The organism is Streptomyces sp. NPDC047085 (genome assembly GCF_040643735.1).
GTDB lineage: Bacteria > Actinomycetota > Actinomycetes > Streptomycetales > Streptomycetaceae > Streptomyces.
The window spans coordinates 56,451-169,229 of the sequence record NZ_JBEYUW010000009.1 but is presented as its reverse complement, the minus strand read 5'-3'; the positions used below and the strand labels follow the sequence as shown (position 1 = coordinate 169,229).

The window sequence follows — 112,779 nt, the reverse complement described above, 5'->3', positions numbered from 1 at the left end:
CGCGGGTCGTCATGCCGCCATGCCATCTCCGGTCCGGCCCTCCCCGGTCCAGGCATCTCCTGGATCCGGCCATCCGGTCGCACCGGCACGCACGACGACACACCCCGTCACGGAGGGTCCACCCTTGTCCGTCTTCGCCCACCTGGTCGAGCAGCTCGCCGACCTGCTCACGCCGCTGTTCCACGCGTCCGCCGCGGCCGCCGCGATCGTCTTGTTCACCGCGCTCGTACGACTGCTCGTGCATCCCCTGTCCCGGGCCGCCGCCCGCGGTCAGCGGGCCCGGACCGCACTGCAGCCGAAGATCGCCGAGCTGCGCAAGAAGCACGCCAAGGATCCCGAGCGGCTGCAGAAGGCGGTGCTGGAGTTGCACACCGAGGAAAAGGTCTCGCCGCTCTCCGGCTGCCTGCCCAGCCTGCTCCAACTGCCCGCGTTCTTCCTCCTCTACCACCTCTTCTCCAACACCTCGATCGGCGGCGAGGCCAACGAGCTGCTCACGCACTCGCTGTTCGCCGCGCCGCTCGGCGGCCGCTGGACCGACGCCCTCGCCGGCGAGGGAATGTTCGGGGCCGCCGGGCTCGTCTACCTCGGCCTCTTCGTCCTTGTCGCGGCCGTCGCCACCTTCAACTTCCTGCGCACCAAGCGGATGATGGCCGCGAACCCGGTCACCCTCGGGGCCGGTGACGGGGAGGGGCAAGGGCAGGGGCAGGGGCAGCTGCCGGGGCTCGGCGCGGTCAACAAGGTCATGCCGTTCATGTCCTTCTTCACGCTCGTCACCGTCGCGGTGGTGCCGCTCGCGGCCGCCCTCTATGTCGTCACCAGCACGGCGTGGAGTGCGGTGGAGCGGGCCGTGCTGTACCGCTGAGCGGCTTCCCGGAGGCCCCGGGTGCCCGGATCGTCCAGGGGTGCCCGGGTTACGGTCCAGTACGTGAACATGGTCTTGCGGAGTGGACCGTGCCCTTGGAGGATCGGCCAAGTCCTCCGGTGGCCGCACCCATCGGCCGGGGCGCCCCCGCGATCGAGGGAGATTGTGACCATGAAGCTGCTGCGAGTCGGTACGGCCGGTGCGGAGCGCCCCGCGCTGCTCGACGCCGAGGGGACCCTGCGGGACCTGTCGGGCCTCGTGGACGACATCGACGGCGCGCTGCTCGCCGACGGCGCCGCGCTCGGCCGGGTACGGGCGGCGGCCGAGGCCGGCGAACTGCCCGCGCTGGACGCGGCGGGCCTCAGGATCGGGCCCCCGCTCGGCCGGATCGGCAAGATCGTGTGCATCGGGCTCAACTACCACGACCACGCCCGCGAGACCGGGGCCGAGCCGCCCGCCGAGCCGGTCGTCTTCTTCAAAGCGCCGGACACGGTCGTCGGGCCCCACGACACCGTGCTCGTGCCGCGCGGCTCGGTGAAGACCGACTGGGAGGTCGAGCTGGCCGTCGTCATCGGACGTACGGCCCGCTACCTGGAGTCGGCCGAGGAGGCGCTCGCGCATGTCGCCGGGTACACGGTGGCGCACGACGTGTCCGAGCGGGAGTTCCAGATCGAGCGGGGCGGGACCTGGGACAAGGGCAAGAACTGCGAGACGTTCAACCCGCTGGGACCCTGGCTGGTGACCGCCGACGAGATCGCCGACCCGCAGGCTCTGCCGCTCAGGCTGTGGGTCAACGGGGAGCTGAAGCAGGACGGGAGCACCGCCGACCAGATCTTCCCGGTGGCCGAAGTGGTCCGCTACGTCAGCCAGTTCATGACCCTGTACCCCGGTGACGTCATCAACACCGGTACGCCGGCCGGGGTCGCCATGGGACAGCCCGAGCCGAAGCCGTACCTGCGGGCCGGGGATGTGGTGGAGCTGGAGATCGAGGGGCTGGGGCGGCAGCGGCAGGAGCTGAAGTCTGCCTGAGCGGTGAAGAGCGCCTAAAGGGTGGGGAGCTGCCCCGCGCCCCGTGGGTGGGACCGCTTACCGCAGTACGGAAGCGAGCTTCCTCCAGGTTTCGCGGGGCAGGTCGTCGCGGGTGCCGCCGTCGACCACTTGGAGGGCCACGTGGTCCGCGCCCGCGTCGTGGAAGGCGTTGATGCGGTCCCGGATCCGGTCCTCGTCGCCCCAGGCGTACAGCGCGTCGACCAGGCGGTCGCTGCCGCCGGCGGCGAGGTCGTCCTCGGTGTAGCCGAGCCGCAGGAGGCTGTTGGTGTAGTTGGGGAGCGTGAGGTACATGGCGAAGTGGTCGCGGGCCAGGGAGCGGGCGCGGGCCGGGTCGCTCTCCCAGACGACCCCGAACTCCGGGGCCAGCAGCGGCTCTTCGCCCAGGATCTCGCGGGCCCGGGCGGTGTGCTCCGGTGTGACGAGGTAGGGGATCGCGCCGGCCGCCCGGTCCCGGGACAGTTCCAGGGTCTTCGGGCCGAGGGCCGCGAGCACCCGGCGCTCGGCCGGGACACCGGCCGCGTCCAGCGCGTCCAGGTAGGCGACCAGCGCCGAGTACGGGCGGCGGTACTGGTCCGCGAGCTTGGCGTGGCTCACGCCGAGGCCGAGCAGGAAGCGGCCGGGGTGGGCCGCGTCCACCTCGGCGAAGGCGGCGGCGCTCGTGTCGGCCTCGTACTGCCAGATGCTCTGGATGCTCGTGCCGACGGTCAGCCGGGACGTCGCTTCGAGGAGCGGGGCGGCGTGCCGGGCGGCGCTGCTGCCGCCCAGCCAGGCGGCTCCGAACCCGAGCTGTTCCAGTTCCGCGGCGGCCTCGGCGATGTCGCCGCGCCGAGCCGGGTCCTCCGAGCGGAGCCCCACGCTCCAGACGCCGTACCGGCCGATGCTCTCCTTGACGGAGCGGGCGTCCTTGACGGAGTGTGCGCTGGTCATCGCGTTCCTTCCCTCCGGTGGGTGTCGTGCCATGATCGTTCGGCACATCGGTCCCAACCGGAGGGAGCCGCGCGGTAATCCCGCGGACGGGCTACTCGCCCAGGAACTGCTCCAGCGCCTCCACCACGAACTTGTGGTCCTGCAGCTGGGGCAGGCCGGAGACGGTCACCGCGCCGATGACGCCCACGTTCTCGACGTTGATCGGGAACGAACCGCCGTGCGCCGCGTAGGTGTCCGGGTCGAGGCGGGAGGACTCCTCGAAGGTCGTGCCCTTGGCGCGGAAGCGGGCGCCGACCAGGTAGGAGGCGGCGCCGTACCGCTCCACCACGCGGCGCTTGCGGGCGATCCAGGCGTCGTTGTCCGGGGTGGAGCCGGGCAGGGCCGCGTGGAAGAGCTGCTGGCCGGCGCGGTGGATGTCGATGGCGACGGGGGCCTGGCGCTCCAGGGCCAGCTCGACCAGGAGGGAGCCGAGGGCCCAGGCGTCGTCGTACGTGAACTGCCGGAAGACCAGGCGGCGTTCCTGTGCCTCCAGCTCCTCCACACTCGGGGTGATCTCGGGGGCGAACTTCGGGGTGATCTGCGGGTGGTGCATCAGAGGGTCACCGTCACCTTGTCGTGGGCGGAGCGCCGGGCCGCTTCCAGTACGTCGAGTGCGGCGGCCGCCTCGTGGGCGGTCACCGGATTGGGGCCGGCGCCGGTCAGGGCCGCGGCCACGGCCGCGTAGTAGGCGGGGTAGTCGCCGGGGAGGGTCGGTACGGGGCGGCCGCCGCCCGTCAGCGGAGACTCGCCGGAGCCGATCCGGCCCCACAGGGACTCGGGCTCGACACCCCAGGCGGGGCCCGGTCGCAGGCCTTCCCTGAGGGCGGCCTCCTGCGGGTCGAGGCCGTACTTCACATAGCCCGCCTGCGAGCCGAGGACCCGGAAGCGCGGGCCGAGCTGGGCCGTGGTGGCGGAGACGTAGAGGTGGGAGCGGACGCCGTTCGCGTGGGTGAGGGCGATGAAGGTGTCGTCGTCCGTCTCGGCGCCGGGGCGGCGGATGTCCGTCTCGGCGTACACCTCGGTGACCGGGCCGAACAGGACCAGGGCCTGGTCGACGACATGGCTGCCGAGGTCGTAGAGCAGACCCCCGATCTCCGCCGGGTCGCCGGACTCGCGCCAGCCGCCCTTCGGCTGCGGGCGCCAGCGCTCGAAGCGGGACTCGAAGCGCCAGACGTCGCCCAGTTCGCCCTTGTCCTGCAGGGCGCGCAGGGTCAGGAAGTCGTTGTCCCAGCGGCGGTTCTGGAAGACCGACAGCAGCAGGCCCCGCTCCTCGGCGAGGGCGGCCAGCTCGCGTGCCTCGGCCGCGGTACCGGCGACCGGCTTGTCGACCACGACCGGCAGACCCGCCTTCAGCGCGGCGGTGGCGAGCGGGACGTGCGTCTTGTTCGGGGACGCGATGACGATCAGGTTCAGCTCGTCGGCGCGGCCGAACAGCTCCTCGGCGGTGCCGGCGACGCGGACGTCCGGGTGCTCGGCGCGGGCCTGCTCCTGCCGCTCGGGGCTCGAGGTGACCACCGTGTCCAGGGCCAGGCCCTCGGTCGCGGCGATCAGCGGGGCGTGGAAGACGGAGCCTGCGAGGCCGTAGCCGACCAGGCCGACGCGGAGGGGGGTACCAGTCATGCGTCCTACTTTCGCAACGCTGTTGCCAAAGTGCAAGCGGCGGGGAGAATGGGTGGCGTGAACAGGACGAAGAGCGGGAGCGGTCGGGCGGGCCAGGCGGGCCGGACGGCCCAAGCGGCCCAAGCGGGTCAGCCTGGCCAGGCCGGTCAGGTCGGCCAGCCTGACCAGGTGGGTCGGCAGGCCGGGAAGCATGCCGGGCGGCAGCCGGGGCGGCATGCGGGACGGCAGCCGGGGCAGAGCAGCGGCCCGGTGGGCGCGAATCTGCTCGCGGTGCGGTCGCACAACACCGCGCTCGTGCTCGATCTGCTGCGCGGCGCCGGGGCGGAGGGGATCAGCCGGCTGGAACTGGCCGAGCGGACCGGGCTGACCCCGCAGGCCGTCAGCAAGATCACCGCGCGGCTGCGGGAGGAGGGGTTCGCGGCGGAGGCCGGCCGCAGGGCGTCCACCGGCGGCAAGCCGCGCACCGTGCTGCGGCTGGTGCCGGAGGCCGGGCATGCGGTGGGGGTGCATCTGGACCGGGACGAGCTGCGGGTCGTGCTGGTCGACCTGGACGGCGCGGTCGTGGGGGAGCGGCGCGGTGTCGTCGACCTGGGCGGCGACGCCGAGACCGTACTGGGGCTGGTCGCCGGGGAGGTGACCGGGCTCGTGGAGGAGGTGCTCGGGAGCCGGGGCGGGGGTGAGGACCGCCGCGGGGACGAGGACGAGGGCGAGGACCGCCGCGAGGACGAGGGCGACGGCGGTCGGGAGCTTGGGGAGTTCGGATCGCTGCTCGGGGTCGGGGTCGCTCTGCCCGGTCCGCTCGACCATGCCCGGGGCGTGCTGCACCGGGTCACCGGGTTCCCGGAGTGGGAAGGGTTTCCGCTGCGGGACGCGCTCGCCGAGCGGCTCGGGGTGCCGGTCGTGGTGGACAAGGACACGAACGCGGCGGCGCTCGGGCTGTCGGTGCGTGGTGAGGGCGGGTCCTTCGCCTACCTCCACCTCGGTACGGGGCTGGGGGCGGGCCTGGTCATCGGCGGACGTGTGCATCGGGGGACGCGGACCGGGGCCGGGGAGTTCGGCCACCAGGTGATTCAGTTGGACGGGCCGCCGTGCGAGTGCGGTGACCGGGGCTGCATGGAGGCGCTGTGTCTGGCGGCGGTGGCCCGGGGCGAGGCCGAGGAGGCGGCGCGGGTGCTCGGGGTGGGCGCCGGGAATCTGGTCGGCCTGCTCGACATCGACCTCGTACTGCTCGGGGGCCGCACGATCGCCTCGGCGCCGGAGGCCTACGTCCATGGGGTCGCCGAGGTGCTCGCGGCCCGGGCGCGGCGGGAGGGACTGCCCGGGGAGACGGTGCCTGTGCGGGTGGCGCCGGGCGGAGAGCGGGGGGTGGCGGAGGGGGCCGCGCAGTTGCTGCTGGCGCCGGTGTTCGGGCGGGCGGGGAGCTGAGGGCGTCCGCCGGCGTGGGGACTGCGGGTGCACGGTTCGCGTGAGTGACTGTATGAGCGGATCCGCGGGACGAGCGACAGAACCCTGAGGTGCGGGGCGGGCACCGGCAGCGGCACGCCGTCGACCAGGTCCTGCAGCGGCCGGCGGGCTGGTCCGGCACGGCCGCGCCTCCGCCCGCGCGGGTTCCGCGCGGGCGGAGGGCTTGACCCGTCAGGCTCGCGCGGTCGGCGAGCTCTGGCGCCTTACTTGGTTTTCTTCTCGCAGACCACGTACGCCTGCAGTTCGCTCGAATCGACCACGTTTCCGTTGTTCGTGGCCCAGACGGTCCAGCCCGTCGGGGTGCTGCCGTTGGAGGAAGGGTCGCCCGTCGAGTCCGTGGGGTAGGAGCTCGTGAGGTAGGTCGCATGCGCGTCATCGCCCGAGGTGATGCCTCCGCCGCCGGTGGCAGCGGTTCCCGTCGGGCATTGGACCCACGCGGTCTCGTGCGCCCCCGGCGTCAGGTTGACCGGATCTCCGTAGTAGGTGGTCGTCGTGCCCTGCCCGGGCTTGTCCGGCCCGTCCTTCTTGTCGGCCGCAGATGCCGTGGCTGCCATGCCCATCGCCAGTGCGATCTGGATGCTTGCCACAGCGAGAACCATCGAGCGCTTCAACTGCCGTTCCTTCCGTTGAGGTTGACTTCCGGCTCTTTCACGTTACGTAGCGAGTCGGAAACCGGCAGTCACAGCTAGGCTGTGCGTGTCATGTCTGCGTGGCTCGAACGGATGAGCGGGCAGTGGTCATGCTTCCGTGCTGCGCTTCCGCATGACTCCCCGCGGCCGTGCAGCCGCCGATCGAGCGGACTTGGCGCCCGCCACGGAGTGGCACCTCCAACACCCCGCTCTACTTAGCAGGGTTATGTGTTTATGCGATTGCGCACGCCTCCGCTCTTGTCCCTGCCCCTCTGTCTCGCCGCAGCCACCACCTCAGCCACCGCCGCCGCCCTCGCCCCCCTCTCCCCGGCCCTCGCCCACGCGGCCCCCGCCTCCGCTTCCCCCTCCCCCTCCTCCCCCTCCTGCGCCGCACCCGGCGACCATGCCTTCCCCTTGACCACCCGCATCCACGACGGCCCCGCTTCCTACGAGGCCGGCGGAGACTACGGCACCTGGTACATCGACCTCACCAACACCACCCGCCAGACCTGCACCGATGTCCATCCGGTCGTCGTACTCGTCGACGACAAACGCGCCCTGAAACCGTCCCAGCCCAAACTGGACTTCTACGACGGCTCCCGCGCCCGACCCGTACGGTTCGAGAGCACCGACGAGCAGGAGCTGGTCGGCGTGCTCGATGCGGACGGGTTCGGCGGGTTCACCGTGGCGCCCGGCAAGACGGTCACCGTCAAGCTGAGACTCTCCCTCGCCTCCGACGTCGCCCCCGACCACATCACCGCCAACGCCGCCGTCGTCCAGCGCCGCGGCCAGGACGGCGACTGGATCGGCGAGTCCAACGACTACCGCTTCGGCGTCGGCGACGACCAGGACACAGACGCGCAGGAGACGGAGGACACGGAGGCCACGGGGGACACGGGGGGTACCGAGGAGCCGAACGCGTCGGAGGACGCGGACGGTACGGCGACCGGGTCGGCCGATACCTCCTCCACCCCCAACTCCACCGCCTCAGCCTCCACCCCCACACCCACCTCCAGCTCCGCCCCGGACTCCTCCCTCCCCCTCGCCCGTGACGCCCAGGAAGCCGGCGAACGGGCCCGGGAACTCGCCGGTACCGGCCCCGGTCTCTCGCGCGGGCTGCTCGCGGCCGCATCCGCGGTCCTCGCCGTCGGCGGTGGCGCGTTCCTCCTGGCCCGCAGACGCCGCTGAGCGAACTCATGCCGCACCCCTTCCGCCCGCCGCCCCCACCCCGTCTGCGACGATCCCCCCGTGGACTACCCGAACGACCAGGCCCCCGGCGCCCCCGTCCGCTCCGGCATCCCCGAGCACGGACGCATCCCCAAGTACTACGCGGTGAAGGCGCGCATCGCCGCGCTGCTGGAGGAGCTGGGGGAGGGCAGCCTCATCCCCACCGAACGGGACCTCGCCGAGCAGTACGACGTGGCCCGTGAGACCGTGCGGCAGGCGGTACGGGAGCTGGTGCTGGAGGGCCGCCTGCGGCGGCGGGGCCGGGGCACCGTCGTCGCCGGGCCCAAGCTGGCCCAGCCGTTGTCCCTCGCGAGCTACACCGAGGGCGTCCGCAGGCAGGGGCGTACCCCCGGCCGTACCCTCGTCACGCTCGACCGTTTCCCGTGCCCGGAGCCCCTCGCCGCCGAGACCGGCCTCACTCGGGGCGAACCCGTCTGGCACCTGGAGCGCGTGCTGCTCGCCGACGACGAGCGGGTCGGCCTGGAGAGCACGTACGTCGCCGTCGACCGCGTCCCCGGCCTCGACCGCGACTTCGACCCCGACTCCTCCTTCTACGCCTATCTGAACGCCCAGGGCATCGCCTTCGGAGACGCCGACGAGCGCATCGAGACCGTGCTGGCCACGCCCCGCGAGGCTCTGCTCATCGGCACCCCGCCCGCCCTGCCGATGCTGCTGATCCACCGCGTGTCCCGGGACACGGAGGGTCGTCCGCTGGAGCGTGTGCGCACCCTGTACCGCGGTGACCGGTTCTCGTTCACCACCCACCTCAAGGGCTGAAAGTCGACCCAAAGTCCGACAAAAGCCTCAACAAATCCCCTCAAAAGCCCTCCCAGACACCCGCCACCCCCCAACCCGCTCCACATCACGGAAAGATAACGGGTCTAGCCCAAACGTGATGGGTCGTTCACGCTCTCGTTGTCAGCCGGACCCTTCCGGTTACCCGACCCCGAGGAGCGTTTGAGCCGTGAGAGTGACAGTCGTCGGAGCAGGCGTGGTGGGCACCATGCACGCCTGGCAAGCAGTGGAACGCGGCCACCAGGTCGTCCAGATCGAGCGTGAGGCGGAGGCGCGCGGCGCCTCGCTGCGCAACTTCGGACAGATCTGGGTCAGTGGCCGCGCAGGTGGGGAAGAGCTGGAGACCGCGCTGCGGGCGCGGGAGCTGTGGGAGGGGATCGGCGCGCGGGTGCCCGCGCTCGGGTTCCGCGCCAACGGCTCCCTGACCCCCGTGCGCGGGGACCTCGAACTCGCCGTCGCCGAGGCCGCCGTGGCCCGGCCGGACGCCGCCGCCCGTGGCTACAAGCTGCTGACCCCCGGCGAGGCGCGCGCCCTCAACCCCGCCCTGCGCGGCGAGTTCACCGCCGCCCTGTACTGCGAGCGCGACGCCGCCGTCGAGCCGCGCACCGCCCAGCTCGCCCTGCGCGAAGAGCTGCTGAAGTCCCCGAACTACACCTTCCTGCCGGGGCGCGAGGTGCGCGAGGTGGTCGGTGCCGGGGCCGTCCGGGACGACCACGGCGACGTGCACCACGCGGACGCCGTCGTCCTGTGCACCGGCGCCTGGCTCGGCGGACTGGTGCGCGAACTCGCCGGGCCCGACCTGCCCGTGCGCCGCGTCCGGCTCCAGATGATGCAGACCGAACCGCTGGGCGAGCCGCTCACCACCTCGGTCGCGGACGCCGACAGCTTCCGGTACTACCCCGCCTACGCCTCCCCGGCGCTGGACGAGCTGAACACCCGCCAACCCCAGGCCGCGACCGCCGCCGAGCACAAGATGCAGCTGCTCATGGTGCAGCGCGCCGACGGCGGCCTGACCATCGGCGACACCCACGAGTACGAGCATCCCTTCGCCTTCGACACCGTCGAGGACCCCTACGACCACCTCACCGAGGTCGTCGAGTCCCTCCTCGGCCGCCCGCTGCCGAGGATCCGGCGCCGCTGGGCCGGCGTGTACGCGCAGTGCACCGACACCAGTCGGGTGGTGCACCGGCAGCAGGTGAGCGACGGGGTGTGGCTGGTCACCGGGCCCGGCGGGCGCGGCATGACCTGCTCGCCCGCGATCGCCGAGACCACCGCGAACGAACTGGGCTGGTGAGGGAGTTGACCACCGACATGACCACAGGCATGACCGCCGACACCCAAGACATCCACCTCGTCGTCCTCGACATGGCCGGCACCACCGTCGCCGACGGCGGCCTGGTCGAGCGCGCCTTCGAGGCGGCCGCCGCCGAACTCGGCGTCGAGCCCGGCTCGCCCCGGCACGCCGAACACCTCGCCTACGTCCGCGCCACGATGGGCGAGTCCAAGATCTCCGTCTTCCGGCACCTGTTCGGGGCCGAGGACCTCGCCCAGCGCGCCAACACCGCCTTCGAGAAGGCGTACGGCGACCTGGTCGACGCGGGACTGATCGCCCCGGTCCCCGGCGCCCGCGAGGCCATCGAGGAACTGGCCGGCAGCGGTCGTACCGTCGTCCTGACCACCGGTTTCGCCCGCGTCACCCAGGACGCCATCCTCGCCGCCCTCGGCTGGCGGGACCTCGTCCCGCTCACCCTGTGCCCGGCCGACGCGGGCGGGCGCGGGCGGCCGTACCCGGACATGGTGCTGGAGGCGTTCGTCCGGACGAAGGCGGCCGAGGACGTCCGGCAGGTCGCCGTCGTCGGGGACACCTCCTACGACGTGCTCAGCGGGGTACGGGCGGGGGCCGGCCTGGTCGCGGGCGTCCGCACCGGGGCCCACGGGGACGCCGAGTTCCGGGCCGCCGGTGCCACCCACGTCCTCGGCTCCGTCGCCGACCTGCCCGCGCTGCTCACCGGAGACCGGTGACATGGGCATCCGCTTCGACTCCGTCACCGTCGCCTACGACGGGAACGTCGTCCTCGACTCGCTCGACCTGACCGTCGAGTCCGGCGAGGTCATGGCGCTGCTCGGGCCGTCCGGCTCCGGCAAGACCACCGCACTGAGGGCGGTCGCCGGGTTCGTCCGGCCCGCGTCCGGGCGGGTGCTTCTCGGCGGCCGGGACGTGACGGACCTGCCGCCGTACCGCCGGGGCATCGGCATGGTCGTCCAGCAGTACGCCCTCTTCCCCCACATGCGGGTCGAGGACAACGTGGCCTTCGGACTCAAGGCCCAGAAAATGCCCCGGGGAGAGATCCGGGGGCGGGTCGCCGAGGCCCTGGAGATGACCGGCATGGCCGCCTACGCCCGCCGGCACCCGCGCGAGCTGTCCGGCGGCCAGCAGCAGCGCGTCGCCATCGCCCGCGCGCTCGCCATCCGGCCGGACGTGCTGCTCCTGGACGAACCGCTGTCCGCGCTGGACGCCCAGCTGCGGTCCGGGATGCTGGCCGAACTGGCCCGACTGCACCGGGAGTTGCCGGACGTGTCGATGCTGTACGTCACGCACGACCAGGTCGAGGCGCTGACGCTCGCCGACCGGATCGCGGTCATGGACAAGGCGAGGCTGCGCGCGTGCGGGACGCCGAGGGAGCTGTACCGGGCGCCCACCGACGCATTCGCGGCGTCCTTCGTGGGCGGCGCGAATCTGCTGCCGGTGACCGTGGGTTCGGGGTCCGTCTCCTTCGCGGGCACCGAGTTGAAGGTCGAGACGAACGCGGTGCTCGCCGGGGCGCGGGCCACCCTGTGCGTACGGCCGCATCTGGTCGGGCTCGGCGAAGGGCCCAACCGGGTCGCCGGTACCGTCACCGAGATCCAGTGGCGGGGCGCCACGCACCGGCTTTACGTCGAGGTCGACGGGCACAGCCTGATGGCCGACCTGCGGGAGCTGAAGAACCCGCCGTCGCTCGGGGATGTCGTGGCCCTGCACTTCGCCCCGGACGACGCGGTGCTGCTGCCCGCCGGAGTCACTCATGAGTAGACGCCTGTTCTGGGCCCTGCCCCCGGTGGCCCTCCTCGCCCTCTTCTTCCTCTGCCCCCTCGCCCTCGTCGTCCAGCAGTCCTGCCGGCCCGACAGCGGGGGCACCTCCCTCCAGCCGTACGCCGACGTCTTCGCCTCGGAGGCGTTCCGGCACGCCCTGTGGACCACCGTCTGGCTGGCGGCGGCCTCCACCGTGGGCTGTCTGGTCCTGGGCTTCCTGCTGGCGCTGGTCATCGCGTTCGTGCCCTTCCCCGGGGCGAAGGGGGTGGCGCGGTTCATCGATGTGTACCTGTCCTTCCCGTCCTTCCTGATCACGCTGGCGCTGCTGTTCATCTACGGCACCACGGGCATCGTCACCGGCGTCGTCGGTTCCCTCCAGTTCCTGACCACGCCGTGGGGGGTGCTGCTGGCGGAGGTCACGTACTTCACGCCGTTCGTGATGCGGCCGCTGCTCGCCGCCTTCTCGCAACTGGACACCGCGCAACTGGAGGCGGCCAGTTCGCTGGGGGCCCGGGCGCCCCGGATCGTGCGGACGGTGATCCTGCCGGAGGCGCTGCCCGCGCTCGCGGCCGGCGGGAGCCTCGTCCTCGTCCTCTGCCTCAACGAGTTCGGCATCGTGCTGTTCACCGGCGCGAAAGGGGTCACGACCCTGCCGATGCTCGTCTACAGCAAGGCGATCCTGGAGTCCGACTATCCGGGCGCGTGCGTGGTCGCCGTCGTCAACGTCCTGATCTCCGTGGGGCTGTACGGCCTGTACCGGGTGGTGAGCCGTCGTGCTGGTGCATAGCCGTAGGGCCAAGTGGGCCGTGTGGGCGGTGTTCCTGCTCCTCTTCCTGCCCCTGTTCGCCCTGCCGCTCCTCGTCGTCCTCGGCGCGTCCTTCGCCACCCACTGGGCCGGCGTCCTGCCCTCGGGCATGACCGCCGACCACTACCGCGCCGCCACCCGCGGCGAGGCTCTGCAGGCCCTGACCACCAGTCTCGTCACCGCCGTCACCGCCAGCCTGCTCGCGCTGGCCACCGGCACCTGGGCCGCGCTGGCCGGGGCGGCCCTGAAGAAGCGCCACCGCCGGGCCCTGGACGCGCTGTTCGTGCTGCCGGTCGCCGTGCCGTCGGTGGTGGTCGGACTGTCGGTCCTGGTGGCCTTCTCCGAGCCGCCGCTGCTGCTCAACGGCACCCGGTGGATCGTGATCGTCGCCCACACCGTGCTGGTGACCGCCTTCGCCCACCAGTCCGTGTCGGCGGCGATCACCCGCCTCGACCCGGCGTACGAGCAGGCCGCCGCCTCCCTCGGCGCCCGCCCGTCGTACGTCCTGTGGCGGGTGCGGCTGCCGCTGCTGCTGCCGTCGCTCACCGCCGCGGCCGGCCTCTGCTTCGCCCTGTCGATGGGCGAGCTGAGCGCCACGATGATGCTCTATCCGCCCGACTGGACCCCGCTTCCGGTCCTGATCTACGCGGCCACCGACCGAGGCGCCCTGTTCGTGGGCTCCGCCGTCGCGGTGGTGCTGATGGCCGCGACCCTGCTCGTCCTGTTCGCCGTCTCCCGGGTCCGCACCCGGGCGTCGTACCGCTGAGCCACCCCGGTCCAACCCCCCGCCCAACCCGCCCTCACCTGCAAGGAGTTCGCCTCGCCATGCCCAGAAACAGCGTCACGCTCACCATAGCCCTCGCCCTCATCGCCACCCCGCTGCTGTCCGCCTGCGGTGGCTCCTCCGCCGCCTCCGACGAGAAGGTCGTCACCGTCTACAGCGCCGACGGCCTCAAGGGCGAGAACGGCGACGGCTGGTACGACAAGGTCTTCGCGGACTTCCAGAAGCAGACCGGCATCAAGGTCAAGTACGTCGAGGGCGGCTCCGGCGAGATGGTGCAGCGCGCCGTCCGCGAGAAGAGCAACCCACAGGCCGACGTGCTGGTCACCCTGCCGCCGTTCATCCAGCAGGCCGACAGCAAGGGCCTGCTGCAGAAGTACGAGCCGAAGGACTCCGCGCAGGTCAACGGAGCCGACAAGGCCCCCGACGGCACCTGGATCTCCGTCGTCAACAACTACTTCGGCTTCGTCTACAACAAGAAGCAGCTGAAGCAGGCCCCCACCACCTGGGAACAGCTGCTCGACGCCACGTACAAGAACAAGCTCCAGTACTCCACCCCGGGTGTGGCCGGTGACGGCACCGCCGTCCTCATCAAGGCGATCCACGACTTCGGCGGCAAGGACGCGGCCCTCGCCTACCTGAAGAAGCTCCAGGCCAACAACGTCGGCCCGTCCGCCTCCACCGGCAAGCTCGCCCCCAAGGTGGACAAGGGCGAACTGCTCGTCGCCAACGGCGATGTGCAGATGAACTACGCCCAGTCCAAGGACATGCCCCATCTCGGCATCTGGTTCCCGGCGAAGCAGGGCGGCAAGCCCACCACGTTCGCCCTGCCCTACGCGGCCGGCCTGGTCACCAAGGCCCCGCACGGCGAGAACGGCAAGAAGCTGCTCGACTTCATGCTCGCGCAGAAGCAGCAGCAGGGGGTCAGCGAGATCGGCGGCGGCTTCAGCGCCCGCCAGGACGTCAAGGCCACCGACGCCAACGCCATCGCGCTCACCAAGCTGATGGACGGCGTGGACATCTTCACGCCGGACTGGAACGACATCGACAAGAACCTCGCCACGTACATCGAGGACTGGAAGTCCGCCACCGGCAGCTGACCCGCGGGTGGTCGACGGGTGGTCGACGGGTGATCGGCGGAGCGCGGATCAGCCCGTTCTGACCGGGGTCAAGATCAGGCCCCGCTGATTAGGCTTGGGGCGTCGGTACGCCGTGGTTCCGGCGCCCCAGCCTTTCTTGACCGTACGCACGCCAGGAGACGCACACATGGCAGACCGCAAGCCCATCGAGACGTGGCTCACCGACATGGACGGCGTCCTGATCCACGAGGGCGTGCCGATCCCCGGCGCCGACGCCTTCCTGAAGAAGCTGCGCGAGTCCGGCCGCCCCTTCCTGGTACTCACCAACAACTCCATCTACACCGCCCGCGACCTGCACGCCCGGCTGCAGCGGATGGGCCTGGACGTGCCGGTGGAGAACATCTGGACCTCGGCCCTGGCCACCGCCCAGTTCGTGGACGACCAGCGGCCCGGCGGCACCGCCTACGTCATCGGCGAGGCCGGCCTGACCACCGCGCTGCACGACGTCGGCTACATCCTCACCGACCACGAGCCCGACTTCGTCATCCTCGGCGAGACCCGCACCTACTCCTTCGAGGCCCTGACCAAGGCCGTACGGCTCATCAACAACGGCGCCCGGTTCATCGCCACCAACCCCGACAACGTCGGCCCCTCCACCGAGGGCGACCTGCCCGCCACCGGCTCGGTCGCCGCCCTGATCACCGCCGCGACCGGCAAGAAGCCGTACTTCGTCGGCAAGCCCAACCCGCTGATGATGCGGGCGGGCCTCAACGCGATCGGCGGCCACTCCGAGTCCGCCGCGATGATCGGCGACCGCATGGACACCGACGTCCTCGCGGGCCTGGAGGCCGGCATGCGCACCCTCCTGGTGCTGACCGGCGTCACCCAGCCCGGGGACATCGACCGCTACCCCTTCCGCCCGTCCCGGATCGTCGACTCCATCGCCGACATCGTCGACCTGGTCTGAGCAGGGACCGGCAAACTCCGAGCCACCCGTATGGAGCAATCGTGCGCCTCCCGAGGATGCGGAGGCGCACGGTACGGGGGAGCCTCCCAGTATCTGGAGGTTCACGATGGGCTCACTACGTCTCACTCTCTGTACTGGAATCCTCGCCGTCGCCGCGCTCACCCCGGCGGCCCACGCGGCCGACGGGGGCACGAACGACGGCGGAGTCACCGTGACCCCGGCCGCACCGGCCCCGGGCAACGACGTCTCCCTGCGGGTGCGCGGCTGCTCTGGGTCGCAGGGCACCGCCGTCTCCGACGCGTTCGTCTCCGACGCCCGCCTGACCGGCGCCCAGGGCGCGCTCGGCGGCGAGACCCGGGTGCGCTCTTCCCTGCAGCCCGGCGCGTACGACGTCAGGGTCAGTTGCGCCGGCCGGTCCTTCACCGAGCGGATCACGGTCGGTGACCCGTCCGGCGGGGGCCGCCAGTCCGGGCAGTCCTCGGACGCCAATGAGCCCGCCGCCCCCGCCTCGCCGTTCGCCCCCGTCCACGCGGGCGGCGGCGGCACCGCGCCCCACGGCCCCGCGACGGACGGCCTCGCGGCCGACGACGGAGCCGCCGAGCGCGGCGCCGCCCACTTCGCCACGGTGGCCACCACCGGATCCGGCCCCGACACCGCCCAGGCCGTGACCGGCCTGGCCCTCGCCGGATGCGCCGCGGCCGCCGTCGGGGTGCTCAGGGCCCGCCGGAGCCGCGGCACGGACTGAGGGCCCGCGCCGCCATGTCCGACGACGGGCACACCACCGGCACCGGACGCCTCATCACGGCCCTCGCCTGGGCCGTGCTGCTGCTCGGGCTGTGGCTGTGGGGCCGTGACCTGACCGGCCTGCCCACCGCCGGGTCCGCCGACGGTGACGTGGCCGGCCTCGGCACGGTCCAGCTGCCCGCCCCGGCCGAGCCGCTGGGCAGCGCGCTCCCGCAGCGGATCGACATCCCCGAACTGGGCGTCCAGGCCCCCGTGACGGCCCGCGGCCTGGACTCGCGGGGCGCCATCGACCCGCCGCCCTTCGACCAGCCGGGCGTGGTCGGCTGGTACCGCGCCGGAACCACACCCGGCGCGGCCGGCACCGCGCTCATGGTCGGACACGTCGACACCGAGACCCGGCGTGCCGTCTTCTACCAGCTCAGCACCCTCAAGCCCGGCGAGACCGTCCGCGTGGTGCGCTCCGACGACACGGTCGCGCAGTTCACCATCGACGACGTCCGGGTCCTGCCCGTCGACCACTTCGACGCCCAGCTCGCCTACGGCCCCCGCGTCCCCGGCCGCGCCGAACTCCGGCTGATCACCTGCGGCGGCACCTTCGACCGCGCCACCCACAGCTACACCGCCAACGTGGTCGTCTCCGCCTACCTCACCGGCACGACTCGCTGACCACCCCTGACCACCCGCCACGGCCGCGACCACCCGCGACCCCGCGCGCCCTCGTGTCCGGCACGGCCGGTATGTCACGATTGGCGCTCGGACCGATGCGCCCAGGGGGGACACGCATGGACGACATCAGGGGGGCGCGCCCGGTGCCACGGGCCCGGGCGTCGGCGCTGTTACTGGGAGCGGCACTGCTGCTGGCGGCCTGCTCATCAGGAGGGGGCGGGGGAGGAGGCGACGGCGACGGCGGGGGGAACCTGGGGGCCCGCATCACCCAACAGCCCAAGTCCGCCGACCCGTTCTGGGTCAACCCGGACGGCACCGCGGCCCGCCAGGTCGCCGCCTATGTGAAGGCCGGCAGGAAGACCGAGGCCCGGCAGATCCGCAAGATCGCCGAGCAGCCGACGGGGGAGTGGATCGGCCCCGAGAACCCCGAGCAGGAGGCCCGCGGCTTCACCGAGGCCGCCGAGCAGTCCGACCGCACGGCCCTGCTCGTCCTCTACAACATCCCGCAACGCGACTGCGGCCGGTACTCCCAGGGCGGCGCCGCCGACGGCAACGCCTACCGCGCCTGGATCGGCGCGGTCGCCCGGGGCATCGGCGACCGCGCCGCCACCGTCGTCCTCGAACCGGACGCCGTACTCCACCTCGTGGACGGCTGCACCCCGGCCCAGTTCCACGAGGAGCGCTACGACCTCCTCAAGGGCGCCGTCACCAAGCTCACGTCCCTCAAGAACACCAAGGTCTACCTGGACGCCGGCAACGCCGGCTGGGGCCGGCCCGACCAGATCTTCCAGCCCCTCCGACGGGCGGGCATCGACCAGGCCGACGGCTTCTCCGTCAACGTCGCCAACTTCTACTCCACCCAGGACTCCCTCGCCTACGGCAAGCAGCTCTCCGCCAAGGTGGACGGCAAACACTTCGTCATCGACACCAGCCGCAACGGCAACGGCCCCTACGCCCAGGGCGATCCGGCCGAACGCTGGTGCAACCCGCCCGGCCGGGCCCTGGGCGAACCCCCGACGACGAGGACGGCGGACCCGCTGGTGGACGCCTACCTGTGGGTGAAGCGCCCGGGCGAGTCGGACGGCACCTGCAAGGGAGGCCCGAAGGCGGGTGACTGGTGGGCGAGTTACGCACTCGCCCTGGCCAGGAACAGCGAGTAGCTACGGCACCTTGACCCACTGCGCCGTGGACGGCGTCCCCCGGGCGTCGTCCACGAACAGCATGTACCAGCCCGACTGCACGAGATTCCGGTTCTTCGGCATCGTGACCGTGATCCTGTCGCCGTCCGCCCTGAAGCCGAGAGCGATCGACCGCTGATCCACGTCCGTCACATGGGTCGAGGCGCTCGGCCGGATCAGCCGTACCTTCCTGATCCTCGACGCGTGCTTCGAGGTGAACGTCCCCGAAGCACCCCGGGCGATCGTCCGCGGCCCCCCGCTCAACGCCGGCCGGGACCCCCGGTACAGATACGGCGGGGTGTAGATCTCGATCCGCTGCTCGAACTTCCCCGGCTTGGTGTTCCCCTTGTCCCCGTACAACGAGTCGGACCCGAAGAACATCACCCGCCCGTCCGGCAACAGGATCGACCCGGAGTGGTAGTTCCGCCCCACCAGCGGATCGGCGACCCGGGTGAAGCTGTTGCTGCCGGGGTGGTACAGCCGGGCCTGGAGGATGTCGGAGGCACCCCGCCCCCGGTAGTCCTCGGAGCCGCCGGACACCAGCACGGTGTCGTCGGGCAGGATCGAGGACTGCGGATAGCGCGTGCCCTTCTCCAGCGACGGCCCGTCCACGAACTTCGGGTTCTTGTCCTTCAGGTCGATCAGCCGCGTCACCTTGCTCGACAGCTTGGATTCGCCGACCCCGCCGCCCCCGATCACCAGGTACTTCTCGTCCTGCGCGGGCGGTAGCAGCACCGTGCCGGACGTCTCCATCATGTTGGGGTCGCTCAGCCCGGGCAGCTTGGTGAACTTGTTGCTGTCCACGTCCCAGATCCCGGGATCGCGGCCCACGTCGTCCGGCCCGTACCCCGCGTTGGACCCCGAGTAGAAGATCTTCCCGTTCTGCATCAGGAACAGGGCCGGATACGTGGGGAACTGCCGGATCTTCCTCGTGTACGCCCACGTCTGGGTCCCGGGATCGTAGATCTCGTTCTTGCCCGGCACCAGCTGCCCGATGTCGTCGAGCCCGGAGACACTGAGGATCCTGCCGTCCGACAGTGTCGTGAGCGTCGGATACCAGCGGGCCTCGTGCATCGGGTCGACCCTGATGTACCGCTCGGCGACCGGATCGAACTCGTAGGCGTCCCTGATCCCCTGGAAGTCCTTCTTGTCGAGTGCCAGCTTCTGCGCGATGCCGTAGGTGTTGCGCGCGTCGGCGCCGGACAGCCCCTGGATGCGGTAGTTGTCCTGGGTGCCGGTCTCGTAGCGTGTGCCGCTGCGTTGCGCCTCGACGTAGATGCGGCCGAGACCGGGGTCGTTGCGCAGCCACGCCCCGGTCTTCGGGTCGAAGACCTTCTCCGCGCGGGGTACGAGCACCGGGTCCTTGGAGACGAACGTCCTGCCGTTGCTCCTCCCGGTGAACCTGGTGCCCGCGGGCAGGGTGATCGGCTTGTCCGGGTTCTCGTTGTGGACGATCATCAGGCCGCCGGCCTTGGTGACATCGCCCTTGAGCTTCTCGTACCGCTTGGTCCCGCCCGCGATCAGCAGGTTGCCGTCGGCGAGCTGGGTGTGGCCGGTGCAGAACAGGTCGTTGGGCGTGGGGATCTTCTTGATCGTGCCCTTGACCGGGTCCCAGAGCCGGGTGTCGAACTTCTTGGCGTCGAAGTTGGCCTGGTTGTTGCCCGAGCCCGCGACCAGCAGCACCTTGCCGGTGTGCAGGAGGGCCGCGTGGATGGTGTCCTGGCGGTACTTCTCGGGGAACTCGACGATCTCCCAGTGGCCGTTCGCGGCCTTGTACGCGGGTCTGTCGATCTTGTACTGGTGGTACCGCTCGGTTCCGAAGCGGTACAGCCAGGGCCCGTTCATCGCGGCCAGCACGAGGAAGACCCCCGTGCCTATCGCGAGTCGTCGGGCACGGCGGCGGCCGGCATGGTCGTTCATTCCTTACGTCCCCCGAGAGCGATCTGCATGGTCTGGTCGACGTGCCCCGCGCCCATGGTGGGCCGCTGCCGAGGAGCGTGCGAGGCCTGTGGCGCCTCGGCCTTCCGTTTCTCCATCCGCAGCGCGTACCGCCAGGCGAGGATCGGCGAGGCGGTGATCAGCAGGGCGAGGGACGCCCAGGTGATCATCGCCGGGTGCGCGTGCCCGAGGAGGAAGCCGGCGGCGAGGGAACCGGCGAAGACCAGGATGAAGAACCAGTGGATCCGGAAGGTCCCGAACAGCGTGTCGGGGCTGGCCGAATCGCCCTTCGGGGTCACCACGAACCTGCTCCTGCGGCGCAGGACCGCGTCCGTCAGCGAGCGGGCGTAGATCGGCGCGGACAGGGCCGACATCACCATGCCCGCGACGCCGCCCGATCCCTCCGGCTCGTGCGGGGAGACGTTGTGCCGCCGGTTCCAGATGTACAGGCCGATCTGGAGCGCGGAGGCGTTGCCGTACAGCATCAGCCACACGGTCGGGTCGATGTTCACACCGGATGCGCCCAGGCCCAGGAACAGCGCGCAACTCAGGGCCGCGAGGATCCAGTTGAGGGCGGACATCGGGTAGAAGATGATCATCATGGTGTAGTTGAAGAGCTTGCCGGGCGGCAGGGTGAACAGGCCCTTCCAGTACTGCTTGAGGATCGTCTCGTACGTGCCCCGGGACCAGCGCAGCTGCTGGGTGAAGAAGTCGGTCCAGGCGGCCGGCCCCTCGCCGACGGCGAGCACGTCCGGTGTGTAGACGGACTTCCACTTCCTGCCCGTCAGCGGGTTCCTGGCGCGGTGCATCTCGAACCCGGTGGCCATGTCCTCGGTGATCGAGTCGTACAGGCCGCCGATCTGCCGGATGGCGCTGATGCGTACGGCGTTGGAGGTGCCGACGAACATCGGGGCGCCGTAGCGGTTGCCGGCGCGCTGGATGAGCGCGTGGAAGAGGAACTGCTGCGACTCGGCGGCCTTGGTGACGAACGTGTCGTAGTTGCCGTAGACCTGCGGGCCGATGACGAAGCCGACGTCCGGGTCGCGGAACCAGCCGAGCATCCGCTCCAGGTAGTTGGGCAGCGGGACGTGGTCGGTGTCGACGGAGGCGAAGTAGTCGTAGGCGCCGCCGTGCGCCTCCAGCCAGGCGTTGTAGTTGCCGTGCTTGGTCTTCGCGCGGTGCGGACCCTTGGGCCGGTTCCACCGCTCGACGCCCTTGCGGGAGAAGTGGTGGACGCCGAGCCGGGCGCAGACCTCCTTGACGGCCGGGTCGTCGCCCTCGTCCAGCAGCCAGACGTGCAGCAGGCCCCGGTGGCGCAGCCGTACCGCCGCCTCCAGGGTCCTGGTGACCATCTCCAGCGGCTCCTTGCCGGGCACGAAGGAGGTCAGGAACGCGACCCGGGTGCCGGTCTCGGGCACCACCGGGACGGGGTCGCGGGCGACGAGGGTGGCGTGCGCGTTCGACAGCACGTTCATGCAGCGGAAGAACTCGATCAGTCCGATCGAGACGAGCATGACGGTGTCGAGCGCCGGCAGGAAGGCGTGGGCCGGGTGGTCGCGCGCGGTCCAGTGCTCCGGCTGGAGCAGCCAGGCCAGCAGGACCAGGGACAGCAGCGGGGCGGCGCCCAGCATCAGCGCGGCGCGTATCCGGTGCGGCTCCTGCGAGAGCAGCGAGCGGTACCGCACGGTGTACGGCACGCCCGGGGCTGGCTGGGTGAGAGGGCCCGCCAGTCGGCTGTAGTGCTCATAGTCGTATCTCGGCAGGCTCTTTCTGAGCCGGTGGAACGTCCCCGTGCCGCCGGCCCGGCCCGCGGGAACCCTGAGCTGGATGGTCTGTGATCGATCGTGTGCGGTCTGTGATGAACGATGGGTGTGTCCGGCGCCCGACGGCGTCGACGTCATGAGTCATCCCCCCACACGCTGGTCAGCGCGTGTCCGTGCGGTTCTGGTGGTCCACCGAAGCCATGTCTTCCACGCCCCGGCGCCATGGAACCGTGCTTTCCGGCTTATTTCCCCCCAACTGCCGCGAACCGGCGGCACGTTGAACATCCAGGGTTCTACGCCGTCCGCCATGATCGCAAGATGCGCATTCCGGTGTTCACCGATCACATGGGGCTGAGGGGAACAGCCGGGTACGGATGGTGCCGAAGTGGTCTCTTACGGCTCACCGAGTCGGCCAAAAGCGAAAGGGTCCCTCGTTTGCACGAGGGACCCTCTCCTGTCTGTGCGCCGCCAGGGACTCGAACCCCGGACCCGCTGATTAAGAGTCAGCTGCTCTAACCAACTGAGCTAGCGGCGCCTGCTGACACGGAAAACTCTACATGACCTGGAGGGGTGCTTCGGACCGCCGGACGGCCACCCTGCCGCATCCGGAGGGCGGGCCGTCGGGGGCTGTACATCATTCGGACCGTCAACATGCGCGTCCCGAAGACAGTTGTGAAACTGATCAACGTGCACACTCACGGACAAATCAACTCCGAATGTGAGGCAGATCGCATGGACGCTCCGGTGTTCGAAGAATTCGATCCCGTGAGCGACTGCGCCTGCCCCGGTTGCGTTCACGTGCGGCGGGCGACCCCCCGCCGGCTGTCCGGCCGCCGCGGCGGTCACCCGGCGATCCGGGGCGTCATGGTCGCGGCCGCCGCCGCGTCCGCCGCCCTCGGCGCGGTGGCCCCGGCCGCCGCACTCCCCGCCCTCCACTCCCCACCCCGCCCCGGCGCCGACACGGCGGACGATCAGCACGACACCCCGCAGGGCCCCAGGTCCCCGCTGCACGGCCCGGCGGGCAAGCCGATCAAGCCCTCGGCCAAGACCCCCACCACCACCCGCACCGCGATCATCAACCGGGCCAAGATCTGGATCGGCGCGAGGGTGCCGTACAGCATGTCCGACTACTGGACCGACGGGTACCGGCAGGACTGCTCAGGCTTTGTGTCCATGGCCTGGGGGCTGGGATCCAACGAGTGGACGGGCAGCCTCGACCAGTTCGGCGTGAAGATCACCAAGGACGAGCTGCAACCCGGCGACATCCTGCTCTTCCACAACCCGGACAACCCGGAGAAGGGATCCCATGTCGTGATCTTCGGCGGCTGGACGGACTATACGCACACCTACTACACGGTGTACGAGCAGACGCCGCCGCACGCTCGCACCCAGCCGACCCCCTACCAGTACTGGACCAACGCAAGTAAGTACATCCCCTACCGCTACAAGGAACTCACTGACGGCACGGCGGGCGCGGAGCAGGGCACGGAGCAGGGCACGGAGCAGGGCACGGAGCAGGCCCCGAAACCGGTCGCGGAACCGGCCACCGACGCCAAGGCGGTCCCCTTCCCGGGCGCCTCGTACTTCGGACCCGGCGCCAACAACAAGTACGTGACCATGCTCGGCGAGATGCTGGTGGCCCGGGGCGGCGGCTCCTACTACACCAAGGGACCCGGCCCGGTCTGGAGCGATGCCGACCGGCTGGCGACCCAGGCGTTCCAGAAGGCCCAGGGCTGGACGGGCGCGGACGCCGACGGGCTGCCGGGCCCCGCCACCTGGGACCTCCTCGTCACCGGGAAGGGCAAGGACATCGGGTCCCGCACGAAGAAGCCCGGGCAGCCCGCCTCGCACGGCGTGCCCGGCTACCCCGGCCGGAACTACTTCCGGCCGGGGATGGAGAACACCTACGTCACCCAGCTGGGGAAGCGGCTGGTGGAGAAAGGATTCGGCAGGTTCTACGACGACCGGCCCGGTCCGGCCTGGGGCGAGGACGACCGGCGGGCCGTGGAGGCCTTCCAGCGCAGCCAGGGCTGGCGCGGCGGCGCGGCGGACGGCTATCCGGGTCCGGAGACCTGGCGCCGGCTGTTCGCGTAGGCGCTCTCACGGCAGGCGGTCCCACGGGGGTGGCGCATCCCCGCCCCCGTTCTCATTTCCAAGTCATGACGCATCTGGCGCGGAGGCTGGAGGCACGCATGAGTACGAGCACGACCACGTCACACACGCCCGAGCCCGAGGAACTCCCCGAGGGCACGCCCCTCGCCACGGGCACCACCACCCGTCCGCCCCGGCTCATCCAGAACGAGGCCACCACCGAGATCCCCGTCCATCTGCTCTTCCGTGACGAACCCGCCCCCGTGTCCGTGCCGTTGAAGCCCGCCGTGGTGGGCCGGCGGCAGGGCACCGGCGAGCAGCCGCGCCTCGGGCGCCAGGCCCCCGTCCGCGGCCGGCCGGTGGCCCAGGTCGATCCGGAGCTGGTGGAGCGCCCGGCGCGGGTGCTGCCCGGCGCGGCCGGGGTGTTCGCCGGCGTGAGCGGCGTGGCGGGGTGCCTGGCCACCTCGTGGTGGGCGGGGGTGCTGCCGTCGCTCGCGGTGGAGGCGCTGCGCCTGCAGGTGTCCACGGGCGCGGGGCCGGGCCCGGCGCAGTGGGCGGCGTACGCCGGGGCCGGGGCGCTCGGGCTGGCCGGGTTCGGGGGGCTGGCCCGGGGGAAGACCGGGCGGGCCTGGGTGCTCGGTCTGTTCGGCCGCTACCAGGGCACGGTGCGCCGTACCGGCCTGTTCTGGGTGAACCCGCTGCTGCGGCGGCGCCGGGCGGACGTACGGCTGCGGCACTGGCGCAGCGAGGTGATGCCGGCGGCGGACGCGAACGGGGTCGCGGTGCGGGTGGTCGTCCTGGTGGTGTGGCGGGTGCGGGACACCGCGCGGGCGCTGCTCGGGGTCGAGGAGCACGAGTCGTATCTGCGCGGGTGCGTGGAGGCGGCCCTGGCCCGGGTGCCGGTGGAACCGCCGGGCGGCGCGCGGGGCGGGGTGGACGCGGCGGGGGAGGCGCTGACCCGGCTGGTGGCGGCGGACGCGGCGCCGGTCGGCCTGGAGGTGTTCTCGGTGCAGCCGGTGCGGGTGGAGTACGCCCCCGAGATCGCCGCCGCGATGCACCGGCGCCGGATCGCCGCGCTGGACGCGCAGCAGCGGTCCGACATGCTCGGCTCGGTCGTGGACTCGGTGGAGGACACGGTGACCCGGCTGACCACGCGCGGACTCGTCGAACTCGACGACTACGAACGCAAGGTCCTGGTCCGGGACCTGACGGTGGCGTTCTGCTCGGGACGCGGGGAACCGGCGTGACCGGACCGGCGGCCGTTCCCGCGATTGGTATGGACATGTTCAACTGTCGGCAATAATCTGGGACTTGGTCTAGACCTACGTACCGCACGCACAGCTCAGCTCAGTGAAACTCCCCACGTTCTCCAGGAGCGGCAGCATGCGCACGAAGACCAGATTGTCTGCGTTATCCGCATCCGTGCTGGGCGTGGTGACCGCCGGAGCCTTCGCGCTCTCCACCGGCGGCGCCAGCGGCCACGGCTACACCGACCTCCCCATCAGCAGGCAGAAGCTCTGCCAGAACGGCACCGTGACGAACTGCGGCGACATCCAGTGGGAGCCGCAGAGCGTCGAGGGCCCCAAGGGCTTCCCGGCCGCCGGACCCGCCGACGGCCAGATATGCAACGGCGGCCTGAGCCGCTTCGCCCAGCTCAGTTCGCCCAGGACCCCGTCCGGCGGAGCCTGGCCCACGACCAGGGTGACGGGAGGTCAGTCGTACACCTTCCGCTGGCAGTTCACCGCCATGCACGCCACGACCGACTTCAAGTACTACGTCACCAAGCCGGGCTGGAACCAGAACCACAACCTGTCCCGCTCGGACCTCAACCTCACCCCGTTCCTGACGGTGCCGTACAACGGCCAGCGCCCGCCGGCCACCCTCAGCCACAGCGGCACCCTGCCGTCCGGGCTGAGCGGTCACCACGTCATCCTCGCGGTGTGGACGATCGCCGACACGGGCAACGCGTTCTACGCCTGTTCCGACGTCACCTTCTGAGGCTCCGTTGAGCCAACGGCGCGGCCGGCGTGGGTAGGGTCCTCCCACGCCGGCCGATCCGGGCGGCGTACGGAGTTCCGGGGGGATCCATGGAAGCGCTGTTCTACGTCGTGCCCACGCTCATGATCGCGATGGCGGTCTTCGCGCTGGTCAGGATTCTCCGCCGCTCACGGGAGGTGCGCAGCGCCTGGAACGGCGGGCTGACGGCCGAGGCGCGGTGTCTGCGCTCGTACACCACGACCAGCGGCGGCGGCCAGACCTCCGTGAGCACGACGCTGCACCACGTGTACGAGTTCACCACCCGCGAGGGCCGTTCCGTCCGCTTCGAGGAGAGCAGCGGCCCCGCGACGATCGTCGAGGGTGACATCGTCACCGTGCACTACACGCCCGAGCATCCCGAGCGGGCGACGGCGCACGCCCCCGCGCGCGGGAAGCTCGCGGCCGAGGCTGGCTGCGTGGTGGCGTTCTTCGGTGTGTTCATCGCGGGCTGCGTCACCTTCATGGTCGTCGCCCATCTGATGTTCTCGGCGGCGGACGAGATCCTGCCCTAGCCTCCACATCTGACGTGACGTCAGCTACCGTGCGCCTCCATGGAGTCCAGGACGCGCACGGTCGCCGGGCTGGTCGCGGCGCGCTGGGGGGACCGGCGGCCGGGGATGTGGTGCGAGGAGCGCGTGCTCACGCACCACCAGGTGGCGGCGGGCGCGGCGGCCCGGGCGGCGCTGCTCGCCGACCTGCTGCCCGCGGGGGCCCTACCGCATGTCGGGGTGCTGCTCGACAACACCGAGGAGTTCCCGCTCTGGCTCGGCGCCGCCGCGCTCGCCGGAGCGGCCGTCGCCGGGATCAACCCCACGCGCCGGGGCGCCGAGCTGGCCCGGGACATCCGGCACACCGAGTGCCCGCTGCTGATCACCGAGCGGGCCCACCTCCCGCTGCTGGCCGGGCTGGAACTGCCCGGGGTGCGGATCCTCGTCACGGACACCCGGGAGTACGCCGCCCTCCTCGCCCCCTACGCCGGCGCCGTGCCCGACCCGTCCCGGGCCGCCCCGGCCGACCGGATGCTCCTGTACTTCACCTCCGGGTCCACCGGCGCGCCCAAGGCCGCGATCTGCTCGCAGGGCCGGCTGGCGGCGGCCGGAGAGGCCCTGGTCCGGCAGTTCCAGGTTCGCCCCGACGACGTGCACTACGTCTGCATGCCGATGTTCCACGGCAACGCGGTGATCGCGGACTGGGCGCCCGCGCTGGCCGCCGGGGCCGGGGTGGCGCTGCGCCGGCGGTTCTCGGCGTCCGGGTTCCTCACGGACGTGCGCCGCTTCCGGGCGACGTACTTCACCTACGTCGGGCGGGCGATCCAGTACGTCCTCGCCACCGAGGAACGGCCCGACGACCGGGACAACCCGCTGCGGCTCGGCTTCGGGACGGAGGCGGGAGCGGTGGACGCGGAGGCCTTCGCGCGGCGCTTCGGGGTGCGGCTGGTGGAGGGCTATGGGTCGTCGGAGGGCGGGGCGGCCGTCCAGTGGGCGCCGGGGACCCCGAAGGGAGCGGTGGGACCGGCGGGCCCGGGGCTCGTCGTCCTCGACCCCGCTTCCGGACGGGAGTGTCCGCCCGCCGCCTTCGACGCCTCCGGACGGCTGCTCAACGGCGACGAGGCCATAGGCGAGCTGGTGAACCGGGGCCCGAACCCCTTCGAGGGCTACTGGCGCAACCCGACCGCCGAGGCCGAGCGGCGCCGAGACGGGGCGTACTGGACCGGGGACCTCTTCTACCGGGACGCCGACGGCTACCTCTACTTCGCCGGCCGCACCGACGACCGCATCCGGGTCGACGGGGAGAACCTGGCCGCCGCAATGATCGAGAACATCCTCGCCCGGTACGAGGGTGCGCAGGCCGTGGCCGTGTACGGGGTGCCGGACCCGGTGACCGGGGACCAGGTGATGGCGACGGTCGCCGGGACCTTCGACCCGGAGGGGTTCGAGGCGTTCCTGCGGGCCCAGCCGGACCTCGGCACGAAGATGGCGCCCCGGTTCGTGCGGGTGGTGGAGCGGATGCCGGTGACGGCGACCAACAAGATCCACCGGGCACTGCTGCGGTGCGAGGGACTCCGGTGCGCCGACCCGGTGTGGTGGCGACCGCCGGGGGAGGCCGCCTACCGCAGGCTGACCTGCGAAGACGCCGAGGATGCGGCGGGCACCGAGCACGCCGAAGGGCCCCTCGCTTCCGCGAAGGGCCCTTCATCTGTGCGCCGCCAGGGACTCGAACCCCGGACCCGCTGATTAAGAGTCAGCTGCTCTAACCAACTGAGCTAGCGGCGCATGACTCCCGCCCTCCGTCGGTTTCCCACGGCTGGCGACGAAGAAAATACTACCTGGTCCCGAGGGGTGCTCGTGACCACCCTGAGTGGGCCTAGATCGTCAGGGACAGCAGCATCGGCGCCGCGCTGCGGTTGAGCGTGTCCGCGGCCTGCTTCAGCCGGTGCGCGTGCTCCACCGGGAGGGACAGCGCCAGACAGCCGACCGAGGCGCCCGCGGTGATCGGGACGGCCGCGCAGACCGTGCCGATCGCGTACTCCTGGAGGTCCAGGACGGGCACCGTGGGCGGCTGTGCCTCCAGGCGGGACAGCAGCAGCTTGTCGCTGGTGATGGTGCGCGAGGTGAGGCGGGGCATCTTGTGACGGGAGAGGTGGTCGCGGCGGCCGTTGTGGTCCAGCTGGGTCAGCAGGCTCTTGCCGACGGCCGTGGCGTGGGCGGAGTAGCGGAAGTCGACCCACTCGTTGACCGCCGGGGTGGCCGGTCCGGCGGCGTACTGGGTGACCCGGACCTCGCCGTCCACGTAGCGGCTCATGTAGACGGCCGCGCCGACGGAGTCCCGCAGCCGGTTCAGGGTGTGCTGGATCTTGTCGCGCAGGGCCCGCTCGCGGTCGTGCGCCGAGGTGAGCCGGCGCAGGGTGTCACCGGTGACGTACGCCCCGTCGGTGATCTGCTCGACGTAGCCCTCGCGGCGCAGCATGCGCAGCAGCGCGGTCAGCCGCTCGGCGCTCAGGCGGGTGCGGCGGGCCAGCTCCGTGTCGGTGATGCCGGCGGAGTGACGGGCCACGGTCTCCAGGACGCGCAGCGCGTCCTGGGCCGAGTGGTACGGGGCGGTCGGCTCGTGCATCAGCGCCACGGTTCCCCCTGCGCTCGCTCTCATGGCCGCTACATCCGGTCGGCGGATCGTTACCACGATAACGGGCAAAGGCCCTTGAGGAAGAGGGGGTTGGCGAGATTGCGTTGCCCGCCGCCCCCCTCCCAACTGCGGCGCAGACCCTCTGGCATATGCCAGGGTCATCACCCACCGCCTGGACCTCGGCTCTTCCCGTCTTCACACCTCGTGGTCACAGCACCGCGCTGAGGAATTCCCGGGTGCGTTCCTGTTCCGGTTCGTTGAAGATCCTCTCCGGAGGGCCCGCCTCGATGATCCGGCCAGAGTCGAACATCATCACCTGGTCGGAGACATCCCGGGCGAAACCCATCTCGTGGGTCACGCACAGCATCGTGATGTCGGTGGTGCGCGCGATGTCCCTGAGGAGGTCGAGCACGCCCGCGACCAGCTCCGGGTCGAGCGCGGAGGTCACCTCGTCCAGCAACAGGATCTCCGGTCGCATGGCGAGCGCCCGCGCGATCGCCACACGCTGCTGCTGGCCGCCGGAGAGCTGCGCGGGGTGCGCGTCGACCTTGTCGGAGAGCCCGACCAGGTCCAGCAGCTCGCGCGCCCGCGCCTCCGCCTCCTCGCGGCCGAGCCCGAGGACGTTGACCGGTGCCTCCGTGATGTTCTGCAGCACCTTCATGTTCGGGAACAGGTTGAACTGCTGGAAGACCATCCCGATCTTCCTGCGGGCCCCGCGCAGGTACTTCTCGTTGGCCGGCTTCAGCCCGCCGTCCGGGCCGCGCATGTGGGACAGCGGCTCGCCGTCCACCCAGATCACGCCGTCGCTGACCCGCTCCAGGGTCATCAGCAGCCGCAGGATGGTCGTCTTGCCGGAACCGCTCGGCCCGATCAGCGTCACGTGCTTGCCGCGCTGGACGCCGAAGTCCAGCCGGTCCAGCACGACATGGTCGCCGAAGCGCTTGACCACGTGGTCGAAGCGCACCAGGTCGGCGGGCGTGCCCGGGGTCCCGTCCTGGCTGGTCGGCTTCTGCAGAGGGTCAATGGCCAAGGCGTTGCTCCAGCTTTCTCATCAGAAGCGAGGTCGGATAACTTGCCGCCAGGAAGATCAGGCCCGCGAGCGTGAACGTCTCGGCGTACGTGAAGTGGTCCGCGCCGTATTCGCGGGCCTCGGCGACCATCTCCGTGACCGTGATGACGGCCAGGAACGGGGTCTCCTTGAACATGGAGATGGCGTAGTTGCCCAGCGCGGGCAGCACGCTGCGCACCGCCTGCGGCAGGATCACCGCCTGCCAGGTGCGGCGCGGTGGCAGCGAGAGCGCCCGGCAGGCCTCCCACTGGCCCTTCGGCACCCCGTCGATCCCCGCCCGGTACACCTCCGACAGATACGCGGCGTAGTGGATGCCGAGCACCGCGATGCCGATGGTCAGCGGTTCCACCGTGTTGAAGACGGCGTAGGCGCCGACCAGTTGCACCAGCAGCGGGGTCGACCGGACGAACTCGGTGACCACCCGGACCGGAACGGTCACCAGCCGGGTCGGCGCCCGGCCCGCCACGGCGACGACCAGCCCGAGCACGGCGGCCACCAGCGTGCCGAGGACGGTGGCCAGCAGGGTGGTGAGAAACCCGTGCCACAGCAGCGGCAGCGACTCGCGGACGGCACCCCAGTCCCAGCTGTAGTTCACAGGGCGCCTCCCGCCGTCACCTCGGGCCGCTCCGCCGACTGCGCGCTGCGGCTGCGCAGCAGGCTGCCGGCGCCGGTGTGCTGGCCGAGCTTCGTCTTGGCGTGCCGCTCCAGCGCGTTCATCAGCAGGGTCAGCGCGTAGGCGAGCACGAAGTACATCACCAGCAGGGTCAGATAGGCCCAGGTGGTCGAGCCCGTGCGGTCACGCATCTGCTGGACCACCGTCGTCAGGTCGGCGGCGGAGATCAGCCACAGCAGCGGGGTGCACTTCAGCAGCTGGATCAGCAGGTTGGTGAACGGCGGGATCATCTGCGCCCAGGCCTGGGGCAGGATCACCCGGCGCATGCGCTGCGCCGGCGTCAGGTTCAGCGCGACCGCCGCCTCCCACTGCGCCCGCGGTACGGCGTTCAGCGCGCCGCGCACCACTTCGGAGCCGTAGGCGCCGTAGTTCATGCCGAACGCCACCACGCCGCAGACGAGCGGGGTGAGTTCGTACCCGGTCAGCAGCGGGAACGCGTAGTACAGCCAGAACAGCTGGACGTAGAGCGAGGTGCCGCGGAAGAACTCCACGACGACCCGGGACAGCCCTCGCACGAGCACGGGCCTGCTGTTCGCCATGAAGCCGAACACGAAGGACAGGGTCAGGGCCACGGCCGAACCGAGGACGGTGGCCTCCAGTGTGACGGTCAGCCCGGACCACACCTGGGAGACATGGCCGAAGAAATAGGAGTAGAAGCCGTTCATGGAATCACTCACCGGCGAGGCCCGTCAGGCCTTGCACAGGTCGGCGGTCTTCAGGCTCGCCGGGGGGATGGTGTCCTTGCCGAAGCCGTACCGGCCGATGAGCCGCACGTACTGCGCCGGATCCGAAGTGATCTTCTTCAGCTGCGCGTTGAAGGCGTCCCGCAACTCCTCGCTGCCCTTGCGGAAGACGGCGCCGCCCGGGCTGTACTGCTTCTTGCCGTCCACCTCCGGCACGAACGAGTCGGTGACCTCCACCTGCGGGTTGGTCCGGGCGAGCCAGCGCAGCGATATCCCGGTCAGCACGAAGGCGTCGATGCGGCCGCCCTTGACCGCGTCCGCGCCGTCCTGCTGCTTCTGCAGCGTCTTGATGTCGCCCTCGGAGAACCCGGCGGCGGTGGCGTAGCTCTTCTCGACCGCGCCCGCCAGCACTCCGACGGTGGCTCCGGCCTTCTTCGCGGAGGCCAGATCGGTCAGGTTCTTGGGGTTGCCCTTCTTGACCATCATCGCGGTGGGCGAGATGAACTCCGGCTCCGAGAACAGTGCCTTCTCGCACCGGTCCGGGATGATGGCCATGCCGGCGCTGATCACGTCGTACTTGCCGGCCTGCAGACCGGGGATCAGGCCGTCGAACTCGGCGAAGGTCGGGCGCAGTTCGTCGACGCCCAAGGCCTTGAAGATCGTCTGGTGCAGGGTGGGCGCCTCGCCCTGGAGTTTTCCGTTCTCCTCGTAGCCGTAGGGGGCCTCGTTCGCGTACGCCACCCGCACATAGCCCTGCTTCTTGAGCTGCGCCAGCTTCGAGGCCCCGCTGTCGCCGGTGCTGGTCTTGCTGCAGGCGGTCAGGAGCCCGGGGACGGTCAGCAGACCACCGACGGCCGCGCTTCTGGTGAGGAAGCCGCGGCGGGACAGGTTCGGGAACTCGGACATGGGCGCGCAACCTCCAGAGAGAGCCTTGCCAGGTCTGGCCGTAAACCAGTGGTGGCGCCTGCCCGATCTCCGTGAACTATGCGGTGAGACTGGGGGGCGTAACCCAACCGTGATCTACGCGGCCCTGATCTGTGTCCAGTCGCCGGGTGCGCGAGGCGCTTGAGCCGCGGCGGGCCGGGCAGACGCACCCGCGGAGACGGCACATGGAGAAAGCACGTGGAGACGCACCCGCGCAGACGTGAGGAGAGGGAATGTCAGACCGCCATGTCGAAGTGGCGCTCGACCGCCGCGGAGTGCGCTGCACGGCGCGGCTGCTCGCCGACCGGGCACCGCTCACCTGCGCCGCGGTGTGGGACGCACTGCCCCTGAGCGGCGACGTCTATCACGCGAAGTACGCGCGCAACGAGATCTACGCCCTGTTCCCGCCGTTCGCCGCCACCGAGCCCCCGCTGGAGAACCCGACGGTCACCCCGATCCCGGGCGACCTCTGCTACTTCTCCTTCGCCGGCGCCGAACTGGGCACGCGGGCCTACGGTTACGACCGCGAGGTCCGCCCCGGCACCACCCTGGTCGACCTGGCCCTCTTCTACGAGCGCAACAACCTCCTCCTCAACGGCGACGTGGGCTGGGTGCCCGGCATCGTCTGGGGCGAGGTGGTCGACGGCCTCGACCGGATGGCCGAGGCCTGCAACGACCTGTGGCGCACGGGTGCCGCGGGGGAGACGCTCAGCTTCCGCCGGGCGTGATGCTTCCGGTGGGCGTGAGGCTGCGGGCGGCCCCCGCCTCGAACAACGCGTGCGCCGTCCGCAGCACCAGGTCGTCCCGGTGCCGGGCGGCGACGATCTGCAGCCCCACGGGCAGTCCGTACGCGTCGGTGCCAACGGGAACCGTGGCGGCGGGCTGCTGGGTGAGGTTGAAGGGGTACGTGAACGGCGTCCACCCCGTCCAGCGGTGGTGCGCGGAGCCCCCCGGCACCTCGGCACCCGCCTCGAACGCGGTGAGCGGCAGCGCCGGCGTGACCAGCACGTCGTACGACTCGTGGAAGCGGCCCATCCGCCGGCCGAGGTCCATGCGGACGTCCACCGCGGCCAGATAGTCCAGCGCGCTCATGCGGGCGCCCTGCGCGCGGATCTCCCGCAGGCCGGGATCGAGTAGCTTCCGCCGCTCCGGGGCGATCCCCTCCGTCAGCCGCGCCGCACCGCTGAACCACAGGGTGTGGAAGGCTTCCACCGGGTCGCTGAAGTCGGGGTCGGTCTCCTCGACGTACGCGCCGAGGTCGGCGAGGCCCGCCACCGCCCGCCGCACCGCCGCCGCGACCGCCGACTGGACCGCGACCTGCCCGCCCAGGCACGGCGAGTACGCCACCCGCAGCCCGTGCACCCCGCCCTCCAGCGCCGCCACGAACGAGCCCGGCGCGGGCGGCAGCGCCGACCAGTCACGGGAGTCGGGCACCCCGATGACGTCCAGCATCAGTGCGGCGTCCGCCGCGTCCCGGGTCATCGGCCCGACGTGCGACAGCGTGCCGAACGGGCTCGCCGGATACAGGGGCACCCTGCCGTACGTCGGCTTCAGCCCGAAGATCCCGCAGAACGCGGCCGGGATCCGTACGCTGCCCCCGCCGTCCGTGCCCAGCGACAGCGGACCCGCGCCGACGGCCACGGCCACCGCGCTGCCGCCGCTGGAGCCGCCCGCCGTGCGGGACGGGTCGTGCGGGTTGCGGGTCACGCCGCACAGCGGGGAGTCCGTGACCCCCTTCCAGCCGAACTCGGGTGTCGTGGTCTTGCCGACGAACACCGCGCCGTGCTCGCGCAGCCGGGCGACGGAGGGCGCGTCCTCGTCCCAACGTCCCTCTTCGGACAGGGTTTTGGAGCCGCGCAGGGTCGGGTGGCCGCGCAGCAGCAGGAGGTCCTTCACCGTCACCGGCACGCCGTCCAGCAGCCCGGCCGGCTCACCGCGCCGCCACCGCTCCTCCGACTCCCGCGCCCGCACCGCCGCCTCCTCGTCGAGGAGCCGCGTGAACGCGTTGAGCCCCGGCTGCACCCTGCGGGCCCGCTCCAGCGCCTGGGCGGTCGCCTCCACGGGACTGAACTCGCCCTTGCGGTAGCCGTCGAGGAGTTCTACGGCGGTCAGGTCGGTGAGCTGCATGCACCCTCCCGGTGGGTCAGTGGCCCGGTACGTAGCCACGCTTCTTGTCGACCACGTTCACCAGTGATCTGCCTGCCGCCCAGCGCTCGTACAACTCCACGAACTGCGTCCCCAGTTCGTCCCGCCAGCCGATCGTGTCGCCGCTCATGTGCGGCGAGACGATCAGCCCGGGCAGCCCCCACAGCGGGCTGTCCGCCGGCAGGGGCTCGGCGGTGAACACGTCCAGGGCCGCGGCCGCGATCCAGCGCCGCCGCAGCGCCTCCGCGAGGGCGTCCTCGTCGACCAACTGGCCCCGGCCGACGTTCACGAAGACCGCCGAGGGCTGCATCACGCCGAACCGGCGGGTGTCGAACATGCCGTACGTCTGCTCGGTCAGCGGCGCGGCGGCGATCACCCAGTCCGCGCGGGAGATCAGCCGGTCCAGGTCGGCCGGGCCGTGGATGCCGGTACGCGGCATCCGGCCCACCAGCGCGGTGGTGACGCCCAGGGCCTTCAGCGTGCGCGCGATCGCCCGGCCGATCGGCCCGGACCCGACCACGCACGCCCGGGTGCCCGCCACCCGCCGTGTCTCCCGGTGGCGCCAGGCGCGCTCCCGCTGGAGCTCCAGCGTGCGCGGCAGATCCTTGGCGACGGCCAGCACCAGCGCGGCCACGTACTCGGCGATCGGCTGGTCGAAGATCCCGCGCGCGTTGGTCACCACCGTGTCGGACGCGGCCAGCTCCGGGCACATCAGGTGATCCACTCCGGCGCTCGCGGTGTGCACCCAGCGCGGGCGGGGCCCGTCCCCGGGCCAGGCCTCGCGGGCGGCGGTCGAGGTGAAGTCCCACACCAGCAGCACGTCCGCCTCCGGCAGCAGCCCGGCCAGGCCGTCCGCGTCGGTATGCAGGATCCGGGCGCGGCCGGTGAGGCGGCCGAGCCGGGGCGGCGGGTCGGCGTCCAGCACGAGCAGGGTGGGGCGGGTCGGGATGGGCATCGAAGGGCCGTTCCTCCCGGAATCCGGGCGCGGACAGGGTGTCTGACATGCACGGATTGACCACGCTCGCACCCGAACCTACCTTCGTCAACACGGGCGTACTCACGATCCGTTCCCGGTTCGTTCTCAGTTCCTTTTCAGCGTGAGGCGGGAGCCCTGCCATGGACGTCTCCTTTCTCGGCGGCCCCCGCCCCCAGCGCGGAGTCGGTGTCGTCGCCCCTTTTGACTTCGCCCTCGACCGCGAGCTGTGGCGCTGGGTTCCCGACGACGTCTCGCTGCATCTGACCCGCACCCCGTTCGTGCCGGTCGAGGTGAGCCTGGGCCTGGCCCGGCTGGTCAGCGAGCACCAGACCCTCGGCGACGCCGTGCGCGCGCTGAGCGCCGTCGCCCCCGAGGTCCTCGCCTACGCCTGCACTTCCGGCAGCTTCGTCGGGGGGATCGCGGGCGAGCGGTCGATGTGCGCGGAGATGAGCAGGTCCGGCGGCGAGCTGCCCGCCGTCACCACCTCGGGAGCGCTGCTGGAGGCCCTGACGGAGCTGGGGTGCGAGCGGGTCGCGCTGGTCACCCCGTACACCGTCTCCGTGACCCGGGCACTGGAGACGTACATCGCCCAAGCCGGCATACGCGTGACCGGCCGCGCCTACATGGGGCTCACCCGGCACATCTGGAAGGTGCCGTACCGGGACGTGGTCGACATGGCCCGCCGCGCGGTGCGGCCCGGCAGCGCCGACGCGCTGTTCATCTCCTGCACCAACCTGCCCACGTACGACGTCATCCCGCAACTGGAGGCCGAGCTGCGCATCCCCGTCCTCTCGGCCAACCAGGTCACGATGTGGGGCGCCCTGCGCCGATTGGGTATCCGAGCGGTGGGGCCGTACCAGGCGCTGCTCGACGAGGCCGCGCGTGACTGGCCGGCCCTGCCGGCTCAGACGCAGGAGCCGGAAGAGACGCAGTGACGGACGGACACGACGCAGGACCACTGGGAAAGGCCGCCATGACAGCACTGGGATTCCTCTACCCCGGCCACTCCGGAGAGGACGACTACCCGCGCATCGAGCAGCTCCTGGGCAGCGACATCCGGGTGGACCTGATCCACACCGACATCGGCGAGGACGCGCACCGGGTGGACGCGCTGCGCGAGATGGGCTCCACCGACCGGCTCGCGGCGGGCATGGAGCAGCTGCGGCTGACCGGGGCCGAGACGGTGGTGTGGGCGTGCACCAGCGGCAGCTTCGTGTACGGCTGGGAGGGCGCCCAGGAGCAGGTGCGGACGCTGGCGCGGCTGGCCGGGATGCCGGCGTCCTCCACGTCCTTCGCCTTCGTGCACGCGGCCCGGGAGCTGGGGGTGCGGCGGGTGGCCGTGGGTGCGACCTACCCGGAGGACGTGGCCGCGCTGTTCTGCGACTTCCTGCGGGTCGCGGGCCTGGAGGTGGTCAAGGTGCAGTCGTCGGGGATCGTCACGGCGGCGGAGGTGGGGACGTGGGGGGAGGCGGAGGTGCTGGCGCTGGCGCGGGCGGCGGATGCCTCCGGCGCGCAGGCCGTGCTGCTGCCGGACACCGCGCTGCACACGGCGGCGCATCTGCCGGCACTGGAGAAGACGCTGGGCAAGCCGGTGCTCACGGCGAACCAGGTGTCGGTGTGGGAGGGGCTGAGGCTGGCCGACCGGCGGGTGAACGCGCCGACCCTGGGCGCGCTGTTCACCCGTGAGCCGATCGTCCAGGTCTGACCGGCCGGCCCCCGGCGCACCTCCCCGGGAATAACCGGGGACAGCCTCCTGTTAGTCGCCCGCAGGACACTCCATGCCGGAAACAGGAGGCACGCACGTGGCGGCAGACGAGATCCGGGGTGCGGCGCACGGCACCGCTCCCGCGCCCCTCTCCGTACTGGACCTGGTGACCGTGGGGGCGGGCAGTACCGCCACCGAGGCGCTGCGCACCAGCGTGCAGCTGTCCCGGTTCGCCGAGTCGCGCGGCTTCCACCGGTACTGGGTCGCCGAGCACCACTCCATGCCCGGCGTCGCCTCCTCCTCGCCCGCCGTGATCCTCGCCCACCTCGCCGCCCACACCGAGCGCATCCGGCTCGGCTCGGGCGGCGTCATGCTGCCCAACCACGCGCCGCTGGTGATCGCCGAGCAGTTCGGCACGCTGGAGGCGCTGGCGCCGGGCCGGATCGACCTGGGGCTCGGACGGGCGCCCGGTACGGACGGGGCCACCGCCGCCGCGCTGCGCCGCACCGACACCCTGAACGAGGGCGCCGACGACTTCCCGCAGCAGCTGGCGGAACTCACCCGCTTCCTGGACGACGACTTCCCCGACGGCCACCCGTACGGACGCATCCACGCGATCCCGGGCCCCGTGCAGGGCACCACCCCCGGCGGGGTCCAGTCCGCGCACCGGCCGCCCGTCTGGCTGCTCGGCTCCTCCGGCTTCAGCGCCCGCCTGGCCGGCCTGCTCGGACTGCCCTTCGCCTTCGCGCACCACTTCTCCGCGCAGAACACCATCCCGGCCCTCGACCTGTACCGGGCGACCTTCAAGCCCTCCGAGGTGCTGGCCGAGCCGTACGCCCTCATCGGCGTCTCCGCCCTCGCCACGGACGACGCGGCGGAGGCGCGCCGGCAGGTGCGGGCGGCCGCCCTCAACATGCTGCGCCTGCGCATGGGCCACCCCGGCCTCTTCCCCGACCCGGAGGACGCCGAGCGGCACCAGTTCAGCCCCATGGAGGAGGACTTCGTGGCCTCCTGGACCGGGAACGTCGTGCACGGCACCGCGGACGAGGTCCGCACCGGCCTGGACGAGCTGCACAAGCGCACCGGCGCGGACGAGCTGATGATCACCTCGCACGCCCACCGCGGAGAACTGCGGCTGCGCTCCTACGAACTGATCGCGGACGCCTACGGCTTGCCCACCGCGTAGGCCGCCTGGTCGCCCAGCAGCTCGGAGATACGATCCGGCGGCACCGGACGGGAGTACAGCCAGCCCTGCCCGGTGTCGCAGCCGATCCGGCGCAGCCGCGAGGCCTGCGCCGACGTCTCCACGCACTCCGCGGTGACGGTGAGGCCCAGGCGGTGGGCCAGCTGGATCATCGCCTCCACGATCACCTCGTCGGCCGGATTGGGCGGCACCCCTTTGGGCGCCTCCTCGTACTGGAAGCCGCGCACGAAGGAGCCGTCCAGCTTCAGGACCTTCACCGGCAGCCGGCTCAGGTACGCCAGGTTCGAGTAGCCGGTGCCGAAGTCGTCGATGGCGATCCGCACGCCCATGTCGCTGAGGGCCTGCAGGGCCTGGAGCGGGCGGCCCGCCGAGCCCATCACGGCCGACTCGGTCAGCTCCAGCTGGAGCAGGTGCGGGGCGAGCCCGGTCTCGGCGAGGGTCTCCGCCACGTCCGCGACCAGGTCGGAGTCCCACACCTGGCGCACGGCCACGTTGACGCTGACGAAGATGGGCGGTTCGCCGGGGTGGTCGAGCTGCCAGCGGCGGGCCTGCCGGCAGGCGGTGGCCAGCGCCCAGCGGCCGAGCTGGACGATCGAGCCGTCCTCCTCGGCCAGTCCGATGAACCGATTCGGCGTCAGTGTGCCGAACTGAGGATGATTCCAGCGGATCAACGCCTCGACCCCGCTCAGCCGGCCGTCCTCCATGCCCACCAGCGGCTGGTACTCCAGCGCGAACTCGCCCCGCTCGATGGCGGGGCGCAGGGTGGAGGCGAGGGCCTGGCGGGTCATCAGGTGCGCGTTGCGCTCCGGGTCGAACAGGGTCCAGCGGGCCTTGCCGTCGGCCTTCGCCCAGTACAGGGTCGTGTCGGCCGCCTGCATCAGACCGGTGGCGCTCGTCCCGGCCGCGTGCCGTTCCACCACCCCGATGGACGCGGTCAGCGACAGGCGCTGCCCGGCCAGGTCGAAGGGCTCCTCCAGAGCCCTCAGCGCGGACTCGGCGAGGTCGGCGAGCTGTTCGGTGCCGGTGGAGTCCTCCACGAGCAGGGCGAACTCGTCACCGCCGAGCCGGGCCACCAGAGGGGCGCCGGTGCGGGCGTACCCGACCTCGTCGGCCACCCGGGTGAGCCGCTGGGCGACGGACGCGAGCAGCCGGTCGCCGACGCGGTGGCCGAGGGTGTCGTTGACCGCCTTGAAGCCGTCGAGGTCCAGGTAGCACAGGCCGATCCGGCCCGTGCCGCTCTGCTCGTACGACTCCGCCTCCAGCGCGGCCGACAGGCGCTCGAAGAACAGGGTGCGGTTGGGCAGCCGGGTCACCGGGTCGTGCATCTGCAAGTGCCGCAGCCGCGCCTGGAGTTCACGGCGGGCGCCGATGTCGGCGACCGACAGCAGCACGCCCGGCTCGCCCTCGGCCAGCGGGGCGACGGTGACCTGCACCCACAGCGAATTGCCGTCGGGATGCTTGAGCCGCCGGGTGCAGCGCAGTCTCGCCTGCCGGCCGCGCAGCACCTCCCGGTAGGCGTGCCAGGTGCGGGCGTCGGAGGCCAGGTCGACCAGGTCGGCGGCGACCCGGCCGGCCAGCGGCTCCGAGCCGGTGCCGAGCAGCTCCTCGAAGGCGGGGTTGGCGCTGACGACGAGTCCCTCGCGGTCCACGACGGCCATGGAGAGCGGGGCGGCCGCGAAGACACGGTGATACGTCGATTGGTCACTGTCTGTGACGGCTGACCGGTCGAGGTCTGCCGCGGGCGTCGGCCCTTCGGACGTTCCGCTCACCGCTCGCTCCCGCAGTGCACTCGATCTCTGTCCGTGCCGGAAAGTGTGCCGATCATAGAGGCTGGCCCTGGGGGCTTCCAGCCGGTCTCCATTGTCCCCGACCGACCCGCGGTTCTGACAGATCGTTTCTGCCCGCAGGTGGGCGGCTTCTTCAGGCCCCCGACCAGTTGTGACGTTCCGTGAGTGTTTCGGGGTGTCGTTCGGGGGATGCGCGCCGGCGCGCAAACGGGCGTACTCACCCTTCCGGTTCAGGCAAACAGGGCAAAACTCATCAAACACCCACAGTCTGGATGCGGTGTCCCGTGAACCGCATCCGGAGGTCCTTTCGTGCCCAAGCTGCGCAGCACCGCCGCCGTGGCCACCACGATGTCGGCGCTCGCCGCGACCTCGATCCTCTCCGGCCCGTCGGTCGCCGAGCCCTTCTCGACGACCCCCTGCGCCCTGCACCGCACCGAGGCCCACCACTCGGAGGGCGTGGACACCTGGAACCCCGCCTACACCCGCCCGGTCGGGACGCTCGACGCCGTCCTGATCTTCCTCTCCTTCCCGGACGCCGCCCCGCGCACCACGCCCGCCGAACTGACCGCCGATCACTTCCCGGCCACCAGCCGCTTCTTCAGCCAGGCCTCCTACGGCCGGTTCACCCTGCGCCCGCACCCGCTCGGCCACTGGCTGCGCATGCCGCGCCCGTCGTCCTCGTACGCCATGAAGCGGGACTGGAGCGCCGCCGACCGTGCCGCCTACCTGAGCGACGCGTTCGCCGTGGCCGACAAGGAGGTCGACTTCTCCCGCTACCCCGTCGTCTACTTCGTCGCCGATCCGGACGCGCCCGGCGTGGACTCCGACGCGACGAAGGTCGTCAACCTCGACACCCCCGTGCACCTGGACGGCACGGACATCAGCCGGGTCGTCACCGTGTTCGAGCAGCACCCGCCCGACCGGCTGGTCCTCGCCCACGAGACCGGCCATGTCTTCGACCTCCCCGACCTCTACCACCGTCCGGTCGACGGCAAGGGCGACTGGGACACCTACGTCGGCGACTGGGACCTGATGGGCAGCCAGTTCGGACTGGCCCCGGACATGTTCGCCTGGCACAAGTGGAAACTGGGCTGGCTGGATCCGCGCCAGGTGGCGTGCGTACGGGGGACGGGGCCGACCCGGCTGACGCTGGAGCCACTGGCCGCCGGTCCGGGCGTCCCGGTGGCGGGCACCGCCGGCGCCCCCGCCTTCGGCCTCGGCCACGGCACGAAACTGGCGGTCGTGCGCACCGGCCCGGACAGCGCGCTGGCCTTCGAGGCGCGCGGCCCGGCCGGGAACGACCGGACCGCCTGCCGCCAGGGCATCCTCGTCTACCGGGTCCGCGGCGGCGCCGAGTCCGGCGGCGGCCCGGTCGAGGTGGTGGACGCCCACCCGCGCACCGAGGCCTGCTGGGAGAATTCCGTCTACCCACCCCTGGCCGACGCCCCGGTCGCCCTGGGGGAGAGCTTCACGGTCCCGGGCGAGGGCGTGAAGGTGGAGGCGGAGGGACGGACGGCGTCCGGGGCGTGGACGGTGAAGATCACGCCGGGGGAGCCGGGGGAGCGGGAAGGGTGACGGCCGGCGAGCCGGGGCGGTGAAGGGGCTGGAGAGTCGCAGCTTTGTATACGAAAACGGTGGGCCGGTTTCTTTCGAAACCGGCCCACCGCTTCATTCGCGTGCGCCGCCAGGGACTCGAACCCCGGACCCGCTGATTAAGAGTCAGCTGCTCTAACCAACTGAGCTAGCGGCGCCTGCTGACGTCGTAGACCTTAGCATCCTGATCGGCGGGAGGAAAAATCGATATCCGCACCGCCGCCCGGGCCGCCCGTACGGCCGCCCAGAGCAGCACCTCGGGGCCGGGCAGCCAGGGGCGCCGGGTGTCGGGGGCGACCAGCCAGCGGGAGTCGCCGAGGACGGGGGAGTCACCGCCGTGCGGGGCCGGGACGGTCACCGCGTCCCCGGTGCCGTGACACAGCAGGGGCGGTACGGCCTCGGTGCGGCTGCCGTGGGCGCCTCCCCACTCCTCCCAGGTCAGCAGCGAGGGCAGCCGCTGGGCCGTGCCAGGGGCGGCGAACAGCAGCATGCGGCCCCGGAACATCGCGACCGGCCCGGAACCCGGCCCCTCGTCCCATAACCGGTCCAGCATCCGGCGCCCGAAGATCGCCGGGGCGTTCACCACGTCGAACACGGTGCCGCAGGGCAGGACGACCGGGGTGTCGGGGTGCTCCTCCCAGAGGGCGAGCGTGTTGCGCGGATACGTTCCGGCGGAGGCGAGCCAGGCGGCTCCGTCGACGGTGGCGGAGGTGACGTTCGGTGCGCTGCTCATGCCGTCTACATCTACCGGCGGTGAGTGCGCGATTCTCCGGGGTTGCGGAAAACCGGGACAGGAGCGGGCGGGCAGGAGTATCTTGCCCGCCTGGCATATGCCGGGTGCGCGGGCCGTCGGCCCTTCGGCCTAGACGGGGTCGACGGGTGTCCGGCCCTCCGTGTCCGCCCCCCGCAACAGATCCCGCCCGAACTCGACCATCCGCTTCGCGTAGTCCTCGGTCCACTCCGCCCGCTCGGCGATGTCGACCGGGGTCAGCCGGTCGAACCGGCGCGGGTCGGCGAGCTGGGCCGCAGCGATGGCCTGGAACTCCATGGCGCGGTCCGCTGCCGCGGCGAACGCCTGGGCCAGCTCCGTGGCCCGCGACAGCAGCGCTCGCGGATCCTCGATCGATTCCAGGTCGAAGAAGTGCTCCGGATCGCCGGCCGCCTCAGCGGGCTCGAAGATCAGGGGCGCGGGGCGTCGCCGCGGTTCGTTCCGATGCGGCGTGGGCTCCGCCATGTCTGCATCTCCTCCTCGTACGGTCCGGTGGACGCCCCCCTCAGGTGGGCCACCGTCCATTGTCTCGCGCGGGCGCAAGGGGACCTCGAATCGCCGGGAACCACGTGACGACGATCACGGCCGCCAGGCCACTCGGTGTTCGGCCAGATGGGCGAGCACCGCGTGGTTGGCCTCCCAGCCGTCCGGGCTGTATTCATCGGCCGTCTCCGGCGGCGTGCCGGACTCCGTCCGGCGGATGGGGGCGTGGCGGCCGACGTCTGCTGGGCACGCACCGGGGCGTCGGTCATGGTCGCCAGGGCACCCGGTGTTCGGCCAGATGGGCGAGCACCGCGTGGTTGGCCTCCCAGCCGTCCGGGAACTTCACCAGGGTTCCCAGCTGGACCGGTTCCGTGGAGGGGTAGTCGTCCAGCAGGTCGCCGACGCCCGCGCGGCACACGACGATGCAGGCGTGGCGGTGGCGGGAGGCCAGGACGCACAGGCGGCCGGTCTCCAGGTGGAAGGCGGTGGCGTCGGGGCGCCCGGAGAGCGGGTGCAGGACGACCGTGACGTCGTACTCGCGGCCCTGGAGGCGGTTCGCGGTGTCGACCGTGACGTCCGCCACGCCCAGGTCCGCGAGCGCCGAGCGGACCGCGGCGGCCTGGTCGCGGTGGGCGGTGCCGACGGCGATCCGGTCGACGGTGAGCGGAGCCGGGTCCGGTGAGCGCTCCGAGGTCGCCGCGCCGCCGCGGTCCAGCAGGCGCCGTACGACCGTCGCCACCGCCCGCACCGCCTCCGGGTCCGTGCGCGGGGTGTGCCGGGCGGGCAGCTCCAGCAGGCCCCAGCCGGACTCGGCCGCCTCGTCGATCACCCGGTCCGGGCCCGTACCGTCCGACGGGACGGCGAAGGCCAGCCGGCGGTCGCCGTGGCCGGTGCCGCTGCGGAACGGGGTGTACGGGTAGAAGGCGTCCGAGACCAGCGGCGCCGCCGAGGCCGGCAGGCGCCAGGAGACCGGGAGACGGTGCTGGGGCAGGTCCGGGTTGTGCGCCAGCAGCGTCGTCACGGCGGAGGCCGAGGGGTCGTACGACAGACCCGCCCACTGCTCGCTGCCCACGATCGCGAACGGGTCCAGCTGCCCCGGGTCACCCACGAACAGCGCCCGCTCGAACAGGCCCGCCACGGCCAGCAGGGAGTCCGAGCGCATCTGGTACGCCTCGTCCACGATCGCGTGCCGCCACGGCTCGTCCACCTTGACGTGCGCCCACTTGGCGGCCGTGGAGAGCACGACGGGCAGGCCCTGCAGATCGGCCGCCTTCGCGGAGGTCCGGACCTGCGGCAGGTCGTCCAGCGCCTTGTCGTAGGGGTCCGTGTCGCTGCTGTGCAGGCGGCCCACCGGCAGCTCGGGGTTCTTCTCGGCGAGCCGCAGCACCAGGTCGTCCACCTGGGCGTTGGTCTGCGCCACCACCATCAACGGGCGCCCGGCGTCGGCGAGTTCGAGGGCCGCGCGGACCACCAGGGTGGACTTGCCGGCACCGGGCGGGGAGTCGACGACCACACCGCGCTCGCCGCCGTGCAGGGTGTCGCGGAGGATCGCGTCGGTGGCGCGGGCGGCAGCGGCTCCGGGGTCGAAGTCGACCGTCGTCACAGCACGTCCTCCTCGGTCACGGTGTCGGGGACTTCGGACACGGCCTCGCCCGGCGGGCCGCCGTGCGTCCACGGGGTGTCCTCCGGGTCGGGGAGCTTCGCCCCGCCGCGCTGCTCGTGCTCGAAGAGGCTGAAGCAGACCGCGTCGCCCTTCTCCGGCACCGAACCGGGCTCGGGCTCCTTGCCCCGGCCCATCTTGTCCACGATGCGGAGTACGACGAGGAGGCCCTCGCCCTCGTCCGGGGAGCCCTCGTAGCCGACGAACTCCGCCGCCTGCGGCTTGCCGCCCAGCGAGCGGTACACCTTCGCCCGCTCCGCCAGATGCGGCCGGTCCTGCGTGCGGACCGTCACCAGCGGACGGGGGCTCGGCCGCTTGCCCTCGCTGTACGCCATGGCGACCTCGGTCACCTCGCCCGCGAACGCCTCACCGGACAGCCGCCGCCCCGCCATCACCAGCGGGTCGTCCAGCGCCTCCTGCGCCTCCAGCCGGGCCTGCTCACGCTCGCGCGTGGCCAGCTTGTTCGCCGCCGTCACCGCGTCGTCGCGGCGCGGCTGCGGCGGCTCGCCCGCCACGACCCGGTCCCGGTGGCCGGTGAACGACCAGCGGTCCCGGGTCCACCGCTCCTCGACGTGCGCGCCCTCGGGCAGCGCCCGCAGCAGGTCCAGACCCCGCCACACCGCGTCCCAGGTGGGCCGGGTGCGGCTGTCGACCAGGTCGCGGATCCGCTGCTCGGCCTCGGTGAGCGCGGCCAGCCGGTCGTCCGCCTCCAGGGCGTCCTCGGCGGCGGCCAGCGCACCGCGCGCGCGGTCGTAGCGCTCGATGGCCGGGGCCAGCAGCTTGTTGTCGAACGCCGGGTCGGTGGCCGGGCCGGCCGGCGGGCACAGCAGCTGCCCGTCGGCGTCGCGCGCGAGTTCGGCCCGCTGGGCGGCCTCGGCGCCCGTGCTGTCCCCGGGAGGGTCGATCCAGGCGATCAGCGCGCCCAGATGCTGGTCCTCCAGGCTGGACTGGCCGGTCGCCCAGTGCCGGGACAGCACGTCGGTCAGGGCCAGCAGGAGCGAGGAGCCGGGTACGCGGGCGCGCTCGCCGTAGTGGGTCAGCCAGCGCCCGAGCAGGGGGATGTGGGGCGGCGCGGGGTAGGGCGTCTCCGGGTCCTGCTCGGCGGTGCGCCGGAACCGCATCGAGCGGCCGAGCAGCCGTACGTAGTCCAGGCCCGCCCGGCTCGGCACGATCAGCTGGGGCGCGTCCGCGCACAGCTCGACCTCGACCTTGATCCGCTTGCCGGTCTCCGGGTCGGTCTCGGTGCGCTCGGCCGCCTCGACGTCCTGCGCGTACGAGTCGATGTACGGCAGGACGACGTCGGCCAGGTCGGCGAGGAACGCGAAGCGCAGATCGCGGTCCCGGGGCTGCGGCACGACCAGCAGACGCGGGGCGTCCCGGTCGGTGCCCACCAGCGCGCCGAGCGGGGCGCCCGCCTCACCCGCCGTGGTGAGCGGCACGAACACGAGCGGCCGGTCGGACAGCCGACGATGCCGCACGGTCGCGGCGAGCTGCGCCCGGCCCGTGCTCACGGCCTCCAGCCGGGCAAGCGTGGCGATCAGCGACACGGGGCCACCTCCGCGGGGGCTTCGGCACGGAGGGTGGCCGGCTCGGGGGTGCTGAGTGGGGCGCGCGCGGTGGTCGGCGGCCGGGTGGCCGGGTGGGTGCCGGTGACGGCGCTGGTGCCGGTGGCCTCGTGGCGGCCGAGGGGGGCGATCAGCGACACGGGGTCACCTCCGCCGTGTGGGGGGTGGCCGGCGGGTGGGCCTGGGTGGGCAGGGTGATGGCGGTCAGGGCCTCGGTGCGCAGGGTGGCCGCGCGGCGCAGGGCCGCGACCGTCGGGTCGTCCGGGTCGCCGCTCTCGCCCCGGGCGGCCGCCAGGACGTCCTCGACCGTGGTCAGGCCGCCCAGCTCGGCCCGGAGCGGGCGGCCGAGCCGGGTCACCGCGCCGGCCGCGCGGGAGCGTTCCCGGCAGTGGAAGGCCAGTTCACAGGCGGACAGGCACTCCGGCGCGTACGTCGCCGGAACCGCCTCGACGGCCGCCGTCAGCTCCTCGGCCGGCCGGTCGGGCGCGAAGCACGTGCCCTCGGGCAGGGTGTCGGCGATCTCCTCGACCCGGGTGAGCCTGGCCAGCTGCCGGGCGGTGACCGCGCGCTGCTTGCGCACATCGACGGCGGAGGCCGTGGGCAGGTTGGAGAAGTCCTTCGGGCACACCAGCAGCACCCGGTGCCGTACCGGGGGAGCGGGATCGAGGCGCGCGGCCACGTCCTCCAGAGCCAGCACGTACACCGCCGCCTGCCGGGCGGCCGCGCCCACCTTCGCGGGGTCCGCCGAGCCGTCCAGCATCGGGAACGACTTGATCTCCACGACCGTCCAGCTGCCGTCCGGGTGCACCACCACCGCGTCCGGCTCGAGGAACGCGAGCGAGCCCGCCACGTCCAGTGCCAGCATCGGGTGGTCCAGCAGCGTCCAGCCGCCCGCCGCCACGGCCTCGCGCAGCGCCAGCGCCGTACGGGCCGTACGCCCCTCGGGGCCCGGCGAGCTCAGGTCGGGCACGGCGGCCCCGGCGGGCGGCTCGGCGCCCGGGTCCAGCCGGGAGTGCACCAGCCGCAGCAGCTCGGCGCCGCCGTCAGCCTTCACCTTCGCCTCGAACGCGTTGCCCCGGGTCAGCGCGAACTGGGACTGGCCGAAGCCGGACGGCGTGCCCAGCGCGCTCGCCAGCGCCGCCTTGTCCACCCCGGCGCCGTCCAGGATCGCGCGCCTGCGGCACCCCGGGTTCGCGGCGAGCGCCGCGAGGGCGCGCGCGTCCAGGGCCTTGGCCGGTACCTCGGGACCGCGCAGCTCAGCGAGCCGGTGCCGGAGCGTCCTCGCCCGCGTCGCTGGGGGAGGCGTCCGGCTCGGCTGCGGCGTCGAGCCGCGGCTCGCGCTGCCTGGGAATGTGCTCACCCGCGGAAGTCTGGCATTCGCCACTGACAATCGGGGAAACCGCACCGTCCAAGGCCTGTGGGACCGGGGTGGCGCGGGTGGTGAGCCGCGCCCGCAGCAGGTCCACGGCGCGCATCACGCGCGGCGCGAGCAGCAGGCCCACGCCCATCACGGCGACGCCCGCGACCGCGTCCAGGAAGTAGTGGTTGGCGGTGCCCATGACGACGACCGCGGTCAGCACGGCGTAGGCGACGCCGACGACCTTCGCGAGCCGGGTACGGCCGTGGCGCCACAGCATCACCCCGCACCACAGGGCCCAGCCGACGTGCAGACTCGGCATCGCCGCGTACTGGTTGGTCATGCCGCCCATGCCGCGCGGGGCGCTTGCCTCGCCGCCCCACCAGCCGTACGAGCTGTACTGGGCCATCGTGTCCACGAAGCCGTGGCCCTCGGAGAGCAGGCGGGGCGGGCAGGTGGGCAGCAGGGTGAAGCCGATCAGACCGATGAACGTGGACGCCATCAGCCAGGTGCGGGCCGCCCGGTAGTGCTCGGTGCGGGCCCGGAACAGCCAGACGAGGATGACGGGCGTGACCAGGTAGTGCAGCGAGGCGTACCAGAAGTCGGCCGGTACGCCGAGCCAGGGCTCGCGGGTGAACAGGCGGTTGAGGGGGTGCTCGGCGTTGAGGTGGAAGGCCTTCTCGATGCGGAGGATCGCCAGGCCGTGGTCGACGGCGGAGGAGACGTCACCCCGGGCGAGGAGGCGGCCGGCCGAGTAGCAGCCGTAGACCAGCAGGATCAGCGGCAGCTCGGTCCACCAGCGCAGCCGGGTTCGCGGGGTCACCTCGGTGCCCGGTGTCTCGGTCTGCGCCATCCGATCGCCCTCCCCCTTCTGCTGTGCGGTGCGCCCCGGCGGGCGACCGTGACACTTTACGGTGTCCGTGATCCGCCCGTGCGGGCACTCCAGCCCTCAAAGACGCCGAGATCGCCCGGCGGGTTGCCCCTGCCCAGGGTGAGCGATGATGGACGGACGGCGCCTCCCGATTTCGCGGGCGCTCCTCAGGCACCGCTCTCCCGGAAAGGTCCCCCATGGCACCGCGCATCCTGCTGGCCCGGCACGGACAGACGGCGTGGTCGCTGTCCGGCAAGCACACCGGCAGGACCGACGTACCGCTCCTGGAGGAGGGCCGGCGCGGGGCCAAGCTGCTCGGCGAGCGCCTGCAGCGCGCTCCGCTGGACGGGCTGCCGGGAGTGGAGGTGCGGACCAGCCCGCTGGCACGCGCGCGTGAGACGTGCGAACTGGCCGGGTTCGGTGAGCGTGCGGAGTCCTGGGACACGCTGATGGAGTGGGACTACGGCGCCTACGAAGGCATGACGCCGGCCGAGATACAGGCTGTCCGGCCCGGTTGGCTGATCTGGCGCGACGGTGTCCCGGAGGGCGAGACCCTCGCCGAGGTCACCGCGCGCGCGGACGAGGTCGTCGCCTGGGCCCGCTCCGCCGACCGCGACGTCCTCGTCTTCGCCCACGGCCACATCCTCCGCTCCATCGGCGCGCGATGGCTGGGCCTCCCCCTCGACTTCGCCGCCCGCATCCGCCTCAACCCCACCTCCCTCTCCATCCTGGGCTGGGCATACGGCGACCCGGCACTCGAAACCTGGAACGACGTGGGCCACCTGTCGGGCTGACGGGGGCTCGCCTCTGCAGCGGGCGGGGCTGCGGTTCCCCAGGGGCGCGGGGCTGTGTCGATTTGCGGCTCCGCCGCGTGGGCGCGACGAGCCCCCACGCACCCGCAGCCGAAGAACCGCCCGCAGCCCCCTCGTTACGCCCGCGCAGCCCTCGGCAGGGATGCATGGCGGTCGAGGAACTCGGAGACTCCCGAGGCCCGTCGGTGCGGGAGAAGGACGCGCGCTGTTCCGGAGAGCATCGTCTGGATGCGGGAGGACTGGACCTGGGTGAGGAGGTCGAGGACGCGCAGGCCGGCGGCGGCCGCTTCGTCGGGGCGGCCGTCACGCGCGAGGTCGTCGGCGAGTTCGGCCGTGTACAGCGCGATGTTCCGGGAGAAGTGCGGGTCCTGGAGATGCGCGGCGCGCCCCGCGTGCCGGGACGCGCGCCGCCAGTCGCCCAGCATGGACCAGCACTGCGCCTCCAGCCCCTCCAGCTCGGCCTCTCCGTAGAAGCTCATCCACTCGGGGTCGGCGTCCGACCGCCCCCGCTCGAAGAAGGCCTGCGCCCGCGCCAGCGCCTGCTCGCACCCGGTACGGTCGGCGAGCCCCGCCCAGCCCCCCGCCTCCCGCAGCGCCAGCAGCGACATCAGACGGGGCGAGCCCAGCGAACGCCCGACTCGCTGCGCGGCCTGCGCCGCCCGTACCGCCTCCCGGGGCCGGCCCGCGTCGCGCGCGAGGAACGCCGTGTTGCAGAAGGCATGCGCCTCGAGGGCGCCGTCGCCGGTCATGCGCGCGGTGGCCAGTGCCTCCGCGTAGTGCGAGCGGGCGTCGTCGAAACGCCCGGAGTCATGGGCCAGCCAGCCCACGGAGATGGCCAGTTCACCGGCGCCCGAGTGCAATCGCTCCGCGGTTGTCTGCCGCGTCGCGCCCGCGTCCAGAAGCGCGTAGGCGGCGCGCAGTGGCGCCGCCGCGCGCTGGTACAGGCCGTCCGCGCCGTGCCGGTCGTCCAGCAGCCGAATACGGCGGACCGCCTCCTCCAGCGCGGCGGCCTCGGGTGTCCCGGCGCGCCGCACCGGGCGGGCCGCTGTCGCGGCGTCCGTGGTGAGCCTCAGCGGGCCCAGCGTGGCGGCGGCCATCGTGGCCCCGCCGCCGGTCATGAATGCGCGACGCAGCACGTCGCTCTCCTCGTGGTTCAGGTGGTCGTTCGCGTACGGCTCGTCCGAGTCGTACGGGTCCGGCGGATCGTCGGGATGGTCCTGCGTGTCATACGACTCGTACGCACCCCGTGTCTCACCGGTGGTGAGCGCCAGGGGCGCGTCCGCGGCCGTACGCGCCGCGCGTCCGCGTACGGACGAGCGCGGCGCGAAGCCGAGGTCGGTGAGCGTGCGACCGGGGAACATGTGCAGGAACACCCGTTCGTACGCGTAGTTCGGGCAGCGGATCTCACCCGCCTCGACCCTTCCGACGTAACGCGCGTCACAGCTCACCCGCTCGCCGATCTCGCGTGCGGCACGCCGTACCAGCGCCGCGAACTCGGCCGGTGAGCGCCGGCCGCGCAGCTGCCGGAAGGCGAGGTTGGGCCTCGGGGGCCGTTCGGGCTGTGACGAGGCCTCGGTTGACGACGCCATGGCCGGTCCTCTCGTGCGAACCGTCGAACCATTCCGGAACCGGGGTGGATTCGGGCTGAGTTGTCCGTGTGACACCCCGGGTCCGGCGAGCAAGAACGTACCTGCTGTGTCGGACCCGCCACGCTGTGTTTGGCTACAAAACGGATATCTCATGCACGATCTGCCATGAACTGCCATCCTTTGTGGCGCACTTGTGCCGTAGCCGTTGACGCGGTCGTGCGTTGTACGTCATGGACTGCAACAGGGCACCGTGGTGGAGGCCGGCATGGAGACCAGCCAGAGCAACGATCCTTGTGCCGCGCCGTCGTCGCCGCCGACGGCGGGAGACGCGGCATGCGAACTGGTGACGGTTCCGGCCCGGCAGGGCCTGGAGGCGGTCGACATCCTGCGCCGCGGCGCCTGCGAGGCCGTCGGACCCGTGCTGCACGACGACGGCGGCGACACCCTCGGCTTCCTCGTCCCGGCCGGCACGGCCGCCGGCTGGGACGTGCCGGGCAGCACCTGCACGGAGACCGACGGGCGGGGACTGCGGCTGAACCCGCAGCCGCCGGTGGAGGGCTCGGACTGGCTGCTGCCGCCCGGCGAGGCCGACCTCGCCACCGACCCGGTGGTGCTGCGCCGGGCCCTCGGGGAGGCGGCCCGGCTGATCGAGGCGGCCGACAGCTGCCGCTGAGCCACCGAGGGCCCGCCGCAGGTCCGTCCCGGTGCCGTCGAGTGGCCGAGGGCCCGGCTCCGGGCCGCCGTCCGGCGGGTGCCCGTGCCACCTGCGAGAATGGACCGATGGGCAGGTCCAGGAACAACCGGCGCAGGTCGGCCGCCGTCGAAGCCGTGGTGGAAGCGGTCGACGGCGGGCTCGCGCAGCTCATACCCGACCCGGACCGCTTCCGCGCCTGGACGCTGCTGATCGACGGCGCGCCCCAGTCGCACGTCGACCTGGACGACCCGGCGTACCTCTCCTTCGAGTACCAGCGCCGCATCGGCCATGTCATCGACCTCGCCGCCCCGCCCGGGAAGCCGGTGCAGGCCGTGCACCTCGGCGGCGGCGCGCTCACCCTGGCCCGGTACGTCGCCGCCACCCGGCCCCGCTCCACCCAGCAGGTCGTCGAGCGGGACGCGACCCTCGTCCAACTCGTGCGCCGCGAGCTTCCGTTGGACCCGAACGCCCGGATACGGGTGCGCTCGGCCGACGCCCGCGAAGGGCTGGCCAAGGTGCCGGACGGCTGGGCCGACCTGGTCGTCGCCGATGTCTTCAGCGGCGCCCGGACCCCCGCCCACCTCACCTCCACCGAGTTCCTCGACGAGGTCCGCCGGGCCCTGAAGCCCACCGGTGCCTACGTCGCCAACCTCGCCGACGGCCCGCCGCTCGCCCACCTGCGCGGCCAGATCGCCACCGCCGCCACCCGTTTCGCCGAACTCGCCCTGATCGCCGACGCGGCGGTCCTGCGCGGCAAGCGCTTCGGCAACGCCATCCTGGTCGCCTCCGACGGACCGCTGCCGCTGGCCGACCTCACCCGCCGCGCCGCCTCCGACGCGCACCCCGGCCGGGTCGAACACGGCCGACCGCTCACGGATTTCACAGGCGGCGCGCTCCCCGTGACGGACGAGACGGCGGCGGCCTCACCGGCCCCACCGCCCTCGGTGTTCCGCTGAGCCGTCGGTCCCCCGTCGGCTCCTTCCGGACGCTCAGAAGTCCAGCCCCCGCGCCAGCATCGGGAGATGGCGTTCGTACAGGCCCGCCAGGTCCTCCTTCCCGTCGCCCTCCACCCAGTGCCGTACCAGCGTGGTGAAGACCGCGATGATCGCCGCCGCCGCGCACCTGATCTCCAGGTCCGCCGGGTCCCGGCCGGTGCGCTCGGCGATGATCTCGGCAATGACCCGCTCGCTGCGCTCCTGCTCGGCGATGCCGCGGGCGCGCAGGGCCGGGTCGGTGAAGGTGATCCGGCTGCGCAGCAACAGGTCGTCGCGGTCCGCGCGGACCATCTCGCCGACCGGGCCCTTCAGGGAGTTGAGGACCGCTTCCACGATGGGCTCGTCGGCCGGGCGGGACTTCAGGGCCTCGGCGAGGGCGGGGTCGTACTCGTCCTGGAGGACCACGTCCTCCTTGGTCGGGAAGTACCGGAAGAAGGTGCTGGGTGAGACCTCCGCCGCCTCCGCGATCTGGTCGACCGTGGTGTTCTCGTATCCGTGCTCGGCGAAGAGGCGGTAGGCCTCGCGGCGGATGCGCTCGCGGGTCTGCCGCTTCTTGCGTTCGCGCAGGCCGAGGGGGGCGGCGGAGGTCTCGTGCGTCGTCATGAGACCGATTCTGCGTGTTGGGCGACGGACCGGGCCACCGTTCGGGAGCACGTACGGGAGCAGGGGGCCCGCTCGGGCAGGAAGGCCGCCGCCAGGACCGCGCCGAGCACGGCGATCGCCCCGCAGGCCACCAGGACGAGGTGCATGCCGTGCAGGAAGGAGGCGTGCGCGGCCGTGGCGAGGCCGCTGTCGTGCAGCCGGGCCGCCACCGCGTCGGCGCCGGAGACCGAGTCGCGGGCCGCGCGCGCCGCCGGACCGGGCAGCCCGCCGGTGTGCAGGTGGGAGAGGTAGCCGTAGCTGAGCAGGCTGCCGAGGCCGGCGACGCCGAGGACCGAGCCGAGCTGCTGGACGGTCTCCAGCAGGCTGGTGCCCGAGCCGGTGTTGTCCTCGGGCAGCGCGCCCATGACCAGGCTGGTGGCGGGCACGACGGCCAGTCCGAAGCCGAGTCCGGTCAGGCCGAGCCACAGCGCGGTGAAGCCGTAGCCGTCGCCCGGGCCGGTCGTGGCGCCGAGGAACACACCGGCGGCGAGCACCAGCAGGCCGACGGCGACGACCGTACGGGCGCCGAGCCGCGGGACCAGCGGTTCGCTCGCGGCGGCCGCCGCCATCAGGCCGCCGATCAGGGGCAGTACGCGCAGCCCGGTGCCGAAGGCGTCGTTGCCGAGGACGGACTGCAGGTACTGCGGGACGACGAACAGGATGCCCATCACCGCGAAGTTGACGAAGACGGCGATCAGCGTGCCCCACAGGAAGCGACGGTCGGCGAACAGTCCCAGGTCGACCAGGGGGTGCGGGTGGCGGCGCTCGCGGACCACGAAACCGGTGAGCAGGACGGCGGCGGCGCCCAGGGAGGTGAGCACGGACGGGCCGGTCCAGCCGTCCTCGGGGATCAGGATGGTGCCGTAGACCAGCGCGGTGATGCCGAACCCGCCGAGGACCGTGCCGAGGATGTCGAACGGGGCCTTGCGCTCCGGCTCGGTGTCACGCGGCAGCAGCCAGACGCCGGCCGCGACGGCGAGCGCGGCGACGGGCACGTTGAACAGGAACACCGAGCCCCACCAGAAGTGGTCCAGCAGCCAGCCGCCGACCACCGGTCCGACGGGCATACCGAGCGCGGTGGCCGCCGTCCACACGGCGATCGCCTTGGGCAGCTCCTCCTTGGCGAAGACGCGGGGCAGGATCGCCATCGACAGCGGCATGATCGCGGCGGCGCCGAGGCCGAGGACCGCGCGGGCCGCGACGACCGCCGACGGCGTGCCGGCCAGCGTGCCCGCCAGCGAGGCGAGCCCGAAGAGCGTGATGCCGGACAGCAGCAGCCGCTTGTGGCCGAACCGGTCGCCGAGCAGTCCGACCGGGAGCATCGCCACCGACAGGGTGAGCAGGTAGCCGCCGCCGATCCACTGCAACTGCGCGCTGTCGGCGTGCAGTTCGCTCGCGATGGTCGGCAGGGCGACGTTGATGACGGTGCCGTCGAGCCCGACGATCAGCACGCTCAGCGTGAGGGCGGCGAGGGCCAGCCAACGGCGGGGGGACGCGGAGAGGCGGGGCGTGAGGTGGTGTGCGGGGTGGTGCGTGGACATGGGGACCTCCCATTCGGAGCAACCTGATGAGAGGTTACTGCCAAATGAGAGTCGACTGTCAATATCTAGTTGTCTTTCACTTCGATGGGCTCAGTACGTGCCCACCTCCACCCGCGGCGGTCCGTCGTGCCAGGTGCAGAAGACCGAGACACGGTCCGCGCTCCTGCTGAACTCCACCCGGATCCATGTCTCCGTCTTCCACACCTGCATCGACCAGCCGGTGCCCGGAGTCGCCGAGACGAGGGTCGCGCTCGCCGGTCCCAGGTCGAAGACCGCACGGCCGCCCGCGGTGTCGTAGGCCTTGACCCGGCCGGAGGCGGTGGCGGAGGCGGAGGGGGTGGGGGACGGGCCGGTGCTGCCGGCCGGTGTCCGTGTGGGTGCGGGCGTCGAGGGTTCGGGTGAGTTGCTCTTCGACGGGGACGGGTGGGTGCTCGGCGGAGCCGGCGGCTTCGAGCGCTGCGCGGTCGTGTCGGCCGCCGTGATCGGCAGCGCGCGCGGCGGGTCGTACGCCGTCCCCGCCATCACCGTGTGCACGCCCCACCACGACAGCGTGACCGCCGCTCCCGTCGCGAGCAGCCACGCCAGTACGTGTACGAGTCCTCTGCGCATCGCGGGCCATACTGCCTCAGGGGCACCGCCGTTCGCACGTGCCCCAGGGATCCCCGAGTTGTCCACAGGCAGTTGTCCACAGGCCCGGACCGGGCTCGCCCGCATGGCGTACGGTGCGGCGCATGGCAAGTGTGCTCGTGGTCGAGGACGACCAGTTCGTACGCTCGGCGCTCATCCGGCATCTGACCGACGCCTCGCACACCGTGCGCAGCGTCGGTACGGCGCTGGAGGCGCTGCGCGAGGTCGCCCATATCCGCTTCGACGTGGTCATCCTGGACCTCGGACTGCCGGACCTGGACGGCTCCGAGGCCCTGAAGATGCTGCGCGGCATCACCGACGTGCCCGTCATCATCGCCACCGCCCGGGACGACGAGACGGAGATCGTCCGGCTGCTCAACGCCGGGGCGGACGACTACCTGACCAAGCCGTTCTCGGTCGAGCACCTGTCGGCGCGGATCGCGGCCGTGCTGCGCCGGGCCCGCTCCGGCGGCGCGGAGCCCGCGCCCTCCTCCGTGCTCCGCGTCGGCGGCCTGACCGTCGACCCGCTGCGCCGCCAGGCCGAGCTGGACGGGGCCCGACTGGACCTGACCCGCCGCGAGTTCGACCTGCTCGCCTTCCTGGCCGGCCGCCCCGGTGTCGTCGTGCCGCGCAAGGAACTGCTCGCCGAGGTCTGGCAGCAGTCCTACGGCGACGACCAGACCATCGACGTCCACCTGTCCTGGCTGCGCCGGAAGCTGGGGGAGACGGCGGCCCGGCCGCGCTATCTGCACACCCTCAGGGGCGTCGGCGTGAAGCTGGAGCCGCCCGTGCTCGACGGGGAAGGGGAGCCGCCGCGATGAGATGGGCCCTGGTCAAGGTGTGCCTGGCGGTCACCACGATGGTCGTGGTCGCCTTCGCCGTCCCGCTCGGCCTGGTCGTCAAGGAGATGGCCCGCGACCGCGCCTTCTCCAACGCCGAGCGGGAGGCCGCCGCCGTCGCCCCCGCGCTGTCCATCACCACCGACCGGGACGAGCTGGAGCGGGTGGTGGCCTCCGCCGGGGCCGACTCCGGGATGGCCGTGCACCTGCCCGCCGACGGCGGGCGGGCCGCGCTCGACCTCGGCCGGTCGCGCGCCGCCCACCGCGACATCGAGGCCGTACGCAGGATGGGCCGTGCCTCCACCACCTCGGTCGCCGGCGGCTTCACGCTGCTCCAGCCGGTCGCGCTCGGCTCCACCGCCATCGCGGTGGTCGAGGTGTACGTCCCCGAGTCCGAGGTGAGCAACGGCGTCGGCACGGCCTGGGCGGTGCTCGCCGCCGTCGGTCTCGCGCTGATCGTCGGCTCGGTGGCCGTCGCCGACCGGCTCGGGGTGCGCATGGTGCGGCCCGCGCAGCGGCTGGTGGAGGGGGCGCACGAGCTGGGCGAGGGCAAGCTGGGCGCCCGGGTCCCCGAGGACGGGCCGACCGAACTCAGGCTCGCCGCCGTCGCCTTCAACTCCATGGCCGACCAGGTCGTCCAACTCCTCGCCAACGAGCGGGAGCTGGCGGCCGACCTCTCGCACCGGCTGCGCACCCCGCTCACCGTGCTCCGGCTCAACGCGGCCTCGCTCGGCGGCGGTCCGGCCGCCGACCAGACCCGGGCCGCCGTCGCCCAGCTGGAGGGGGAGGTCGACACCATCATCCGTACGGCCCGGGAGGCCAAGCCGCAGACCGCCGCGGCCTCACCCGGCGCCGGGTGCGACGCGGCCGAAGTGGTCCGCGAGCGCATGGAGTTCTGGTCCGCGCTCGCCGAGGACGAGGGCCGCAAGTGGCGGGTGGCCGGGGTGGAGCGTCCGGTGCGCATACCCGTGGCCCGCGCCGACCTGGCCGCCGCCCTCGACGCGCTGCTCGGCAACGTCTTCCGGCACACCGCCGAGGGCACCGCCTTCGCGGTCGACGTGCACAACGGCGAGGACGCGGTGATCGTGCTGGTCTCCGACGCGGGCCCCGGCATACCCGACCCCGAGGCGGCGATGGCCCGCGGCCGCGGCTCCGGCAGCGCGGGCTCGACCGGCCTCGGCCTGGACATCGTGCGCCGCCTCGCCGAGTCCACCGGCGGAGACGTCCGCATCGGCTCCTCGGTGCTGGGCGGGACCGAGGTGCGGATCTGGTTCCAGCTGGACGGCCGGGGACCGGTGGGGCGGGGGCACCGAGGAAGGGTGCGCAGGCGCCGATCGGGCAAATTGGTCTCGACCTTTAACCGTCCCCGATCCCTTCCTTAAGCGCACCATAAGATCCCCAACCGCCGTCCCTATCAAGCCGTTTGTCCGATTCGCGCCCGCTAGCGTGCTGCCGCACCTCACCCCCCCCGTGGACAGCGAAGGCAGGCACGCGCATGAGCACGCACCGGCGCAGGATCAGTGGCAGGAACAAGGCGATCGGCGGTCTGGTCGCCGCGGCCGTGGTCGGTGGCGGCGCGGCCCTGCTGACCGGCACCGCGCACGCCGCCGGCGTCGGCGCCGCGTACACGAAGACCAGCGACTGGTCGACGGGGTACACCGCGCAGTACGTCGTCACCAACAACAGCGGCCAGACGGAGAAGACCTGGACGCTGGAGTTCGACCTCCCGGCGGGCGCCAAGCTCAGCTCGCTGTGGAACGCCGAGTCGAGCGTCAGCGGCCGGCACGTCACCGTGAAGCCGGCCACCTGGGACACGGAGGGCCTCGCGGCGGGCAAGTCGGTCACCGTCGGCTTCGTCGTCAACGGCAGCGGCGACCCGACCGGCTGTCGTATCGACGGCGCGCAGTGTTCGGCGGACGGCGGGGCCACCCCCGAGCCCAGCGGCCGCCCCACCCAGACCCAGTCGCCGGCCCCGACCCCCAGCCGGAGCGCGACCCCGACCCCGACGCACAGCGCCACCCCCACCCCCACCCAGACCCCGACGCCCACGCCCAGCGGAAGCACCGGCACCAGCGGCTCCGCCGGCTTCGCCCCCTACGTCGACACCTCCCTCTACCCGGCCTTCGACCTCCTGGCCGCGGCCGACGCCACCGGCGTCAAGAACTTCAACCTCGCCTTCATCACCGACGGCGGCGGCTGCACCCCCAAGTGGGGCGGGGTCACGGACCTCACCGTCGACGGCGTGGCCGCGCAGATAGGCGCCCTGCGCGCCAAGGGCGGTGACGTCCGGGTCTCCTTCGGCGGCGCCTCCGGCTCCGAACTGGCCACCACCTGCAACTCCGCGGACGCGCTGGCGGCGGCGTACGGCAAGGCCGTCGACGCCTTCAAGCTGACCAAGGTCGACTTCGACGTCGAGGGCGGCGCGCTGCCCAACACGGCCGCCAACACCCGCCGCGCCCAGGCCATCGCCAAGCTCCAGTCCCAGCACCCCAACCTGGACGTCTCCTTCACCCTCCCGGTGATGCCCGAGGGCCTCACCCAGGACGGCGTGAACCTCCTGTCCAACGCCAGGTCCAACGGCGTGAAGATCAACACCGTCAACATCATGGCGATGGACTACGGCGCCTCCTACAGCGGCGACATGGGCACCTACGCCGAGCAGGCCGCGACCGCCACCCAGGCCCAGGTCAAGAGCGTGCTGGACCTGTCGGACAGCGCGGCCTGGAAGACGGTCGCGGTCACCCCGATGCTCGGCGTCAACGACGTCTCCTCCGAGGTCTTCAAGGTGGACGACGCCACCCAGCTGGTGAACTTCGCCAAGTCCAAGGGCCTCGGCTGGCTCTCCATGTGGTCCGTCACCCGCGACAAGCAGTGCCCCGGCGGCCCCAAGCCCGCCGCCGACGCCACCTGCAGCTCGATCACCCAGGACCCGTTCGCGTTCTCGAAGGCCTTCGGAGCCTTCAACTGACCTCTGGGGCCTTCTGACCGGACGGGCGCGGCACTCCCCTAGGGTGCCGCGCCCGCGTCTGTCAGGGCCCCGCGTCTGTCAGGGCCCCGTGTCTGTCAGGCCGTGGAACCCGCCGGCGGCAGCGTCCCGGTGCGGGCGACCTCCCCGTACCACCGCGCGCTGGACTTCGGCGTGCGTTCCAGCGTCGCGTAGTCGACGTAGACCGCCCCGAACCGCTTGCCGTAGCCGTACGCCCACTCGAAGTTGTCCATGAGGGACCACAGGTAGTAGCCGCGCACGTCGGCGCCGTCGGTGAGGGCGCGGTGGACCTCCGCGAGGTGGGCGCGCAGATAGGCGATGCGCTCGGGGTCGTGGACGCGGCCGTCGGCGTCGGGCTCGTCGTCGTAGGCCGCGCCGTTCTCCGTGATGTACAGCGGCAGGCCCGGTGCCTCCCGCGTGTACCGCATGATCAGCTCGTGCAGGCCCGCCGGGTCGATCGTCCAGCCCATCTCGGTGCGCTCGCCCGGGGTCTGGTGGAACAGCACGTCGTCGGCGCCCGGCCAGGGGGAGTGGTCGCTGGCGCCGTGACCGTCCGCCCGGGGCCCATCCACCGTGCCGGGGGAGGCCGAGACCAGCGCCGGGGTGTAGTAGTTCAGGCCGAGCGCGTTCAGCGGCGCGTTGATCGTGCGCAGGTCGCCGTCGCGGACGTACGGCCAGTCGGTGACCGAGGCCGTCGCGGAGAACAGGGTCTTGGGATACGCGCCGTGCAGCATCGGGCCGTGGAAGATCCCGTTGGCCAGGTCGTCGATCTTGCGGGCCGCCGCCAGGTCGGCCGGGTCCTGGGAGAGCGGCCGGATCACCGCCGAGTTCAGGCTGACCGCGATCTGGTTGCGGGCGGGCATCGCCGCGCGCAGCGCCGAGGCGCCCAGTCCGTGCGCCAGGTTGAGATGGTGGGCGGCCCTGAGCGAGGCCGCCGGGTCCGTACGGCCGGGCGCGTGCACCCCGGAGCCGTAGCCCAGGAAGGCGCTGCACCACGGCTCGTTGAGGGTGATCCAGTGCTCCACCCGGTCGCCCAGCGCCTCACCGACCAGCTGCGCGTACTCGGCGAACCGGAAGGCCGTGTCCCGCTCCGGCCAGCCGCCCGCGTCCTCCAGCTCCTGCGGCAGGTCCCAGTGGTAGAGGGTGAGCGCCGGCGTGATGCCGTGCGCGAGCAGCTCGTCCACCAGGCGGCGGTAGAAGTCCAGGCCCACCTGCACCGCGGGCCCCCGGCCCGTCGGCTGCACCCGGGACCAGGAGACCGAGAAGCGGTACGCGGACAGGCCCAGCTCGGCCATCAGCGCCACGTCCTGGCGGTAGCGGTGGTAGTGGTCGACAGCGATGTCACCGTGATCGCCGCCGGCCGTCTTGCCGGGCGTATGGCTGAAGGTGTCCCAGATCGAGGGCGTCCGGCCGTCCTCCCGCACCGCTCCCTCGATCTGGTACGCGGAGGTCGCGGAACCCCAGAGGAAGGCGGGAGGGAAGGCCAGGGAGGAAGCAGTGGAGGAAGAGGGGGAGGGAGTGGTGGAAGGAGTGCTGTCAAAAGCGCTGGAGGAGGCGGTGGAAACGGAGGCGGACAGCGAGTCAGGCATGGAAGCGCTCCCATAGGGGTCGTAGGAGACCGACGAAGTGGGCGGGGAGAAGGGCAAGAGGTGTGCGGGGGCCGGGGCGGCGGTGGCCCGGCCCCGAGGCGTTCAACCCTTGATCGCACCCTGCATGATTCCGCCCACGATCTGCTTGCCGAACAGCAGGAAGGCGACCAGCAGCGGCAGCGTGCCGAGCAGCGCGCCCGCCATGATCACCGCCTGGTCCGGGACATAGCCGGTGCCGAGCGAGTTCAGGGCCACCTGGACCGTCGGGTTCTGCTGGTTCAGGGCGATGATCGGCCACAGGAAGTCGTTCCAGGCGAACACGAAGGTCAGCAGGCCGAGCACCGCCATCGCGGGCCGCGCCGCCGGGAAGACGACGTGCCATACGATCCGGATGCTGCTCGCCCCGTCCACCCGGGCCGCCTCGATCAGCTCCGAGGGCAGCGCCTGCACCAGGTACTGCCGCATGAAGAACGTGCCGAACGCCGTCACCAGGCTCGGCAGGATCACCGTCTGCAGCTGGTTGGACCAGCCGAAGTCCGACATCCACAGGTACAGCGGTACGACGGCCAGCTGCGGCGGGATCAGCGTCGTGCCGATGGTCAGCAGCAACAGCAGGCTGGAGAACTTGAACCGCAGCTTGGCGAAGGCGAAGCCGGCCAGCGTGGAGAACAGCACCGTGCTCACCGTGATCGAGCCCGCCACGATCACCGAGTTGAACATCGCTGTGCCGAGCCCGGCCTGGTCCCAGGCGACCTGGAGGTTCTTGAACAGGTTGCCGCCGAACCACAGCGGCGGCGGGGTCTGGGCGAGCCGCCGGTCGGTGCGCGAGGCCGCGATCGCCGTCCACACCAGCGGGGCCAGCGAGATCAGCGCGAAGACGGTCAGGACGACGTACGTCACCGGCCCGGCGTGCAGCTGCTTGCCGGCGCCCATCGCCCTCCGCCGCCGCCCGGTCCCGGACTTCGTCACCTGGGGCAGGGTCACTTCACTGGTCGTCATTGGGACTTCCTCAGCCGTCGGGTGAACAGCAGATTGACCGCGGCGACGATCAGCAGGATCAGGAACATCGTCCAGGCGATCGCGGACGCCTTGCCGAGGTTGCCGATGATCCAGCCCTGGTCGTACATGTACAGACCGAGCGTCTGGTACTGATGCTCGGAGCCGCCCTTGGACCCGCTGACCCCGCCGAACAGCAGGGGCTCACCGAAGAGCTGGGTGGCGCCGATCGTGGAGACGACGATCGTGAACAGGATCGTCGGCCGCAGCTGCGGAATCGTCACGTGCCGGAACTGCTGCCAGCGGTTAGCGCCGTCGAGTGCCGCCGACTCGTACAGGTCCACCGGGATCGCCTGCATCGCCGCCAGGTAGATCAGCGCGTTGTAGCCGGTCCACCGCCAGATCACGATGGACGACACCGCGAACTGCGAACCCCAGTCGGACTCACGCCAGTTGACCGGGTCGACCCCGAAGAAGTGCAGGATCCAGTTGATCATGCCGCCGTCCCACGAGTACAGCAGCGTGAACACCAGGGTCGCGGCCGCCACCGAGGTCGCGTACGGCGTCAGCATCACCACGCGCCACAGGGTGGAGCCGCGCAGCTTGTAGTTCAGCAGGTGAGCCAGCCAGATCGCCGCGATCAGCTGCGGAACGGTGGAGAGCAGACCGATGGTGAACGTGTTCTCCAGGGCGTTCCAGAAGAAGTCCGAGGAGAGCAGGTTCTTGTAGTTGTCCAGGCCCGCCCAGGTCTGCTGGTCCAGCGCCGACAGCTGCACGTTGTGCAGCGAGTACCAGGCCGTGTAGAGCAGCGGGACCAGGGTGAACGCGCCGAACAGCACGAAGAAGGGGGCGACGAAGGCGTACGGCGACGCCTTCATGTCCCAGCGGTACAGCCGGCTGCGCCAGGAGCCGGCGCCCGCCTCGGTACCGCGACCGTGAGCGCCCCGGGCCGCGCCCGGCGGGGTGCCGGGCGCGGCCTCGGCGCTCGACGCGGGGTGCGCGAGAGCCTGCTTGGAGCTGGTCACTGGCCGAGCACGTCCTTGATCTCCTTGGACGCGGCGTCCCAGCCCTGGGACGGGGACTTGCCCTTCTGCTCGACCTGGAGGATGCCGACGTCGGTGATCGCGGTGCCGATCGGCTGGTCCTTGATACCGAAGTACTGGACCGGGATGGTCTTCGCCGAGTCGGCGAAGATCTGCGTGATCGGCGCGTTCGAGAAGTAGGCCGTGGTGTCCGCGGCCGGCTTCAGGCCCGCGTACGCTGCCGGGGTCGACGGGAAGCTCGCCTGCTTGGCGAAGACCTTGGCCTGCTGCTCGGGCGCGGTCAGCCACTTGGCCAGCTCGACGGCCTCCTTCTGGTGCTTGCTCGCCGTCGGCACGCCGAGGAAGGAGCCGCCCCAGTTGGCCGCGGTCGGCGCCGCCGCCACGTCCCACTTGCCCTTGCCGGAGTCACCCGACTTCTGCTCGATGTAGCCGATCATCCAGGCCGGGCAGGCGACGGTGGCGAAGGTGCCCTTGGCGTAGCCCTGGTCCCAGGTCGGGTCGAACTGCTTGAGCTTCGCGGACATGTCGCTGGTGGCCACGGTCATCGCGGCGTCCCAGGCGGTCTTCACGCCCGAGGACTTGTCCCAGATGACGTTGTTGTCCTTGTCGTAGTAGCGCTCGGAGCCGCCGCCCAGCGCCGCGTTGTAGACGGACGCGGCCGAGTCCACGAACTTGGTGCCCTTGGGCGCCTTCTTCATGTACTGCTTGCCGAGGTCGACGTACTTGGCCCAGTCGCCCTTCCACATGTCGGCGAGCTTGGTCCGGTCGGTCGGCAGCCCGGCCTTCTGGAACAGGTCCTTGCGGTAGCAGATGGCCATCGGCCCGATGTCCGTGCCGAGCCCGATGAGCTTGCCGTCCTTGCTGGTGGCCTGGGCGTTCTTCCAGTCCAGCCACTGCGACTTGTCGACGTCCTTGCCGAGGTCGACGAACTTGTTCGACTGCGTCTGCACGGCCTCGGTGATGTTGCCGACCTCGATCGCCTGCACGTCGTCGGTGCCGGAGCCGGCCTGGAGGCGGGTGAGCACCCTCGGCCAGTAGACGTCGGTACGAGTAGTGACGTTCTCCTTGATGGTGATGTTCTTGTGGAGCTTCATGTACTCGTCATAGAGGCCGGCCTGCTTGTAGCCGAAGACGCCGAAGGTCCCGATGGTCAGCGTGATCTTGCCCTTGCCACTGCCGTTGCCGCCGTCCGAGGTGGACGAGCCGTCGTCCGAGTCCTTGGAACAGCCGGCCAGCAGCCCCGTGGCCAGCGCGGCGACGACCGCGATGGCCCCCAGTTTGCGGGACCGGCGGAAGCTCGTGCCCATTGCGTCCTCCTGTTGCCTGACGTGCCGACCCCCCGGCCAACTGCATGGTTGGGCCCCGTTCGTACTCGCTGCGGCTCGGGCGGGGAACGTGCGGAATGTGTAGGTGTCAGGTACTGTGGGAGCGCTCCCACAGGTGATGAGTTGAAGGTTCGCCGGTTCCCGCCGGGGTGTCAAGGGAGCGGACACGGGCTACGGCTCGGCGTTATCGGGCCGTTAGCGAACGGCAGTTGGGTGGGCGGCCGGGAGGTCCACGTCGGCCCCGGGGACGGCGACCACGGCCGACGGCACTGTTACATTCCAGGTCGGCGACCGTCGCGGTGGAGGCGGCGGGCGCGGCAGAGAAAGGCGGAGCCCATGGCAAGCCACGGAGCGCGGGGCCGGAGCGCGGGACGGCCCACGCTCGAGGAGGTTGCCGCCCGGGCCGGGGTCGGCCGCGGCACGGTCTCGCGGGTGATCAACGGCTCTCCCCGGGTCAGCGAGGCGACCCGCGCCGCGGTCGAGGCGGCCGTCGCGGAACTCGGCTACGTCCCGAACACCGCGGCCCGCGCCCTCGCGGCCAACCGCACCGACGCCATCGCCCTGGTCGTCCCCGAGCCGGAGACCCGCTTCTTCGCGGAGCCGTACTTCTCCGACATGCTGCGCGGTGTCGGCGCCGAGCTCTCCGACACGGAGATGCAGCTGCTGCTGATCTTCGCGGGCAGCGACCGGGAGCGGGAGCGTCTCGCCCAGTACCTGGCGGCGCACCGCGTCGACGGCGTCCTCCTGGTCTCGGTCCACGCGGACGACCCGCTCCCCGACCTCCTCGCCCAGCTGGAGATCCCGGCCGTGATCAGCGGCCCCCGCTCGGCCGGCGAGACGCTCACCTCGGTGGACTCGGACAACTACGGCGGCGCCCGCGCGGCCGTGGAGCACCTGCTCGCCCGGGGCCGGCGCCGGATCGCGCACATCACCGGCCGCCTCGACGTCTACGGCGCCCAGCGCCGCGTCGACGGCTACCGCGACGCCCTGCGCGACGCGGGCCTGGAGGTGGACGAACTCCTCATCGAGCCCGGGGACTTCACCGAGGAGGGCGGCCGCCGCGCGACGACCGTGCTGCTGGAGCGCCACCCCGACCTGGACGCCGTCTTCGCCGGCTCCGACGTGATGGCGGCGGGCGCCCGCCAGGTGCTGCGCGAGGCGGGCCGCCGCATCCCGGACGACGTCGCCCTGGTCGGCTACGACGACTCGGCCATCGCCCGCCACATGGACCCGCCGCTGACCAGCGTCCGCCAGCCCATCGAGGAGATGGGCCGCGCCATGATCGACCTCCTCCTCACCGAGATCGCCGACCGCCGCCCACCCGCCTCCCGCGGCCTGGCCCGACGGCATGCGGTCCTGCGCACGGAACTGGTGACACGGGCGTCGTCGTGACGCGGTCCACGTGAGGCCGAACACCGCCGGTGCCGCTGCGGGTCACCGGCGGGCGGGCATAACGAATCAGCCGGTGACCCGTCTTTCGACGGAGTCACCGGCTGATCACTCAGGGTGAGTGACGGGACTTGAACCCGCGACATCCTGGACCACAACCAGGTGCTCTGCCAGCTGAGCTACACCCACCACGACCGGCGGTGGAACGTATCGTTTCCCCGACCGGCCGAGAAGAAGTCTACAGGGTCCGAAGGGGTGCTCGCGCACGTGTTTTCGTGCGGGCCTTCGAGCGGACCGGGCTACGCGGGCTGCGGGGGCTGTGCGGACTGCGCAGGCTGGGCGGGCTGGGCCGGCAGGACGTGCTTGGCGGCGATCGCCTTCGCGGTGTCGGAGTCCGGGCCGGGCTGGGGGACGAAGATGGCCTCGCGGTAGTAGCGCAGCTCGGCGATCGACTCGCGGATGTCGGCGAGGGCGCGGTGGTTGCCGTTCTTCTCCGGGCTGTTGAAGTACGCCCGCGGGTACCAGCGGCGGGCCAGCTCCTTGATCGAGGAGACGTCGACGATCCGGTAGTGGAGGTAGTCCTCCAGGGTCGGCATGTCGCGCAGCAGGAAGCCGCGGTCGGTGCCGACGGAGTTGCCGCACAGGGGGGCCTTGCCGGGCTCCTTGACGTGCTCGCGGACGTAGGCGAGGACCTGCTCCTCGGCGTCGGCCAGCGTGGTGCCGCCGGCCAGCTCGTCGAGCAGCCCGGACGCGGTGTGCATCTGACGCACCACCTCCGGCATCGTCTCCAGCGCGGCGTCCGGCGGGCGGATGACGATGTCCACCCCCTCGCCGAGCACGTTCAGCTCGGAGTCGGTGACGAGGGCGGCCACCTCGATGAGAGCGTCGTCGGACAGCGAGAGGCCGGTCATCTCGCAGTCGATCCACACCATGCGATCGTTCATGCGACCTACCCTAAAGCTGACGTCCGCTTTTGGGATGCCCCCTGCCGTCGTGAGGAAAGGGGGGCGGATCGGAATCCGCCCCCCTTTCTCATGCCCCTCTTATGCCTCCGAGGCCTCGCTCAGCTGCCGCTGCGTGGTCCCGGCAACAGGCTCACCGCGCCCGCGGCGTGGCGGCGGCCGATCTGCATCGGGACGCCGCTGTCCCGGTCCGGGTGCGGCATGGCGGACACGTGGCCCACCGGGCCGTGGCCGGCCAGGGCGGCGGGCGGTGTGCCCGCCGGGCCGTGCTGGGCGGCCGGCACCTCCTGCTCACCCGGCTTCTCCGCCCCCGGCCGGCGGGCGCGGTAGGCGGCCCGGTACGCGGCGGGGGAGGAGCCGAGCTGGCGGCGGAAGTGCCCGCGCAGCGCGACGGGTGAGCGGAAGCCGCAGCGGCCGGCGACCTCGTCCACGGAGTAGTCCGAGGTCTCCAGCAGCCGCTGCGCCTGCAGCACCCGTTGGGTGATCAGCCACTGCAGCGGCGCGCTGCCGGTGAGCGAGCGGAAGCGGCGGTCGAACGTACGGCGGCTCATGTAGGCGCGTGCCGCCAGTGTCTCCACGTCGAACTGCTCGTGGAGGTGTTCCAGTGCCCAGGCGACGACCTCGGCGAGCGGGTCGGCGCCGATCTCCTCTGGTAAAGACCTGTCGAGGTAGCGCTCCTGACCGCCGCTGCGGCGCGGCGGCACCACCAGCCGGCGGGCCAGTGCGCCGGCCGCCTCGTTGCCGTGGTCCGTCCGCACGATGTGCAGACACAGGTCGATCCCCGCGGCCGTACCGGCCGAGGTCAGTACGTCGCCGTCGTCGACGAACAGCTCGCGCGGATCCACGTGGACCGACGGGTAGCGCTTGGCCAGCGTCGGTGCGTACATCCAGTGCGTGGTCGCCGGACGGCCGTCCAGCAGGCCCGCGGCGGCCAGGACGAAGGCCCCGGTGCACAGGCCCACGATGCGGGCGCCCTCCTCGTGCGCTCGGCGCAGCGCGTCGAGCGCTTCCTCCGGTGGCGGCGCGGTGATCGAGCGCCAGGCCGGTACGACGACCGTCCCGGCGCGTGAGATCGCCTCCAGTCCATGCGGTGCCGTGAGTTCCAGGCCCCCTGTGGTCCGCAGTGGGCCTTCCTCGCCGGCGCACACCAGCAGTCGGTAGCGCGGCACGCCGGCGTCCTGGCGGTCGATGCCGAACACCGACAGCGGAATGGAACTCTCGAAGATGGGGCCGCCGCTGAACAGCAGCACCGCGACGATCTCCTTGCGGCGTCGCCCGGCGAGTTTCCGGGCCGCGGCTTCCGGCGCGGCGATGGAGTCGTGGCTCATCCTGCTAAGCCCCCCTCGGTGGTCGCGGCTCCTCGGTTGTGTCGCTCCTGCACGTTTCCCCTCGGTCCTGCACGAGTCCCCCGCCGTAAAGAAAGTCAAGATCGAATCTACTGGCTCCCGCGGTCTGTCGGTGGCCAGTTCTGCACGCCGCAGATTGTCGACATGACAACTTGGCGTGAAGCATTCGATCACGAAGGGTTGCACTCGCGAGGCGTGTACGGAAGTGCGCCTTGTGGCGGTGGCCGAACCGCATAGGGTGTGCAGGGTCGTCCAGGCCCTTTCCGTGCAGGTGGAACGGGGGTTGGGGGGTGGTTCCGACCCCTCCGGAGCGATAACAGGAAGTTGGCTGAAAAGAAGCGTTCAGGGGTACGGAAACCGGTCAGTCGACCGGTGTCCGACCCCCGGTGTGATGTCCGCCTCTTTGCGCGGCGCAACGTTCCGAGCGGCGCAGCAGGACGCGGCAGGCGCCCGTGACGGCGGCGAGGCCGAGGGCGGTGCCGGCGGCTCCGGCCGGCGAAGTGCCGTACCAGAGCAGGACCACGGGGACGAGGGCACAGCTGAACGCCGCCCAGCGGATCACGTCACTCGCGGTGTCCGGGGCGGGGTGCTGGTCGGTGGTGGATCGGGGTCCGGGCATCTGGTCTCCCTGGGGCGACGGCTCGTCGTGATCAACGCGTGTTCGATCCCTCGGTCACCGGCCGTGGTGTCGCGAATCCTGCGCAAACCGCCTGTACGGGGCAGCAACCATTGCGTTACGGGCGCCGCTCGTGCATGCTCCGGGGAACCCCCGGGGACACCCCTGGGGACCGATCACAGAGAGTGCGCGGGATCTGGCTCAGGGAGGCGTGCCGCCGTACCCTTGGGGGTATGGGGTTGGGAAGACGTTTCCCGGACACACAGCTCCGCAGTACGACAACCCCCCCGTCCCCTAAAGGATCACGACGCCGAGACAGTCATGGCCGGTCACGAATTCTTCGAACCCGCGGACCGCAAGCGGCCGGTCGCCGAACCCACGGCGGCCGATCCCCTGGCGGCGGAAGAGACACGCCCCTCCTGCGATCCCGCCTTCCGGCACGGGGTGGTCGTCGGCTTCGACGGCTCCACCTCCAGTGAGCGTGCCCTCGCCTACGCGATCGGCATGGCCCACCGCTCGCACTCCGGTCTGATCATCGTCCACGTGGCCAACCGGCTGCCCACCACCGTGTGGGCCGGCTGCGAGCCGCCCGTCTTCGTCGACGTGCCGGACCACCGCACCGAGGTGCTCGGCCTCGAACTGGCCTGTGCGGACTATCTGGCCGAGGTGCCGTGGATCCTGGTCGAGCGCGGCGGCGACATCTGCCACGAGCTCGAGGAGGTCGGGCGGGAGTACGAGGCAGACGCGATCGTGGTCGGCTCCACGCACGGGATCGTCGGCCGGATCTTCGGCTCCGTCGCCGGCCGCCTCGCCAAGCGGGCGAAGCGGCCCGTGATCGTCATCCCCTGAGTTCACCGGCGGCTCAGAGCGTTTCCACCTCGTGTCAACTCCCTTTGTGCAACGCGAAAATACTTGCGCGTAGAGGTGTTTGTGCTCTTGTGAAGGGCATATATCGGTCACTGCGCAACGCACATGCATGAAGGGAGCCCGCCGTGGACAGTGACGTCTCTGCGGGAAGCGGAAGCACGACCGTCGTGGGCCGACTCGCCCTGGGGATCACCCTGTTGGCGTTCGGACTCGGTACGACCGGCGTGATCGACGGTGTGGCGGCGTCCGACGCCGTGTCAGTGGCCCACTATGTGGGCGGAGTTGCTCTGTTCCTGATCGGCCTCCTGGCCTTCCGTGGCGGTGACAGCGCCTCGGGTACGGGCTTCGCGGCCCTCGGCGCCCTGTGGTTCACCTGGGCCGTCGCCTCCCACGGTTCGGCCAACGCGGCCGGGCTCTTCCTGCTCCTGTTCGCCCTCGTGGCCCTCACGTTGACCCTCGCGGGCGGCGACAGCCTCGGTCAGCTCATGCATGCGCTGCTCTTCCTCGCGATGCTGGTGCTCGCCGTCGCGAGCTTCGCCGACAGTTCCTCGCTGGCGAAGGTCGGCGGCTGGGTGGCCGCCGTCTCCGGTGCGGTGGCGTGGTACGCGGCGACGGCCGCGCTCGCGCACTGGCCGACGGCCCTTCCGGGGCGTGCTGCGGGCCGGGGGGTGACGGCCGCCGGCTGAAACGTGCAGCACTGAAGGGACCCCCACGTGTTGGTGGCACACGTGGGGGTCCCTTTTTTGCGCCTAAACCGGCGCCGCTCTCGCGGACGTGGTTGCTCGCCGCGGGGGTTGCTCAATTGTCGCTGCCGTGGTCGGGCGGCTTGCTACTCCACCGTCACGGACTTCGCGAGGTTCCTCGGCTTGTCGATGTCGCGGCCCAGGGCCTTGGCCGTGTGGTAGGCGAGGAGCTGGAGGGGGATGCCCATGAGGATCGGGTCGAGCTCGTCCTCGTTCTTGGGGACGATGATCGTCTGGTCGGCCTTCTCCTGCTCCTGGTGGGCCACCGCGAGGATCTTGCCGCTGCGGGCCTTGATCTCCTCCAGGGCGGCGCGGTTCTTCTCCAGGAGGTCGTCGTCGGGGACGATCGCGACCGTGGGGAGCGCGGGCTCGATGAGGGCCAGCGGGCCGTGCTTCAGCTCGGAGGCGGGGTAGGCCTCGGCGTGGATGTAGGAGACCTCCTTGAGCTTCAGGGAGGCCTCACGGGCGACCGGGTAGCCCCGGACGCGGCCGATGAAGAGCATCGAGCGGGCGTCGGCGTACTGCTCGGCGAGCAGCTTGACGTCCTCCTCCTGCTTGAGGATCTCGGAGATCTGCTCGGGCAGCTTGCGCAGGCCCTCGATGATCCGCTTGCCGTCGCGGACGGAGAGGTCGCGGGTGCGGCCGAGGTGCAGGGCGAGGAGGGCGAAGGCCACCGTGGTGTTGGTGAAGCACTTGGTGGAGACCACGCAGACCTCGGGGCCGGCGTGCACGTAGATGCCGCCGTCCGCCTCGCGGGCGATCGCCGAGCCGACCACGTTGACGACGCCGAGGACGCGGGCGCCCTTGCGCTTCAGCTCCTGCACGGCGGCGAGGACGTCGTACGTCTCACCGGACTGGGAGACCGCGACGTAGAGGGTGTCGGGGTCGACGACCGCGTTGCGGTAGCGGAACTCGGAGGCCGGCTCGGCGTCGGCGGGGATGCGGGCCAGCTCCTCGATCATCTGGGCGCCGATCATGCCCGCGTGGTACGAGGTGCCGCAGCCGAGGATCTTCACGCGGCGGATCTTGCGCGCCTCGCGGGCGTCCAGGTTCAGGCCGCCGAGGTGCACGGTGGAGAACCGGTCGTCGATGCGGCCGCGCAGCACGCGGTCCACGGCGTCGGCCTGCTCGTGGATCTCCTTGTGCATGTACGTGTCGTGGCCGCCCATGTCGTAGGAGGCCGCCTCCCACTCCACGGTGGTCGGCTCGGCCGTCGTACGGGTGCCCTCGGTGGTGTAGGTGCGGAAGTCGTCGGCCTTGAGGGTGGCCATCTCGCCGTCGTCCAGCGTGACTATCTGCCGGGTGTGGGCGACCAGCGCGGCGATGTCGGATGCGACGAACATCTCCTTCTCGCCGATGCCGAGGACGACCGGGGAGCCGTTGCGGGCCACCACGATGCGGTCGGAGAAGTCGGCGTGCATGACCGCGATGCCGTAGGTGCCCTCGACCACGCGCAGGGTCTCGCGGACCTTGTCCTCCAGCTTCTCGGCGCCCGAGCGCGCGATGAGGTGGACGAGGACCTCGGTGTCGGTCTCGGAGAGGAACTCGACGCCGTCCGCCTCCAGCTTGCGGCGCAGGTCGGCGGCGTTGTCGATGATGCCGTTGTGGACGACGGCGACCTTCTGGTCGGCCGACATGTGCGGGTGGGCGTTCAGGTCGGAGGGGGCGCCGTGGGTGGCCCAGCGGGTGTGGGCGATGCCGGTGGTGCCCTTGAAGCGCGCCGGGACCTTCGCCTCCAGGTCGCGCACCCGGCCCTTGGCCTTGACCATCTTCAGGCCAGGCGTCTTCGGGGAGGTGACGACGATGCCCGCGGAGTCGTACCCGCGGTACTCCAGCCGCTGCAGGCCCTCCAGCAGCAGCGGAGCCACGTCACGCTTACCGATGTATCCGACAATTCCGCACATGTACAGGTATCTCTCAGTCTGGCGTCTCAGCCGTAGACCATGCGGCGCAGCTGCCTGAGCGTCAGCTCCGGCGGCGCCACCGCCCGGTATCGCAGGTCCGCCTCGATCCGTTCGAAGATCTCCGTGTTCTGCAGGCCCTGGGCCTGCAGTTCGCGGTGGCGGCGACGGACGTAGTCCTGGGTCGTCTCGTCGAAGTAGGCGAGGACGTCCTGGACCACCCGCAGGGCCTCACCCCGGTTCAGGGGCGTGGACCGCGTCAGGTGATCGACAAGTTCCTCGTGCACCCGGTAGATCCTGGGGTACCGGCGCGAGTTTCGCAAGAATCGTGCCCGAATCCGGGCAGCGGCCTGTTGAAACTCTTATGGGCCTCTGTTCGCAAGCTGTCCATCCTGAGTCTTGTGCCGCGTCGCCCGGAGCCACGAGTTTCAGACGCCATGGACATTCCTCGTATGGGAGTACCCGACACGCTGGCCGAGCGCATGAGTATGGCCGAGCAGCACGAGTACCTGCGCGCCAGATTCTCCCGGCGCAACATGATCAGAGGCGGTGCCGTCACGCTGGGCGCCGTCGCCGGTGGCGTGTTCGTGCCGGGTGCCCCCGCCCAGGCCGCCGTCCCGACCCAGCGCACCGCCCCGGCGGTCGAGACCGTCGACGGCGCCCTCGTCGCCCCGTTCGGCCGCCACCTCGCCTACGGCGCCGACCCGCGCACCGAGATGACCGTCTCCTGGCAGGTCCCGGTCGCCGTCAAGAAGCCCTTCATCCGCATCGGCGCCCACCCCTGGGACCTCTCCCGCAAGATCGAGGCCGAGGTCCGCACCCTCTACACCCCGGCCGGCGTCGGCGCGAGCGGCGACCACACGCAGTACTACCTGCACGCCCAGCTCACCCACCTGCGCCCCGGCCGGACGTACTACTACGGCGTCGGCCACGAGGGCTTCGACCCGGCCGAGCCGCACCTCGCGGGCACCCTGGGCACCTTCACCACCGCCCCCGCCCACAAGGCGCCGTTCACCTTCACCGCCTTCGGCGACCAGGGCGTCAGCTACCACGCCCTGGCCAACGACAGCCTGATCCTCGGCCAGAACCCGTCCTTCCACCTGCACGCCGGCGACATCGCCTACGGCGACCCGGCCGGCCAGGGCAAGACCACCGACACCGGGTTCGACTCGCGCACCTGGGACCAGTTCCTGTACCAGACCGAGTCGGTCGCCAAGCAGATCCCGTGGATGGTCTCGTACGGCAACCACGACATGGAGGCCTGGTACTCGCCGAACGGCTACGGCGGCGAGGAGGCCCGCTGGACGCTTCCGGACAACGGCCCGGACCCGAAGCACCTCCCCGGCGTCTACTCCTTCGTCCACGGCAACACCGCGATCATCTCGCTGGACCCGAACGACGTCTCCTTCGAGATCCCGGCGAACCTGGGCATATCGGGCGGAACGCAGACCAAGTGGTTCGAGGCGCAGCTGAAGAAGTTCCGCGCCTCGAAGGACGTCGACTTCGTCATCGTCTTCTTCCACCACTGCGCGTACTGCACCTCCACCGCGCACGCCTCGGAGGGGGGCGTGCGCCAGGAGTGGGTGCCGCTGTTCGACAAGTACCAGGTGGACCTGGTCATCAACGGCCACAACCACCAGTACGAGCGCACCGACGTCATCAAGGGCGGCGAGGTCACCAAGAAGCTGCCCATCGGCGGCACGGCCTACCCCGAGACCGAGGGTGTGGTCTACGTCACGGCCGGCGCGGCGGGCCGCAGCCTGTACGCGTTCACCGCCCCGGACTCCTACGAGGGCCACGAGCACGAGGTCGAGTCCGTGTCCTCGTTCATCTGCCTCAAGGACGGCGCCCGGCAGCCCGAGACCGTCGCCTGGTCCCGGGTGCGCTACCTCAACTACTCCTTCCTGCGCGTGGACGTCACCCCCGCGCCGCGGGGCCGGCAGACCACCCTGAAGGTGTCGGGCATCGCCGAGACCGGTGACCGCATCGACCACTTCACGGTGTCCCGCACGGCGAAGTAACGGCGTGACGGCGTAACGACGGCCACACCTCCCGGAACGGGCGGTTTTGGCCGGAGCGGGCGGTCCTCACATGCGGTTGAGGACCGCCCGTTTGGCCTGGGTGAACTCCTCGTCGGTCAGCACCCCCGAGCGGTGCAGCTCGCCCAGCTCCCGCAGCCGCCGCAGCAGCGCGTCATGGTCGTCCTCGGCGGCGGGCGCCTTGTCCAGCGGCACGGCCTGCCCGGGTACGAGTGCCCCGGCGGCCGGTGCCGACGGGTGCGGCAGCCGCGCCTGCACGGCCGCCGCGACCAGCGCCATCAGCGGATCCTTCTTGAAGCCCCACAGCTCGACGGCGTTCGGGTCGTACTTGGGCGGCGCGGTGACGGGCGCGCCCCGCACCGAGAAGCGCAGGTGCCCGTTCTCCAGTCCGGCGGCCGGCTGCCACTCCACGGCGGTGATCTCCGTGAGCCGGATCGTGCGCGGCCCGGTGGCGGCCTTGGCGTCCTCCGTCTTCCAGTTCCACTCCAGGCGCACCCGCTCCCCGTCGAAGGACGCCGAGCCGTCCCCGGCCGCGGCGGACACCGGCAGGGACGGCCCCGGCAGCAGGTACCCGGTGACCGGCCCGGCGGAAACGCCCTCCAGCAGCAGCGCGTTGCGGACCTCCTCCGCGAAGTACTCGGCCACGCCGTACCGGTCGGAGTCCACGCTCAGCCGATAGGGGTCGTCGGACTCGGCGAGCCGGCCGCCGGTGGCGCCCAGCAGCGGGTCGGCGCCGTCCCGCAGCCTCAGCCGCAGCCGCCCCGACCTCCGGCCCTGCTCGAAGGAGACGCCGGCCAAAGCGTGCAGCGGTACCTCGAGTTCACCCAGCGTGCGGCGCACCAAACTCACGTTCTTGTCGCGTCCCGGGGTCAGCCGCAGGGAGTCCCCGACGAAGGCCCAGGTGCCGTCCTTCTGGATGATTTCCGCCATGCGGGGATTGTTTCACCGGATCTGAGGGAGAGTGGTCTTTACCAATCCCGTAGTCCCGAAGGGAGCGCATGTGAGACGGCATCGCGGCACGACTCCCCGACTGACCCGAATACTGGGCTGCTTCATGCTGGTCGCAGTGGCAGGAGCGCTCACCACGAGCGCCGGCGCGGCTCCCCGGGCCGCGGCGGTGACGCCCCTGGACCGCGTGATCCCGGCGCCCGCCACCGTCACGCCGAGCGGATCCCCGTACCGCATCACGTCCTCGACCAGCGTCCGCGTCGACGGCACGGACGCCACCCGGCGGATCGGCGAGTACCTCGCCGGCGTCCTGCGGCCCTCCACCGGCTACGCCCTGCCCCTGGTCGAACAGGGCAAGGGCGGCATCGAGCTGCGCCTGGCCGAGGGTCCGTACGGGGCCGAGGGCTACCGCCTGCACAGCGACCCCGGTGGCGTCACCATCACCGCCGGCGCCCCCGCGGGCCTGTTCCACGGCGTCCAGACCCTGCGTCAGCTGCTCCCCGCGGCCGTCGAGAAGAAGACCGTCCAGCCCGGCCCCTGGCAGATCGCGGGCGGCACCATAGAGGACCACCCCCGCTACGGCTACCGCGGGGCGATGCTCGACGTCTCCCGGCACTTCTTCACCGTCGCCCAGGTCAAGCGCTACATCGACCAGCTCGCCCTCTACAAGATCAACACCCTGCATCTGCACCTCAGCGACGACCAGGGCTGGCGCATCGCCGTCGACTCCTGGCCGCGCCTGGCCACCTACGGCGGCTCCACCCAGGTCGGCGGCGGCAAGGGCGGCTACTACACCAAGGACGACTACCGGGAGATCGTCCGCTACGCCACCTCCCGCTACCTGGAGGTCGTCCCCGAGATAGACATGCCCGGCCACACCAACGCGGCCCTCGCCTCCTACGCACAGCTCAACTGCGACGGCGTCGCACCCCCGCTGTACACCGGCACCGAGGTCGGCTTCAGCTCGCTGTGCGCGCCCAAGGAGGTCACGTACGACTTCGTGGACGACGTGATCCGCGAGCTGGCCGCGCTCACCCCCGGCCGCTACCTCCACATAGGAGGCGACGAGGCGCACTCCACCAGCCACGCCGACTACGTGACGTTCATGGACCGCGTCCAGCCGATCGTCGCCAAGTACGGCAAGACCGTCATCGGCTGGCACCAGCTGACCGGCGCCACGCCCGTCGAGGGCGCCCTCGCCCAGTACTGGGGCCTGGACAGCACCAGCGCCGCCGAGAAGGAACAGGTCGCCAAGGCGGCCCGGAACGGCACCGGACTGATCCTGTCCCCGGCCGACCGGATCTACCTCGACATGAAGTACACCAAGGACACCGATCTCGGCCTGGACTGGGCCGGCCTCGTGGAGGTGAAGCGCTCCTACGACTGGAACCCCGGCGCCTACCTCGCCGGTGCGCCCGCCTCGGCCGTCAGGGGCGTCGAGGCGCCCATGTGGTCCGAGACGGTCGCGAAGACCACCGACCTCGAGTACATGGCCTTCCCCCGGCTGCCCGGAGCCGCCGAACTGGGCTGGTCCCCGGCGGCCACGCACGACTGGGCGCGCTACAAGGTGCGCCTGGCCGCCCAGGCCCCGCGCTGGGACGCCCTGGGGATCAGGTACTACAAGTCACCCCAGGTGCCCTGGCCGACGAGCTGACCCAAGCGCGACGGGCACCCCTGAGGACCGTACTCAGGGGTGCCCGTCCGTCTCGGGGCCTTTGGGCCGTCAGAAGCCGGCGATCGGGTTCCGCAGGGTCCCCACCAGCTGGAGCGCGGCGGACGGGTCGGAGAGGTCCACCATCTGCCGGTTGTCGCGCAGCTGCAGCCGGTTGAGGCAGGACAGCGCGAACTCCGGCGCGAACACGTCGTACTGGCGGAACCTGTCGGCCAGTTCGGGCGTCGCCTCCTGGTACGCGCGGGTGACCTCCGCGACCGTACGCCAGAAGGCGTCCTCCGCCAGGATCCCCTCGGCGGCGAGCTGCGCCGCGAGGAACCGGAAGAAGCAGTCGAAGACGTCCGTGAAGACCGACAGCAGCTTCTGGTCCTCCGGGACCTCGACCCGGATCCGCCGCACCTCCGGCGGCAGCACCGCGTCCGGGTCCATGACGACGATCTCCTCGGCGATGTCCTTGTAGATCGCGCGCTCCACGGCCCCGTCCCGCAGGACCAGGATCGTGTTCTCGCCGTGCGGCATGAAGGCCAGGTCGTAGGCGTAGAAGCAGTGCAGCAGCGGTGTGTAGTACGCCCGCAGGTACCGCCGCAGCCACTCGGTGGGCGCGAGCCCGGACCGCTCGATCAGCGCGCCCGCGAAGGAGGCGCCCTCGTGGTCCACGTGCAGCAGGGACGCCATGGTCGCCAGGGACTCGCCCTCGCGCAGCGACGGCACCGGGCTCTCCCGCCACAGCGCGGCCAGCATCTTGCGGTAGGGCGAGTGGCGGTCGGTGGCCCGCTCGTACTCCAGATGGCGGTAACCGACGGCCGCCCGCTCCCGGATGACCGACAGCCCCGTCGACTTCAGCACGGGGTCGCCCTCGATCAGCCGGCCCAGCCAGTCGTTGATCGCCGGGGTCGCCTCCATGTAGGCGGCCGAGAGACCGCGCATGAAGCCCATGTTGAGCACGGACAGGGCCGTCTTCACGTAGTGCTTGCGCGGGTCGGAGACGTTGAAGAAGGTCCGTATGGACTGCTGGGCCAGGTACTCGTCGTCGCCCTCGCCCAGGCACACCAGGTGCCGGCGGGCCACCTCGGCGGCGAAGGTGACGCTGAGCTTGTTCCACCACTGCCAGGGGTGGACGGGTATGAGCAGATAGTCGGCGGGGTCGAGGCCCTGGTCGGCTAGCGTGGCGCGGAAACGGTTCACCGTCCGCTCGCCCAGCTCCTCCCGCAGGAACGACTCGTAGTCGATGCCGACGCCTGCCGTGAACGCGGCCCGCGAGCGGTGCGCGGCCAGCCACACCAGCCGCACCGGGCTCGCGGTCTCCGGGGCGTACGCCAGGTACTCGTGGATGCCGAACCCGAGCCGCCCGTTGTTCGCGACGAAGCAGGGGTGGCCCTCGGTCATCCCGGTCTCGATCTCCTGGAACCCGGACCGCGCCAGCTCCGCGGAGGTGACGCGGGGCTTGGCCAGCTTGTAGCAGGTGCCGGAGAGGGTGGAGGAGATCTCCTCCAGGTAGACGGGCAGGATCTCGTCGCTCAGGCCCAGGGCCTGCCGCAGTTCGACGAAGAAGTCCAGCGCGGCGAGGGGGAGTTCCTCGCCCGCCCGGTGCCGGGTGATGGATCCGGCGTCGACCTGCCAGTGGTCGAGGGCCCGCCGCACGGCGGTGAACCGGTACGAGGTGAGCCCGTCGTCACTCCGTACGACGTACCGCCCGCTCTCCTGTCCGTCCTCCTCGGGTGTGATCAGCCGCTCGTGCGCGAACTCGGCGAGCGCCTTCCGTATGAGCAGCCGGTTGGCGGTCTCCCAGCGCTCGGGGGAGAGGTGGGCCACGGCGTCGGCGGGGCTCACGCGGCCACCGCCTTCTCGAAGCTCTCGCGTGTGCAGAAGCTCAGCAGCGCCTTCTTCTCCGGCTTCTGGATCTCCCGTTCGGGCACGAACCCGACGGCCTCGTTCAGGGCGTGCACGGCCGTGTTGGACACGTCCGGCTCGACGACGACCCGGGAGGTGGCCGGGTCCTCGAACAGGTGCCGCATCACGGCGGTGATGACGGACCGGGTGAACCCGTGCACCGGTACGTCGGTGGGGGGCGTGAGGAAGTGCATGCCCACATCGCCCGGCCGCGGCTCGTACAGCCCGACCAGCTCGCGGTGGGCCGGGTCGTACTTCTCCATGAGGAAGACGGGCTCCCCGGCGCGCAGCCCCAGCAGGGCGTGGTGGTGCTCGTCGGCCGCGATCTCCATGTAGGCGCGCTCGACGTCCTCCAGTTTCGCGTCCTGCATCATCCAGTAGGCCGCCTTGGGATGCGTGACCCAGGAGTGCAGCAGTTCACCGTCCTTCAGCGGATCGACGGTGCGGAAGGTGAAGGTCATACGGCGAACTCCTGGAAGGCGATGGTCTTTTCGACCGGGTAGTACTCGGTGCCGAGCAGCTCGCGGATGATGCAGCTGTTGCGGTAGGGACCCATGCCCAGGTCGGGGCTGGTGACGCTGTGGGTGTGGACGCCGGCGTTCTGGAGGAAGACGCCCCGGCCGGTCACGTCGATCGCGTAGTTGCGGGCGACGTCGAAGCGTCCGTGGCCGTCGAAGCGGAGGCGGTCGTGGATGGGGGCGAGGAAGGCCGGCGGCTCGTAGTGGTAGCCGGTGGCCAGCACCAGGCCCTCGGTGCGGATCTCGAAGTCCTTGTCCTGCTCGTCCTGGTGGAAGCCGAGGGTGTACCAGCCGTCCTCGTGACGGGCGCTGGTCAGCGAGGAGTTGGTGAGCAGCCGGGTCGGGACCGGACGGTCGCCGCTCTCGACGTTCTTCTGGTAGAGGAGGTCGAAGATCGAGTCGATGAGGTCCGAGTTGATGCCCTTGAACAGCCCCTTCTGCTGCTTCTCCAGCCGATAGCGGGTCTCCTCGGGCAGCGCGCGGAAGTAGTCGATGTAGTCCGGAGAAGTCATCTCCAGGGTCAGCTTGGTGTATTCGAGCGGGAAGAAGCGCGGGGAGCGGGTGACCCAGTTCAGCTCGTAGCCGCGCACGTCGATCTCGGAGAGCAGTTCGTAGTAGATCTCCGCCGCGCTCTGGCCGCTGCCGACGATCGTGATGGACCGCTTCGCCTGCAGCTCCGACTTGCGGTGCATGTACTGCGCGTTGTGCAGGACGTCGCCGCCCAGCCCCCGGCAGGCGGGCGGCACATGGGGGACCGTTCCGGTGCCGAGGACGAGGTGACGGGCGCGGTAGGTCGTGCCGGTGCCGGTGCGGACGACGTACAGCTCGTCCTGGTACGTCACCTCGGTGACCGTGGTGCCGAAGCGGACGCTGCTCAGCCGGCTCGCGGCCCAGCGGCAGTAGTCGTCGTACTCGACCCGCAGGGGATAGAAGTTCTCGCGGATGTAGAACGAGTACAGCCTGCCCTTCTCCTTCAGATAGCTCAGGAAGGAGTACGGCGAGGTCGGGTCGGCCAGGGTGACCAGGTCCGACATGAACGGGGTCTGGAGGTGTGCGCCGTCCAGGAACATCCCGGCGTGCCACTCGAAGCCGGGCTTTGACTCCAGGAAGACGGCGTCCAGTTCGGCGATGGGCTCGGTGAGGCAGGCCAGGCCGAGGTTGAAGGGGCCGAGCCCGATCCCCACGAGGTCATGGATGCGGGTGGCTTCAGGAAGCGCGGTCAAGGGACTCTCCCAGGTACTGCTCGGCGTGGCCGGCGATCAGGTCGAGGACGGCGGCGATGTCGGCCGGCGTCGTCTCGGGGTTGAGCAGGGTGAACTTGAGGTAGTGGCGGCCGGCGACCTTGGTTCCCGCGACCACGGCGTCGCCGGAGGCGAACAGCGCCTTGCGGGCGTACAGGTTGGCGCGGTCGATCTCGGCCGGATCGGTGACGGCCGCCGGGACGCAGCGGAAGACGAGGGTGGAGAGCGAGGGCTCCACGACGACGTCGAAGCGGGGGTCGGCGGCGAGCATGCGCCACCCCTCCCGGGCCAGGTCGCAGACCTCGTCGAAGAGTTCGCCGATGCCGTCGGCGCCCATGACGCGCAGGGTCATCCACAGCTTGAGGGCGTCGAAGCGGCGGGTGGTCTGCAGGGACTTGTCGACCTGGTTGGGGATGCGCTCGACGACCGTACGGCGGGGGTTCAGGTACTCCGCGTGATAGGTGGCGTGCCGCAGGGTCGAGGCGTCCCGCACCAGCACGGCGGACGAACTCACCGGCTGGAAGAACGACTTGTGGTAGTCCACGGTGACCGAGTCGGCGCGCTCGATGCCGTCGAGGCGGTCCCGGTGCTTGCGGGAGGTGAGCAGCCCGCAGCCGTAGGCGGCGTCGACGTGCAGCCAGGTGTCGTACTGCTCGCACAGCTCGGCGATCTCGGGCAGCGGGTCGATGGAGCCGAAGTCGGTGGTGCCGGCGGTGGCGACGACGGCCATGGGGACGAGGCCGTCGCGGCGGCAGCGCTCCAGCTCGCGGGCGAGGGCGACGGTCTGCATGCGCTTGTCGTGGTCGACCGGGACGGCGACGACGGCGTCCTGCCCGAGCCCCAGCAGTGTGGCGGACTTCTTCACGCTGAAGTGGCTGACTTCGGAGGCGAAGATCCGCAGTTTCGCGAGGCTCTCGCTCTTGGCCTCCTCCCGGGCCAGCAGCAGCGCCTGGAGGTTGGACTGGGTGCCGCCGGAGGTGAACACGCCGTCGGCGGCGGGGCCGAGGCCGATGCGCTCGGCGGTCCAGTCGACGAGCCTGCGTTCGATGAGGGTGCCGCCGGCCGACTGGTCCCAGGTGTCGAGGGAGGAGTTGACCGCGGAGAGCACGGCCTCGCCGAGCACCGCCGGGATGACCACCGGGCAGTTGAGGTGGGCGAGGTATCGGGGGTGGTGGAAGTAGACGGCGTCGCGGAGGTAGACGTCCTCCAGCTCGTCCAGGGCCGCGGCGGTGTCGCCGAGCGGCCGGTCGAGGTCGATCGCGTCGATGCGGGGGGAGAGGGCGTCGGCCGTGATGCCGGTGAACGGACGGTCGGTGGTGGCGAGTTTGGCCGCCACCCGCTCGACTCCTTCGGTCACGGAGCGGCGGTAGTGCTCCGCGGTGAGGCCATTGAGCAGGTGCGAGCGCATGTGGGGGTCCTCCGAGGGGACGGTCATCCGTCTGGGATTTGACTTAGGTTAGCCTAACCTAAGTCGCCTGAATCACGGCATGCCTCTGCCGTGACTGGCTTCGCTTCAGGGAGAGTTACTCCGCCGCGCGGAGCTGGTCCTCCGTCATGCCCTGCCGCCAGTAGCCGACGAAGGTGACATGCAGCCGGTCCACCCCGCGCTCGCCGACGAAATGCCGCCGCAGCGCCCTCACCCGCCCCGACTCGCCCGCGATCCACACGTACGGGCGCTCGGCGTCCGGCAGTCGAGCGGCCCGTACGGCGTCGACGGTCATGGGGGCGCCGTCGTGCCGCACGAGCCACGTGATCTCCGCGTCCGCCTCGGTCGCCACGTCCTGGATGTCAGCGGCCTGCGGCACCTCCAGCCAGGCGCGGACACGGGTGCCGGTCGGCAGCGACTCCAGGACGGCGGTGGCGGCGGGCACGGCGGTCTCGTCGCCCCAGACGACGACGAGATCGGTACCCTCCGGCGGCCGGAACCGGATCGCGCGGTTGTCCGCGACCGCCGGGCCGAGCACCAGGACGCGGTCGCCGACGGTGGCCCGGGAGGCCCAGGCGGAGGCGGGCCCGGCGGGAGTATGCAGCACGAAATCGACGTCGATCTCATCGGGATCCCGGCGCAGCGCCCTCAGGGTGTACGACCGCATCACCGCCCGCACGTCATCGGGCAGCTCCCGCCACCCCTGCCACCACGCGTCCCCCAACTCCAGTGGCACGACAGGCTCGCTCTGCCCCGGATGCGGCAGAAACAGCGACAGGGACTGATCGCGCCCGTCGGAATGAAATCCCCGCAGCTCGTCCCCGCCGAAGGTCACCCGAACCAGAGACGGCCCGAGCCGCCTGGTCCGCACAACCTGAAGAGGGAAGAAGCGGAACGGAGCGGCAAGGGCCGTCGTCATAAGGCCTCCTGAGACGAGGTAGGTCAGGAAGTTCGCGTACTGGTTGTCCGCGTGCCGGTCAGCCGACCTTCTTGGCCTTCTCCAGCGCCTCCGCCAGATTCGTCAGCAGCGGCACGCACTTGTCGTACGACAGGATCGGCTCGGGCGACCGTGCGATGACCTGGCCCGCCTTCACCGCGGGCAGCTTCTTCCAGGTCGCCTTGGTGATGTCGGCCGGCTGGATCGCCGAGGACCGGTCGTCCATCATGATGATGTCGGCCTGGTACTTGTCGACGTTCTCCCAGCTCAGCGACTCGTACCAGCCGCCGCCCTGCTTCTTCGCGCTCTCCGGCGGCTCGACGAAGTTCACGCCGAGGGCCTTGAAGTACTCCAGGTCGATGGAGAGGTTCGTCCCGGAGACGTAGAAGAGCTGGTCGCTCGCGGAACCGGCCATCACCTTGATGTCGGGCTTGGCCTTGGCGGCCGCCCGCAGCCGGGACGCCGCCTCCTCGAACCGCTTCTTCGCGTCCGTCGCCCCGGCCGCCTTCATGTCACCGCCGAGCGACTCGGCCAGTTCCCACATCCGCTGGAGCGGCTGGGTGAGCTGACGGTCGTACACGGAGACGCCGACGCTCGGGGCCAGTTGGGCGATCTTCTTCTTCGACTCCTCCGGGACGTACCAGAGCGTGCCGGCGGCGTCGAACATCGTCGTGATGAGCACGTCCGGCGCGAGGGCCGCGTACTTCTCGATGTTGAACTGGCCCCAGGTGTTGCCGAGGACCGTCAGCTTGCTGACGTCCATGTCGCCGGCCTGGACGTCGGCCTTGCCGCCGGCCGTCGTGGTCGGGCCGAAGACCCCCTTCACCTGGACGCCGTAGTCGTACAGCGCGGCGCCGACACCGGTGAACGCGACGATGTTCGCGGGGACCTTGTCCAGCTTCACGGTCGTACCGCGGTCATCCTTGAAGCTCCACGGTCCGGACGCGCCGCCGTTCTTGGCCGTCTCCCCGGAGCCACCGCCTTTGCCCTTGTCGTCCCCGCAGGCTGCGAGCACGGCACCGAGTCCGAGGGCGCCGCCCACGGCGAGCAGTCCGCGGCGAGTGAGGTGGGTGGCACGGGCATGCGACATGGATACGACTGCTTTCGAACGGGGCGAGGTGCCCGCCGGACAAGTTCGAAGATAGGTTAGCCTAACCTCACTAAGTGTCCAGGGGGGTGGGGCATCCCGACTGCGCTCGTGGGCATGGCTCAGGCGCCGTTGGCCTTCCGGCGTCGCGCGGCGGCGTACGCGGCGGCCGCGAGGACTACCGTGCCGCCGCCGACGACGACGGCCACCGCGCCCGTGTGGCCTGAGGGGCCTGCGGCCTGCCGGCAGTACCGGTGGTCGTCGCGCTTGACGGTGATGGTCAGGTGGCCCCGGTTGCCAGTCGGCCCGGACGTCGTCTCGTGGCGTCCGGCGATGTCCACCGGGTAGCTTCCCGGCTTGATGTCGCAGCGTATGGTGCCGTTGCCCTGCCCGAAGCTGTTCTTCCGCATCTCGACGGTGACGGTCCCGGTGAACGCGGGCGACTTCACGGTAAAGCGACCGTTGTCGTCTGCGGCCAGGGAGGTCAGGTCGACATCGGACACGACCGCGATGGGCGCGCCCTGCCGAAGGGGGCCCTCCGCGGCGCTGTCGCTGTCGTTCCCGCGGACGTTGACGCTCGGACCCGGACCGCCGTCCGCTGCAATTGCTTTGTGAGGGCTCGTCAGGCCGAGGATGGTCGCGGTGAGGATGGCTGCCGCTGTGCGCAGGTACAGCGCGGGGGCTTCGCCTTGAGGCCGTTGGGCTCGCCCTGCGTGCGGAAGCCTGTTGTCATGACGGAGGCGTCGGTCCACAGCCTCTCATTCGACGCCTGCTGGCGCCGCTGTTCGCAGGCCGGCCTGGACGAGACGGAAGGCGACTGCGGGGTCCGGGGCACGGGTGACCGTTCGCCCTACGACGACATGTGAGGCGCCTGCAGCGAGGGCAGCCCGTGGTGTTCCGGGGCGGGCATGCTCGAACCGGGTTTCGCCAGGCAGGGTGACTCCGGGAGTGATGATCAGGGCATCGCTGCCCAGTGTGCTTCGCAAGGCCGCGACGTCCTGGGGCGAGGCGATCACGCCGTGGCAGCCGGCCTTGCCCGCCAGGCGGGCCAACCGGAGTACCTGCTGCTCGGACGAGTCGCTGACGCCGATGTCGGCGAGATCCTCGTCGGTCATGCTGGTGACCACGGTCAACGCAAGGACACGCAGGTCGGGAAAGGCGCGGGCGGCATCGACAGCAGCGGTCATGATGCTCGTACCGCCCATGCTGTGCACGGTCACCATGGAGACGCCCAAAGCCCCTGCGGCGCGAACTGCACCAGCGACAGAGTTGGGGATCTCGAAGAGCTTGAGGTCCAGGAAGACCTTCTTGCCCCGCGCGACAAGGTGCTTGACGAAGTCGGGGCCGGCCGCGGTGAGGAGCTCCAGGCCGACCTTGTAGAAGCTGCACTCGTCGCCCAGTCGATCGACGGTGTCTTCAGCGGTCGGTCGGTTGTCGCAGTCCAGGGCGACGATGATCTGGTTGTCTGGATCCACGAGGGTCATTGTGCCCGCCACTGCCAGCCGGTGATCGTTTCCGGGGGAAGTCTGCCGTCAGGACGGCGACCCGTCCGTGATCGTCGCGGGCGACGATCACGGACGCGTCAGGCCCGCGGAGCCGCCTCAGCCCGTCAGGCCCAGCTCCCGGGCGATCAGCATGCGCTGGACCTCGCTCGTGCCCTCGCCGATTTCGAGGATCTTGGAGTCGCGCCACATGCGGGCCACCGGGTACTCGTTCATGAAGCCGTAGCCGCCGTGGATCTGGGTGGCGTCGCGGGCGTTGTCGACGGCGATCGTGGAGGAGTAGAGCTTGGCGATCGCGGCTTCCTTCTTGAAGGGTTCGCCCGCGACCAGACGGGAGGCCGCGTCACGCCAGGCGAGGCGGGCGGTGTGGGCCTTCATCTCCATGTCCGCGAGCTTGAACTGGATGGCCTGGTTGGAGCCGATCGGGCGGCCGAAGGCCTCGCGCTCCTTGGCGTACTTGACGGATTCGTCGACGCAGCCCTGGGCCAGGCCGGTCCCGAGCGCCGCGATGGCGATGCGGCCCTCGTCGAGGATGCGCAGGAACTGGGCGTAGCCGCGGCCTTCCTCGCCGAGGAGGTTGGCGGCGGGGACGCGGACGTCCTGGAAGGACAGTTCGCGGGTGTCGGAGGCGTTCCAGCCGACCTTGGAGTAGGGGGCGGCGACCGTGAAGCCGGGGGTGCCCGAGGGGACGATGATCGAGGAGATCTGCGGCTTGCCGTCCGGCTTGCGGCCCGTCACCGCGGTGACCGTCACCAGGCCCGTGATGTCCGTGCCGGAGTTGGTGATGAAGCACTTCGTGCCGTTGATCACCCACTCGTTCGTGTCCGGGTCCAGGCGGGCCGTCGTACGGGTCGCGCCCGCGTCGCTGCCGCCGTCCGGCTCGGTCAGGCCGAACGCGCCCAGGATCTCGCCGGAGCACAGGCGGGGCAGCCACTCGCGCTTCTGCTCCTCCGTGCCGAAGAGGTGGAGGGGCATGGCGCCCAGGGAGACACCGGCTTCGAGGGTGATGGCCACGGACGAGTCCACCCGGGCCAGTTCCTCCAGGGCGATGCCGAGGGCCAGGTAGTCGCCGCCCATGCCGCCGTACTCCTCCGGGAACGGCAGCCCGAACAGACCCATGCGGCCCATCTCGCGGACGATCTCGTACGGGAACTCGTGCCGCTCGTAGAAGTCGCCGATCTTCGGCGCCACGACGTCGTGCGCGAACTCCTCGACCGTACGGCGGAGTTCCTCCAGCTCGGGGCTGAGGCGGTGGTCCATGCTGATCACTGTTCCTTGTGGGAGAGAGCGCGGACGGTACGGGACGGGCTGGGCCGGTCCAGGTGGGCGGCCATCCACACGCTCGTGGCGGTCAGACGGCCGAGGTCGACCCCTGTCTCGATGCCGAGTCCGTGCAGCATCCATACGAGGTCTTCGGTGGCGAGGTTGCCGGTGGCGGACTTGGCGTACGGACAGCCGCCGAGGCCGCCGGCGGAGGCGTCCACGGTGGTGACGCCGTGCTGGAGGGCGGCCAGGGTGTTCGCGAGTGCCTGGCCGTAGGTGTCGTGGAAGTGCACGCCGATCTCGTTCGTCGGCACGCCCTCCTCATTGAGCAGCGCGAGCAGTTCGAGGACGTGGCCCGGGGTGGCCACCCCGATGGTGTCGCCGAGGCTCAGCTCGTCGCAGCCCATGTTCCGCAGGGCCGTGCAGACGCGGGCCACCTGGTGGAGCGGGACCGCCCCCTCCCAGGGGTCGCCGAAGCACATCGAGACATAGCCGCGCACGTGTGCGCCCGCGTCCTTCGCCTGCCGCACCACCGGCTCGAACACGGCGAGCGACTCGTCCACCGTGCGGTTGAGGTTGGCCTTCGCGAAGGACTCGGTGGCGCTGGCGAACACCGCGATCCGGCGGGCGCCGAGCGCCAGGGCCCGGTCCAGGCCGCGCTGGTTGGGCACCAGCACGGGCAGTTCCACGTCGAGGTCGCTGATTTGCGGGTACAGCTCCTCGGCGTCGGCGAGCTGGGGCACCCACTTGGGGTGCACGAAGCTCGTCGCCTCGATCGTGGTCAGGCCCGAGTCGGCCAGGCGGCGGATGAAGTCCGCCTTCACCTCCGTCGGCACGGTCCGCTTCTCGTTCTGCAGCCCATCGCGCGCGCCGACCTCGTGGATCCGCACCCGGGCGGGCAGATCCTGGGCCGGTACGACCATGGGCAGACCCTCGGTCATGGGCAGTCCCTCAGCGCGTTCTTCGGCGCTCATTCCGCCACCTCCGCGTGCGGTGCGATCACGGCGAGCACCTGGTCCATGGCGACCGTGCTGCCCGGGATCACGTCGAGTTCGGCGACCGTGCCGGCGTGCGGGGCGGAGATGACGTGCTCCATCTTCATCGCCTCGACCACCAGCAGGCTCTGGCCCGCGGTCACCTCGTCGCCCACGGCCACCTTCACCACGGTCACGGTGCCGGGCATCGGCGCGGTCAGCGAGTCGGCGCCCGCGTGCGCGGACCGGGTGAGGGAGGCGGCCACCGGGTCGTGGTCGCGCACCTGCCAGGCGTCGCCGTCGCGGCCGATCCAGTCACCGGCCCGGTGGAAGGTGTGCCGGACGCCGTCCAGGGTGACGGACACCCGGTCCTCGGTGACCGAGGCCCCGCCCCGGCTCGCGTGGGCGACGGGGTCGAGCCCCGGCACCCGCAGGGGGAAGGCGACCGGCTTCGGCGCTCCGCCCAGCCGCCAGCCGTTCGGCACCGAGAAGGGGTCCACCCAGTCCTGCCCGGGCGTGGGCCGCAGCGCCTCCAGGCGTACGGCGGCCGCGGCCTCGTACACCGCCTCCGGTACGTCGGTGGAGACCAGGTCGTCCACCACCCGCTCCACCAGCCCGGTGTCCATCTCGCCCGACACGACGGCCGGATGGGCCAGCAGCCGCCGCAGGAAGCCCGCGTTGGTCTGCACGCCCAGCGTCACCGTCTCGGCGAGGGCCGCGCGGAGCCGGCGCAGTGCCGTCTCGCGGTCGGGGCCGTGGGCGATCACCTTGGACAGCATCGGGTCGTACAGGCTGCCCACCTCGGTGCCCTGGCTGAGCCCGGAGTCGGTGCGGACGCCGTCGCCCTGGGGCTCGTTCAGCAGCAGCACCGTGCCGCCGGACGGCAGGAACCCGCGCGCGGGGTCCTCGGCGCAGATCCGCGCCTCGACCGCGTGCCCGGTCAGCCGTACGTCCTCCTGCGCGAAGCCCAGCCGCTCCCCGGCCGCCACCCGCAGCTGCCACTCCACCAGGTCGATCCCGGTGATGAGCTCGGTGACGGGGTGTTCCACCTGGAGACGGGTGTTCATCTCCATGAAGTAGTACGCCGACGGGTCGTTGCCCGGGACGATGAACTCCACCGTGCCCGCGCCCCGGTACCCGCAGGAGCGGGCCGCCTGCACGGCCGCCTCGCCCATCGCGGCCCGGGTCTCCTCGTCGAGGAGCACGCTCGGCGCCTCTTCGATGATCTTCTGGTGCCGCCGCTGGAGGGAGCACTCGCGCTCGCCGAGGTGGATGACCCCTCCGTGCCCGTCGGCCAGCACCTGGATCTCGATGTGCCGGGGCCGGTCGATCCACCGCTCCACCAGCAGCGTGTCGTCGCCGAAGGAGGCGCGGGCCTCGCGGCGGGCGGCGGCGATCTCCTCCTCCAGCGCGGTCATCTCCCGCACCAGGCGCATGCCCTTGCCGCCACCGCCCGCGGACGGCTTGAGCAGCACGGGAGTACCGACCTCCCGTGCCGCGTCGGCGAGTTGGGCATCGCTCAGCCCACTGCCGTTCGAACCCGGCACGACCGGGACCCCGGCCGCCCGCACCGTCTCCTTGGCGCGGATCTTGTCGCCCATCAGGGCGATGGCGTCCGCCGGCGGGCCGATGAACACCAGCCCCGCCTCCTCGCACGCCCGCGCGAAGCCCGCGTTCTCGGCGAGGAAGCCGTAGCCGGGGTGGACGGCCTGGGCGCCTGTGCGGGCGGCGGCCTCCAGCAGCCGCTCCACCGACAGATAGCTCTCGGCGGCGGGCGCCGGACCGATCCGTACCGCCGTGTCGGCCTCCCGGACGTGCCGCGCGTCCGCGTCGGCGTCGGAGAAGACCGCCACCGAGCGCACGCCCAGCGAGCGGAGCGTACGGATGACGCGTACGGCGATCTCGCCCCGGTTGGCCACGAGCACTGTGTCGAACATAGGTCCCCTCCTCACATCCGGAAGACGCCGAACTGGGGGTCTCCCAGGGGCGCGTTGGCGCAGGCCGTCAGGGCGAGTCCCAGCACCTGACGGGTCTCCAGCGGGTCGATGACGCCGTCGTCCCAGAGGCGGGCGGTGGCGTAGTAGGCGTTGCCCTGGCGCTCGTACTGCGCGCGGATCGGCGCCTTGAAGGTCTCTTCCTCGTCGGCCGGCCACTCCTCGCCCCGCGCCTCCAGCTGGTCGCGCTTGACGGTGGCGAGGACGGAGGCGGCCTGCTCGCCGCCCATGACGGAGATCTTGGCGTTCGGCCACATCCACAGGAAGCGGGGGGAGTAGGCCCGGCCGCACATGGAGTAGTTCCCGGCGCCGTACGAGCCGCCGACCACGACGGTCAGCTTCGGCACGCGCGTGCAGGCGACGGCCGTCACCATCTTGGCGCCGTGCTTGGCGATGCCACCCGCTTCGTAGTCCCTGCCCACCATGAAGCCCGAGATGTTCTGCAGGAACAGCAGCGGGATGCCGCGCTGGTCGCACAGCTCGATGAAGTGGGCGCCCTTCTGGGCGGACTCGGAGAAGAGGATGCCGTTGTTGGCGACGATCCCGACCGGGTGGCCGTGGATCCGGGCGAAGCCGGTGACCAGGGTCTGCCCGAACTCCGCCTTGAACTCGGAGAAGCGGGAGCCGTCGGTGATCCGGGCGATGATCTCGCGTACGTCGTAGGGGGTACGGGAGTCGACCGGGACGGCGCCGTAGAGCCCGTAGGGGTCGACCTTGGGCTCCACCGTGGGGTGGACCTCCCAGGGGAGGGACTGCCGGGCGGGGAGGGTGGCGACGATGTTGCGCACGATCCGCAGGGCGTGCGCGTCGTCCTCGGCGAGGTGGTCGGTGACGCCGGAGATCCGGGAGTGGACCTCGCCGCCGCCCAGCTCCTCCGCGGTGACGACCTCACCCGTGGCCGCCTTCACCAGCGGGGGGCCGCCGAGGAAGATCGTGCCCTGGTTGCGGACGATCACGGCCTCGTCGCTCATCGCCGGGACGTACGCGCCGCCGGCCGTGCACGAGCCGAGGACGGCCGCGATCTGCGGGATCCCGGCGCCGGACATCCGGGCCTGGTTGTAGAAGATCCGCCCGAAGTGCTCGCGGTCCGGGAACACCTCGTCCTGCATGGGCAGGAAGGCGCCGCCGGAGTCGACGAGGTAGACGCACGGCAGCCGGTTGTCGAGGGCCACCTCCTGCGCGCGCAGGTGCTTCTTCACCGTCATCGGGTAGTACGTGCCGCCCTTGACGGTGGCGTCGTTCGCGACGATCACGCACTCGCGCCCGCTGACCCGGCCGATCCCGGCGATCACCCCGGCGGCCGGTGCCTGGCCGTCGTACATCCCGTCGGCCGCGAGAGGGGCCAGCTCCAGGAAGGGCGACCCCGGGTCGAGCAGGGTGTCCACCCGGTCCCTGGGCAGCAGCTTGCCGCGCGCGGTGTGCCGGGCGCGGGCCTTCTCGCCGCCGCCGAGCGCGGCGGCGCCCAGCTTGGCGCGCAGCTCCCCGACGAGTGCGAGGTGGGCTTGTTCATTGGCCCGCCAGGCCTCCGACGCGGGATCTGCCGCGCTCGTCAGCTCCGGTGCCTCGTGCATTTCTGCGGTCCCCTCACCCAGTGGTCGTACTGTTAATGAGCGTTAACCATTTCCTTCAGGTTAACGACCGCTAACCTCGCTGTCTAGAATTACTGGCATGGTCACCAGAACCGACGCCCCGACCCGTCGCGAGCAGATCCTCAAGGAGGCCGCCCGCCTCTTCGCCGAGCGCGGTTTCCACGGCGTCGGCGTCGACGAGATAGGGGCGGCCGTCGGCATCAGCGGCCCCGGCCTCTACCGTCACTTCCCCGGCAAGGACGCGATGCTCGCCGAGCTGCTGGTCGGCATCAGCGGCCAGCTCCTGACCGGCGCCAAGCGCCGCCTGGCGGAGGCCGACGGCGACACCGGCGCCTCGGCCGTCCTGGACTCCCTCATCGAGGGCCACATCGACTTCGCCCTGGACGACCGCCCCCTCATCACCCTGCACGACCGCGAGCTGGACCGCCTCCGCGACAGCGACCGCAAGCTCGTGCGCCAGCTCCAGCGCCAGTACGTCGAGCTGTGGGTGGAGGTGGTCCGCGAGGTCTACCCCGCCCTGACCGAGCCCACGGCCCGCTCCGCCGTCCACTCGGTCTTCGGCCTCCTGAACTCCACCCCTCACCTGGGCCGCGCGGGCACACTCCCGGGCCGGGGAGCCACCGCGACCCTGCTGCACCGGATGGCCCGGGGCGCGTTCGCGGCGGCGGGAGAGGGGTGACGCGGCCGGCCACTATCTTCGGACCGTGGACTACGCGAGGATGCGGGCGATCGCCGAGGATCTCGATGCCTACGCCGAGCGGCTCGAGGGTGCTTGGAGCGTGGAGATCGGGCCGTCCGGGCCAGTGCTTGCCATGAGGCGCCGCCCGAAGCGTCACGCGGGCGCGGTTCGTCGCATCCGTGAGCAGCTCGACGCGCAGCTGCCTGTCACTCACCCCGGCCATGTCTGTGTGAACGGTCCCCAGATCGAGAACGTGACAATCGGCCGTATGCGCCGTCCCGACGTGGTCGTCGTCCCCGAGGCCGCGCTCGACGAGGAGGGTTTCGCCGTCGACGCGGCACAGGTGCCGGCGGTGGCCGAGATCATCTCGCCGTCCGGCCCGGACTGCGCCTGCTGCGAGAAGCTCTCCGACTACCCGGCCATGGGCATCCCCCACTACCTGATCGTCGACCCACGCACCGGCACGATCGAGGTCCACTCCGAGCCGTGCAAAGGTCGCTACGCCCGTAAGGACCCCTACATCTTCGGCGACTCGGTGCCCTTCGGCCCCTGGACGATCGACACCTCCGCCTTCCGCCGGTACGGCAAGGCCCGGGACTGACGCCTGCCACCTGCCCGCGTCGGGCGAGGTGGCACAGCTCACCCTGGACGCCCGAGCGTACTCACCGGTATCTTCGAGTCTGAGCAAGCGCTTAGACATGCCGAAATCGGGTCAAGGTACGTGGAGGTAGCCGTGCGCCGTACGGTGTTCAACGAGGATCACGAGGCGTTCCGGGAGACCCTTCGCGCCTTCATCGAGGCCGAGGTCGTACCGGTGTACGACGAGTGGTTCGCCGCCGGCCAGGCTCCGCGCGAGTTCTACTACAAGCTGGGTGAGCTGGGCGTCTTCGGCATCAACGTCCCGGAGGAGTTCGGCGGCGCCGGCCTGGACACGCACAAGTTCGAGGCCGTCCTGTACGAGGAGACCGCCCGCGCCGGCGTCTCCTTCGGCGGCTCCGGTGTGCACGTGCTGCTGGGCCTGCCCTACATCAAGCTTCTCGCCACCGACGAGCAGAAGAAGCGGTACCTGCCGAAGTTCGTCTCCGGCGAGGAGATGTGGGCCATCGCGATGACCGAGCCGGGCACCGGCTCCGACCTCGCGGGCATGAAGACCACCGCCAAGCTCTCCGAGGACGGCACGCACTACGTCCTCAACGGCGCCAAGACCTTCATCACCGGTGGCGTGCACGCCGACCGCATGATCGTCTGCGCCCGCACCTCCGCCCCGCGCGAGGACGACCGCCGCTTCGGCATCTCCCTCTTCGTCGTGGACACCAAGGCCGAGGGCTACTCCGTCGGCCGCAAGCTCGACAAGCTCGGCCTGAAGACCTCCGACACCGCCGAGCTGGCGTTCGTCGACGTCAAGGTCCCCGTCGAGGACCTCCTCGGCGAGGAGAACAAGGGCTTCTACTACCTCGGCCACAACCTCGCCTCCGAGCGCTGGGGCATCGCCTTCGGCGCCTACGCGCAGGCCAAGGCCGCCGTCCGGTTCGCCAAGGAGTACGTCCAGCAGCGCACCGTCTTCGGCCAGCCCGTCGCCGCCTTCCAGAACACCAAGTTCGAGCTGGCCGCCTGCCAGGCCGAGGTCGACGCCGCCGAGGCCGTCGCCGACCGCGCCACCGAGGCCCTGGACGCCGGCGAGCTGACCCCCGCCGAGGCCGCCTCCGCGAAGCTCTTCTGCACCGAGGTCGCCCACCGCGTGATCGACCGCTGCCTCCAGCTGCACGGCGGCTACGGCTTCATGAACGAGTACCCGATCGCCCGCCTGTACGCGGACAACCGCGTCAACCGCATCTACGGCGGCACCAGCGAGATCATGAAGACGATCATCGCCAAGGACATGGGTCTGTAAGGCGCCGGACATCGACCCCGTCATCACTGGCCGGTACAACTAACGCCATGAGCCAGGCACTCCAGGTTCTCCTCGATCTGCTCGACCTCGAGCAGATCGAGGAGAACATCTTCCGCGGCCGGTCCCGCTCCGCCGTCGTCCCGCGCGTCTTCGGCGGGCAGGTCGCGGCGCAGGCGCTGGTCGCCGCCGGACGCACCGTCCCGGCGGACCGGCCCGCCCACTCGCTGCACGCGTACTTCCTGCGCCTCGGCGACCCCGGCGCGCCCATCGTCTACAACGTCGACCGCATCCGCGACGGCCGCTCCTTCACCACCCGCCGCGTGGTCGCCGTCCAGCACGGCAAGCCGATCTTCCACCTCTCGGCGTCCTTCCAGACGTACGAGGAAGGCCTGGACCACCAGATCCCCATGCCGCCCGCCCCGGACCCGGAGACCCTGCCCACCTCGCAGGAGCGGCTGCGCGGCTACGACCACCTCGCCCCCGAGGTCGTCGAGCGCTTCCTGGAGGCCCGCGAGGCCATCGACCTGCGGTACGTGGACGAGCCGCCGTACGGGCGGTTCGGCGAGCCGCGCGAACCGCACAGCCAGGTGTGGTTCCGCGCCAACGGCAAGCTGGACGACGACCCCCTGCTGCACGTCGTCCTCGCCACCTACGTCTCCGACATGACCCTCCTCGACGCCGTGCTGCTCGCGCACGGGCGCGGCGGCTGGGCCGTCGGCGACGTCGTCGGGGCCTCCCTCGACCACGCGATGTGGTTCCACCGGCCCTTTCGCGCCGACGAGTGGCTGCTCTACGACCAGGAGTCACCGTCCGCGCACGGCGGCCGGGGCCTGGGCCAGGCCCGCATCTACACCCAGGACGGCCGGCTCGCCATCTCCGTCATCCAGGAGGGCGTGGTCCGCGTCCCCCGGTGAGGCCGCGTGATCGGAGCCCGGTGCGGCCGCGCGACCGGACACCGGATGAGGGTCGTTCCGAACACGCCGGGACGACCCGGGAGTTACAACTTTTCAGGACACCGCTCCGGATACCCCTGGGGCCCCTGCTCGGCAGATAGTCGCTCGAAGTGACGAGTGACGCATGGGGTACTAGGCTCTATGGGTGAAAGCCGCAGCGCACGGCAATCGACCCGCCGACGAGGCTCCGGACTCCTGGGATCTCAGCCGCAGCACCCGATGGCGCGACCGCGTACGGGCGGGCTGCAGGCGTCGGTGACACGTGACCGTGCCCTTCTTCGACACTGCGGTGGCACCTGAAGACCGCGCCGCATCTTCCTCCTTTGGTCGCGGCGACGGCCATCACCTCGCGATCCTCCCTCAGAGCCGCGAGAGACGATGGAGATGGAAGGTATTCCCATGCGATCACAGCGCACGAGGCGCCTTGTCGCCCTGTCCGCCAGCACCGTGCTGCTGGCCGGCGGAGCCGCGTTCGGCGCAGCGGGCGTCGCCTCGGCGGCCCCGTCCCACAGCTCCTACAGCTCCCACGACCACGGGGACCACGGCGGCTGGTGGAACGACGACGATGACGACTACGGCGACCACGGCGGCTACGGCGGCGACCATGGCGACCACGGCGGTGGCGACCACGGCGGCTACGGCGGCGACCACGGTGGTGGCGACCACGGTGGTGGCGACCACGGCGGTGGCGACCACGGCGGTGGCGGACATGGCGGCGGCGGCCACGGTGGCGGCGGCCACGGCGGTGGCGGTCACGGCGGCGGCGGTGGCGGCGGCCACGGCGGCGGTGGCGGAGGTGGTGGCCACTGACAGCACCACAACGTGAGGGCGGTGTGCGGCCCTGCCGACAGGGCCGCACACCGCCTTCGTCGCCAGGTCAGGCCAGGCCGGCCTCCGCGAGCAGATACGCCGTCATCGGGTCGTAGTAGCGGGGGCTGACGACGTGGTCGTCGAGCGGCACCACCGCCTGGAGCGTGCCCTCGGACTCGGCGAGGAACAGCGCCGGGTCGTTGGAGTCCGCGTACCCGACGGAATCGATGCCGTGCTGTCCCGCGTAGCCGGCCCAGCCGTGGTCGGCCACCACCAGGTCCGGCAGCGGCCGTCCCTCTCGCTCAAGTCCCGTCAGGATGGCCCGCATCGGCTCCCCGGAGTGCGTGTGCCACAGCGTCGCCCCGTGCTCGAGGACGGCCACGTCCGCGAACTGCATGACGTATCCCTCGTCCGTCTGCAGTCCGTCCGGGATGACGACGATCTCGCAGCCGGCGGCGCGCAGCGCGGCGGCCGTGGCCCGGTGCACGTCCAGCAGGCCGCCCGGGTGACCGGTCGCGAACAGCACCCGCTGCTGGGCGTCGGCCGCCTTGCGCAGCCGCCGGGCCAGCCGCTCCAGCGCGTCCACGGTCAGTTCGGGCTCGATGGTGTCCTGCCCGTACCGGTACTCGGGATCGTCGTTGACACCCACCCGCTCGGCCATGACCGCGAGCACGTCCTGCTCGTCCGCCCACCGGTCGCCCAGCTCCAGACCGAACCAGTAGTGGCGGTCGCCGTTGGCCAGCTTGCGGTAGTGGGAGAGGTTGTTCTCGCGGGGCGTGGCGACGTCCCCCGCGATACGGGTCCTCACCAGGTGGTCGACGAGCTGGGCGCGGCTGGGTGTCCCGGGTATCGGCATGCCTCCCATTGTGGGGCAGCGCGCTGTGCGCGTCCTCGGCATATCGCACCCTGGGACACGGCTCACTCACCGTCCGCGCAGCGCGAACCACAGCTCCATGCGCACGTCGGGGTCGTCCAGATCGGCGTCCAGCAGGGCCGCGCAACGGGCGATCCGCTGCCGCACGGTGTTGCGATGGACGCCCAGCGCCACCGCCGTACGGTCCCAACTGCCGTGCAGCGACAGCCAGGTGCGCAGGGTGTCGGCGAGCGCGGGACCGGACGCGAGCGGCGCGAGCAACGCGCGCGCGTACGCCTCCGCGTCCGCCGGGGGCACCAGCTCGTCCAGGCCCGGCCGGGCGCCGTGCCGGACCAGCGCGGTCCGGGTGGCCCGGGCCCGGGCCAGCGCACGGGCCGCCTGGGCGTCGGCGGCCGGCCACTCGTGCGGGCCGACGGGCGCGCTCACCCCGAGGGTCCAGCCGGGCTGCGAGGCGGGCTCCCGCCCGGCGGGCACCAGCACCCGTACGACGTCACGGCCGAGGTCGACCAGCGGTGACCCGAGCGCCGCGCCCAGCGCGGAGGCGGCCACCGCGTCCGGCGAGGGGCCCTCCGGCCGCGCGTGCACGACGACCCACCGCGCCTGCCCGCCCTCGCGGCTCAGCAGCGGCGCGACCTCCTCGGGCGCCGCGCCCAGCAACAGCCGTACCAGCGCGGCGGAACGGTTCGCGCCGGCCCCGCTCTGGTGCTCGCCCGTGAGCAGCGAGAGCAGGACGGAGGCGACGGAGGCGATGGTGTGGTCGCCGGGTTCGCGCTGCCTCGTGGCCACCCCGAGGACGAATCCCTCGCCCGCACCGAGCGCGTAGGCGGCGAGGTGGGTGTCGCCGTGAGCGTCGGTGGCGGAGGTGGGGGCGGGCCGGGAGGCGGTCGCGGGGGTGGAGGTGGGGGTGGGGGTGGATGTGGGGGTGGAGCGGGAGGTGGTCCCAGCGGTGGAAGTGGGGGCGGGCCGGGAGGCGGTGCCGGCATGCGGGGCGGGGTGGGAGACGGTGCCGGTGGCGGGGGTGGGTCCGGGAGGGGCGGCGGCTTCGGGGCCGTCCTCCGGCTCACGGTCCGCCGCCACCGCCGCGCGCCCCCTCGGTCGTACCACGTCCGCGAGCCCCGCCAGCGCCTCCCGGACGCCCTCCGCCGGCTCCCGGCCCGCCGCCGCGATCTCGGTGCTGTCGGGGCCGTACAGGACCGCGCGGCCGCTCAGGCGCTCGGCGAGCCGGCGCAGCACCGACGGGACCGGGTCGGGGCGGGAGGCCGCGGCGGCCAGGCCCTGCTGGGCCTCCGTGACCCGGCGCAGTTCGGCCAGGCGGGCCTGGGCCATCAGCTGCCACACCGCGCGGGCCACACCGGAGAAGGTCGTCTGGGGCGGGACCTCCAGGAGGGGGAGGGCGTGGGTGTCGCAGGCGGCGACCAGGGCGGGCGGGACCGTGTCGTGTACGGGGGCCAGGCCGAAGCCGAGGGCGGCTCCGCCGGCGGCCACGATCCGGGAGACGTAGTCGTCGAAGTACTTCCCCAGCCTCGAATCGGCCCGATCGGGGGCGCCCCCACCCGGGCCCGCCGCCTCCGGGACATGCACCCCGGCGGTCAGCAGCAGCTCGCCGCCGAGCAGGTACGGGTACGGATCGGCCATCTCCGACGTGTGCGCCCAGTGGATCACGATGCCCGGATCCGAGGGCCCCGCGATCTGCCGCAGGGCCAGGTCCTCCCGGGCCAGCAGGGCCGACAGCGGGACCGGTGGGGTCGGTGGGACGGCTGGGGCGATCGACTCGGGCATGGTGTGCGTTCCCTCCATCCCACCCCGTTCATATGGATGAAACGTACACTTCGCAGTCGCTTTCCGGCCACCTAGTGTCAGTGCAGTCCGGCAGCCGCGGGTACGGGCGGATGTCCCCGCGATCCGCTGCCGACGTCCCCACTCCCCATGCATTTGCACGACACGCCACCGACAGTGCGCGAAGGAGGGCCCCACATGGCCGTCGACTACACAGTGATCGTCGTCTATTTGGCCGGCATGCTGGCCATGGGCTGGTGGGGCATGCGCCGCGCCAAGTCGAAGAGCGAGTTCCTGGTGGCGGGCCGCCGCCTCGGGCCCGCCATGTACTCCGGCACCATGGCCGCGATCGTCCTCGGCGGCGCGTCCACCATCGGCGGCGTGGGCCTCGGCTACCAGTACGGCCTCTCCGGCGCCTGGATGGTCTTCACCATCGGCCTCGGCCTGCTGGCCCTGTCGGTCTTCTTCTCGGCCCGCATCGCGCGCCTGAAGGTCTACACCGTCTCCGAGATGCTGGACCTGCGCTACGGCGGCCGGGCCGGCGTCATCTCGGGCGTGGTCATGTGGGCGTACACCCTCATGCTCGCGGTCACCTCGACCATCGCCTACGCCACGATCTTCGACGTCCTGTTCGACATGAACCGCACGGTCGCGATCATCCTCGGCGGCTCGATCGTCGTCGCGTACTCGACCCTCGGCGGCATGTGGTCCATCACGCTGACGGACATGGTCCAGTTCGTGGTGAAGACCATCGGCGTGCTGCTCCTGCTGCTGCCGATCGCGGTCGTCAAGGCGGGCGGCTTCTCCGAGATGAAGGCCAAGCTGCCGACCTCGTACTTCGACCCGCTGGGCATCGGCGGCGAGACGATCTTCACCTACGTGCTGATCTACACCTTCGGCATGCTGATCGGCCAGGACATCTGGCAGCGCGTGTTCACCGCCCGCAGCGACAAGACCGCCAAGTGGGGCGGCACGGTGGCCGGAACCTACTGCCTGGCCTACGCCCTCGCCGGCGCCGTCATAGGCACCGCCGCCAAGGTCCTCTACCCCAAGCTGGGCAGCCCGGACGACGCCTTCGCGACCATCGTCAAGGACGAACTGCCCGTCGGCGTGCGCGGCCTGGTGCTGGCCGCCGCCCTCGCCGCCGTGATGTCGACCTCCTCCGGCGCCCTGATCGCCTGCGCCACCGTCGCCAACAACGACATCTGGTCCCGGCTGCGGGGTGTCGTACGACGGGACGGCGAGGATCACGACGAGGTCGGCGGCAACCGCGCCTTCATCCTGATCATGGGTGTCGCGGTGATCGGTACCGCGATCGCGCTGAACAACGTGGTCGAGGCCCTGACCGTGGCCTACAACCTCCTGGTCGGCGGCCTGCTCGTCCCGATCCTCGGCGGGCTGCTGTGGAAGCGCGGCACCGTGCAGGGCGCGCTGGCCTCCGTGATCGTCGGCGGTCTCGCCGTGATCGGCCTGATGGCGGGATACGGCATCCTGGCCAACGAGCCCGTCTACTACGGCCTGCTCGCCTCCCTCGCCGCCTACGTGGCCGTGTCCCTGGTCACGAAGCCCACCGACGAGGCCGTCCTCACCACCTGGCGGGAGCGCCTGGCTGGACGGTCCCCCGAACTCGCGTCCGAACCGGTCCCGGCTCACCAGTAGAGTCGTATGAAAAGCAGTACATGCGCGACAAAGCGCAAGAAAGAAGGCATTTGACCATGAGCAGCAACGAGACGCCCCGCGGCCCTGTCGACTCCTCCCGCATCCCGCGGTACGCCGGCCCCGCGACCTTCGCCCGGCTGCCCCGCCTCGACGAGGTCGGCACCGCCGACGTCGCCGTCGTGGGCGTGCCGTTCGACTCCGGCGTCTCGTACCGGCCGGGCGCCCGCTTCGGCGGCAACGCCATCCGCGAGGCGTCCCGGCTGCTGCGCCCCTACAACCCGGCGCAGGACGCGTCGCCGTTCGCGCTGGCGCAGGTGGCGGACGGCGGCGACATCGCCGTGAACCCGTTCAACATCAACGAGGCCGTCGAGACCATCGAGGCCGCGGCGGACGAGCTGCTCGGCACCGGCGCCCGCCTGATGACCCTGGGCGGCGACCACACCATCGCGCTCCCGCTGCTCCGCTCGGTCGCGAAGAAGCACGGCCCGGTGGCCCTGCTCCACTTCGACGCCCACCTCGACACCTGGGACACCTACTTCGGCGCCGAGTACACGCACGGCACCCCGTTCCGCCGCGCGGTGGAGGAGGGCATCCTCGACACCTCCGCGCTCTCCCACGTCGGTACCCGCGGCCCGCTGTACGGCAAGCAGGACCTCACCGACGACGAGAAGATGGGCTTCGGCATCGTCACCTCGGCGGACATCTACCGCCGCGGCGCCGACGAGGTCGCCGACCAGCTGCGCCAGCGCATCGGCGACCGCCCCCTCTACATCTCGATCGACATCGACTGCCTCGACCCGGCCCACGCGCCCGGCACCGGCACCCCGGAGGCGGGCGGCATGACCTCCCGCGAGCTGCTGGAGATCCTGCGCGGCCTGGCCTCCTGCAACCTGGTCTCGGCGGACGTCGTCGAGGTCGCTCCCGCGTACGACCACGCGGAGATCACCTCGGTGGCGGCCTCCCACACGGCCTACGAACTGACCACCATCATGAGCCGTCAGATCGCGGCGGCCCGGAAGGACGCGTAAGCGCAGTGACTCACGACCACGACCTGGTGCTCCGCCCGACGCCGGCACAGACCGACGCCGCTCTGAACCCCCCGCCGGGGCGCAACGGCGGAGACCTGGTCGTGGAGACGCTGGCCGGGCTCGGCGCGACGACGGTCTTCGGCCTGCCCGGCCAGCACGCCCTCGGCATGTTCGACGCCCTGCGCCGCTCCTCCCTCCGCTACATCGGCCTGCGGGTGGAGAACAACGCGGGCTTCGCGGCGGACGCGTACGGCCGGATCACCGGCGAGGCGGCCCCGCTGCTGCTCTCGACCGGCCCGGGGGCGCTGACGTCGCTCGCGGCGTTGCAGGAGGCGGCAGCGGCCAGCGCGCCGGTGCTGGCGATCAGCAGCCAGATCCCGACGGCGGGCCTGGGCGGCGGCCGCCACGGCTATCTGCACGAACTCCCGGACCAGGCGGCCTCGTTCCGGGGCGTGGTGAAGTCGGTCCACACCGTTCGTACCCAGTCCCAGATCCCCTCCGCCATCGCGGCGGCCTGGAAGTCGGCGCTGACGGCCCCGCACGGCCCGGTGTGGGTGGAGATCCCCCAGGACGTACTGCTGTCTCCGACCGCCCTGCCCGTCGTCACGGCGATGGACGCGACCCCGGACGACCTGGTCCCGCGCCCCGAACTCACGGCGGTGGCAGCCGACTTGCTGTCGAAGGCCGCCCGCCCGGCGATCATCGCGGGCGGCGGAGTCGTCCGCTCCGACGCCTCCGGAAAGCTGCTGGCACTGGCCGAGAAGCTGGACGCCCCCGTGGTGACGACCTTCGGCGGCAAGGGCGCCTACCCCTGGGAGCACCCGCTGTCGATGCAGTCCTGGCTGGAGGACCGCCACACCACGGACTTCCTCGAGGAATCGGACGTCCTCCTCGTCGTGGGCTCCGGCCTGGGTGAACTCTCCTCCAACTACCACACGTTCAAGCCCCGGGGCCGCGTCATCCAGATCGAGGCGGACCTCGGCAAGCTGGAGTCCAACCACCCGGCCCTCGGCATCCACGCGGACGCCCGCCTCGCCCTCCAGGCCCTGCTGGAGACGGTCGAGGAGCGCACGGACGCGTCGGCCCCGCAGCGGGTCCGCGACCTGCTGTCCCGCGTCGGTGAGCGCATCGCCGCCCAGGAACTGACCCTGGAACAGGAGCTGTTGGCGTCGGTCCGCCGCGCCCTCCCCGCCGGCTCCCCCTCCTTCTGGGACATGACGATCCTGGCCTACTGGGCATGGTCGGCCTTCGACCCGCGGGGCACCAACACCATGCACTCCGCCCAGGGCGCCGGCGGCCTCGGCTACGGCTTCCCGGCGGCCCTCGGCGCGGCGGCCGCGGACCCGGCCCGCCCGGTCCTCGCGGTGTCCGGCGACGGCGGCGCCCTCTACTCGATCGCCGAACTGGCCACGGCCCGCCAGTACGACCTCCCCGTCACCTGGCTGATCATCGACGACGGCGGCTACGGCATCCTCCGCGAATACATGACCGACGCCTTCGGCCAAGCCACCGCCACCGAACTGGCCCGCCCCGACTACGCCGCCCTCGCCGAATCCTTCGGCATCCCCGGCATCCGTACAACCCCGGAAACCCTGGAAACAGACCTGGCCAAGGCCCTCTCGACCCCGGGCCCCTCGGTGCTCGTACTCCCGGCGGTCCTGCGAATGTTCGCGCCGACGCATCTCGGCCAGGCAGGACCGAGCCGCTGAGGACGCCTCCTTCGGAAGGGATGGAAGGCGCCCCAGGCGGCGGGCTCAGCAGCCGTTCGGGCCGACTCCGTCGATGCGGCCGCCGAAGTCGCCGAGGTAGCGGGAGCGCCAGTCGCCGTTGAAGACGTCCCGCTTCTCGACCGGGTCCCAGTTGACGAAGCAGGCGCGGGTGGAGGCGACGAAGGAGCCCACGTGGTCGTGGAGGCCGGGCGGCATGTCGCGGTAGCCGCTGCGGGCCGTCCACTCCCAGTAGGAGCCGTCGAAGTCCTCCCCGCTCCAGAAGCACACCGAGCCGTCGGGGCAGGAGGGCGCGGCGGCCCGGGCCGAGGCGGTCTGGGTGGGCAGGACGAGGGCGGTCAGGGCGAGAGCGGCGGCGGCGGACCAGGAACGCAGGTTCATGTGGCTCTCCGAAAAGGGGAGTTGGGCGCCCCGGCGGAAGTGCCCGGGGCGGACTCGCCATGTTCCTGATGGGTGACCGGGACACGCCCGAGTGCAAGATCGACTTCACCGGTGTGAGCGAAGAAGTGGGACTAGTAGGCCCGGAAGCCGGCCGGACTCCGGCATGATCCGATGTCTGCCCCGGATCCGACCCGGTCCACCCCTTCGAACCGTCGCCTGCCGAACGCGCGTACAACTTTCGGCCACACCCGCGTGTCAACACGGGCATGACTTCCCGGACATCCAGCCGCTCCGGCGCGCTCGCGGCCGCCCTCGGCGCCGCGGTGCTCATGCCGACCGTCACCACCGTCGTCGCCGCCACCCCGGCCGCCGCGGCGACGCCCACCGTCAGCTGCACGTCCGCCAAGGCGGGCCTCGCCACCAAGCTGCAGAAGGACATCACCGCGGCGCTCGCCACCCGCAAGGGCACCGTCGCCATCGGCCTGTACGACCGCAGCACCAAGACCACCTGCACGCTGCGCGCCACCAGCGCCTACGACTCGGCCAGCACCGTCAAGGTCACCGTCCTCGCCACGCTGCTGTGGGACGCGAAGAAGCACAACCGGTATCTGACCGACCGCGAGGTCAGCCTCACCAAGGCCATGATCACCAAGTCGGACAACTCTGCGACCAGCACCCTCTGGAAGCAGCTGGGCCTGACGAAGATCAAGGGCTTCCTGTCCGCCGCCGGGATGACGAAGACCGTGCCGGGCGCGAACGGCTACTGGGGCCTGACCCAGGAGAACGTCACCGACGAGCAGAAGCTGCTCAAGCTTGTCACCGCCAAGAACACCGTGCTGAGCGACAACTCCCGCGCGTACATCCTGAAGCTCATGGGGCAGGTCATCTCCTCGCAGCGCTGGGGCACCCCGGCCGGCGCGCCGTCCACGGTCGCCGTGCACGTGAAGAACGGCTGGCTGCAGCGCTCCACCCACGGCTGGCGGGTGCACAGCCTGGGCACCTTCAACGGCGCCGGCCACGACTACATGATCAGCGTGCTGACGCAGGACAACAGCACCATGAGCTACGGCGTCACCACCATCCAGAACGTCGCCAAGGCCATCCACAAGGACCTGGTCCCGACCACGTCCGGCACCACGCTCTACGCCCCGACCAGCAGGCCGAGCGAGGCGACGGTCGCCGTCCCGCCCCAGGGCTGACGCCTGCGCCCTTGTCCTGACATGCACCCCCGTTTTGTTGCGGCGGGATGAAATTCGCAGCTATCGACGTTGATGCCTTCCGGTAGAGCAGGCCCGGAAACAGGTCTGCAGGTCTGACGGAAGGCACCGGCGTGGCAGCGCAACGGGGATGGGCACGACGGCTGGCGGGCTACGCCTGGCGGTATCCGAAGGACGTCGTCCTGGCTCTGGGCTCCTCCCTCGCCGGCATGGCCGTGATGGCCGTGGTCCCGCTGATCACCAAGGTGATCATCGACGACGTCATCGGCGATCACACCCACACCATGGCCCCCTGGGCCGGCGGCCTGATAGCCGCCGCGCTGCTCGTCTACGCCTTCACCTACATACGCCGCTACTACGGCGGACGCCTCGCCCTCGACGTCCAGCACGACCTGCGGACCGAGATGTACGGCACGATCACCCGCCTGGACGGCCGCCGCCAGGACGAGCTGTCCACCGGGCAGGTCGTCGGCCGGGCCACCAGCGACCTCCAGCTGATCCAGGGCCTGCTCTTCATGCTCCCGATGACCATCGGGAACGTCCTGCTCTTCCTGATCTCCCTGGTGATCATGGCGTGGCTGTCGCCGCCGCTGACCCTGGTCGCCCTGGCCGTCGCCCCCGCGCTCTGGTGGATCGCCAGACGGAGCCGCTCGAAGCTCCACCCCTCCACCTGGTACGCCCAGGCCCAGGCCGCGGCCGTCGCGGGCGTGGTCGACGGCGCCGTCAGCGGCGTACGCGTGGTGAAGGGCTTCGGGCAGGAGGAGCAGGAGACCGGGAAGCTCAGGGAGGTCGGCCGCAGGCTCTTCGCGGGGCGGTTGCGCACCATCCGCATGAACAGCAAGTTCACCCCCGCCCTCCAGGCCGTCCCCGCCCTCGGCCAGGTCGCCATGCTGGCGCTCGGCGGCTGGCTGGCCGTGCGCGGGCACATCACCCTCGGCACCTTCGTCGCCTTCTCCACCTACCTCGCCCAGCTCGTCGGCCCGGTCCGCATGCTCGCCATGGTCCTCACGGTCGCCCAGCAGGCCCGGGCCGGCACCGAGCGCGTGCTGGAGCTGATCGACACCGAGCCGTCGCTCACCGACGGCACCAAGACCCTCCCCGCCGACGCCCCCGCCACCGTCGAGTTCGACGACGTGTCCTTCGGGTACGCGCACGAGCGCCCCGTCCTGGCGGGGCTCAGCTTCGAGATCCGGCCGGGCGAGACCCTCGCCGTCGTCGGCTCCTCCGGCTCCGGCAAGTCCACCCTCTCCCTGCTCCTCCCGCGCTTCTACGACGTCACCCACGGCGCCGTCCTGATCGGCGGCCACGATGTGCGCGAGCTGACCCTGGACTCGCTCAGGGCCGCGATCGGGCTGGTGCCCGAGGACTCGTTCCTCTTCTCCGACAGCGTCCGCAACAACATCGCGTACGGCCGCCCCGACGCGACCCAGGAGGAGATCGAGAAGGCCGCCCGCGCCGCCCAGGCGGACCGTTTCATCACCGAGCTGCCCGACGGCTACGACACCAAGGTCGGCGAGCACGGCCTGACCCTCTCCGGCGGCCAGCGCCAGCGCGTCGCGCTCGCCCGCGCCCTGCTCACCGACCCGCGCCTGCTGGTCCTGGACGACGCGACCTCGGCCGTGGACGCCCGCGTGGAGCACGAGATCCACGAGGCGCTCAAGCAGGTCATGGAGGGCCGCACGACCCTCCTCATCGCGCACCGCCGCTCCACCCTCAACCTCGCCGACCGCATCGCCGTCCTGGACGGCGGCCGGCTCGCCGACATCGGCACCGACGCGGAACTCCAGGAGCGCTCGCCGCTGTACCGCAGGCTGCTCACAGACCCGGACGAGCTGGGCGGCGTCTCCCCGGGCCACGCCCTCCCGGCCGGGCCGCCGGAGGACACCTCCGTCCGCGAGGAGCTGGACGCCGAGTTCGACGCCGAGCGCGGGGTGACCCCGCGGCTGTGGACCGGCGACCGTGAGCCCAAGGACCTGGCGCTGTCGGGCACCCCGGCCACCCCCGAACTCCTCGCCCAGGTGGACGCGCTGCCCCCGGCCACCGACACCCCCGGCGTCGACGAGGCCCGCGCGGTCCGCCCCGAGGAGTCGTACGGACTCAGGCGCCTCCTGCACGGCTTCGGTCTGCCCCTGCTCGTCAGCCTGCTGCTGGTCGCCGTCGACGCGGGCGCGGGCCTGCTGCTGCCGGTGCTGATCCGGCACGGCATCGACCAGGGCGTCACGCGAACCGCCCTCGGCGCCGTGTGGGCCGCGTCCCTGCTGGGCCTGGTCACGGTGCTGGTGCAGTGGGCCGCGCAGATCGGCGAGACCCGGATGACCGGCCGTACCGGCGAGCGGGTGCTGTACGCGCTGCGGCTGAAGATCTTCGCCCAGCTCCAGCGGCTCGGCCTCGACTACTACGAGCGCGAGCTGACCGGCCGGATCATGACGCGGATGACGACGGACGTCGACGCGCTGTCCACCTTCCTGCAGACAGGGCTGGTCACGGCGTTCGTCTCGGTCGTCACCTTCTTCGGCATCATGGGCGTCCTGCTGGTGATCGACGTGCAGCTCGCGCTCGTCGTGTTCGCCACCCTGCCCCCGCTGATCGTCGCCACCTTCTTCTTCCGCCGGGCGAGCGTGAAGGCGTACGAGCTCGCCCGTGAGCGGGTGTCGGTGGTCAACGCCGACCTCCAGGAGTCGGTCTCCGGACTGCGGATCGTGCAGGCGTTCCGGCGCGAGAAGGACGGCAGGCGGCGGTTCACCGAGCGCAGCGAGAGCTACCGCGCGGCCCGGATCCGCGGCCAGTGGCTGATATCCGTCTACTTCCCCTTCGTCCAGCTGCTGTCCTCGGTCGCCGCGGCGTCCGTCCTCATCGCGGGCGCGGGCCGGGTGGAGGCGGCCACGCTGACCACGGGCGCGCTGGTCGCCTACCTGCTCTACATCGACCTGTTCTTCGCCCCCGTCCAGCAGCTCTCCCAGGTCTTCGACGGCTACCAGCAGGCCACCGTCTCGCTGGGCCGCATCCAGGAGCTGCTGCGGGAGCCGACCTCGACGAAGTCCGCCGACGAGCCCCTGGAGGTCCGCTCCCTGCGCGGTGACATCGCCTTCGAGGACGTGCACTTCGCGTACGGCGCCGACGGCGAGCCCGAGCAGGCCCTCACCGGCATCGACCTGAAGATCCCGGCCGGGCAGACGGTGGCCTTCGTCGGCGAGACCGGCGCCGGCAAGTCGACCCTGGTCAAGCTGGTCGCCCGGTTCTACGACCCCACCGCCGGGCGGGTCACCGTCGACGGCACGGACCTGCGCGGCCTGGACCTGGCGTCGTACCGGCACCGCCTCGGTGTCGTCCCGCAGGAGGCGTACCTCTTCCCGGGCACGGTCCGCGACGCCATCGCGTACGGGCGCCCCGACGCCACCGACGCCGAGGTGGAGGCGGCGGCCCGGGCGGTCGGCGCGCACGAGATGATCGCCACGCTCGACGGCGGCTACCTCCACGAGGTCGCCGAGCGCGGCCGCAACCTCTCGGCCGGCCAGCGCCAGCTGATCGCGCTCGCCCGCGCCGAACTCGTCGACCCCGACGTCCTCCTCCTCGACGAGGCCACGGCCGCCCTCGACCTGGCCACCGAGGCCCAGGTCAACCAGGCCACCGACCGCCTGGCGGGCCGTCGTACGACGCTGGTGGTCGCCCACCGGCTGACCACGGCCGCCCGCGCGGACCGGGTGGTGGTGATGGACCACGGCCGGGTCGCCGAGGACGGCACCCACGACGAACTCCTCGCCCTCGGCGGCCGCTACGCCGCACTGTGGCGGACCTTCGTCGGCCAGTCCGAACCGGAAGAACCGGTGGGCGCGTCCCGCTGAACCTTTCCCACGCGTCTCGCTGACGGCCGTGCAACCATCCGACACATGTCGTGCGTCCGTACATCAGTACGTTCATCGGTGAGGAACGAGGAACGACCGGGGTACGGGGAGGACGACAGTGGAGAGTGGTGCGATACGCCGGCGCCTGGCGCTCGGTGCGGCCGTGCTGGCCGCGTCCGGGGCGCTGGCCCTCGCGGTACCGGGTACCGCCCAGGCCGCCGAGGCCGGTTCCTGCGCCGGGCGCGAGGTGCGGACCCTGCCCTTCAGCACCGGCGTCGTCCACGTCTACAAGCGGGCCGGCTACGTCTGCGCCGTCACCGTGTCGAAGACCCCGGGCACCACGCGCTCCATGTCGGTCAGCGTGCAGGCCCGCGGCAGCCGGCCGGTCACCGACAAGGGCAGGTACAAGTTCCGTGCGGGACCGGTGACCGTGCACGCCGGCCACCGCTGCGTGTGGGTGAAGGGCTCGGTGGGACCGGACTCGGTCAGCTCGGGCTGGATCCTGTGCTGAATCCGGCGGGGCGCTGAGCCCGGCCGGATACCGATCACGCGGAACCACTCAATCCCCCCTGGTGTGACGGCAGTTGCTCGGATAGCTTCCGGCGCACATCTGTCTCACAGGGGAGAGTGCGCATGCGCAAGGTGCTCAGATGGCTGCTGGCGCTCACGGTGTTCATAGGCACCCTGAGCACGGCGGGCGCGGCCACCGCCGCCCAGTCCGAGCCCACCGACATCAAGGACCGGCTCCTGGCGATACCCGGCATGAGCCTGGTCCAGGAGAAGCCGTACCCCGGCTACCGGTACTTCGTCCTCAACTACACCCAGCCGGTCGACCACCGGCACCCGGACCGCGGCACCTTCCAGCAGCGCATCACCGTGCTGCACAAGGACGTGACCCGCCCGACGGTCTTCTACACCAGCGGCTACAACGTCTCCACGAACCCGTCCCGCCGCGAGCCCACCCAGATCGTGGACGGCAACCAGGTCTCCCTGGAGTACCGCTTCTTCACCCCCTCCCGCCCCGACCCGGCCGACTGGTCCACGCTCGACATCTGGCAGGCGGCCAGCGACCAGCACCGCGTCTACGAGGCGCTGAAGCCGGTCTACGGCGCCAACTGGCTGGCCACCGGCGGCTCGAAGGGCGGCATGACCGCCACCTACTACGAGCGGTTCTACCCGCACGACATGGACGGCGTCGTCGCGTACGTCGCCCCCAACGACGTCGTCAACAACGAGGACTCGGCCTACGACCGCTTCTTCGCCGGCGTCGGCACCAAGGAGTGCCGCGACCGGCTGAACGCCGTCCAGCGGGAGGCGCTGGTGCGCCGTGAGCCGCTGGAGAAGAAGTACGCCCAGTACGCCGCCGACAACGGCTACACCTTCGACACCATCGGCGGCCTGGACAAGGCCTACGAGGCCGTCGTGCTCGACTACGTCTGGGGCTTCTGGCAGTACAGCGGCCTGCCCGCCTGCGACACGATCCCGGCGGGCGCGGCCACCGCGACCGACGACGCGATCTGGGACTCGGTCGACACCATCTCCGGCTTCTCCGCCTACACCGACCAGGGCCTGGAGCAGTACACGCCGTACTACTACCAGGCGGGCACCCAGCTGGGCGCCCCCACCATCCACTTCCCGTACATCGAGGCGAAGTTGATCCGCTACGGCTACCAGCCGCCGCGCAACTTCGTGCCCCGCTCCATCCCGATGCGCTTCCAGCCGGGCGCGATGCGGGACGTGGACACCTGGGTGCGGCACCACGCGAACCACATGCTGTTCGTGTACGGGCAGAACGACCCCTGGGGTTCGGAACGCTTCCGCCTCGGCGCGGGCGCCCGAGACTCCTACGTGTTCACCGCGCCCGGCATGAACCACGGCGCGAACGTGGCCGGCCTGGTCGCCGACCAGAAGGCGCTGGCGACGGCCCGGATCCTGGAGTGGGCGGGCGTGGCCTCCCCGGCCGTACAGGCCAACCCGTCGGCGGCCAAACCGCTGGCCCGCCCCGACGCCAGGCTGGACACCCGAGGCGTGGACCGCGAGCCCGCCCTGCGCCCGTAACTCCCGGACGTCCGTGATGCCGGCCCCCACCCGCGGGGGCCGGCATTTCCATGCCTGCGGAGCCCGCGGCTGGGTTCGCCCGTCCAAAGCGCAGGTCGCCATCGGCGCGCCTCCCTCCCATACGCCGATGGCGGCCCCCACCGTGGCTTAGTGTGCGTTCCCTTGACGGAAAGAAACTTTCCAGATATTCGTGGCCCCTCGGAAGTTTCCTTCAGCGGTTCTCCTCTGGAAGGAGCGCACGTGCACGACACCAGCACGGGAAGCACGGGAAGCACGAAAGGCACGGGGAACACCGCACGGCCGTCCAGACGGACCGTCCTCGCCGCGACCGCGGGCGTCGCCGCCGCGCTGACCGTATCCACCACCGCCCACGCCGCCACCCCGAACGACAGCAAGCTCCGCGCCCTCATCTCCGGGATGACCCTGGAGGAGAAGGTCGGCCAGCTCTTCGTCATGCGGGTCTACGGCCACTCCGCCACCGCCCCCGACCAGGCCGACATCGACACCAACCTCAAGGAGATCGGCGTCCGCACCGCCGCCGAGCTGATCGCGAAGTACCGCGTCGGCGGCATCATCTACTTCGCCTGGGCGCACAACACCCGCGACCCGCACCAGATCGCCGACCTGTCCAACGGCATCCAGAAGGCCTCCCTGGACCAGCCGCGCGGCCTGCCGCTGCTCGTCGCCACCGACCAGGAGCACGGCATAGTGTGCAGGGTGGGCAAGCCGGCCACGCTGTTCCCCGGCGCCATGGCGATCGGCGCGGGCGGCAACCGGATCGACGCCCGCACACTCGGCCGTGTCTCCGGCACCGAGTTGCGCGCGATGGGCATCAACCAGGACTACTCGCCCGACGCCGACGTGAACGTCAACCCGGCCAACCCGGTCATCGGCGTACGGTCCTTCGGCGCCGACCCGGAGGCGGTGGCCGAGCTGATGGCCGCCGAGGTGAAGGGCTATCAGGCCTCCCGGGTCGCGGCGACCGCCAAGCACTTCCCGGGCCACGGCGACACCGCCGTCGACAGCCACACCGGCTTCCCTGTCATCACGCACAGCCGGGAGCTGTGGGAGAAGCTGGACGCGGTGCCCTTCCGGGCAGCGATCGAGGCGGGCATCGACTCGATCATGACCGCGCACATCCAGTTCCCGGCCCTCGACGACTCCGGCGACCCGGCCACCCTCTCCTCCCCGATCCTCACCGGCATCCTGCGCGGCGAACTCGGCTACGACGGGGTCGTCATCACCGACTCCCTCGGCATGGAGGGCGTCCGCACCAAGTACGGCGACGACCGGGTGCCGGTGCTCGCGCTGAAGGCCGGCGTCGACCAGCTGCTCAACCCGCCGTCCATCGACGTGGCGTGGCACGCCGTGCTGGGCGCCGTCCAGAACGGCGAGCTGACCGAGGCCCGGCTGGACGAATCGATCCTGCGCATCCTGCGGCTGAAGGCACGGCTCGGCCTCCTCGACCGGCCGTACGTCTCCCCGGCCGGCGTCGACCGGCTGGTGGGCACCGAGGCCCATCTGGCCGCCGCCGACCGGATCGCCGAGCGGACCACGACCCTGCTGGTCAACGAGGACGCCACCCTGCCGCTCGACCGCGGCGCCGAGCCCAGGATCCTCGTCGTCGGCGCCGACCCGGCCTCCCCGTCCGGCACCACCGGCCCGCCCACCGGCGTCCTGGCCGGCGCCCTGACCGAACTGGGCTTCACCGCCACCGCCCTGTCCACCGGCACCGCACCCTCCGCGGCGACCATCACCAAGGCGGTGACCGCCGCGCAGGACGCGGACGCGGTGGTCGTGGCGACGTACAACGTGACGGCGTCGAGCTCCCAGCGGACCCTGGTGCAGCAACTGCTCGCCACCGGGAAGACGGTGGTCGCCGTCGCCGTCAGAAACCCCTACGACGTGGCCCAGCTCCCGGCGGTGAAGGCCTACGTGGCGACCTACTCCTGGACCGACGTCGAACTGCGCGCCGCCGCCCGCGTCATCGCCGGCCAGGTGGCCCCGCACGGCAGGCTCCCGGTACCGGTCCAGCGGGCGGACGACCCGGCACAGGTGCTGTATCCGATCGGGCACGGTCTGACGTACTAGGGCCTGCGACCCCGGCAAGATCCGGAAGACAGAGGCCCTAGGCGCCGGTCCCGTCCCGGAGTTCGGGGGTGGTGGCGGCGACCGCCGCCACCGCCAGCGCGCACAGCAGACCCCCAGTGACCAGGGCCGTCGCGCCGGAGCTCCAGCCGGCGACCAGGCCGCCGCGGACGTTGCCGAGGCTGGGGCCGGCCTGGCCGACGATCTGCTCGGCCGCCGTGACCCGGCCGAGCAGGGCGTCGGGGGTACGGGTCTGCACGATCGTGGAGCGGGAGACGACCGAGAGGGCGTCCGCCGCCCCGGCCACGACCAGCAGGCCGAGCCCGGTCCAGGGATCGGACGCCAGCCCGAACAGCAGCAGGGCCACCCCCCACGTGCCGGAGGTGCACAGCATCACCGCGCCGGGCCGCCCCAGCCGGGTCAGCGCGCCGGACATCGCGGAGGCCGTGAGGCCGCCCACCGCCAGGGCGGACAGGAACAGCCCCAGGGTGCGCGGATCGTCGCCGAACCGCTCGGCGTTGACCAGCGGGAACAGGCTGACCGGGAAGGAGAGCACGGTGGCGGCGAGGTCGGTGATCAGCGCCCCGCGCACCACCCGGTGCCCGGCCAGGAACCGCAGCCCGTCCAGCACCCCGTGCAGCCCCGCCCGCGACGGCTCGCCCTCGGGCGGCAGCGCGGGCAGACCGAAGGCGCCGTAGAAGGCGAGCCCGAAGCTGAGGGCGTCCAGCAGATAGCAGGTGCCGACCCCCAGCCAGCCCAGCAGCACACCGGCCAGGGCGGGCCCGAGCAGCATCATCGCCTGACCGGTGATCTGGTTCAGGGCCAGCCCGGCCGCCACCTGGTCCTTGGGCAGCAGCCGCGGTACGAACACCCCGGCGGCCGGCGCGCCCAGCGC

100 protein-coding genes and 4 tRNA genes (1 of these 104 cut by a window edge) are annotated in these 112,779 nt (G+C 71.5%); 48 read left to right on the top strand and 56 right to left on the bottom strand.

The features are described 5' to 3' along the window. Positions 1-124 precede the first annotated feature (124 nt). Complete coding sequence (locus ABZ865_RS27830; protein ID WP_361235903.1) at positions 125-862, top strand: YidC/Oxa1 family membrane protein insertase; 738 nt, start codon at positions 125-127, stop codon at positions 860-862. Between the two features lie 171 nt (positions 863-1,033). Beyond that, the gene (locus tag ABZ865_RS27825) at positions 1,034-1,891 is read left to right on the top strand and encodes a fumarylacetoacetate hydrolase family protein (RefSeq protein ID WP_361235900.1); all 858 of its coding nucleotides are present in this window, start codon (positions 1,034-1,036) and stop codon (positions 1,889-1,891) included. A 57-nt stretch (positions 1,892-1,948) separates the two neighbouring features. Here the strand turns inward: ABZ865_RS27825 and ABZ865_RS27820 are convergent, their stop codons facing one another. From ABZ865_RS27820 to ABZ865_RS27810, 3 genes are all read right to left on the bottom strand, one after another. Further along, complete coding sequence (locus ABZ865_RS27820; RefSeq protein WP_361235897.1) at positions 1,949-2,839, bottom strand: LLM class F420-dependent oxidoreductase; 891 nt, start codon at positions 2,837-2,839, stop codon at positions 1,949-1,951. A gap of 91 nt (positions 2,840-2,930) precedes the next feature. Next, complete coding sequence (locus ABZ865_RS27815) at positions 2,931-3,431, bottom strand: heme-degrading domain-containing protein (protein WP_361235894.1); 501 nt, start codon at positions 3,429-3,431, stop codon at positions 2,931-2,933. After that, on the bottom strand, positions 3,431-4,498 hold the full coding sequence (locus ABZ865_RS27810) for a Gfo/Idh/MocA family oxidoreductase (protein WP_361235891.1): 1,068 nt from the start codon (positions 4,496-4,498) through the stop codon (positions 3,431-3,433). The genes ABZ865_RS27815 and ABZ865_RS27810 overlap by 1 nt, the downstream gene beginning before the upstream one ends. Before the next feature lie 249 nt (positions 4,499-4,747). Between ABZ865_RS27810 and ABZ865_RS27805 the strand changes: the two genes are divergently transcribed. Beyond that, positions 4,748-5,923 (top strand): ROK family transcriptional regulator, encoded by a 1,176-nt coding sequence (locus tag ABZ865_RS27805; RefSeq protein ID WP_361235889.1) that lies wholly within the window; start codon positions 4,748-4,750, stop codon positions 5,921-5,923. Between the two features lie 242 nt (positions 5,924-6,165). Here the strand turns inward: ABZ865_RS27805 and ABZ865_RS27800 are convergent, their stop codons facing one another. Further along, positions 6,166-6,573, bottom strand: coding sequence for a hypothetical protein (locus ABZ865_RS27800; protein WP_361235886.1), 408 nt, complete (start codon positions 6,571-6,573; stop codon positions 6,166-6,168). 252 nt (positions 6,574-6,825) lie between these two features. Here ABZ865_RS27800 and ABZ865_RS27795 point away from each other — a divergent pair, with 252 nt between their 5' ends. From ABZ865_RS27795 to ABZ865_RS27740, 12 genes are all read left to right on the top strand, one after another. After that, a complete protein-coding gene (locus ABZ865_RS27795) occupies positions 6,826-7,779 on the top strand; it encodes a hypothetical protein (protein ID WP_361235883.1) in 954 nt (317 codons plus the stop codon). Positions 7,780-7,839: 60 nt separating this feature from the next. Further along, positions 7,840-8,595 (top strand): GntR family transcriptional regulator, encoded by a 756-nt coding sequence (locus ABZ865_RS27790; protein WP_361235880.1) that lies wholly within the window; start codon positions 7,840-7,842, stop codon positions 8,593-8,595. Between the two features lie 187 nt (positions 8,596-8,782). After that, the gene (locus ABZ865_RS27785; protein ID WP_361235876.1) at positions 8,783-9,907 is read left to right on the top strand and encodes a TIGR03364 family FAD-dependent oxidoreductase; all 1,125 of its coding nucleotides are present in this window, start codon (positions 8,783-8,785) and stop codon (positions 9,905-9,907) included. Between the two features lie 17 nt (positions 9,908-9,924). Further along, positions 9,925-10,635, top strand: coding sequence for an HAD family hydrolase (locus ABZ865_RS27780; RefSeq protein WP_361235873.1), 711 nt, complete (start codon positions 9,925-9,927; stop codon positions 10,633-10,635). Position 10,636: 1 nt separating this feature from the next. After that, complete coding sequence (locus ABZ865_RS27775) at positions 10,637-11,683, top strand: ABC transporter ATP-binding protein (RefSeq protein WP_361235870.1); 1,047 nt, start codon at positions 10,637-10,639, stop codon at positions 11,681-11,683. Next, positions 11,676-12,470, top strand: a complete 795-nt coding sequence (locus tag ABZ865_RS27770) for a 2-aminoethylphosphonate ABC transporter permease subunit (protein ID WP_361235867.1) — start codon at positions 11,676-11,678, stop codon at positions 12,468-12,470. The genes ABZ865_RS27775 and ABZ865_RS27770 overlap by 8 nt, the downstream gene beginning before the upstream one ends. Beyond that, a complete protein-coding gene (locus ABZ865_RS27765) occupies positions 12,457-13,254 on the top strand; it encodes an ABC transporter permease subunit (protein WP_361235864.1) in 798 nt (265 codons plus the stop codon). The genes ABZ865_RS27770 and ABZ865_RS27765 overlap by 14 nt, the downstream gene beginning before the upstream one ends. Before the next feature lie 59 nt (positions 13,255-13,313). Further along, positions 13,314-14,369 carry a 2-aminoethylphosphonate ABC transporter substrate-binding protein gene (locus tag ABZ865_RS27760; protein ID WP_361235861.1) on the top strand — a complete coding sequence of 352 codons (1,056 nt, stop codon included), beginning with the start codon at positions 13,314-13,316 and terminating at the stop codon, positions 14,367-14,369. A 166-nt stretch (positions 14,370-14,535) separates the two neighbouring features. After that, on the top strand, positions 14,536-15,315 hold the full coding sequence (locus ABZ865_RS27755) for an HAD-IIA family hydrolase (RefSeq protein ID WP_361235858.1): 780 nt from the start codon (positions 14,536-14,538) through the stop codon (positions 15,313-15,315). Between the two features lie 106 nt (positions 15,316-15,421). After that, a complete protein-coding gene (locus tag ABZ865_RS27750) occupies positions 15,422-16,060 on the top strand; it encodes a hypothetical protein (RefSeq protein WP_361235855.1) in 639 nt (212 codons plus the stop codon). A gap of 14 nt (positions 16,061-16,074) precedes the next feature. After that, the gene (locus ABZ865_RS27745; protein WP_361235852.1) at positions 16,075-16,725 is read left to right on the top strand and encodes a class F sortase; all 651 of its coding nucleotides are present in this window, start codon (positions 16,075-16,077) and stop codon (positions 16,723-16,725) included. Between the two features lie 116 nt (positions 16,726-16,841). Continuing rightward, positions 16,842-17,885 (top strand): glycoside hydrolase family 6 protein, encoded by a 1,044-nt coding sequence (locus ABZ865_RS27740; RefSeq protein ID WP_361235849.1) that lies wholly within the window; start codon positions 16,842-16,844, stop codon positions 17,883-17,885. Here the strand turns inward: ABZ865_RS27740 and ABZ865_RS27735 are convergent, their stop codons facing one another. The 3 genes from ABZ865_RS27735 to ABZ865_RS27725 form a co-directional block, all read right to left on the bottom strand. Beyond that, the gene (locus ABZ865_RS27735) at positions 17,886-19,823 is read right to left on the bottom strand and encodes a kelch motif-containing protein (RefSeq protein ID WP_361235845.1); all 1,938 of its coding nucleotides are present in this window, start codon (positions 19,821-19,823) and stop codon (positions 17,886-17,888) included. After that, entirely contained in the window at positions 19,820-21,742 is a 1,923-nt protein-coding gene (locus ABZ865_RS27730; protein WP_361235842.1) for a glycosyltransferase family 2 protein, read from the bottom strand. Before ABZ865_RS27730 ends, ABZ865_RS27735 begins: the two co-directional genes overlap by 4 nt. Before the next feature lie 323 nt (positions 21,743-22,065). After that, positions 22,066-22,139: transfer RNA gene (locus ABZ865_RS27725), tRNA-Lys, on the bottom strand. Between the two features lie 197 nt (positions 22,140-22,336). On the opposite strand from ABZ865_RS27725, the gene ABZ865_RS27720 reads away from it, so the two are divergent. The 5 genes from ABZ865_RS27720 to ABZ865_RS27700 all read left to right on the top strand — a co-directional run bounded on the left by ABZ865_RS27720 (position 22,337) and on the right by ABZ865_RS27700 (position 27,966). Continuing rightward, positions 22,337-23,698 (top strand): peptidoglycan-binding protein, encoded by a 1,362-nt coding sequence (locus ABZ865_RS27720; protein WP_361235839.1) that lies wholly within the window; start codon positions 22,337-22,339, stop codon positions 23,696-23,698. 98 nt (positions 23,699-23,796) lie between these two features. Beyond that, the gene (locus ABZ865_RS27715) at positions 23,797-24,942 is read left to right on the top strand and encodes an SPFH domain-containing protein (RefSeq protein ID WP_361235836.1); all 1,146 of its coding nucleotides are present in this window, start codon (positions 23,797-23,799) and stop codon (positions 24,940-24,942) included. A 136-nt stretch (positions 24,943-25,078) separates the two neighbouring features. Further along, positions 25,079-25,693 carry a lytic polysaccharide monooxygenase gene (locus ABZ865_RS27710; RefSeq protein ID WP_361235833.1) on the top strand — a complete coding sequence of 205 codons (615 nt, stop codon included), beginning with the start codon at positions 25,079-25,081 and terminating at the stop codon, positions 25,691-25,693. An 89-nt stretch (positions 25,694-25,782) separates the two neighbouring features. Continuing rightward, a complete protein-coding gene (locus ABZ865_RS27705) occupies positions 25,783-26,244 on the top strand; it encodes a DUF3592 domain-containing protein (protein WP_361235830.1) in 462 nt (153 codons plus the stop codon). Between the two features lie 39 nt (positions 26,245-26,283). After that, positions 26,284-27,966, top strand: coding sequence for an AMP-binding protein (locus ABZ865_RS27700; protein WP_361235828.1), 1,683 nt, complete (start codon positions 26,284-26,286; stop codon positions 27,964-27,966). Here the strand turns inward: ABZ865_RS27700 and ABZ865_RS27695 are convergent. From ABZ865_RS27695 to ehuB, 6 genes are all read right to left on the bottom strand, one after another. After that, positions 27,932-28,005 (bottom strand) — tRNA-Lys (locus ABZ865_RS27695). The genes ABZ865_RS27700 and ABZ865_RS27695 overlap by 35 nt on opposite strands. 91 nt (positions 28,006-28,096) lie before the next feature. Beyond that, complete coding sequence (locus tag ABZ865_RS27690) at positions 28,097-28,855, bottom strand: IclR family transcriptional regulator C-terminal domain-containing protein (protein ID WP_361235825.1); 759 nt, start codon at positions 28,853-28,855, stop codon at positions 28,097-28,099. 208 nt (positions 28,856-29,063) lie between these two features. After that, entirely contained in the window at positions 29,064-29,879 is an 816-nt protein-coding gene (ehuA, locus tag ABZ865_RS27685; RefSeq protein WP_361236357.1) for an ectoine/hydroxyectoine ABC transporter ATP-binding protein EhuA, read from the bottom strand. After that, on the bottom strand, positions 29,875-30,519 hold the full coding sequence (gene ehuD / locus ABZ865_RS27680) for an ectoine/hydroxyectoine ABC transporter permease subunit EhuD (RefSeq protein WP_361235822.1): 645 nt from the start codon (positions 30,517-30,519) through the stop codon (positions 29,875-29,877). Before ehuD ends, ehuA begins: the two co-directional genes overlap by 5 nt. Beyond that, positions 30,516-31,262: an ectoine/hydroxyectoine ABC transporter permease subunit EhuC gene (ehuC, locus tag ABZ865_RS27675; RefSeq protein WP_361236354.1), complete on the bottom strand. Its 747-nt coding sequence runs from the start codon at positions 31,260-31,262 to the stop codon at positions 30,516-30,518. Before ehuC ends, ehuD begins: the two co-directional genes overlap by 4 nt. A gap of 24 nt (positions 31,263-31,286) precedes the next feature. Next, the gene (ehuB, locus tag ABZ865_RS27670; RefSeq protein ID WP_361235820.1) at positions 31,287-32,186 is read right to left on the bottom strand and encodes an ectoine/hydroxyectoine ABC transporter substrate-binding protein EhuB; all 900 of its coding nucleotides are present in this window, start codon (positions 32,184-32,186) and stop codon (positions 31,287-31,289) included. A gap of 251 nt (positions 32,187-32,437) precedes the next feature. Between ehuB and ABZ865_RS27665 the strand changes: the two genes are divergently transcribed. Beyond that, complete coding sequence (locus ABZ865_RS27665) at positions 32,438-32,932, top strand: DUF3830 family protein (protein ID WP_361235817.1); 495 nt, start codon at positions 32,438-32,440, stop codon at positions 32,930-32,932. Here ABZ865_RS27665 and ABZ865_RS27660 read toward each other — a convergent pair. Further along, positions 32,913-34,331 (bottom strand): amidase, encoded by a 1,419-nt coding sequence (locus ABZ865_RS27660; RefSeq protein WP_361235814.1) that lies wholly within the window; start codon positions 34,329-34,331, stop codon positions 32,913-32,915. The two genes, ABZ865_RS27665 and ABZ865_RS27660, sit on opposite strands and share 20 nt — an antisense overlap. A gap of 16 nt (positions 34,332-34,347) precedes the next feature. Next, positions 34,348-35,304, bottom strand: a complete 957-nt coding sequence (locus tag ABZ865_RS27655) for a D-2-hydroxyacid dehydrogenase (RefSeq protein ID WP_361235811.1) — start codon at positions 35,302-35,304, stop codon at positions 34,348-34,350. Positions 35,305-35,465: 161 nt separating this feature from the next. Between ABZ865_RS27655 and ABZ865_RS27650 the strand changes: the two genes are divergently transcribed. The 3 genes from ABZ865_RS27650 (at position 35,466) to ABZ865_RS27640 (ending at position 38,216) form a co-directional block, all read left to right on the top strand. Next, on the top strand, positions 35,466-36,260 hold the full coding sequence (locus ABZ865_RS27650) for a decarboxylase (protein ID WP_361235808.1): 795 nt from the start codon (positions 35,466-35,468) through the stop codon (positions 36,258-36,260). Positions 36,261-36,298: 38 nt separating this feature from the next. Further along, on the top strand, positions 36,299-37,030 hold the full coding sequence (locus ABZ865_RS27645) for a decarboxylase (RefSeq protein WP_361235805.1): 732 nt from the start codon (positions 36,299-36,301) through the stop codon (positions 37,028-37,030). A gap of 73 nt (positions 37,031-37,103) precedes the next feature. Continuing rightward, positions 37,104-38,216, top strand: a complete 1,113-nt coding sequence (locus tag ABZ865_RS27640) for an LLM class flavin-dependent oxidoreductase (protein WP_361235802.1) — start codon at positions 37,104-37,106, stop codon at positions 38,214-38,216. Here ABZ865_RS27640 and ABZ865_RS27635 read toward each other — a convergent pair. Beyond that, complete coding sequence (locus tag ABZ865_RS27635) at positions 38,195-40,003, bottom strand: bifunctional diguanylate cyclase/phosphodiesterase (RefSeq protein ID WP_361235799.1); 1,809 nt, start codon at positions 40,001-40,003, stop codon at positions 38,195-38,197. The genes ABZ865_RS27640 and ABZ865_RS27635 overlap by 22 nt on opposite strands. A 366-nt stretch (positions 40,004-40,369) precedes the next feature. On the opposite strand from ABZ865_RS27635, the gene ABZ865_RS27630 reads away from it, so the two are divergent. Beyond that, a complete protein-coding gene (locus tag ABZ865_RS27630; RefSeq protein ID WP_361236351.1) occupies positions 40,370-41,596 on the top strand; it encodes a M6 family metalloprotease domain-containing protein in 1,227 nt (408 codons plus the stop codon). Positions 41,597-41,698: 102 nt separating this feature from the next. On the opposite strand, the gene ABZ865_RS27625 is transcribed toward ABZ865_RS27630, so the two are convergent. The 8 genes from ABZ865_RS27625 to ABZ865_RS27590 form a co-directional block, all read right to left on the bottom strand. Next, positions 41,699-41,772: transfer RNA gene (locus ABZ865_RS27625), tRNA-Lys, on the bottom strand. Then, positions 41,763-42,347 (bottom strand): bifunctional DNA primase/polymerase, encoded by a 585-nt coding sequence (locus tag ABZ865_RS27620; protein WP_361235797.1) that lies wholly within the window; start codon positions 42,345-42,347, stop codon positions 41,763-41,765. The genes ABZ865_RS27625 and ABZ865_RS27620 overlap by 10 nt, the downstream gene beginning before the upstream one ends. 129 nt (positions 42,348-42,476) lie before the next feature. Continuing rightward, positions 42,477-42,848, bottom strand: coding sequence for a hypothetical protein (locus ABZ865_RS27615; RefSeq protein ID WP_361235794.1), 372 nt, complete (start codon positions 42,846-42,848; stop codon positions 42,477-42,479). A gap of 283 nt (positions 42,849-43,131) precedes the next feature. Further along, complete coding sequence (locus tag ABZ865_RS27610; RefSeq protein WP_361235791.1) at positions 43,132-44,469, bottom strand: AAA domain-containing protein; 1,338 nt, start codon at positions 44,467-44,469, stop codon at positions 43,132-43,134. Continuing rightward, positions 44,466-46,073 carry a hypothetical protein gene (locus ABZ865_RS27605; RefSeq protein WP_361235788.1) on the bottom strand — a complete coding sequence of 536 codons (1,608 nt, stop codon included), beginning with the start codon at positions 46,071-46,073 and terminating at the stop codon, positions 44,466-44,468. Before ABZ865_RS27605 ends, ABZ865_RS27610 begins: the two co-directional genes overlap by 4 nt. Next, positions 46,064-46,231 (bottom strand): hypothetical protein, encoded by a 168-nt coding sequence (locus ABZ865_RS27600; RefSeq protein ID WP_361235785.1) that lies wholly within the window; start codon positions 46,229-46,231, stop codon positions 46,064-46,066. The genes ABZ865_RS27605 and ABZ865_RS27600 overlap by 10 nt, the downstream gene beginning before the upstream one ends. Next, positions 46,222-47,346: a hypothetical protein gene (locus tag ABZ865_RS27595; protein ID WP_361236348.1), complete on the bottom strand. Its 1,125-nt coding sequence runs from the start codon at positions 47,344-47,346 to the stop codon at positions 46,222-46,224. Before ABZ865_RS27595 ends, ABZ865_RS27600 begins: the two co-directional genes overlap by 10 nt. 1 nt (position 47,347) lies before the next feature. Beyond that, a complete protein-coding gene (locus ABZ865_RS27590; RefSeq protein WP_361235782.1) occupies positions 47,348-48,301 on the bottom strand; it encodes a phosphatase PAP2 family protein in 954 nt (317 codons plus the stop codon). Positions 48,302-48,516: 215 nt separating this feature from the next. Here ABZ865_RS27590 and ABZ865_RS27585 point away from each other — a divergent pair, with 215 nt between their 5' ends. Then, on the top strand, positions 48,517-49,113 hold the full coding sequence (locus ABZ865_RS27585; protein ID WP_361235779.1) for a histidine phosphatase family protein: 597 nt from the start codon (positions 48,517-48,519) through the stop codon (positions 49,111-49,113). A 134-nt stretch (positions 49,114-49,247) separates the two neighbouring features. On the opposite strand, the gene ABZ865_RS27580 is transcribed toward ABZ865_RS27585, so the two are convergent. Beyond that, on the bottom strand, positions 49,248-50,720 hold the full coding sequence (locus ABZ865_RS27580) for a hypothetical protein (RefSeq protein WP_361235776.1): 1,473 nt from the start codon (positions 50,718-50,720) through the stop codon (positions 49,248-49,250). A gap of 265 nt (positions 50,721-50,985) precedes the next feature. On the opposite strand from ABZ865_RS27580, the gene ABZ865_RS27575 reads away from it, so the two are divergent. Continuing rightward, on the top strand, positions 50,986-51,393 hold the full coding sequence (locus tag ABZ865_RS27575; RefSeq protein WP_361235773.1) for a hypothetical protein: 408 nt from the start codon (positions 50,986-50,988) through the stop codon (positions 51,391-51,393). Positions 51,394-51,500: 107 nt separating this feature from the next. After that, positions 51,501-52,370, top strand: a complete 870-nt coding sequence (locus tag ABZ865_RS27570; RefSeq protein WP_361235770.1) for a fused MFS/spermidine synthase — start codon at positions 51,501-51,503, stop codon at positions 52,368-52,370. Positions 52,371-52,403: 33 nt separating this feature from the next. On the opposite strand, the gene ABZ865_RS27565 is transcribed toward ABZ865_RS27570, so the two are convergent. The 3 genes from ABZ865_RS27565 to ABZ865_RS27555 all read right to left on the bottom strand — a co-directional run bounded on the left by ABZ865_RS27565 (position 52,404) and on the right by ABZ865_RS27555 (position 55,201). Next, the gene (locus tag ABZ865_RS27565) at positions 52,404-53,012 is read right to left on the bottom strand and encodes a TetR family transcriptional regulator (protein WP_361235767.1); all 609 of its coding nucleotides are present in this window, start codon (positions 53,010-53,012) and stop codon (positions 52,404-52,406) included. After that, positions 53,009-54,592: an MFS transporter gene (locus ABZ865_RS27560; protein ID WP_361235764.1), complete on the bottom strand. Its 1,584-nt coding sequence runs from the start codon at positions 54,590-54,592 to the stop codon at positions 53,009-53,011. Before ABZ865_RS27560 ends, ABZ865_RS27565 begins: the two co-directional genes overlap by 4 nt. A gap of 90 nt (positions 54,593-54,682) precedes the next feature. Next, on the bottom strand, positions 54,683-55,201 hold the full coding sequence (locus ABZ865_RS27555) for a hypothetical protein (protein WP_361235761.1): 519 nt from the start codon (positions 55,199-55,201) through the stop codon (positions 54,683-54,685). A 122-nt stretch (positions 55,202-55,323) separates the two neighbouring features. Here ABZ865_RS27555 and ABZ865_RS27550 point away from each other — a divergent pair, with 122 nt between their 5' ends. The 3 genes from ABZ865_RS27550 to ABZ865_RS27540 all read left to right on the top strand — a co-directional run bounded on the left by ABZ865_RS27550 (position 55,324) and on the right by ABZ865_RS27540 (position 59,026). Further along, a complete protein-coding gene (locus ABZ865_RS27550) occupies positions 55,324-56,040 on the top strand; it encodes a response regulator transcription factor (RefSeq protein ID WP_361235758.1) in 717 nt (238 codons plus the stop codon). Further along, entirely contained in the window at positions 56,037-57,440 is a 1,404-nt protein-coding gene (locus ABZ865_RS27545; RefSeq protein ID WP_361235755.1) for a HAMP domain-containing sensor histidine kinase, read from the top strand. The genes ABZ865_RS27550 and ABZ865_RS27545 overlap by 4 nt, the downstream gene beginning before the upstream one ends. 113 nt (positions 57,441-57,553) lie before the next feature. Further along, positions 57,554-59,026: a cellulose binding domain-containing protein gene (locus tag ABZ865_RS27540; RefSeq protein ID WP_361235752.1), complete on the top strand. Its 1,473-nt coding sequence runs from the start codon at positions 57,554-57,556 to the stop codon at positions 59,024-59,026. A gap of 95 nt (positions 59,027-59,121) precedes the next feature. On the opposite strand, the gene ABZ865_RS27535 is transcribed toward ABZ865_RS27540, so the two are convergent. The 4 genes from ABZ865_RS27535 to ABZ865_RS27520 all read right to left on the bottom strand — a co-directional run bounded on the left by ABZ865_RS27535 (position 59,122) and on the right by ABZ865_RS27520 (position 63,979). Further along, positions 59,122-60,633 (bottom strand): GH1 family beta-glucosidase, encoded by a 1,512-nt coding sequence (locus ABZ865_RS27535; RefSeq protein ID WP_361235749.1) that lies wholly within the window; start codon positions 60,631-60,633, stop codon positions 59,122-59,124. Between the two features lie 102 nt (positions 60,634-60,735). Continuing rightward, a complete protein-coding gene (locus tag ABZ865_RS27530; RefSeq protein WP_361235746.1) occupies positions 60,736-61,632 on the bottom strand; it encodes a carbohydrate ABC transporter permease in 897 nt (298 codons plus the stop codon). Further along, entirely contained in the window at positions 61,629-62,654 is a 1,026-nt protein-coding gene (locus tag ABZ865_RS27525) for a sugar ABC transporter permease (RefSeq protein ID WP_361235743.1), read from the bottom strand. The genes ABZ865_RS27530 and ABZ865_RS27525 overlap by 4 nt, the downstream gene beginning before the upstream one ends. Then, positions 62,651-63,979, bottom strand: coding sequence for an ABC transporter substrate-binding protein (locus tag ABZ865_RS27520; RefSeq protein WP_361235740.1), 1,329 nt, complete (start codon positions 63,977-63,979; stop codon positions 62,651-62,653). The genes ABZ865_RS27525 and ABZ865_RS27520 overlap by 4 nt, the downstream gene beginning before the upstream one ends. Before the next feature lie 354 nt (positions 63,980-64,333). On the opposite strand from ABZ865_RS27520, the gene ABZ865_RS27515 reads away from it, so the two are divergent. After that, complete coding sequence (locus ABZ865_RS27515; protein WP_361235737.1) at positions 64,334-65,389, top strand: LacI family DNA-binding transcriptional regulator; 1,056 nt, start codon at positions 64,334-64,336, stop codon at positions 65,387-65,389. A gap of 113 nt (positions 65,390-65,502) precedes the next feature. Here ABZ865_RS27515 and ABZ865_RS27510 read toward each other — a convergent pair. The 4 genes from ABZ865_RS27510 to ABZ865_RS27495 all read right to left on the bottom strand — a co-directional run bounded on the left by ABZ865_RS27510 (position 65,503) and on the right by ABZ865_RS27495 (position 68,313). Further along, positions 65,503-65,575 (bottom strand) — tRNA-His (locus ABZ865_RS27510). 110 nt (positions 65,576-65,685) lie between these two features. After that, a complete protein-coding gene (gene orn / locus ABZ865_RS27505) occupies positions 65,686-66,330 on the bottom strand; it encodes an oligoribonuclease (protein ID WP_361235734.1) in 645 nt (214 codons plus the stop codon). 119 nt (positions 66,331-66,449) lie between these two features. Then, positions 66,450-67,676, bottom strand: a complete 1,227-nt coding sequence (locus tag ABZ865_RS27500) for a helix-turn-helix domain-containing protein (protein WP_361235731.1) — start codon at positions 67,674-67,676, stop codon at positions 66,450-66,452. Between the two features lie 379 nt (positions 67,677-68,055). Continuing rightward, the gene (locus ABZ865_RS27495; RefSeq protein WP_361235728.1) at positions 68,056-68,313 is read right to left on the bottom strand and encodes a hypothetical protein; all 258 of its coding nucleotides are present in this window, start codon (positions 68,311-68,313) and stop codon (positions 68,056-68,058) included. 318 nt (positions 68,314-68,631) lie between these two features. Between ABZ865_RS27495 and ABZ865_RS27490 the strand changes: the two genes are divergently transcribed. Continuing rightward, positions 68,632-69,159: a universal stress protein gene (locus ABZ865_RS27490; RefSeq protein ID WP_100826387.1), complete on the top strand. Its 528-nt coding sequence runs from the start codon at positions 68,632-68,634 to the stop codon at positions 69,157-69,159. 143 nt (positions 69,160-69,302) lie between these two features. Further along, on the top strand, positions 69,303-69,863 hold the full coding sequence (locus tag ABZ865_RS27485) for a GPR1/FUN34/YaaH family transporter (protein ID WP_361235725.1): 561 nt from the start codon (positions 69,303-69,305) through the stop codon (positions 69,861-69,863). A gap of 143 nt (positions 69,864-70,006) precedes the next feature. Here ABZ865_RS27485 and glmS read toward each other — a convergent pair whose 3' ends face one another. Further along, a complete protein-coding gene (gene glmS / locus ABZ865_RS27480; protein WP_361235722.1) occupies positions 70,007-71,824 on the bottom strand; it encodes a glutamine--fructose-6-phosphate transaminase (isomerizing) in 1,818 nt (605 codons plus the stop codon). Between the two features lie 26 nt (positions 71,825-71,850). Continuing rightward, on the bottom strand, positions 71,851-72,108 hold the full coding sequence (locus tag ABZ865_RS27475; protein ID WP_361235719.1) for a hypothetical protein: 258 nt from the start codon (positions 72,106-72,108) through the stop codon (positions 71,851-71,853). A gap of 165 nt (positions 72,109-72,273) precedes the next feature. Here ABZ865_RS27475 and ABZ865_RS27470 point away from each other — a divergent pair, with 165 nt between their 5' ends. Continuing rightward, complete coding sequence (locus ABZ865_RS27470; RefSeq protein ID WP_361235716.1) at positions 72,274-73,842, top strand: metallophosphoesterase family protein; 1,569 nt, start codon at positions 72,274-72,276, stop codon at positions 73,840-73,842. 66 nt (positions 73,843-73,908) lie between these two features. On the opposite strand, the gene ABZ865_RS27465 is transcribed toward ABZ865_RS27470, so the two are convergent. Continuing rightward, positions 73,909-74,790 (bottom strand): DUF4429 domain-containing protein, encoded by an 882-nt coding sequence (locus ABZ865_RS27465; protein WP_361235713.1) that lies wholly within the window; start codon positions 74,788-74,790, stop codon positions 73,909-73,911. Between the two features lie 124 nt (positions 74,791-74,914). Here ABZ865_RS27465 and ABZ865_RS27460 point away from each other — a divergent pair, with 124 nt between their 5' ends. Then, entirely contained in the window at positions 74,915-76,462 is a 1,548-nt protein-coding gene (locus tag ABZ865_RS27460) for a beta-N-acetylhexosaminidase (RefSeq protein ID WP_361235710.1), read from the top strand. Positions 76,463-76,531: 69 nt separating this feature from the next. Here ABZ865_RS27460 and ABZ865_RS27455 read toward each other — a convergent pair whose 3' ends face one another. From ABZ865_RS27455 to ABZ865_RS27400, 12 genes are all read right to left on the bottom strand, one after another. Next, on the bottom strand, positions 76,532-78,310 hold the full coding sequence (locus ABZ865_RS27455; protein WP_361235707.1) for an IucA/IucC family siderophore biosynthesis protein: 1,779 nt from the start codon (positions 78,308-78,310) through the stop codon (positions 76,532-76,534). Continuing rightward, complete coding sequence (locus tag ABZ865_RS27450) at positions 78,307-78,831, bottom strand: GNAT family N-acetyltransferase (protein ID WP_361235704.1); 525 nt, start codon at positions 78,829-78,831, stop codon at positions 78,307-78,309. Before ABZ865_RS27450 ends, ABZ865_RS27455 begins: the two co-directional genes overlap by 4 nt. Then, entirely contained in the window at positions 78,828-80,111 is a 1,284-nt protein-coding gene (locus ABZ865_RS27445) for a lysine N(6)-hydroxylase/L-ornithine N(5)-oxygenase family protein (protein WP_361235701.1), read from the bottom strand. Before ABZ865_RS27445 ends, ABZ865_RS27450 begins: the two co-directional genes overlap by 4 nt. Further along, positions 80,095-81,537, bottom strand: a complete 1,443-nt coding sequence (gene desA / locus ABZ865_RS27440) for a lysine decarboxylase DesA (RefSeq protein WP_361235698.1) — start codon at positions 81,535-81,537, stop codon at positions 80,095-80,097. Before desA ends, ABZ865_RS27445 begins: the two co-directional genes overlap by 17 nt. 115 nt (positions 81,538-81,652) lie before the next feature. Beyond that, positions 81,653-82,474 carry a siderophore-interacting protein gene (locus ABZ865_RS27435; RefSeq protein ID WP_361235695.1) on the bottom strand — a complete coding sequence of 274 codons (822 nt, stop codon included), beginning with the start codon at positions 82,472-82,474 and terminating at the stop codon, positions 81,653-81,655. Positions 82,475-82,532: 58 nt separating this feature from the next. Continuing rightward, positions 82,533-83,582, bottom strand: coding sequence for an ABC transporter substrate-binding protein (locus ABZ865_RS27430; RefSeq protein ID WP_361235692.1), 1,050 nt, complete (start codon positions 83,580-83,582; stop codon positions 82,533-82,535). Positions 83,583-83,701: 119 nt separating this feature from the next. Further along, complete coding sequence (locus ABZ865_RS27425) at positions 83,702-84,082, bottom strand: hypothetical protein (protein WP_361235689.1); 381 nt, start codon at positions 84,080-84,082, stop codon at positions 83,702-83,704. A gap of 255 nt (positions 84,083-84,337) precedes the next feature. Next, positions 84,338-85,054: an orotidine-5'-phosphate decarboxylase gene (pyrF, locus tag ABZ865_RS27420; RefSeq protein WP_361235686.1), complete on the bottom strand. Its 717-nt coding sequence runs from the start codon at positions 85,052-85,054 to the stop codon at positions 84,338-84,340. A 126-nt stretch (positions 85,055-85,180) separates the two neighbouring features. Then, on the bottom strand, positions 85,181-86,341 hold the full coding sequence (locus ABZ865_RS27415) for an acyl-CoA dehydrogenase family protein (RefSeq protein ID WP_361235683.1): 1,161 nt from the start codon (positions 86,339-86,341) through the stop codon (positions 85,181-85,183). A 5-nt stretch (positions 86,342-86,346) separates the two neighbouring features. Further along, positions 86,347-87,285: a hydroxymethylglutaryl-CoA lyase gene (locus ABZ865_RS27410; protein ID WP_361236345.1), complete on the bottom strand. Its 939-nt coding sequence runs from the start codon at positions 87,283-87,285 to the stop codon at positions 86,347-86,349. Positions 87,286-87,314: 29 nt separating this feature from the next. Then, positions 87,315-89,255: an acetyl-CoA carboxylase biotin carboxylase subunit gene (locus tag ABZ865_RS27405; RefSeq protein WP_361235680.1), complete on the bottom strand. Its 1,941-nt coding sequence runs from the start codon at positions 89,253-89,255 to the stop codon at positions 87,315-87,317. A gap of 11 nt (positions 89,256-89,266) precedes the next feature. Beyond that, on the bottom strand, positions 89,267-90,883 hold the full coding sequence (locus ABZ865_RS27400; RefSeq protein WP_361235677.1) for a carboxyl transferase domain-containing protein: 1,617 nt from the start codon (positions 90,881-90,883) through the stop codon (positions 89,267-89,269). Between the two features lie 97 nt (positions 90,884-90,980). Between ABZ865_RS27400 and ABZ865_RS27395 the strand changes: the two genes are divergently transcribed. The 4 genes from ABZ865_RS27395 (at position 90,981) to tesB (ending at position 94,385) form a co-directional block, all read left to right on the top strand. Next, complete coding sequence (locus ABZ865_RS27395; RefSeq protein ID WP_361235674.1) at positions 90,981-91,580, top strand: TetR/AcrR family transcriptional regulator; 600 nt, start codon at positions 90,981-90,983, stop codon at positions 91,578-91,580. 40 nt (positions 91,581-91,620) lie between these two features. Next, complete coding sequence (locus ABZ865_RS27390; protein ID WP_361235672.1) at positions 91,621-92,181, top strand: Uma2 family endonuclease; 561 nt, start codon at positions 91,621-91,623, stop codon at positions 92,179-92,181. A 132-nt stretch (positions 92,182-92,313) separates the two neighbouring features. Further along, entirely contained in the window at positions 92,314-93,471 is a 1,158-nt protein-coding gene (locus ABZ865_RS27385) for an acyl-CoA dehydrogenase family protein (protein ID WP_361235669.1), read from the top strand. Positions 93,472-93,518: 47 nt separating this feature from the next. Continuing rightward, positions 93,519-94,385, top strand: a complete 867-nt coding sequence (gene tesB / locus ABZ865_RS27380) for an acyl-CoA thioesterase II (RefSeq protein ID WP_361235666.1) — start codon at positions 93,519-93,521, stop codon at positions 94,383-94,385. 444 nt (positions 94,386-94,829) lie between these two features. On the opposite strand, the gene ABZ865_RS27375 is transcribed toward tesB, so the two are convergent. The 3 genes from ABZ865_RS27375 to ABZ865_RS27365 form a co-directional block, all read right to left on the bottom strand. Next, positions 94,830-95,231, bottom strand: a complete 402-nt coding sequence (locus ABZ865_RS27375) for a hypothetical protein (RefSeq protein WP_361235663.1) — start codon at positions 95,229-95,231, stop codon at positions 94,830-94,832. A gap of 70 nt (positions 95,232-95,301) precedes the next feature. Further along, the gene (locus ABZ865_RS27370; RefSeq protein WP_361235660.1) at positions 95,302-96,090 is read right to left on the bottom strand and encodes a phosphatase; all 789 of its coding nucleotides are present in this window, start codon (positions 96,088-96,090) and stop codon (positions 95,302-95,304) included. A gap of 66 nt (positions 96,091-96,156) precedes the next feature. Then, a complete protein-coding gene (locus ABZ865_RS27365; RefSeq protein WP_361235657.1) occupies positions 96,157-97,887 on the bottom strand; it encodes a helix-turn-helix domain-containing protein in 1,731 nt (576 codons plus the stop codon). Between the two features lie 195 nt (positions 97,888-98,082). Between ABZ865_RS27365 and ABZ865_RS27360 the strand changes: the two genes are divergently transcribed. From ABZ865_RS27360 to ABZ865_RS27350, 3 genes are read left to right on the top strand one after another with little or no spacing between them, the layout of a single operon-like run. Further along, positions 98,083-99,543 carry a sodium:solute symporter gene (locus ABZ865_RS27360; RefSeq protein ID WP_361235654.1) on the top strand — a complete coding sequence of 487 codons (1,461 nt, stop codon included), beginning with the start codon at positions 98,083-98,085 and terminating at the stop codon, positions 99,541-99,543. A gap of 56 nt (positions 99,544-99,599) precedes the next feature. Beyond that, positions 99,600-100,571, top strand: a complete 972-nt coding sequence (gene speB, locus ABZ865_RS27355) for an agmatinase (RefSeq protein WP_351031056.1) — start codon at positions 99,600-99,602, stop codon at positions 100,569-100,571. Positions 100,572-100,576: 5 nt separating this feature from the next. Next, positions 100,577-102,280, top strand: a complete 1,704-nt coding sequence (locus tag ABZ865_RS27350; protein ID WP_361235650.1) for a thiamine pyrophosphate-binding protein — start codon at positions 100,577-100,579, stop codon at positions 102,278-102,280. A gap of 45 nt (positions 102,281-102,325) precedes the next feature. On the opposite strand, the gene ABZ865_RS27345 is transcribed toward ABZ865_RS27350, so the two are convergent. Next, positions 102,326-102,679 carry a peptidase inhibitor family I36 protein gene (locus tag ABZ865_RS27345; RefSeq protein WP_361235648.1) on the bottom strand — a complete coding sequence of 118 codons (354 nt, stop codon included), beginning with the start codon at positions 102,677-102,679 and terminating at the stop codon, positions 102,326-102,328. A gap of 266 nt (positions 102,680-102,945) precedes the next feature. Here ABZ865_RS27345 and ABZ865_RS27340 point away from each other — a divergent pair, with 266 nt between their 5' ends. The 5 genes from ABZ865_RS27340 to ABZ865_RS27320 all read left to right on the top strand — a co-directional run bounded on the left by ABZ865_RS27340 (position 102,946) and on the right by ABZ865_RS27320 (position 111,887). Then, positions 102,946-103,878: a serine hydrolase gene (locus ABZ865_RS27340; protein WP_361235645.1), complete on the top strand. Its 933-nt coding sequence runs from the start codon at positions 102,946-102,948 to the stop codon at positions 103,876-103,878. A gap of 131 nt (positions 103,879-104,009) precedes the next feature. After that, positions 104,010-107,738: an ABC transporter ATP-binding protein gene (locus ABZ865_RS27335; protein ID WP_361235642.1), complete on the top strand. Its 3,729-nt coding sequence runs from the start codon at positions 104,010-104,012 to the stop codon at positions 107,736-107,738. Positions 107,739-107,856: 118 nt separating this feature from the next. Beyond that, the gene (locus tag ABZ865_RS27330) at positions 107,857-108,249 is read left to right on the top strand and encodes a hypothetical protein (protein WP_361235639.1); all 393 of its coding nucleotides are present in this window, start codon (positions 107,857-107,859) and stop codon (positions 108,247-108,249) included. Positions 108,250-108,371: 122 nt separating this feature from the next. Continuing rightward, on the top strand, positions 108,372-109,796 hold the full coding sequence (locus ABZ865_RS27325; protein WP_361235636.1) for a S28 family serine protease: 1,425 nt from the start codon (positions 108,372-108,374) through the stop codon (positions 109,794-109,796). Positions 109,797-110,036: 240 nt separating this feature from the next. Further along, positions 110,037-111,887, top strand: a complete 1,851-nt coding sequence (locus ABZ865_RS27320; RefSeq protein WP_361235633.1) for a glycoside hydrolase family 3 protein — start codon at positions 110,037-110,039, stop codon at positions 111,885-111,887. A gap of 37 nt (positions 111,888-111,924) precedes the next feature. Here the strand turns inward: ABZ865_RS27320 and ABZ865_RS27315 are convergent, their stop codons facing one another. Beyond that, positions 111,925-112,779 carry the 3' portion of an MFS transporter gene (locus tag ABZ865_RS27315; RefSeq protein ID WP_361235630.1) on the bottom strand. Its footprint extends 372 nt past the window's final position, so the window shows 855 of its 1,227 coding nt (coding positions 373-1,227); its start codon lies off the right edge, out of view; its stop codon occupies positions 111,925-111,927.

What these genes read in the sequence shown, in the direction of transcription:
- ABZ865_RS27825 (WP_361235900.1), top strand. Translation starts at nt 1,034, where the DNA reads ATGAAGCTGCTGCGAGTCGGTACGGCCGGTGCGGAGCGCCCCGCGCTG.
- ABZ865_RS27820 (WP_361235897.1), bottom strand. Translation starts at nt 2,839, where the DNA reads ATGACCAGCGCACACTCCGTCAAGGACGCCCGCTCCGTCAAGGAGAGC.
- ABZ865_RS27815 (WP_361235894.1), bottom strand. Translation starts at nt 3,431, where the DNA reads ATGCACCACCCGCAGATCACCCCGAAGTTCGCCCCCGAGATCACCCCG.
- ABZ865_RS27810 (WP_361235891.1), bottom strand. Translation starts at nt 4,498, where the DNA reads ATGACTGGTACCCCCCTCCGCGTCGGCCTGGTCGGCTACGGCCTCGCA.
- ABZ865_RS27795 (WP_361235883.1), top strand. Translation starts at nt 6,826, where the DNA reads ATGCGATTGCGCACGCCTCCGCTCTTGTCCCTGCCCCTCTGTCTCGCC.
- ABZ865_RS27780 (WP_361235873.1), top strand. Translation starts at nt 9,925, where the DNA reads ATGACCACAGGCATGACCGCCGACACCCAAGACATCCACCTCGTCGTC.
- ABZ865_RS27775 (WP_361235870.1), top strand. Translation starts at nt 10,637, where the DNA reads ATGGGCATCCGCTTCGACTCCGTCACCGTCGCCTACGACGGGAACGTC.
- ABZ865_RS27770 (WP_361235867.1), top strand. Translation starts at nt 11,676, where the DNA reads ATGAGTAGACGCCTGTTCTGGGCCCTGCCCCCGGTGGCCCTCCTCGCC.
- ABZ865_RS27760 (WP_361235861.1), top strand. Translation starts at nt 13,314, where the DNA reads ATGCCCAGAAACAGCGTCACGCTCACCATAGCCCTCGCCCTCATCGCC.
- ABZ865_RS27755 (WP_361235858.1), top strand. Translation starts at nt 14,536, where the DNA reads ATGGCAGACCGCAAGCCCATCGAGACGTGGCTCACCGACATGGACGGC.
- ABZ865_RS27750 (WP_361235855.1), top strand. Translation starts at nt 15,422, where the DNA reads ATGGGCTCACTACGTCTCACTCTCTGTACTGGAATCCTCGCCGTCGCC.
- ABZ865_RS27745 (WP_361235852.1), top strand. Translation starts at nt 16,075, where the DNA reads ATGTCCGACGACGGGCACACCACCGGCACCGGACGCCTCATCACGGCC.
- ABZ865_RS27740 (WP_361235849.1), top strand. Translation starts at nt 16,842, where the DNA reads ATGGACGACATCAGGGGGGCGCGCCCGGTGCCACGGGCCCGGGCGTCG.
- ABZ865_RS27735 (WP_361235845.1), bottom strand. Translation starts at nt 19,823, where the DNA reads ATGAACGACCATGCCGGCCGCCGCCGTGCCCGACGACTCGCGATAGGC.
- ABZ865_RS27730 (WP_361235842.1), bottom strand. Translation starts at nt 21,742, where the DNA reads ATGACGTCGACGCCGTCGGGCGCCGGACACACCCATCGTTCATCACAG.
- ABZ865_RS27720 (WP_361235839.1), top strand. Translation starts at nt 22,337, where the DNA reads ATGGACGCTCCGGTGTTCGAAGAATTCGATCCCGTGAGCGACTGCGCC.
- ABZ865_RS27715 (WP_361235836.1), top strand. Translation starts at nt 23,797, where the DNA reads ATGAGTACGAGCACGACCACGTCACACACGCCCGAGCCCGAGGAACTC.
- ABZ865_RS27710 (WP_361235833.1), top strand. Translation starts at nt 25,079, where the DNA reads ATGCGCACGAAGACCAGATTGTCTGCGTTATCCGCATCCGTGCTGGGC.
- ABZ865_RS27705 (WP_361235830.1), top strand. Translation starts at nt 25,783, where the DNA reads ATGGAAGCGCTGTTCTACGTCGTGCCCACGCTCATGATCGCGATGGCG.
- ABZ865_RS27700 (WP_361235828.1), top strand. Translation starts at nt 26,284, where the DNA reads ATGGAGTCCAGGACGCGCACGGTCGCCGGGCTGGTCGCGGCGCGCTGG.
- ehuC (WP_361236354.1), bottom strand. Translation starts at nt 31,262, where the DNA reads ATGAACGGCTTCTACTCCTATTTCTTCGGCCATGTCTCCCAGGTGTGG.
- ehuB (WP_361235820.1), bottom strand. Translation starts at nt 32,186, where the DNA reads ATGTCCGAGTTCCCGAACCTGTCCCGCCGCGGCTTCCTCACCAGAAGC.
- ABZ865_RS27665 (WP_361235817.1), top strand. Translation starts at nt 32,438, where the DNA reads ATGTCAGACCGCCATGTCGAAGTGGCGCTCGACCGCCGCGGAGTGCGC.
- ABZ865_RS27660 (WP_361235814.1), bottom strand. Translation starts at nt 34,331, where the DNA reads ATGCAGCTCACCGACCTGACCGCCGTAGAACTCCTCGACGGCTACCGC.
- ABZ865_RS27655 (WP_361235811.1), bottom strand. Translation starts at nt 35,304, where the DNA reads ATGCCCATCCCGACCCGCCCCACCCTGCTCGTGCTGGACGCCGACCCG.
- ABZ865_RS27650 (WP_361235808.1), top strand. Translation starts at nt 35,466, where the DNA reads ATGGACGTCTCCTTTCTCGGCGGCCCCCGCCCCCAGCGCGGAGTCGGT.
- ABZ865_RS27645 (WP_361235805.1), top strand. Translation starts at nt 36,299, where the DNA reads ATGACAGCACTGGGATTCCTCTACCCCGGCCACTCCGGAGAGGACGAC.
- ABZ865_RS27640 (WP_361235802.1), top strand. Translation starts at nt 37,104, where the DNA reads ATGCCGGAAACAGGAGGCACGCACGTGGCGGCAGACGAGATCCGGGGT.
- ABZ865_RS27630 (WP_361236351.1), top strand. Translation starts at nt 40,370, where the DNA reads ATGTCGGCGCTCGCCGCGACCTCGATCCTCTCCGGCCCGTCGGTCGCC.
- ABZ865_RS27620 (WP_361235797.1), bottom strand. Translation starts at nt 42,347, where the DNA reads ATGAGCAGCGCACCGAACGTCACCTCCGCCACCGTCGACGGAGCCGCC.
- ABZ865_RS27615 (WP_361235794.1), bottom strand. Translation starts at nt 42,848, where the DNA reads ATGGCGGAGCCCACGCCGCATCGGAACGAACCGCGGCGACGCCCCGCG.
- ABZ865_RS27590 (WP_361235782.1), bottom strand. Translation starts at nt 48,301, where the DNA reads ATGGCGCAGACCGAGACACCGGGCACCGAGGTGACCCCGCGAACCCGG.
- ABZ865_RS27585 (WP_361235779.1), top strand. Translation starts at nt 48,517, where the DNA reads ATGGCACCGCGCATCCTGCTGGCCCGGCACGGACAGACGGCGTGGTCG.
- ABZ865_RS27580 (WP_361235776.1), bottom strand. Translation starts at nt 50,720, where the DNA reads ATGGCGTCGTCAACCGAGGCCTCGTCACAGCCCGAACGGCCCCCGAGG.
- ABZ865_RS27575 (WP_361235773.1), top strand. Translation starts at nt 50,986, where the DNA reads ATGGAGACCAGCCAGAGCAACGATCCTTGTGCCGCGCCGTCGTCGCCG.
- ABZ865_RS27570 (WP_361235770.1), top strand. Translation starts at nt 51,501, where the DNA reads ATGGGCAGGTCCAGGAACAACCGGCGCAGGTCGGCCGCCGTCGAAGCC.
- ABZ865_RS27565 (WP_361235767.1), bottom strand. Translation starts at nt 53,012, where the DNA reads ATGACGACGCACGAGACCTCCGCCGCCCCCCTCGGCCTGCGCGAACGC.
- ABZ865_RS27560 (WP_361235764.1), bottom strand. Translation starts at nt 54,592, where the DNA reads ATGTCCACGCACCACCCCGCACACCACCTCACGCCCCGCCTCTCCGCG.
- ABZ865_RS27555 (WP_361235761.1), bottom strand. Translation starts at nt 55,201, where the DNA reads ATGCGCAGAGGACTCGTACACGTACTGGCGTGGCTGCTCGCGACGGGA.
- ABZ865_RS27550 (WP_361235758.1), top strand. Translation starts at nt 55,324, where the DNA reads ATGGCAAGTGTGCTCGTGGTCGAGGACGACCAGTTCGTACGCTCGGCG.
- ABZ865_RS27545 (WP_361235755.1), top strand. Translation starts at nt 56,037, where the DNA reads ATGAGATGGGCCCTGGTCAAGGTGTGCCTGGCGGTCACCACGATGGTC.
- ABZ865_RS27540 (WP_361235752.1), top strand. Translation starts at nt 57,554, where the DNA reads ATGAGCACGCACCGGCGCAGGATCAGTGGCAGGAACAAGGCGATCGGC.
- ABZ865_RS27535 (WP_361235749.1), bottom strand. Translation starts at nt 60,633, where the DNA reads ATGCCTGACTCGCTGTCCGCCTCCGTTTCCACCGCCTCCTCCAGCGCT.
- ABZ865_RS27530 (WP_361235746.1), bottom strand. Translation starts at nt 61,632, where the DNA reads ATGACGACCAGTGAAGTGACCCTGCCCCAGGTGACGAAGTCCGGGACC.
- ABZ865_RS27520 (WP_361235740.1), bottom strand. Translation starts at nt 63,979, where the DNA reads ATGGGCACGAGCTTCCGCCGGTCCCGCAAACTGGGGGCCATCGCGGTC.
- ABZ865_RS27515 (WP_361235737.1), top strand. Translation starts at nt 64,334, where the DNA reads ATGGCAAGCCACGGAGCGCGGGGCCGGAGCGCGGGACGGCCCACGCTC.
- orn (WP_361235734.1), bottom strand. Translation starts at nt 66,330, where the DNA reads ATGAACGATCGCATGGTGTGGATCGACTGCGAGATGACCGGCCTCTCG.
- ABZ865_RS27500 (WP_361235731.1), bottom strand. Translation starts at nt 67,676, where the DNA reads ATGAGCCACGACTCCATCGCCGCGCCGGAAGCCGCGGCCCGGAAACTC.
- ABZ865_RS27495 (WP_361235728.1), bottom strand. Translation starts at nt 68,313, where the DNA reads ATGCCCGGACCCCGATCCACCACCGACCAGCACCCCGCCCCGGACACC.
- ABZ865_RS27490 (WP_100826387.1), top strand. Translation starts at nt 68,632, where the DNA reads ATGGCCGGTCACGAATTCTTCGAACCCGCGGACCGCAAGCGGCCGGTC.
- glmS (WP_361235722.1), bottom strand. Translation starts at nt 71,824, where the DNA reads ATGTGCGGAATTGTCGGATACATCGGTAAGCGTGACGTGGCTCCGCTG.
- ABZ865_RS27470 (WP_361235716.1), top strand. Translation starts at nt 72,274, where the DNA reads ATGGGAGTACCCGACACGCTGGCCGAGCGCATGAGTATGGCCGAGCAG.
- ABZ865_RS27465 (WP_361235713.1), bottom strand. Translation starts at nt 74,790, where the DNA reads ATGGCGGAAATCATCCAGAAGGACGGCACCTGGGCCTTCGTCGGGGAC.
- ABZ865_RS27460 (WP_361235710.1), top strand. Translation starts at nt 74,915, where the DNA reads ATGCTGGTCGCAGTGGCAGGAGCGCTCACCACGAGCGCCGGCGCGGCT.
- ABZ865_RS27450 (WP_361235704.1), bottom strand. Translation starts at nt 78,831, where the DNA reads ATGACCTTCACCTTCCGCACCGTCGATCCGCTGAAGGACGGTGAACTG.
- desA (WP_361235698.1), bottom strand. Translation starts at nt 81,537, where the DNA reads ATGCGCTCGCACCTGCTCAATGGCCTCACCGCGGAGCACTACCGCCGC.
- ABZ865_RS27435 (WP_361235695.1), bottom strand. Translation starts at nt 82,474, where the DNA reads ATGACGACGGCCCTTGCCGCTCCGTTCCGCTTCTTCCCTCTTCAGGTT.
- ABZ865_RS27430 (WP_361235692.1), bottom strand. Translation starts at nt 83,582, where the DNA reads ATGTCGCATGCCCGTGCCACCCACCTCACTCGCCGCGGACTGCTCGCC.
- ABZ865_RS27415 (WP_361235683.1), bottom strand. Translation starts at nt 86,341, where the DNA reads ATGGACCACCGCCTCAGCCCCGAGCTGGAGGAACTCCGCCGTACGGTC.
- ABZ865_RS27410 (WP_361236345.1), bottom strand. Translation starts at nt 87,285, where the DNA reads ATGACCGAGGGTCTGCCCATGGTCGTACCGGCCCAGGATCTGCCCGCC.
- ABZ865_RS27405 (WP_361235680.1), bottom strand. Translation starts at nt 89,255, where the DNA reads ATGTTCGACACAGTGCTCGTGGCCAACCGGGGCGAGATCGCCGTACGC.
- ABZ865_RS27400 (WP_361235677.1), bottom strand. Translation starts at nt 90,883, where the DNA reads ATGCACGAGGCACCGGAGCTGACGAGCGCGGCAGATCCCGCGTCGGAG.
- ABZ865_RS27395 (WP_361235674.1), top strand. Translation starts at nt 90,981, where the DNA reads ATGGTCACCAGAACCGACGCCCCGACCCGTCGCGAGCAGATCCTCAAG.
- ABZ865_RS27390 (WP_361235672.1), top strand. Translation starts at nt 91,621, where the DNA reads ATGCGGGCGATCGCCGAGGATCTCGATGCCTACGCCGAGCGGCTCGAG.
- tesB (WP_361235666.1), top strand. Translation starts at nt 93,519, where the DNA reads ATGAGCCAGGCACTCCAGGTTCTCCTCGATCTGCTCGACCTCGAGCAG.
- ABZ865_RS27370 (WP_361235660.1), bottom strand. Translation starts at nt 96,090, where the DNA reads ATGCCGATACCCGGGACACCCAGCCGCGCCCAGCTCGTCGACCACCTG.
- ABZ865_RS27365 (WP_361235657.1), bottom strand. Translation starts at nt 97,887, where the DNA reads ATGCCCGAGTCGATCGCCCCAGCCGTCCCACCGACCCCACCGGTCCCG.
- ABZ865_RS27360 (WP_361235654.1), top strand. Translation starts at nt 98,083, where the DNA reads ATGGCCGTCGACTACACAGTGATCGTCGTCTATTTGGCCGGCATGCTG.
- speB (WP_351031056.1), top strand. Translation starts at nt 99,600, where the DNA reads ATGAGCAGCAACGAGACGCCCCGCGGCCCTGTCGACTCCTCCCGCATC.
- ABZ865_RS27345 (WP_361235648.1), bottom strand. Translation starts at nt 102,679, where the DNA reads ATGAACCTGCGTTCCTGGTCCGCCGCCGCCGCTCTCGCCCTGACCGCC.
- ABZ865_RS27340 (WP_361235645.1), top strand. Translation starts at nt 102,946, where the DNA reads ATGACTTCCCGGACATCCAGCCGCTCCGGCGCGCTCGCGGCCGCCCTC.
- ABZ865_RS27325 (WP_361235636.1), top strand. Translation starts at nt 108,372, where the DNA reads ATGCGCAAGGTGCTCAGATGGCTGCTGGCGCTCACGGTGTTCATAGGC.